The sequence below is a fragment of the Marinilabilia salmonicolor JCM 21150 genome, from assembly GCF_000259075.1.
GTDB lineage: Bacteria > Bacteroidota > Bacteroidia > Bacteroidales > Marinilabiliaceae > Marinilabilia > Marinilabilia salmonicolor.
Map to the genome: position 1 here is coordinate 57,672 of NZ_AJKI01000010.1, position 115,343 is coordinate 173,014.

The 115,343-nt window shown below is 41.8% G+C and carries 57 protein-coding genes and 1 pseudogene (2 of these 58 cut by a window edge); 31 read left to right on the forward strand and 27 right to left on the reverse strand.

Annotated features, from left to right (window positions below; translation table 11 throughout):
- The 11 genes from W7W_RS0106485 to W7W_RS0106535 form a co-directional block, all read right to left on the reverse strand.
- Positions 1-301 carry the 5' end (the start) of a GH92 family glycosyl hydrolase gene (locus W7W_RS0106485; RefSeq protein ID WP_010662998.1) on the reverse strand. It extends 2,006 nt beyond the left edge of the window, so 301 of the gene's 2,307 nt are visible here — the first part of the coding sequence; it begins with the start codon at positions 299-301; the stop codon falls past the left edge of the window.
- Between the two features lie 83 nt (positions 302-384).
- Entirely contained in the window at positions 385-2,013 is a 1,629-nt protein-coding gene (locus tag W7W_RS0106490; protein WP_010662999.1) for an arylsulfatase, read from the reverse strand.
- A 90-nt stretch (positions 2,014-2,103) separates the two neighbouring features.
- Positions 2,104-3,918 (reverse strand): glycoside hydrolase family 2 protein, encoded by a 1,815-nt coding sequence (locus W7W_RS0106495; RefSeq protein ID WP_010663000.1) that lies wholly within the window; start codon positions 3,916-3,918, stop codon positions 2,104-2,106.
- Positions 3,919-4,545: 627 nt separating this feature from the next.
- Positions 4,546-5,478: an ROK family protein gene (locus W7W_RS0106500; protein WP_010663001.1), complete on the reverse strand. Its 933-nt coding sequence runs from the start codon at positions 5,476-5,478 to the stop codon at positions 4,546-4,548.
- A 9-nt stretch (positions 5,479-5,487) separates the two neighbouring features.
- Positions 5,488-7,224, reverse strand: a complete 1,737-nt coding sequence (locus tag W7W_RS0106505) for a class I mannose-6-phosphate isomerase (RefSeq protein WP_010663002.1) — start codon at positions 7,222-7,224, stop codon at positions 5,488-5,490.
- A 201-nt stretch (positions 7,225-7,425) separates the two neighbouring features.
- The gene (locus W7W_RS0106510) at positions 7,426-9,774 is read right to left on the reverse strand and encodes a GH92 family glycosyl hydrolase (RefSeq protein WP_010663003.1); all 2,349 of its coding nucleotides are present in this window, start codon (positions 9,772-9,774) and stop codon (positions 7,426-7,428) included.
- Positions 9,775-9,869: 95 nt separating this feature from the next.
- Positions 9,870-11,063: a glycoside hydrolase family 76 protein gene (locus W7W_RS0106515; protein ID WP_010663004.1), complete on the reverse strand. Its 1,194-nt coding sequence runs from the start codon at positions 11,061-11,063 to the stop codon at positions 9,870-9,872.
- Positions 11,064-11,120: 57 nt separating this feature from the next.
- Complete coding sequence (locus tag W7W_RS0106520) at positions 11,121-12,329, reverse strand: glycoside hydrolase family 76 protein (protein ID WP_010663005.1); 1,209 nt, start codon at positions 12,327-12,329, stop codon at positions 11,121-11,123.
- Between the two features lie 291 nt (positions 12,330-12,620).
- Complete coding sequence (locus tag W7W_RS0106525; protein ID WP_010663006.1) at positions 12,621-13,763, reverse strand: SusE domain-containing protein; 1,143 nt, start codon at positions 13,761-13,763, stop codon at positions 12,621-12,623.
- An 18-nt stretch (positions 13,764-13,781) separates the two neighbouring features.
- On the reverse strand, positions 13,782-15,386 hold the full coding sequence (locus W7W_RS0106530) for a RagB/SusD family nutrient uptake outer membrane protein (protein ID WP_010663007.1): 1,605 nt from the start codon (positions 15,384-15,386) through the stop codon (positions 13,782-13,784).
- A 103-nt stretch (positions 15,387-15,489) separates the two neighbouring features.
- Entirely contained in the window at positions 15,490-18,462 is a 2,973-nt protein-coding gene (locus tag W7W_RS0106535) for a SusC/RagA family TonB-linked outer membrane protein (protein WP_010663008.1), read from the reverse strand.
- Positions 18,463-18,844: 382 nt separating this feature from the next.
- Here W7W_RS0106535 and W7W_RS0106540 point away from each other — a divergent pair, with 382 nt between their 5' ends.
- Complete coding sequence (locus tag W7W_RS0106540; RefSeq protein ID WP_010663009.1) at positions 18,845-19,570, forward strand: GntR family transcriptional regulator; 726 nt, start codon at positions 18,845-18,847, stop codon at positions 19,568-19,570.
- Between the two features lie 1,124 nt (positions 19,571-20,694).
- Here the strand turns inward: W7W_RS0106540 and W7W_RS0106560 are convergent.
- Positions 20,695-24,282 carry a family 43 glycosylhydrolase gene (locus tag W7W_RS0106560; RefSeq protein ID WP_010663010.1) on the reverse strand — a complete coding sequence of 1,196 codons (3,588 nt, stop codon included), beginning with the start codon at positions 24,280-24,282 and terminating at the stop codon, positions 20,695-20,697.
- Positions 24,283-24,543: 261 nt separating this feature from the next.
- Here W7W_RS0106560 and W7W_RS21865 point away from each other — a divergent pair, with 261 nt between their 5' ends.
- On the forward strand, positions 24,544-25,236 hold the full coding sequence (locus W7W_RS21865; RefSeq protein ID WP_010663011.1) for a hypothetical protein: 693 nt from the start codon (positions 24,544-24,546) through the stop codon (positions 25,234-25,236).
- A 508-nt stretch (positions 25,237-25,744) separates the two neighbouring features.
- On the opposite strand, the gene W7W_RS0106570 is transcribed toward W7W_RS21865, so the two are convergent.
- From W7W_RS0106570 to W7W_RS0106605, 7 genes are all read right to left on the reverse strand, one after another.
- Positions 25,745-27,886 carry an endo-1,4-beta-xylanase gene (locus tag W7W_RS0106570; protein ID WP_025006884.1) on the reverse strand — a complete coding sequence of 714 codons (2,142 nt, stop codon included), beginning with the start codon at positions 27,884-27,886 and terminating at the stop codon, positions 25,745-25,747.
- A 21-nt stretch (positions 27,887-27,907) separates the two neighbouring features.
- A complete protein-coding gene (locus W7W_RS0106575; protein WP_025006883.1) occupies positions 27,908-29,014 on the reverse strand; it encodes a DUF5627 domain-containing protein in 1,107 nt (368 codons plus the stop codon).
- Between the two features lie 29 nt (positions 29,015-29,043).
- Complete coding sequence (locus W7W_RS0106580) at positions 29,044-30,828, reverse strand: RagB/SusD family nutrient uptake outer membrane protein (protein ID WP_010663014.1); 1,785 nt, start codon at positions 30,826-30,828, stop codon at positions 29,044-29,046.
- A gap of 28 nt (positions 30,829-30,856) precedes the next feature.
- Positions 30,857-33,688: a SusC/RagA family TonB-linked outer membrane protein gene (locus W7W_RS0106585; protein WP_010663015.1), complete on the reverse strand. Its 2,832-nt coding sequence runs from the start codon at positions 33,686-33,688 to the stop codon at positions 30,857-30,859.
- 27 nt (positions 33,689-33,715) lie between these two features.
- Positions 33,716-35,590: a RagB/SusD family nutrient uptake outer membrane protein gene (locus W7W_RS0106590; RefSeq protein ID WP_238532128.1), complete on the reverse strand. Its 1,875-nt coding sequence runs from the start codon at positions 35,588-35,590 to the stop codon at positions 33,716-33,718.
- An 8-nt stretch (positions 35,591-35,598) separates the two neighbouring features.
- On the reverse strand, positions 35,599-38,769 hold the full coding sequence (locus W7W_RS0106595) for a SusC/RagA family TonB-linked outer membrane protein (protein WP_010663017.1): 3,171 nt from the start codon (positions 38,767-38,769) through the stop codon (positions 35,599-35,601).
- A 614-nt stretch (positions 38,770-39,383) separates the two neighbouring features.
- Positions 39,384-43,295, reverse strand: a complete 3,912-nt coding sequence (locus W7W_RS0106605) for a hybrid sensor histidine kinase/response regulator transcription factor (RefSeq protein WP_010663018.1) — start codon at positions 43,293-43,295, stop codon at positions 39,384-39,386.
- 617 nt (positions 43,296-43,912) lie between these two features.
- On the opposite strand from W7W_RS0106605, the gene W7W_RS0106610 reads away from it, so the two are divergent.
- Positions 43,913-47,047, forward strand: coding sequence for a SusC/RagA family TonB-linked outer membrane protein (locus W7W_RS0106610; RefSeq protein WP_010663019.1), 3,135 nt, complete (start codon positions 43,913-43,915; stop codon positions 47,045-47,047).
- Between the two features lie 30 nt (positions 47,048-47,077).
- Positions 47,078-48,577 (forward strand): RagB/SusD family nutrient uptake outer membrane protein, encoded by a 1,500-nt coding sequence (locus W7W_RS0106615; RefSeq protein WP_010663020.1) that lies wholly within the window; start codon positions 47,078-47,080, stop codon positions 48,575-48,577.
- Positions 48,578-48,769: 192 nt separating this feature from the next.
- Here W7W_RS0106615 and W7W_RS0106620 read toward each other — a convergent pair whose 3' ends face one another.
- Positions 48,770-52,684, reverse strand: coding sequence for a hybrid sensor histidine kinase/response regulator transcription factor (locus tag W7W_RS0106620; protein ID WP_010663021.1), 3,915 nt, complete (start codon positions 52,682-52,684; stop codon positions 48,770-48,772).
- Between the two features lie 908 nt (positions 52,685-53,592).
- On the opposite strand from W7W_RS0106620, the gene W7W_RS0106635 reads away from it, so the two are divergent.
- From W7W_RS0106635 to W7W_RS0106765, 27 genes and pseudogenes are all read left to right on the forward strand, one after another.
- Entirely contained in the window at positions 53,593-54,735 is a 1,143-nt protein-coding gene (locus W7W_RS0106635; RefSeq protein WP_010663023.1) for an endo-1,4-beta-xylanase, read from the forward strand.
- A 343-nt stretch (positions 54,736-55,078) separates the two neighbouring features.
- Positions 55,079-55,975: an alpha/beta hydrolase gene (locus W7W_RS0106640; RefSeq protein ID WP_010663024.1), complete on the forward strand. Its 897-nt coding sequence runs from the start codon at positions 55,079-55,081 to the stop codon at positions 55,973-55,975.
- 43 nt (positions 55,976-56,018) lie between these two features.
- On the forward strand, positions 56,019-57,287 hold the full coding sequence (locus tag W7W_RS0106645) for a glycosyl hydrolase family 8 (RefSeq protein ID WP_025006882.1): 1,269 nt from the start codon (positions 56,019-56,021) through the stop codon (positions 57,285-57,287).
- 47 nt (positions 57,288-57,334) lie between these two features.
- Positions 57,335-59,245 (forward strand): alpha/beta hydrolase-fold protein, encoded by a 1,911-nt coding sequence (locus W7W_RS0106650; RefSeq protein ID WP_010663026.1) that lies wholly within the window; start codon positions 57,335-57,337, stop codon positions 59,243-59,245.
- 255 nt (positions 59,246-59,500) lie between these two features.
- Positions 59,501-62,038, forward strand: a complete 2,538-nt coding sequence (locus W7W_RS0106655) for a glycoside hydrolase family 9 protein (protein ID WP_010663027.1) — start codon at positions 59,501-59,503, stop codon at positions 62,036-62,038.
- A 17-nt stretch (positions 62,039-62,055) separates the two neighbouring features.
- Positions 62,056-63,567 (forward strand): alpha-N-arabinofuranosidase, encoded by a 1,512-nt coding sequence (locus W7W_RS0106660; protein ID WP_010663028.1) that lies wholly within the window; start codon positions 62,056-62,058, stop codon positions 63,565-63,567.
- Between the two features lie 17 nt (positions 63,568-63,584).
- Positions 63,585-67,403, forward strand: a complete 3,819-nt coding sequence (locus W7W_RS0106665; protein WP_010663029.1) for a glycoside hydrolase family 3 C-terminal domain-containing protein — start codon at positions 63,585-63,587, stop codon at positions 67,401-67,403.
- Positions 67,404-67,520: 117 nt separating this feature from the next.
- Positions 67,521-68,624 carry an alpha/beta hydrolase-fold protein gene (locus W7W_RS0106670; RefSeq protein WP_010663030.1) on the forward strand — a complete coding sequence of 368 codons (1,104 nt, stop codon included), beginning with the start codon at positions 67,521-67,523 and terminating at the stop codon, positions 68,622-68,624.
- 18 nt (positions 68,625-68,642) lie between these two features.
- Positions 68,643-69,797 (forward strand): alpha/beta hydrolase-fold protein, encoded by a 1,155-nt coding sequence (locus W7W_RS0106675; protein ID WP_010663031.1) that lies wholly within the window; start codon positions 68,643-68,645, stop codon positions 69,795-69,797.
- A 14-nt stretch (positions 69,798-69,811) separates the two neighbouring features.
- On the forward strand, positions 69,812-70,990 hold the full coding sequence (locus W7W_RS0106680; protein ID WP_010663032.1) for an esterase: 1,179 nt from the start codon (positions 69,812-69,814) through the stop codon (positions 70,988-70,990).
- A 184-nt stretch (positions 70,991-71,174) separates the two neighbouring features.
- A complete protein-coding gene (locus tag W7W_RS0106685; protein WP_010663033.1) occupies positions 71,175-72,743 on the forward strand; it encodes a carboxylesterase/lipase family protein in 1,569 nt (522 codons plus the stop codon).
- Positions 72,744-72,770: 27 nt separating this feature from the next.
- Positions 72,771-74,879, forward strand: a complete 2,109-nt coding sequence (locus W7W_RS0106690; protein WP_010663034.1) for a glycoside hydrolase family protein — start codon at positions 72,771-72,773, stop codon at positions 74,877-74,879.
- A 260-nt stretch (positions 74,880-75,139) separates the two neighbouring features.
- Positions 75,140-77,704, forward strand: coding sequence for a glycosyl hydrolase 115 family protein (locus tag W7W_RS0106695; RefSeq protein ID WP_010663035.1), 2,565 nt, complete (start codon positions 75,140-75,142; stop codon positions 77,702-77,704).
- A 165-nt stretch (positions 77,705-77,869) separates the two neighbouring features.
- Positions 77,870-78,706 (forward strand): sialate O-acetylesterase, encoded by an 837-nt coding sequence (locus tag W7W_RS0106700; protein WP_010663036.1) that lies wholly within the window; start codon positions 77,870-77,872, stop codon positions 78,704-78,706.
- An 839-nt stretch (positions 78,707-79,545) separates the two neighbouring features.
- A complete protein-coding gene (locus tag W7W_RS0106710; RefSeq protein ID WP_010663037.1) occupies positions 79,546-81,291 on the forward strand; it encodes a glycoside hydrolase family 43 protein in 1,746 nt (581 codons plus the stop codon).
- 213 nt (positions 81,292-81,504) lie between these two features.
- Entirely contained in the window at positions 81,505-83,421 is a 1,917-nt protein-coding gene (locus W7W_RS0106715) for a glycoside hydrolase family 97 protein (protein ID WP_010663038.1), read from the forward strand.
- An 18-nt stretch (positions 83,422-83,439) separates the two neighbouring features.
- Complete coding sequence (gene xyl3A, locus W7W_RS0106720; RefSeq protein ID WP_010663039.1) at positions 83,440-86,070, forward strand: xylan 1,4-beta-xylosidase; 2,631 nt, start codon at positions 83,440-83,442, stop codon at positions 86,068-86,070.
- 13 nt (positions 86,071-86,083) lie between these two features.
- Entirely contained in the window at positions 86,084-88,477 is a 2,394-nt protein-coding gene (locus W7W_RS0106725; RefSeq protein WP_010663040.1) for a glycoside hydrolase family 31 protein, read from the forward strand.
- 14 nt (positions 88,478-88,491) lie between these two features.
- The gene (locus tag W7W_RS0106730; protein ID WP_010663041.1) at positions 88,492-88,683 is read left to right on the forward strand and encodes a hypothetical protein; all 192 of its coding nucleotides are present in this window, start codon (positions 88,492-88,494) and stop codon (positions 88,681-88,683) included.
- A 71-nt stretch (positions 88,684-88,754) separates the two neighbouring features.
- On the forward strand, positions 88,755-90,146 hold the full coding sequence (locus W7W_RS0106735; protein WP_010663042.1) for a glycoside hydrolase family 43 protein: 1,392 nt from the start codon (positions 88,755-88,757) through the stop codon (positions 90,144-90,146).
- Positions 90,147-90,206: 60 nt separating this feature from the next.
- Positions 90,207-91,811: an alpha-N-arabinofuranosidase gene (locus tag W7W_RS0106740; protein ID WP_010663043.1), complete on the forward strand. Its 1,605-nt coding sequence runs from the start codon at positions 90,207-90,209 to the stop codon at positions 91,809-91,811.
- A 94-nt stretch (positions 91,812-91,905) separates the two neighbouring features.
- Positions 91,906-93,270, forward strand: coding sequence for a glycoside hydrolase family 43 protein (locus tag W7W_RS0106745; protein ID WP_010663044.1), 1,365 nt, complete (start codon positions 91,906-91,908; stop codon positions 93,268-93,270).
- Between the two features lie 238 nt (positions 93,271-93,508).
- Entirely contained in the window at positions 93,509-95,455 is a 1,947-nt protein-coding gene (locus W7W_RS0106750; protein WP_010663045.1) for a glycoside hydrolase family 97 protein, read from the forward strand.
- 109 nt (positions 95,456-95,564) lie between these two features.
- Positions 95,565-97,826, forward strand: a pseudogene (locus tag W7W_RS23835) (TIM-barrel domain-containing protein); the annotation flags it as partial.
- Between the two features lie 15 nt (positions 97,827-97,841).
- Entirely contained in the window at positions 97,842-98,174 is a 333-nt protein-coding gene (locus W7W_RS23840) for a DUF5110 domain-containing protein (RefSeq protein ID WP_234408630.1), read from the forward strand.
- A 235-nt stretch (positions 98,175-98,409) separates the two neighbouring features.
- The gene (locus W7W_RS0106760; protein ID WP_010663046.1) at positions 98,410-99,984 is read left to right on the forward strand and encodes a glycoside hydrolase family 43 protein; all 1,575 of its coding nucleotides are present in this window, start codon (positions 98,410-98,412) and stop codon (positions 99,982-99,984) included.
- Between the two features lie 206 nt (positions 99,985-100,190).
- Positions 100,191-102,674, forward strand: coding sequence for a glycoside hydrolase family 95 protein (locus tag W7W_RS0106765; protein WP_234408609.1), 2,484 nt, complete (start codon positions 100,191-100,193; stop codon positions 102,672-102,674).
- 218 nt (positions 102,675-102,892) lie between these two features.
- Here W7W_RS0106765 and W7W_RS0106770 read toward each other — a convergent pair whose 3' ends face one another.
- The 7 genes from W7W_RS0106770 to W7W_RS0106800 form a co-directional block, all read right to left on the reverse strand.
- Complete coding sequence (locus tag W7W_RS0106770) at positions 102,893-104,362, reverse strand: potassium/proton antiporter (protein WP_029510436.1); 1,470 nt, start codon at positions 104,360-104,362, stop codon at positions 102,893-102,895.
- Between the two features lie 150 nt (positions 104,363-104,512).
- Positions 104,513-105,319 (reverse strand): universal stress protein, encoded by an 807-nt coding sequence (locus tag W7W_RS0106775; RefSeq protein WP_157202450.1) that lies wholly within the window; start codon positions 105,317-105,319, stop codon positions 104,513-104,515.
- A gap of 159 nt (positions 105,320-105,478) precedes the next feature.
- Positions 105,479-106,564, reverse strand: coding sequence for a phosphotransferase enzyme family protein (locus W7W_RS0106780; RefSeq protein WP_010663050.1), 1,086 nt, complete (start codon positions 106,562-106,564; stop codon positions 105,479-105,481).
- A 259-nt stretch (positions 106,565-106,823) separates the two neighbouring features.
- Positions 106,824-110,081 (reverse strand): glycoside hydrolase family 2 TIM barrel-domain containing protein, encoded by a 3,258-nt coding sequence (locus W7W_RS0106785; RefSeq protein ID WP_010663051.1) that lies wholly within the window; start codon positions 110,079-110,081, stop codon positions 106,824-106,826.
- Between the two features lie 317 nt (positions 110,082-110,398).
- Positions 110,399-111,883: a Gfo/Idh/MocA family protein gene (locus tag W7W_RS0106790; RefSeq protein WP_010663052.1), complete on the reverse strand. Its 1,485-nt coding sequence runs from the start codon at positions 111,881-111,883 to the stop codon at positions 110,399-110,401.
- Between the two features lie 99 nt (positions 111,884-111,982).
- The gene (locus W7W_RS0106795) at positions 111,983-113,575 is read right to left on the reverse strand and encodes a RagB/SusD family nutrient uptake outer membrane protein (RefSeq protein ID WP_010663053.1); all 1,593 of its coding nucleotides are present in this window, start codon (positions 113,573-113,575) and stop codon (positions 111,983-111,985) included.
- A gap of 12 nt (positions 113,576-113,587) precedes the next feature.
- Positions 113,588-115,343, reverse strand: partial view of a TonB-dependent receptor gene (locus W7W_RS0106800; RefSeq protein ID WP_010663054.1) — the 3' portion only. It continues 1,583 nt past the right edge of the window; 1,756 of the gene's 3,339 nt are visible here — the last part of the coding sequence; the start codon falls outside the window, past its right edge; it ends in the stop codon at positions 113,588-113,590.

Genomic DNA, 115,343 nt, shown 5'->3' on the forward strand with positions numbered 1-115,343 from the left:
TCCAGGGACTGGGCTGATGAGTTTGCTTAAAGCCTCTGATTTTATCAGCACTGTATGCATATTGCCAGCCATCTCCCATCTTAGCAGTTTGAGGAGTCCAAAAATTCATTCCCCAGGGTAACGCAATAGCAGGATAGGTGTTACCATTTGACAGACTGAATTTAGAATCTGTTCCCATCAAAGGATTTACATAATCAACAGGCTCTAAAGTTGATGATTTTGTTGTTTGTGCGACAACATTAGAACCTGCCATCAAAAAGAAAACCCAAACCGGGATCAAAACTTTTAAAGTTGTTTTCATGTGAAAGATGTTTCAATAATTAATTTCTGATTTACAATTCAAACCTCTCCGGTTTCATTCTTGAACCAGATTAAATCACCCGACTATTTTTGTGGATGATTAATCCCAAGCTTAACAGCCCATTTATTCCATACAATATTTAACTCCTCTACCTGTTCGGGATATTGATCAGCAAGATTCTTTGTTTCTGTGAAATCTTTATTTATCCAGAACAGTTCCCACTCTTTGCCCGGCAGTGCAGACATTTTCCATTCATTTGTCCGAATGGCTTTTCCTCCCTGATGTTCCCAATACAATGTATCGTGAATAGAAGTAGACTCCCCCTTAAATAATGGCATCATGCTTTTCCCCTCCAGAGGATTCGGCTTTACTCCATTTATTTCTTCAGGAAATTCAGCACCTGACACCTCCATTAACGTAGGCATTAGATCCATTATATGCGCAAGACTCCTGTTGATACTGTTTTCCCGGTCTTTTAATCCGTTTGGCCAATGAACAATAAAAGGGGTTGCTGTTCCTCCTTCATAAGATTCCATCTTCCAGAACCTAAAAGGAGTATTGGAGGCACTTGCCCAGGCGTCGCCAATATAGTTCCAGGTAGTTTCGGCTCCGGGGTTGTCGGAATTGTATTCAATCAGGGTCGAATCCCGCGTAAAACCGGGCCGATCAAATCCGGGCGGATAACCTCTTTCATAAGAAGCACCATTATCAGAAAGCACCATGATTATGGTGTTTTCGTATTGACCTGTTTCCTGGAGTTTTTTTACAATCTCCCCCACTCCCTGATCTACCCGGTCAATCATTGCTGCATGCACGGCCATACATGCAGCCTCATAATCTTTCCTCTCACAATCATCCCAACTCTTCCGGGATGAGTTAGCAGGTAATGGATAGTTTTTTTTATCTATAAGCCCCATTTCAACCATTCTTGCATATCGTTGCTTACGTAAAACCTCCCACCCTTCATTGTAGGTATCTTTGTATTTCGCTATATCTTCCGGCAGTGCATGTAATGGCCAGTGAGGGGCGGTATGCGCCACATACAAAAAAAACGGCTTATCATCCTTGCTGTAAGTATCAATAAGATTTACAGATTTTTCTGTAACAAAATCTGTCATATAAAAATCGTCAGGAACTTCCTTAATTGGCTCTTCATTATGTACGAGACTAAAAGGATCAAAAAAATTAACTACCCCCCAAATTACGCCCCAATGCTCATCAAACCCTCGGTTACAGGGATAATTCTCCAAGGGCGAAAACGGCCCATAATTAACCTGATGTGCCATCCACCTCAATTGTTCATCCGGATCATTTACAGGCTTGGTCTCCGAAAGATGCCACTTCCCTGTCATCCCGGTATGATAACCATTCTCTTTCAACACCTCTGCAATGGTAGCAGTATTCATACTTAAGTTAACGCCCATACCATCAATACCTGCTTTATGAGGATAATGACCTGTTAATAAAGATGCACGTGAAGGACAACAGCGGGCCGTGTTATGCATCTGAGTAAACCGAACTCCACCAGTGGCAAGGGCATCAATATTAGGAGTCTGAATTTCACCCCCATAGCAGCCTAAATCAGAATACCCCATATCATCTAACATTATTACCATAATATTGGGTCTCTCATCATTTTTTTCTTGTAAAGGCAAACAACCGGAAAGAAGTACACTTCCAAGAATAAAAGACTGGTAAGATTTAAATTTCATCTTAAAACTGTTTAAATAAAATCCACGGAAAGCAAACTTTGCTCCCGTGGATAATAAATATATAAAACCTTTGTCAACATTTGAAAAAAGCTATTCAACCACCTCAATAACTTCCTGATTAATTGCTCTAACTTTCTCTTCATCCACTTTAATCACTTTCCGGTCATACGTCATCAGCCCGTTTACTTCCATCTCCACATCTGTTATCTGGGTATAAACAGCTCCGGAGAAACCGCCCTTCACCAGTTCTTTCAGCATCTTTGCAAACCTGACGTACTCATTGGTAACCTCCTCCGATGATTTAAACTGTACATACCCCCAATTGCGCTCGGGAACCCACAGGTGTTCTTCCAAGGCAAGCCCTATCCCTCCATATTCTCCAAGCACGGTGGCCCGCATTGCATCATAAAAGTATAGTCTGGGTTGCGGATAGTTGTGTAGATCCAAAATATCCCCAACTGGATAGTGATTCCCCCCACTGGCGGGGTTTACCAGGCGAGAAGGGTCATATTCTTTCGTCCATTCTGCAATTTCCTCCGTTTTAAACTGCCCCCATCTCTCATTAAATGGCACCCATACTACCACACTCGGATAAGAATAGAGATAATCCATCACATCTTTCCACTCCTGCCTGAAGATCTCTTCTGAGTGGGACGTCCGCTGCAATTCCTGTCCATCGAAATATTGATCCATCTGCCAATGTGGTTCTCTATCCCCGTTGGGCATATCCTGCCATACCAATATTCCCATTTCATCGCAGTGTGTGTACCAACGTGCAGGTTCCACTTTCACGTGTTTGCGAATCATATTAAATCCAAGATCTTTGGTCTTTTCAATGTCGTATTTTAAAGCTTCATCCGAAGGGGCTGTATATAACCCGTCCGGCCACCACCCCTGGTCTAGTGTGCCAAAATGAAAAATATTTTCGTTATTTAATTTAAATCTGACAATTCCATTTTCATCACGCCCCATTGAAACTTTTCGCATGGCAAAATAACTGTCCACCTTATCAATTACTTTACCGTTACGAACCAGGGAAATCTCCATTTCATATAGAAACGGATTATCCGGAGTCCATAGCTTCGGAGACTGAATGTCAACCTCCAGGGTTTGATTTGATGAAGCTGCACTTTCTGCCACAACCTTACCTCCATCCATCACTTTTACCTGCACAACATCTCCGTAACCTTCTCCAAAAATCTCAGCATCAACAAAAACCTTATCCTTATCAATGTCAGGAGTAGTACGTAAATCGGCAATGTATTTATGAGATACCGGTTCAAGCCAGACTGTTTGCCAAATACCACTAACAGGGGTGTACCAGATTCCCTCAGGATTATTCACCTGTTTCCCCCTTGGCTGAGGTCCACGGTCAGATGGATCCCAGACTTTCACCTTTAATTCCTGATTTTTCTGCTTACTCAGAAATGGTGCAATATCAAAGAAAAATGGTGTAAATCCCCCTTCATGACTTCCAACTTTTACATCATTCAACCAAACCTCAGTTTTCCAATCAACCGCCCCAAAGTGAATTAATAACTTCTCTTTTTTCCAGGATGCAGGAACGTCAAATGTGCGCTTATACCAAATAACATTTTCCTCACCAACCCGCTTTTGGACACCACTCAGGCTGGATTCAACAGCAAAAGGCACCAGAATATCTCCATCATAATCAGAAGGCTCTGTATTTTTCCGGGCTGAAATGGCATATTCCCACAAACCATTGAGATTTTTCCACTCAGTACGTTCCATAATCGGACGTGGATATTCAGGTAGTACATTGTCCGGGTCAATGTCCTCTGCCCAGGATGTTTTAATTTTTTCCCCTGCAGGTTTCCACTGGGCATATGAATTCATCCCAAATAAACACATTACAGAAAACAGAAATAAAGATTTTTTCAGCATACTATAAATATTTTTTACATGATTAATAACAACTCAGCCATACCAACGATCAGGAGGAAATCATACCTTTTTCAAACAATTGCAACATAAAAAATCGGATTGCAGCATTTTGAAAAATACAACAAAACCTTAATGTCAAATATTAAAATACTTAGGTTAAAACCCGGATTAGTTTTGGGTTAATGAAGTAAAAAAATTATCAACCTTGCTTTCACCATCCCTTTATTGCGGGATTTAATAATGGTTGACATAACTAATACCAATCGTAATAAAATGATCTTATCCTATCTTAACAATAGCCTAACATCTTCATCCAAAAATTAATCAGGGATACCTCTTCAAATATGACAAGTGGAAAAGAAGAATCTACATCACTAAAAAATTACTATCAGACATCAAGGCCTCTTATTTACTACTCTAACGTTAATCTGAAAGATTAGCTGTATTTTTTATAGGAACTTCTCCTGTTATTGACTTTCTATAAATCGCGATCCTTTCATCATATTTCGCTTTCTTTAGCTGCACGAAAACGGATAGAGAAATATTATTAAGATAAAAATATAAGCATTCTCATTCACAGAATACATTGTTAAAAATAAGAAGGCAAACATCTTTCACTTTATAAAATTAAATCTGCCTTCCCAGTTTATCCCAGTAAGAATCATCCATAAGTCGGGAACTTCCCAAAATTTGTCCCTTGTCTTTAAGCTCAGATTCCTTTACGATAATTTCTGTACCCTCTTTTTCAAATACAGATTTCATGGACGGTTCAAAAAACTTAAATGCTTTAGAAACATTACCCCCCAGAACCAACATCTCTGCGCCAAATCCCTTTAACCATGGTGATAGCAGCGATGCTAAGCCTGCCCCAAATTCATGATAAACTTTTACGGCCTCGTTGTTATTAATTCCAGCTTCTAAGGCTACTTCTTTTGCTCCATTAATTCTTATTCCTGTTAAAGATTGATAAGCCTTCACAATACCCCGTGTTGAGAAATAATCATCTGCTACAGACTCCTGGTAAGGTAAATCCCAGATAAAACCATCCTTTGGCACCATTGCTCCTTTAAAAACAGGGACTCCATCTTCGATAAAACCAGAACCCACACCGGTGCCAATGGTGATTGAAACAGATTTTTTCACTTCAGATGCTTTTCCAACCCAGGCCTCACCAATGGCAAAAGCAGCGGCATCGTTGACAAATCGAACTTTGATATTTCCGGGACTTCTCATGAAATTTTTAATTGCCTCCTTTACATTAAGGCCATAGGTATTCTCGTATTTTTGAGTTTCCCCACTAAAAAGAGAGATCCCGTTTACATAATCAAACGGGCCGGGCATAGCAAATCCAATTCCATTTATCCTATCCCATCCCACCATCTCTATGGTTTTAAGAATTGTCTGCCCCCAGGTTTGTATAATAATTTCAGATGATGCATGTTTATCTACTGCATTTTCGAAAAAGGTATTCTGAAGAATCTCTCCTTTTCCTATATTAACTGCGGCACAACTAACATGACTTCCGCCTATGTCAACACCTATTGCTATATTTGCTTTCATAAATATTTTTTAAATTCGGACATATGCTTTAATCGTTGCAATCCTCTTCCCTTGACTCGATCCACATGGCGAAATGGTATAAGATTTAACCGATGCAGGAACAATGAATGCTTCAGCATAATGAACTACAAATGGTTCGAAAAGGGATTCCGGACTTTCAACTACGGCTTCTTCTCCATCAACCAACATAAGTACGTTAACACTACCATTGGCTTCATGAAGCACAGGTTCTGAAAACCAATGTCGGCGGGTCTCAATGAATTCACGCTCATGTAAACCGGTCTTTTCTTCCATCCAACCCTCTCCTTCTTTAACCACTTCAAATCGGTTAATCAGCTCTTTTTCGACAAATCGGCTTCTTCGTTCAGCATTTACAACATTTTGTGCATGGCCAATATTAATAGGACGGGGCTTTCCATCTAGTCCCAGTCTTCCCCAATCCCACATTTTAAAGGTGAAAATATACGGAGTTGAACTAATCTCCAACACCATGGAATCTTTTCCGGAACAATGAATGGTTCCGGCAGGAATTAAAAAATGGTCATGTTTTTTGGCAGGATATGTATTCACATACTCCTCAGCATCAAAAGGATCACCCTCTTCCTGGGCTTTAACCAAACCTGTAAACATTTTATCAACATCGGCATCCTCTTTGAGGCCTAAATAAACAGTCCCGCTATCTCCTGCATCCAGCAAATAATAGCTTTCATCCTGGGTGTAGTGCATCCCAAAGTTCTCCTGAATGTAGGTGGTATCCGGATGAACCTGCAAACTAAGATTTCCTCCCCCCATCGTATCCAAAAAGTCAAACCTTATCGGAAATTCCTTTCCAAACCGGGCTTCAACAGCATCGCCCAAAAGAGAAACACTCTCGAAAAACACCAAATCAACAGAAGGAAGTTCAATAAGTTTGCCATCTATCTTAAACAAAATACTATTTTCTTCGGGAATACAATTAAAACACCAGGCATGGTTTGGAGCCTCTTTATTTTCCAGATCCAGTTTTTGTTCCATCCAATGACCACCCCAAACACCTGGGTCAAAGAATGGCACAACACTAAATGGACGGCGTGCAGCTCTTCTAAGACCATTGCCAATCACACTCATCTCCACCAACTTAGGACTATCCGAATTGTTGGTATCCAGCAAATAATCACAATGAGAAAACCACTCTTTTTTATGTCTATCGCAAACTTTCCAATCTACAAAAAATCCTCTTTTATACTGATGATTAAAAGGCTCACTATTATTGACTACACCCAAACCGTTAACCAACCCATTCTTCATCCTTTTTTGTATTTCCCATCGTGCCATGTCAGCATAAACCCTCACATCAGGATTTTCCAAAAACAGAGAGGCTCCGGGGCCGCAGACAATAATATTCTCCGACTTACCCGACAGCTTTTCCTTTACGGCCTCCACTTTCTTTTCATCAAGGAAATCCTTCATCTTCAGATGAGTTATTACTCCGAAAACTTCGTCATCTGTGACATCTCTCTGTGTTAAACTCAGAATCTCTTCCTCCGGCTTAAAAAACTCTTCAGTTCTGACAAATAAAGCCTGACTACCCAAAGCTTTTTCTATTTCTTCGATAAAAACCCCCTGATAACAATCAACCGTAATGGTTATATTCCTGCCATCAAACAAAGAAGTTTTAATTTCTTCCCATCCACATACAACATCTCCGGAAACCTCAATAAAAGGATATTTGTTAAAACTGTTGTTTTTTACCTCTGCTTTTTTCATGTTTTCATTTTTGTAAAAAGTATCTGCCCGGAAGCCTGTCCAAACGACTCATCGTTTACCCCCGTCAAGCAGGGAATTACAACGCAAGACTATGAGTAAGGCTAAAGCAAGCTTCAGAACAGACACACATAAATAAAATATACCAGTTAACAGATCTTCATCATTAACTCCTTCACCTTCTTTATAAGACAACGTTTAGTTTTATTCTCCGTTGAGTTGAACATTTGGATTCCGACCCATTTCCAGAGTCAGTTCACCACCATTCACAACTTTCTCAAATGGAATAGCGACATTATCCTGTTCTTCTCCATTGACAAAAACCTTCTGTATATAAGGGGTATCATGAGAGTTCCCTTTTGAAGTTATCACAAAGCGATCCCCCTTATAATACTCCTTATTTAAATCAATGGTGATTTTATCGAAGAGCGGGCTTCCAATCCGGAATTCAGGATTAATTTCAGAAAGCCCCTTCACATCAAACAGACCGATAGAAGACATTACATACCATGCCCCAAGCTGTCCCTGGTCTTCATCCTGGCCAAAACCATAACCATGCATTGGCTCAACCCCGTAAAACTCATTACATATTGTTCTTACCCACTTTTGTGAAAGATAAGGTTTACCCGAGTAATTAAACAACCATGAGATATGAAGATTCGGCTGATTTCCATGATTATACAACGCCGTAAGACCGGAAAAAGCATCAACTTCAGTTCCTCCACCAAAAATATTATCTCTGGATTGGATAAAAATAGAGTCCAATCGGGTATTGAAGGTTTCTTCACCCATATACCCTACCAATTCTTCAATATCATGGGGAACATAAAACGTATATTGAACGGCATTACCTTCCTGAAAACCGATCCAGGGTGCCAAAGGATCAAACTCCTCAATAAATTCCCCCTCCATATTCCGAGGACGAATCAATTTCTTATCCGCATCATACAACTTTTCCCAGCCCTTTGACAGCCTCATAAGCTTTTCATAATCGTCGCTCTTGTTAAGCTGTTTCGCAAACTGAGCCACAGCATAGCTGCTAAAAGAATACTCAAGGGTGTGCGAGGCGGCAAATCCGGATCCTTCCGTGGTGGTCATAAAAGGCAAATCTTCCGAATAAGGAACATATCCTTTATTAACAAACTGTTTAACATCCATTTTACCAGCCCCTTCAATCCTGTTCTCCCAGCCTATTTCGTTCTTCAAGGCTGCCTGGTAAGCGGTATGAACATCAAAATCTCTGATGCCACAGTTATAAGCAGAGGCAATGGCCAAACTCACAAAATTGGTTCCCACCCCGGAAACATATTTGCTGTTCGCAATTCCATCGCTAAGCCAACCGGTCTCTTTATAGACCAATAATTGACTCTGAATCCAGTCGGCATAGTATTCAGGATAGGCCATGGCCCACAATTGTGTCAGATTCCAGAATCCGCCCCAAATGGCATCTGTATTGTAATGATTGTGAAGCAATTCTCCGTTTTCACCTTTCTCAATAACACCTACTTCCCCATTATTCATTGGATAAGAACCATCCACATCATTGGCAAGGCCTCGTCCAAGAAGAGCATGAAATAATCCGGTATAAAACTTAACCTTGTCCTCTTCAGCACCTCCTTCAACCTTAATACGACCCATATAATCGTTCCAGGTATTGAGCGCCGAAGACTTCACGTCATCAAAGTCTTTATCTCCGGCTTCGCTATAAAAATTCTCCTTAGCATTGTCCACTGAAGTATAAGAAAGACCTATTTTCAGATTAACCTCCTCATCCTCTGCAGTAGTATAATTCAATACAGCACAAGCTCCTTTTCCTTTTATTTCACTATTGTCCGAAACTTCACCATTTCTAAAAAAAGTATTAACAGATTCCGCAGGTTTATCTACTTTGGCATAAAAATACATTTTAACCTCAGCATCCGGTTGATACTTTTTCACATACTCAGGCTTGGTTATCACATATCCTTCAAGAGTATTTTCATCTGATATTTTTATATACGCATCACGGGCTTCTCCACTTTCGCCCAATCGGTTACCGATGTCAAAAATAACTTTGGACTCCTGAGACGCAGGAAATGTAAATCTTTGAAAACCGACTCGTTTGGTGGCGGTCAACTCAACATTTACATCATAGTCTTTCAACAGTACAGAATAATACCCTGCTGTAGCATACTCGTCTTTCTTATCGAACCGGGATCTGTATCCCTCATCGGGATTATCCAAAAGCCCGGGACTTGTTTTCAACTCTCCAACCATCGGTTGAACCATAACACCTCCAACCTGAAACTCATGAAAGCAGGCAAATCCCTCTATCGAATTGTGTCTTCCGTCATATCCTACTGCTTCCCAGCCCTGCTCATTCCCATAACTTCCGTCGGTAGAAGGCCCCAACTTGGCCATTCCAAAAGGGACAGCACCTGGCGTATAAAAGAACCAACGGCTGTGAACTGTGCCAATTCCCGGATCCACATAATCAGTTAATTTTTCGGTGGAACAAGCACCAAATTGCAGTCCCATTGCTATCACCAAAAAAAGTAAATTTTTTTTTCTCATTTTTTATTCTTTTTACAATCAATATTACCTTACATAATTCCCCTGGTCATGAAGCCCTTATAGGTCGGACGTCAGAATTTCAGTCTGAAAAATCATTAATCTTCATACGAATCATCAACTCCCTTTCTAATGAGTGCTATTCGGGCAAAAAGCTCTACCATACAGGCTTCATCAAGCAACCATTTGGGCTGTCCCTTCTCTCCACTACGACCTGTCCAGTCATGAAAGAAAAGCCCATCAGAATCAATCGCATTATCAAGGGCATAATCTGCCGCATTCATGATCGCATGGATGTATTTTGAATTGTTATCCACTTCAAATAATTCATGATAACCCCTGAACAAAACAACCACAAACCACGGTAAATCCTCAATATATGGAACTCCTTGCTCTGTGTAATGTACATAGTAATTATAGCTCCCTTCAGCCAGTGATTGAGCATCATCCAAAAAGTCCTTCTCACCGGTAATTTTATACAAACGAACAGCCGACTGAATCATCACCCCAGTATTGTAAGTATAAGCATGTTTCTGCACAACTCCAGGCTCTTTTTCACTCGTCAAAAGAGAATTCCACATAATATTTAAGGAATCGTCCCTCAGCTGATCCATCATCCAATTATAGGAAGCCAATCCGTAATCAAGATACGCACTCTCAGAAGCTGCCTGGAACAGTTTTAATGCCAACACGGTCGCCTTTCCGTTAGAGCATGCAGGCTTTTGGTCTCTGACACCCTCCAACCACGAAATACCTCCTCCATAATCTTCGGACCATCCACTCCTAATAAACTCCATTACCTCTTTGGCTTTTATCAAATAATCCGAATTACCGGTCACTTCAAAAGCATCAATATAATCGATCCCCACCAACCCATTGTCATCATAATACCTGTCTGCATGATTGAGAGCAGTCGGATAGGCCTGATAGCCGGCTGGCCGACGAGAAGCATCATAATATTGATCCACAGCATACACCATAGAATCCAGATATGGCAAATAATGAACTGAATCCAGTTCCATTAGTACATTTGTCGCAGAAAACACTCCACTCATAGGCCAAAGAAATGCAACCTCCTGAGCACTCTTTACAGAATCCTGAAAATAAAACATCTCAGGTTTATGATCCTGTGGGAAATATTCGAAAAAGAGACCATACTCCGGCATACGATATTTATTCCAGACTTTCAGGAACAAGTCATTTGCAGTATCTTCATAATCCTTCTTATTGCTCCGAACACATCCGGAACCTAACAATCCCGCTATTACAAATGCCCAAACCCAAAATCTCATATTTTTTTTATTCCCAACGGATAGCATCGTCATATCAAAAACTAATAAACTTTTCCATTAAAATTCTTCTTCATAAAACAGGGAAAGCGCTCCGTAAGATTCCACAACAGAAGCCTGCATCAACAAAGAGTAATATCTCTTTGGGTCTTCACCTGTCCAGTCTTCATAGAAGAATCCTTCTGAAGTCCGTGCATGCTCATACCCGTAATCGATAAAATTCAGATAACTGTCGATGTAACCGCCGGCAGCATTGTAATATGGTGCCAGGTCGATATAGGCGTCCAGCAACTTGGTATTGAACCAGGGATCATGATCGGGATATGATATGGCCATTCCATTTCTGGGTTTCACGTAATAATCATAAGCTCCCTGTGCGGCAGCAATAGCTTCATCAAGATACTCTTGTTCTCCGGTGATCTTAAACAATTCAACTCCCACCTGAATCATTACACCTGAGTTATACGTCCAACGCGTATGGTTAATATTCCCATCAGCTGTAATACTATTGGCATAAGTATGATTCCCCGAATCATAAAAAGTTGTTCGAACCCATTCGTACAAGCGCTTTGATGTAGAAAGCAATTCAGCCTTTTGGCTGTAACCATCAGCAAGAGTGTAAAACTTAAGGAAAAACAAAGCAGGATAACCATTGGAACTAATTCCTTTGTCAGAGTCCGATCCCGGGTTATATAGCTGATCTTCATTCCACCAGATTCCTCCACCCAACTCTTCATCTTCACCCCCCATAATAAATGGGATAATCTTTTCTGCCCTTTCCAGATATTTTTCATCAGCGGTGATTTCATAAGCTTCCAATAAACTTAAACCCACTATAGCATTATCATCATAAAAACGTGTCCCCTGGCCTGTAGTGCCGTTGGTAGACGAAGAGTAAGCTCCAAGATTATTGCCATACATTCCCTCACTAAAATACTTTTCATAATTATCTACTATCAGAGGATAATCTATCTCATATCCAACCTCAGCCAGCATTGCTGATCCGTCCACATAGCCTACGTAAGGCCATAAATAAGACAACTCAGGATCATCACTCCTGGAAGGATAACTTTCATTCATTAAACCTCCCGGGGTAGCTGAATAATATTGATTAATCAAATCAAATATTTCCTTACCTTTTTCATGACTGAGAATCTCTTCTTCCTCAGGTTCATCAGGAGATTTCTCCGGTGGGACATACTCTTCTTCCTGACTTCCGCAGGCAATCAGAAAAAGAAAAATCAATAGGGAAAACAACTTTACTCTCATTCCAATATTTTTTTAAACCTTCAAAAAGCGCACAGTTACAACAAACATCGAATCAACATAAGTCTGTTATGATCAAACTTGTCGCATTTATCAAATGGTCATATAATTTTTAATATGAAATCCTTCTCAATATTCCGTTAATTATTCCCAAACAACTGGCAATCAAAGACAAGAGCAACAAATCCTTTGTGTCACTCCGCCTAGTCGTTGAAGCATTTTTTCAACAGTTTGATTGTACAAACGATGAAGCACATGACAGCTCCAAAAGAGCTGCCATGCACCTGCTACATGCTAATTTAAAGGAACAATATCAGAAAACTGATGTGCCATAATGCCTTCAATATTTGTATCTATTGTAATTGTAGCAGAGGTATAATCCAAATCACCGCTCATCTTCCATAAATGATCCCATTGGCTCCATGCAAATTCACCAATCTCATAAAATGACAGAGGTTCACCGCCTGTAGGTCTTTCAGGACTAATACCGTCATTACGTCCCCAACATAAATCGTTGCCATCAACATTTGCGATAAAATAATATCGCTCTTCTGTCCAACCCAGCCATGACGGCGGATTTGTCTCCGGTCTGGATTGATCAATAAAGACAATGTCACAGTTCTCGGCCTGGAAGACACCATTGCCGATATACTCAAGACTGCCAATAACATCATATGTTGCTCCCCAAATAGCTCTGACGTCCGAAATCACCTCAGTACGAACACTCAGAGAATTAAAGTCAACAGTGATTCGGTAAGGATCAGCATTTGCATCAACACCAAAACCACCTGTCCCCTCGGCCAATTTCCCATCAGATCCTGCATAATAAGTGAAAGAATCTCCGGAGGTGGCACTGGTAAAGAAGACTTCTCCTGAAACGGGCACTTCGGTATATATTACAAACACTCCATCCTCTGCCTTCCTGAATGGCAATCCCCCGTTGCCATCGTTCTCCGTAGCATTTCCATACAGGAACAACTGCTCAGGAAAATTATCAATCCCCTCGGGACGTGTAATACTAATCTCCTTCACCATATCGCTTTTCTGAACAACACCTCCTTTTGAAGTCAATACAGTCCATATCAGTTTCCCTGTGCTTTCAGGAACGATTCCTGACCTGCGCGCAAGAGTATTCAGCTGAGTATGAGTTAATGACAATTGTGCTTTTGCACCCAAATCGCTTAAGAGCGTATCCAGAGGAGCGGAAAAATCTCCCCCTTCTTCATCAAACAAAACCTGGTAAATAACGGTAGAACCGTCCTCGGCTCCACCTCCTGTCCATGATAGTTCAATCATTTCTCCGGATGAAAGGTCAATATTCACTGATTCCGGCGAATAAAGATCTGTTGGAGCATTGAAATCAGTATTTAAACTGAAATCATCCTCACATGCCCATATAGCTGTTAAGAACAGCCCAAATATCAATAACTTTTTCATAGCAAATACTTATTTAGTTTACCAGTTAGGATTTTGGCTCAGATTAGAATTCAAGTCTCTCTCTGTCTGCGGAACAGGCCACAAATAATGCTTCGAAGCATCAAAAGACCTTTCTTCAATAGCAACATGTCCGTCTTCCATGCCCTGAACACCTTCTACTTCCATTCCGTAAACCCATCCATTCAAAACATCTTCAGCAATTCCCCAACGTATAATATCTTTATGTCTCAATCCTTCAAACGCAAGTTCTGTCCTTCTTTCATTTCTGACTATAAATCTCAATTCATCGGTAGAACCACCCGGAAAACCGAGAGCTGCTGCATCACTAAACCCGGCTCTTTCTCGCAACGGACGAATGGTCAAATTCCAACCCTGTTCATCCATGCCACTGGTTTCCACAAGGGCTTCAGCATGCATCAATAATACATCGGCATAACGGATCAGAATAATATTTAATCCGGACATAAGATTGGCCCGATAGTTTTTATCCCAGTATTTTTTCAAATAATAACCTGTCGCGGTAACATCAGAGCTGGCTCCAAAGGCATCCTGACCACTGCCCGGCTCGGTATAAACAAAATGGTCACTCCCATCAGCCAATGGATAACTATTTCCATCATATACAACCGTTGCTTTTAGCCTGGGATCCCTGTTTTCGTACGGATTCTCAGGATCAAAACTTGCTGCCGGAGCTTCTTCAATGTTATAACCATCCAACGTCAAATAACTGTCAACCAACGACTGAACCGGTGAAAGCTGCGAGTATCCGCCCAGAGAAGGAGGAAGGAAATGATACTGATCACTATGCTCCCTGCTTGACTGAAGGTATTGCAAGTCGAGTATTACTTCTGAATTGTTTTCATTTTCAAGAGAAAATAATGATTCATAATCCTCAAATAAAGCAAAAGGACCATCATTAATAATATCTCCTGTTACATCCAATAATTCGGGATATTTACCTTCAAAAAGCAGAATCCTGGCTTTTAAGGCCATAGCAGCCCAATGAGTGATGCGACCAACATCGTCTCCGCTATAAGAAGACGGCAGGTATTCATTGTTAATTATTTCATCAAGGTCATTCAGCAATTCTTCAACAATAACCTCTTTCTCCGTTCTGGAAACCGACTGAGACTGGTCTATTGAAATAACATCGGTAGCATAGGATACATTTCCGAATTTCGAATAAAGCTCAAAGTAATGGTAAGCTCTGATAACCTTTGCTTCTGCAGAGTATCTATTGGAAAGTTCCTCGCTCAACTCAGGAACCTGATCAATGTTATTCAACAACAGATTACAGGCCCTGATACCGGAATACCTATCAGACCATTCATTCTGTACATACTCATTTGCCGTAGAATACGATCCGTTACCGATACTTTGATTGAATGCATTAGGGACTTTGGTATAACCATTGTCTGTCATTGCATCAGAATAAAACACCTTTGCTGCACTCGAAAGTGTAGGATAACAGGCATTTATTGCATACAAACCCGCTTCAGGCTTTTGCCAGAAAGTCTGGTCGGTTTCTCTGTCATATGGCTCCAATTCTAATTCAACACAGGATACTGCGGAAAAAGAAATTAAAACAGCCAATAATTTGAATATATTAAATTGTGTCTTCATTAGTCTATTTTTTAAATTTCAAGGTCTAATGGAACGGGCATTCCAATATTTATCAACTTCTCAGCAATATTCGTTGTCATGCTCATTTCGCATCGGTCTTTTCTTAGAAATTAAGATTCAACCCCATTGAATAAGTCCTTGCTACCGGATATATACGTCCGCTACCATCTGCCGTTTCAGGATCCCAACCGCCAATCATATCGGTAATGGTAAGGGCATTCTGCACACTCACATAAAACCGGAAATTATCAACACCAATCCATTTTATCATATTGTTGCGAAAAGTATATCCCAACTGAGCATTCTTTAAACGAAGGTAGGAAGCATCCTGAATCCAGAAATCGGATTTGGCTGCATTATTGGCAGACTCAGAACCAACTGTTAAACGAGGATAGGTGGCATCTGTATTCCCCGGAGTCCATCTATCCATATGAAAATCAAAAGCCGGTCCTTCATTGTTGTTGTGAAAAGCTTCTACAGACTCCCCTCTCATCCAAACACTCCTTTGACCAACCCCCTGCCAAAACATGGAAAAGTCAAAATCTTTCCACTTCAGGGAGTAATTAAAACCATAGGTAAATCTCGGGAAAGAGTTCCCTAACACAAACCGGTCATCATCTTCCTTCACAAGATCATCTCCATCTTTATCCAGGTACCTGATGTCACCAGGCTTAGGTGTTACACCGTCCAAGTGAGGTCCTTCTGCAACTTCTGCTTCGTTTTGGAAGAAGCCGTCCCAACGATAGGCATAATAGGAGTTAATGGGATACCCCTCTTTAATAATGGTATTCACATCAAGTCCATAAATCCACTCCGTACCTTTGGTATCTACCACCTCATTTCTTGAATCAGAAATATTTGCACTTATAGTATGCTGGAAATTATCGGTCCTGTGATTATATGTTGCAGAGAGCTCCCAACCGTAATTCTTGACCTTTCCTGCGTTTTGTATAGGGGCTCCGCCACCATAAGTGCCGGGAACAGGAAGCTCAACAAGAATATCTCTGGTCATGTTATGAAAATAATCAAAAGTCAGATTCAGCGAATTTCTGAAAAGACCTATATCGACACCCACATTAAACATTCTGGTTGTTTCCCATGTCAAATCTCTGTTGGACGCAGAAAACCCGGCCACATTCACCATCTGGCTTCCAAAATTGTATCCGTTGGTAACAGACACAGATGACTGATACCTGTAATCTCCAATTCGGTTGTTTCCGACAAGGCCCCAGGAACTTCTCAGTTTCAGAGAACTCAGATAATTCTCAACAGGCGCAAAAAACGGTTCTTCAGAAACCCTCCAGGCCCCCGACATTGAAGGAAACAAAGAAGACCGATTATCCTCCGAAAATTTTGAAGAATAATCTTCTCTCAGGTTAAATTCTAAAAGATACTTCTCTCTGAAATTATACTCCAAACGACCAAACAGTGAGTATATTGACCAATCACTGGCCCAACCTTCGTTTTGCGTATTCTCAGTTTGAGAACCTGCCATAATATCATATTGCGCCTCGTCGGTAATACGATAAGTGGCGAAACTATTGTCAATGCCTCCTTCATAAGAATAACCGGCCATGGCGTTAAAAGTATGATCATCAATTACTTTTTCATATTTTAAAATTACATTGGAAGTCAGGTTTTGAACCCTTCCAAAATTCTCCGTCATCCGATTTTCCTGATCACCGGAGTTTTCCAATGCTTTTCTGTTTTCATGCATTCTGTTATTATACAACTGCCCGCCAATCATTCCGCTCAGGTTCAGACCGTCCAATATTTCCCAATCAGCGTTAAAAACCCCGGATAGATCTCCGTTGGAATTTTGGCGATACCCTCCCTGCTCTAATCGTTGTAAAGCATTACTATTACTCCCGCTTGAGTAGGTATAATCCCCGTTTTCATCCACAATCGGATAAATTGATGGCATACGTGTTGCCTGCTCAATAATCCACTCGGTCCAATATGCATGATCCTTTATTTCATTTCTGGCGTAAGCAACTTTTGCTCCTATTTTAAATTTATCTGTTACCTGATGTTCCAGGTTAAGACGCACATTATACCTTTTCATTCCATAAGAGGGTCCTTCAAAAAGACTGGCCTGATCAAAAAAACCAAAGGAAGTTAAGAATGTGGTCTTCTCATTGCCTCCGCTAAACGATAAATTATGTGATTGTTGAGGGGCTGCAGACTTGTAAATTTCTTCCATCCAGTTTACATTAGGTCCGGCACCACTACGATAATACTCTATCTGCTCAGGAGTAAATGCAATCGTTCTTCCTGAATTAACAAGAGCTTCATTTCTTAATTCCGCATATTCCCAGGAATCAACAATATTGGGAAGAAAAGTTGCCTCCTGAATTCCGTAATTAAAATTGTAATTAACCTTTGTCTCCCCCTCTGATCCCTGTTTGGTAGTAATTAACACAACACCATTAGAAGCTCTGGATCCATAAATTGCTGTAGAGGATGCATCCTTCAGAACCGAGATACTTTGAATATCGGACTGATTCACATTTTGAATATCCCCGATAATACCATCGATAATAACCAACGGATCATTGTTGTTTAACGTATTCAACCCACGGATATTAATGGAAGGCCTATTGCCCGGCTGAGAATTGGACTGCTGGATAATTAACCCGGGAGTGGTTCCCTGAAGAGCTTCCACGGCATTGGCCACCGGTTTTCCTTCCAGCGATTCGGGAGTAACTGAGGAAACAGCTCCCGTAAGATTCACTTTCTTTTTTGAACCGTAACCAACAACCACTACCTCATCCAGGCCTAAAGTGGACTCCTTCATTACAACATTCACAATTGCCTGCCCGGCAATCGGAATTCTTTGATTTTCCATCCCTATAAATGAAAAAACCAAAACTCCGTCCGAATCTGGTACCTCTAAGGAATAATTACCATTCATATCGGTAATGGTTCCTTCACTTGTTCCTTCAATTAATACATTGACACCCGGAATGGGGTCATTCCCGGCATCTGTGACTTTACCACTTACCTGCAATTGCTGTGAAAAGCCCAACACAGGTAATGATAAAAGAATCAGAAATAGAATTAAATACTTTTTCATACGTTCAATTTATTTGGTTTGCAATCTGGAAAACGACATTTGTTTGAACATTGAACCATTTTTTCAGCACAAATGTATATACATTTACACTTTATACAAATATTTTAAGCTCTTTTTAACACTTACGGGTGTTATTAAGAATATTTCCAAACTAATGGGACCTCAATATTCTCACTCCAAATTCATCAGGACTAAATCTTTAACCAATTTTCACAAAATTAATACTCTAAATTCTTGAGCTCATCTGCTTTTTTTTAGAAACATCAACCCTTCTGTCTTTACTATCAATATATTGGAAGATTCTCATCCATTTTTGAAAATAATTCATAAATTCTGAAAACATTTGCTATATTTGTATGGACATATAATCAAATAACAAAAAATGATCACAATAGATAAGAAGTCTGGAGTTCCCTTACATGAACAGATTGAAAAGAAATTAAGAGAACTAATTGCTCGACCCGAATACATGAAGGACGGGAAAATGCTTCCTACTGAAACCGAACTTTCCAAAAAACTTGAAGTTTCCAGAACGACCATCCGCCAGGCCATTACAAGCCTGGTTAATGACGGATTACTAATCCGCCGAAAAGGATCCGGAACTAAAGTATCAACTAACGGAATTGAAGGCGTGGGACGCAAATGGAAAAGTTTCTCTCAGGAAATGAAATCCCTGGGAATAAACATTAAAAATTTTGAACTTCATCTACTTTGGGAAGTACCTCCTAAAAATGTAGCTGCCTTTTTTAAAATTGACTCAACCACTCCTGTGTTAACCCTTCAAAGATTAAGAGGAAGTCATTCAGGCCCTTTTGTTTTTTTCATTTCATATTTCAATCCAAAGTTGTGTTTAACTGGAAACGAAAACTTCAACCGACCACTTTATGATGTATTACAGGAGGAATGTGGATGTATCGTTTCAACATCACATGAAAAAATATCCGCGGTAAATGCAGATAATTTGCTTTCTAAAAAACTTAAGGTTGATTTAAATACAGCTTTATTAAAAAGGGTAAGAGAGGTTTATGATATCAACAAAATGCCTATTGAATACAACATAGGTCTTTATAGATCAGACAAATTTACCTATTCTATTTCTTTTAGTTAACTATTTCCCTAACCAATTATCGATCAAGACCAAACGAATTTGCATTTACGCCAAAGACATCCAGAGAATCACCGGCAAAAGCGAAAAGACCGGTTACCGCATCCTGGACAACATCCGTAAGCAATTGGGAAAAAAGCCCCATCAATTCATAGCCATCAAAGAATTCGCCGACTTTGCCGGCTTTGAACAGGAAGAAGTAAAGCAGTACATCTACGACTGACCCATAAAATATAGCGTGTTTTACTGCCTTTTGATGCCCTTAAACAAAAACCCTGAACGCAACTCCTTCAAGGGGTGCAATCCAACACAAAAGCCATCAATTCATTCAAATTCCCCACCTCCATAAAGGCTCAAACAATTCCAACCATCTGTTAAAGCTTCATTTTCATAAAAATCATTCTCCATTGTTTCCATTTAAGCTCACAACAAACAAGAAAGCATCTCTCGATCCACCACAAAATCCACCAAATCAGCACAAACAAAATTGCATCTCAACTCTTAATTCCCTAACTTTGAGAATGACTTCAAAAGTCAAAAACGCTCAAACATCATCAAAACGAATGAGAACAAATTGGTGAACAGCTTAAAAACACAAAAGCGAACAACCTGATTTACAGCACCGATGAATGGAATACATGAATCCCGCCCGGATCACAACAAAAAACTGCAATTCTTAACTAGAAGAGTTGCGGTTTTTTTTGTAAGCTTCTGCATCAAAACCCTTTTATTGGCCAGGAAAAACAAAATTCCCCGAAAGCACAGCACATGCCTCCGGGGAATTACTGAGAAAAACTGAATGTTCAGGCCTGATTAGCACCTGAATCATTTCGTTTTAGGCTTTTAAATCATCAAAAAAACCTACTACTTCAAAATTAGTTAATCAGTCATAAGTCATGATTTGATTTGGGATATAATTCTTTCAAAATTAGATACAAAAACACTCACTATTATCTTTGAAAAGTTTCAGAAAGAACTCTTGCCAAGACTCAAAAAATATATCTGATTTTTAAACAAAAATATCTCTAAGCAAAAATAATCCTCACAACACTTCACAGTTATAACCAACGAGCCTGTATTAAACTACTGGCACAATAAAACCTGAACTTCCAAAGTCTCATCAACTATTAATAAAATTTCGACACCACAACCTTACCATATCCTTTTTCAGCATTGCCAATCACATAAACGCCTGTGACAAGACCTGAGACAGCATTCTTTCGTTTTACCCCTGAACGAAGTAATTTCCCGGTTACAGAATAGACATCCACCTTTTCATCAGGCAATAACTCTTCAAAAACGACCTCTTGTACCGAGGTATCATATTCATCCGAATTGGAAAGAAATACATCTTCAATAAGAATTGGACTTCCACCCAACGACCAGAATCCAACAATATATATGTGCGATGGATTCAACGGAATTAACTGGCCATCAACCTCTTTCTTCATGCGATTCAAATCAATAACCAGTTCTGTTTCATCCTGTACGTCATAGGTAAAAGGTGAAGACCAGTAACTGCTCTCATCGAAGATGCGAAATGAGGCATTTCCGCCTGGAATTTCCTTAAGTTTAACCACCAGAAATTTATATCCTGACAAATCCAGGCCGTTGTCGTACTGCCAACCACCAAAGCCATATTGTCCGGTAACAAGTTCACCGGTAGTTTCATCAAAGGTTCCCGTTTCCCAGATGGAAGGATTAAATCCTTCGTTGGTTAAAGGAAAAGTGCTTACTACCACAGTAAAACTGACACTTTGCTGATTTCCAAGCTTGTCCTGATAAGTGGCGGTAATATTGACTTCTCCATTTTTTTTGGCTACAACTTGTCCGTTCACTACGTCAGCAACCTCGGGATTGCTGTTAACAATAGATACTTCTGACGAAATATTTTCCGTATGCCCATCCTGGAAGAGGGCGGTAATTCTTAGTGTCCTGCTGGTTCCCAACACCAATTCCAACTCCTGGTCATCCATATACAGTTGGTCCAGCGTTAACTGTTCCTCTGTAAAACCTGTAAAACTATCGTCGTAAAACAAATCTTCGGCGAAGGTCGCCTCTGTAGTAAACCAATCCACATCCACAAAACCACCTGTGGTTTCAGTAGCATAGTTAAATATGGCGAACTTATTTCCTGTAAAAACCGACAGATCGAATGCCATATTCAACTCTTCTCCCATCGGGTGATATGTCTGATTGTCGGTACTGTAATAAAACTTTGCGATACCGGTACCGTAGTTAGCCACTGCTCTTAAATAAACCACCTCTTCAACCAATGTTTCAGTTCCGATCTGAGGTACGCCATCCAGTTCTGTCATTATTCGCTTCTCTCCATTAACAACCGTTACGCCGATAAAAGCATAGGGATCCTGAAAAACAGCCAAACCGGCCACATCACCTTCCTGCATATTTTTGACATCCATCTTGATGGTTCCATAAGAATCAACAGTCTCTGAGTGATAGCCAAAAATTCTTTGAGTCAGCGTATTTCGTGCATTTAGGAAACCATCTGTCACCCCGGCAGTTTCAAGACGAAGAAACCCGGGGCGGTCAAACAGTGACCATTTGCTGTCATCCGGATTGTGGTTCCATCCCCACTGCATACCAAGCTGATAATTTCTGAAGTTATCATTGGTAGGCAACACCGTCACAGGGTACGATTGCCCCACATCGGGCTTACGATAAGTCGTAACCCCCTGACCGTTTTCTCCAATTTCAGGCCAGTTATTCACCCAGGTTACGGGCTGTAAGTTGGGAAAGCGGCCATAAGGACCTTTATCATAAAACAAAACAGTCCACCACTCTCCTGTTTGGGTTTCAACCAGTGCCCCCTGATGAATATTGTCATCATCCAATAAAAGCTTCTCTTCATAATCCCCAAACAGATTTGCAGATCGAAATGCCACCTGTGAAGCGGGCCACCCTCCATAAGTAGCATAGATGTAATAAAACCCGTTAATCTTGTACATGTGACATCCCTCCAGTCCTGAATCCGGCCGTTCAATTACAGTCCGGTCTTCACCTATCGCTTCAAAATTCTCATCCAGCTTAGTAATCTTTATGGTATTGATGCCATGCACCACATAAATCGTCCCATCCTCTTCGAAGAAAAGCCCCGGGTCATAATAACTGCGGGATAGTTTTTGAAGGTTCCACTGCCCTGAAGGATCAGAAGTGGTCAGCAGATATCCACCTTCATCAAGTGTATTGAACATGATGTAGAAAGTACCATCATTATATCGCAAACTGGATGCCCATTGCCCGCGTGCATACCGGTCTTCTCCGTTGAGTAAATTATAAGGATCACCGGACTCTATCATTTCCAACGGATTGTTGCAATACTCCCAGTTTACAAGATCATAACTCTTTAGAAGAGTAGCACCCGGGAATATATGCATTGTGGTACTCACCATGTAGTAAACATCTCCCACGCGAATCACATCCGGGTCAGGGAAATCTGCGTGAATCAATGGATTTGTATAAGTTCCGTCTCCGTTATCACTTTGAGACTGATACTGAAATTCGGGACGGGGATGGTCCGTTTCTGCATATTCCTGATACCAGTGATATACAGGCCAGGGACAAGCTTCAGGATCATTCAGAAAAGTGTACGATTCTCCGTCTGCGGGCTCTTCTCCGGTAAAGTCTGCCAGGAAGTGAGGACTGGTAAATAACAACCAGCTTACATTTCCTGTTTCGTCCATAATTCTCTTAAAGTTGGCACCAAAACCTTCACCACCGGCTGTTCCTGTTATCCCTGTTCCCCACGAAACATCTTCATACTTCTCCGGTGCCCAATCCATTTCCGTAATCATAATTGGCGCAAAATCAGCAACCGGTTTTACATTGGCATCCCATTCTCCTTTAAAGACCTCATATCCATCAGCACTACCAAACCACCCGGGATAAATATGGACAGCATAACCTATATTCTCACCTTCGATGGGATTCACGGCATACCCTTTGTACTGGGCCTGATAGGCTGAACCCGGAATCCACAACACATTATGAAAACCGTTTTCCCTTATTTTGTCAACCACAGGCTGGAAAATTTCTTTTAACACATCAAAGTGCGCCTGTGTATTGTTCCCTATACTTCCATCGGCCAGGCGAATCCTGACCGGCTCATTGGCAAGCTCAAACATCACCTCCTCCATGGCAAGGATTTTTGGATGAGAAGAAACTATATCCCAAACGGTCATCAGATATTCGGCATAATTGTAGTCATCTTCAACACCTATCACTTCAGGACTCACCCCGGGAGGCCGTATCACCACATACAATCCTTTGGAGATGGCATATTCTGCCATCGGAATAAAAACTTCATCCAGATATTTACGAAAACGTGTTTCGCTAAAGCAATTCGGCAATTCGTGACCATCAGGGGTACATCCCGGCTCATTGGACCAATAGGGATCCATATGCAACCGCAGAAAGTTCATTTTCCAACCTGCATCCAAAATATCATCAATCAGTCCCTGATTGTAGGTCAGGCACCCTTCTACATCGTAGTTGTTCCAATATTGGCCCCGCTCATTGAACCAGGGGCTGTAGGTCTGGGCAAAACCGTGAAGGTTAACAGTATTTCCGTGAGTATCTTTGAGAAAGCGACCTTCCACTTGCAAACGGGGAGTTGGCATATCCGGCCAGGCAAGTATTGGCTCTACAAATACAATTATTAAGAAAACAGATAAAAAAAACAGACGGATTTTCATAGAATTGGTAGATTTTTTGTTACAATTCAAATCTACCCCAGATTACGGCAAAATATTTTTATTTTCAGATATATGATTTTAAAGATGAGATAATCCGATAAGGCAGAAGGATATTTGTGATAAATGCCATATTATATCCAATTTTTAAAATGCAATATCCCAAATTGCAATTTAATCCGGTTTAAACACACTATTTTTATAGATAAAGCCTTATAAACAAACAACAAGAATACACTCTACAATCCAAAAACTCCATAAGTCATGAAAAAACAATCACTTACCTTTATTCTTTTTGCATTATCCATTACATCCTTCTGCCAATCCAATATTCCCCGGGATTTAAAATCCTTTACAGATCAATTTCGCTATGAGGAAATTAGAACCAACACTGAGAAAAGGGCAAACTATAATTTCATCAAAGGTTCTCCCTTTCTTAACAAAGAGTTTAGTGAGGGAGAAGTGACAATGAATGATTCAATCAAATTCCAAGCTGTGCCTCTTCGATACAACATACATTCCGACAAAATGGAATTCATGACTGAAAACAATCTAATCCTGGAGGTTGACAATACAACTGCCTCTTACATATTTAACCTAGGGGATAAGATTTTTGAAAACAAATCATACCATCAAAACAATCAAGAAAAAACAGGCATTCTGCAGCTATTGGTTGATGGAAAATTTAAATTATATAAGAAGTACACGGTAGATTTTGAGACCGCGACTGAAGCCAAAGGATTTCAGGAATCTGAACCCAATAGATTTGAAAGAAAAAAAGACCAATATTTGATATCCTTACCTAATAAGACACCTGAGTTGATAACCAGAAAAAAAGATGTGATTCGGGTTCTGGAGCCTGAAAAACCCGAGATTAAAAAATTCATCAAAGACGAAAAAATTAAAGCAAGATCAGAGGAAGACCTCATAAAACTGATCCAGCATTGTAACAAATAAAAAGACACCTGTGACATTTTTTCGGACCTGGTTTTATTATCACTAAAAAAGAGGCTATCTTTTTTGACGGCCCTCTCCCTTGCACTTCACAACAGATTCAAATTCCTATCTACCAGTCTATAGAAAGATTCTCAACAGTCTGCCGGTCTGCATGAATATAAGGTATAACATCATTCCGGGATGTCCGTTTTAGAAGAACAATTTCCATCTACAATTGAACGATAATAGAGATTATCCCCAATTCCTGTCTGCATTCCATAAAACTAGGATAGCGTTCCCTACCATAAACGAATCTTTGGGATTATAGCAAAAGCTCACATTCCAACTAATAATACAGTTCGAATTTACATGAAGAACCTCCTGATTGTGTCAGGTGGGAATCTATCTCACTTATTACGATGCGAGCAATAAGAGAAAAATAAAAGAATAACAATAAAAAACTCCTCCCGGGAAAATCCGGGAGGAGCAAATGAATAGTTATTCAACTCTATGGCTATGAAAGAGAGACCTACTCACTATCAACAAAATCCTCACCAGCAAGCCCATCAGCAAAACCAGCATAGGTATGTTTTCGATAATCAAAGTTCAATGTCCAAAGACCAATAGGCTCATTTCTTCGCCAGGTATTTTCCACATCCGGACTGTCGGTAGGACTCCAATGAGCAATACCATATTGCTGACTGGCAGGAATAATTTCGAAATACTTTTGAATAATGAAATTATAGAAAGTTGCCATAGCTTTATACTGCTCAATGGTGACTTTTCCTGTGCTCAAAGCTTCACCGCTTTCGTCAACAATCCCCATATCCAGTTCAGTAATTTTTATCAACTTACCGGTTGCAGCCAATAACTCAAGCATCTTCACAATATGCTCTTCTTTACTGGATTGAGTTTCCGGATTTAAGTGATAGGAAACATGCATTTGAGTTCCTATTCCATCAATAACCGTGACTCCATCTAATTCCCATTGCTCAATCCAATGAATTAAACTTTTCAACTTTTGGTTATCATCCCAATCAGACTCCAAGTTGTAATCATTGATAAACAATTTAAGATTCTCTGGCCCATGTTCGCGAGCCAGTTCAACTGCAACACGCACAAAATTATCTCCCAGATAATCCTGCCAGTAGAAATTGTTTTCGGGATCACCATTTTCAGCAGATTGAAGATCGTAGAAACCGTCTCCATCGTTATCAACCCCTGAAATCGGTTCATTTACCACATCCCATGCCGTAACATAACCATCAGTAGCTTCCATCATTCCGGCAATCCAATTATCCAATGCAAAAGTCAACGTATCTGCCTTTTCTTCATCGGTTAAAGGAATTTTATTCATTGACTCTTCATAGTAAAGCTTAAGGTCATCGATATAAATCGTACCTGCAAAATCACCATAACTAAACAAGAAACGAGAAGCCGCATCACTTGTAACGGTTGTTTGAACAGTTACTTCTTTCCACTCTGTAGTAAAACTTACCGGACTAAAATCACCGCCGGAAGAATAATCAGAAGGGTTTTGAAAACCAGGTCGCACCTGTCCATCGGTACTACCTTTGATTTTCAAGTTCAGAAAATAAGTTTCTCCTTCAATCAAAGGTTCAGGAAAATCAATAGCTGCCTGGGCTGCCCAGAAGTCAGTTACAGAAGGGTTGGTCATTACCAACTCTTCATTGATTACTTCACGGGTGGATCCATTACCCCAACCACCAATAGGTTCTCCATCTGAGAAATCACTCTCATAAATGTATCTTGGAACTTTAACAGCTGGAGCTTCCTGATGCGCCACTTTCACCCATTCTATTTCATAAGTTCCCACATAATTTCCTGATTGCAGCATAACAAAACTATTTTCAACAAGACCATTAAATTCTGCGGTCACTTCATTCCATTCCTCAGATATGGGGATCTTTGTATCTGCAGTATTCCCCCAAGTCCCTAAGGCCATCGTAATTTCACCAGGAGTAGAACCTTTAATACGTATGGTAACCTGATGCCTGGCACCAACTATTGTCGGGATTCCATCGGCAACATGATATTGTACGTCGTAAAAATTAGGCTGAGCTTCGGTATTGGTAACAACCAAAACTCCGTTCTCAACAACAGGTTGAACAGGTCCACCAACCCAACCTGTAAATGGATCTGTAGAATAATCTTTCATTCCATCAACTACCTCAACAGTTGCATTCGGATCAACGTCAAGTTCCTGATCTGCAATGATGTCTTCAAGATATTCTTTATTCTGCTGGGCATGCCAAACTAAAGTGTGTCCATATATCTCTGTTTCTGCATTCCTGGCAGCAGAAACGAACTGAACGACCTGGGAAAAATCCATCGAACCATCTTCCTTAACCACTGAGTTATATTTCATAGCATTGCCAGCAGTCAGTTCATCGAAGTTTGAATTCATCACCCTGTAAACAAGGCCTTGTTTATTATATTCACTCACAGTCACCCCGGCACCAAGTTTAAAATCGGGATGTGCACTTCTGTCCACATAGGTTTTTAGAGCATCATAGTCATTTAAATACTCTCCCTGTTGAATAGATTCAGGCTTTGCCACATCAAATTCAAGTCTTGAATCATCAACACAAGAGCTGACCAGCGCCAACAACATGATGTTCATCCCTAAAACATTGATTTTATGTCTCATAATCATATCTTTTTAAGCAAATTAATTCTTTAATGCAGGGGTAAACCATTCAGGCTTTACACCCCTGTCTCGAACTACAAGAGTATCAACCGTACTATATGAAACTTCTTGAATATGATTCGGCTGACCCGATACTGGATATTGAATCTCTACCTCGTAACTTACATTATAGTCAAGATACAATGCATCTCTATCCTCATTACCCCAGCTTTCTTGCTCACCATCCTTAACGAACTCTCCATTACCAGAAGCAACCCCGTTTAAAACCCTAACAGTGTCGTTCACTTGATAAGTTGTTTCAAAAGGTAAAACAGTAACGGTTTCTTCTTCATCAAAAGACAACTTTAATTTAAAATTCAAATCATGACCATCCTTACTGACATAATTCATCGGAAACTGAACAGCGTTTAACGACAGGGTACTCAAATTCACCACCTCATCTTTTTCTACATATTCATTATGCCTAACGTTAGTTTCCGCTACTCCATCCTTTGTTATCGCATCAACCCCTCTTCTCAGGTAGCTCGCATCATAAGGATTGATATACTTAATTGCGTAGAGTATATAGTCCTTGGGTTGCACATCCCAATCAGATGAAACGGCACGCTTGGGATTTTCCACAAGCGGATTCCCCGAAAGAATCGTGTCGGCATTGGCCACATCATTCATCCTTACCGGAATCACATAATTTACTCCAAGAGATTTCGGATCATTGAAGAAAGCATCTGTCAGCTGAACAGTAACTCCACCCAATATGCTTCCCTTTTCAATTACTATCTTGTCAGAAGAGAGAGAATAGTAATCAGAAGGCATTGGAACAACATCCTCTCCCGTTTCTTCAAAAACAAGATTGTCACATAGAGAATTATCCACACTAATATCTATTTCCACATCCTTCTCATTGGAATAAACCCCTCCCATGGTTGCCATTATCTGGCATTTATATTCATTATCGAGAGAGGTATCGAACACATCTTCACCAAGAACGATGGTTCGAACCGGGCTCTGATAAGCAAAATATACAGAAGAATATTCGTAATCGGGAAATTCCCATTCTCCATTCTCACATGAAGTTATCAATCCGGTTACGAGTACCGTCATTAGCGTTATATAAAATATTCTTTTCATGTTATTCTATTTAATAATTGAAACACGTTTTACCATCCTTCATTTTGAATCAAATTATCGAATTTAACTACCTCAGAGTTAGGAATAGGCCCGTAGTACATATAATCCTGATAAGCACGTTGCTCAACTTCTGGCAGAATATTGTATTCTCCACCAACAATTTGCATTCCTTTAGCAGGCTCTGTGATATCCTTTTTCCAGCGACGTAGATCCCAGAAACGGAAACCTTCGAAACAAAGCTCCAAACGTCGCTCATTATAAATAAGTTCACGCATCACATCCTTATTATTACTTGCAGATTCCAGATATTCGTCAGTAGAATTGACTCCAATACCTGCTCTTTGACGGATCGCTTTGATCACATCGTAGGCAGAGTAGGAATTGGGGCCAGTACCTTTAGGACCCCATGCCTCATTGGCTGCTTCCGCATATCCAAGGAAAATCTCGGTATAACGAATAAACGACTTATAATGATAAGACGGAGTTTCAGAATCGGGGTTTGCATTTACATCCTGATTCAGGTGCTTTTTCATATAGTAACCGGTGCGGGTAGAAGTAACATCTTTGTTAAGAGCGTTGTTATCCTCCCCGTCAGCTGCCGTAATAATTTCGGTGTTACCTGGTCCTGCTGTACTACCATTGTAAATAATGTACATGGCAAGTCGTGGATCTCTGTTATTGTACGGATTATTTGGATCATAACCGCTATTAGGATCGGTGATTGGTAACCCGTTAGCCATTGGAAAAGCATCAACCAGGTTCTGTGTAGGATTCAAGCGCCCGCTTCCAAACAATGTAGGTGGATAATGATCCTGTTCCAGCGTCACATTTTCCTCTTTGTTTCCGCGCCAAAGTATCTCTTTGGGATTTTCACCTGCGGCAAGTTGCTCGATAGCCTGACCATCCGCATACCATTTATTTCCATCCGGGTCAATCTCAGCAATGGGGTTTGCCCCCAGTCCACTCAAAGCTTCAGCCATCATATTGGCGGCTTCTTCCCATGTGACATTAGATCCTTCACTGTATGCAGGACTTGCAGCAAGCAATGCTGCCTGCGCACGCACAGCTTTGGCAATTTGAGCATTCATACGGTTTTTAGCATTATCCCCAAAAACACGGGTATATTGACCAGATGTAATCCCCAATGTCTGATACTTCTCAGGGACCTGATTGTCGCTACTTATAGCACCATAATTCTCAGGTAGAAGCATAATAGCCGAATCCACATCAGCATAAAGCTGATTTATACATTCCTGGAATGTATTGCGTGGTACATTAAAATCAGAATTCAGGTCTTCCGACTCTGTAATAATAGGGATCCCCAGCAACTGACCATTAGCCCATCCTGCATGATTGAGCAACAGATGATACATATAAAGAGCCCGCATCCCAAAAGCATCTCCCTTCATCCGGTCTTTGAACATATCTGCTACCAATTGATCATCAGCCCAGTCAACCTCATCAGCAATATCAATGAACTGATTCAGGTATTGCCATGATGCACGCAAATATTGCCACTCTCCCATTGGATTGGTGTTTGCAGTCCAGGATCCGGTAGCCATTAAACGATACCCGTTGTTAGGATCATTTGACACGGCATCATCGGTTGCCACATCGTTAAAAGACCAGGATCCTAAGGGATTACTAATATACGCATGCCCCAATAGTCCGGTAGCCCATGCAGGCATGTTTTTCAAGTCACTGCTGTCTTTGTGGTTTTCAATAGCAGGCTCAAATGTGTCCTCACATCCGGTATAGACAAATAAGAGCATAAAAACCATTACAATGGTTGATATTTTATTTCTATTCTTCATAGTTGAATATTTTTATCGCATGAAATCTTTAAAATGTTCCTTTCACGCCAATGTTAAAAAAGCGTGTCTGGGGTGCACTTCCTACATTCATTTCAAGGTGTTCGCGCTCTTTGGAAATAGTCAGCAAATTGTAACCACTAACATAGAAACTGGCACCCTGGATAAAAGAATCTTGAAAGACAGATTCAGAAAGATCGTAAGTTAACTGTACCTGCGACAGATTCACCCGATCAGTATCATACATCCAGAAATCTGAGTTACGGAAATTATTAGCACCGCTGCCAGTGGTGAGCCGAGGATAAGTAGCAGTTGCTTTGGTCACTTCTGTCCAACGGTTGCGCACAATCTCTGAATATTTATCATCGCCACTTACCCAATAATAGGAACTATTCTTCATACCTTTCCCGCCAAAAAAACCATCAGCCATAGCAAAAAGAGTAAAGTTACGCCACTTGGCTGTAAAGTTTAATCCTAAGCGCAGAGGGGTGTCCCAACGTCCCAGATAAACTTCATCTTTTACATCAATAACTCCATCACCGTTCTGATCCTTATATTTAATATCACCAGGTAGTGTTTCTCCAAATTGTTGCTCCGGAGAATTAGCGAGATCCTCTGCATCATTGAAAAAACCGAGATTTTCCAGGCCCCACAATGAATTTACCGGACGGCCAATTCTGGATCGATAATCATACTGAAAGTTTTCATCTCGTTGTGCAGCTTCCGTCTCATAATAAGTTCCGGTAACCCCTAAGGTCAAATCCACTTCACTGATTTTCTTATTCAGATACATACTAAAGTCAAACCCGGTACGATCGTCAATGTTGTAATTTATAAGAGGGATAATAGAAGAAGTAGGATACCCAACCTGAGTAAAGTAAACAGGATATTCAGAATAAGCCCTTGCCAGAGCGCCATCCATTTTACCCATAAAGTAATTAAAGTTAAATGTCAGCAAATGATCCAGGAGTGCTCCACGAAGTCCCACGTTCAATTCCTTTCTTTTTACAAAAGTCATTTCCGGGTTATTACCACGTTGAAATTCGGTTGCGGCCTCACCTCCCAGATCTGCCCATGAATACCATCCTCCTCTTTGCAGAACAGTTTTATAGAGATAGTATTCATTTTCAGGATTATCAGGATCCACAATATCCATATCATGATTTATAATACCACCAGAAACGGTCAGCATCAGATCATCAAAAACACTGTTATCGAAGAAACTCTCGTTCACAGGGCGCCATCCCAATGTCACTGTTGGTGAAAAGCCAAGTCGGTTGCCCTCTGGCAGTTTGGTAGAATATGGCAGAGCAGCACTGAAATCAAGGTAATACTTATGCTGATAGTTATAGGAGGCCTGTAGTCCAAGGTTAACATTCGTTAATCTGTGATACTGACCACTTATTTGTCTTTGCCAGATGTTCCCTACAATCATTCCGAAAACATTATGGTCTCCATTAAAGGTGTGACTATAATCAAATTGACTTGACACATTATAGGTATAACGATAAGACGAATTGCTCACCACTTCATTGGTAGCTTTTTTATCATCACCATATTTTACCACTCTGGAGATCAGGTCTTCTCCTGAATAATTGGTCCATTTAGGCTCGAAAGTAGCATATTCATTAGTAAAGCTCTTGCTGTAAGTCGAGGCGTAGTCAATTCCATATTTGGTACGCATATGTAACCCTTCAAGTAAAGATTTTAAATCCAAATCAAAACGAGTATTGAATTGAAACTGGCGACTTACAAAATTATCATTCCCTGCTGCATAAGCATCTGATACAGGGTTAGTAGTACTCAGCTGACTAGCACCAAGAAAATACTTGCCATCAATTAAATAATTACTGGTATTAATGGTATTCCAGGAAGGAATATCATTTTCCTCAAGGTAATCAACAGGAATCAATGGAGCTACACGATCCGGTCGAAGAGTTGCTGCAGAGCCCCACCAGTCAGTCTGAGCATTGTAAGCATTATAAAAGGTAGCGTTTGCATCCGCCTGCACCTTAAGAAACTCAGCAACATCAATGTCTATATTTCCTCGAACGAAAAACCGATTCGTATAGTTTTCCTCGGTATTCCCAACCTTCAGCAATGAGCCTTCCCTTGCATAACCGGTGGAGGTATAATACTTTACCCTCTCATTACCACCAGTAATCTCAGCAATTGCCTCCGTGGTATTGAAAAAGTCATCAAGATATTCAGATGAATACATATCCAAATCAGGATAGCGATAAGGATTATTTCCGGTAGAAGTCCAGTATATATCCTCAATGCTGTGAATAGGATCGTTTCCGTCATTCACGCTTGCCTCATTATGAAGACTCATATACTCAGCCGCTCCAAGATACTTTGGATACGCTTTTGGAACATGAATTCCGGTATTCGCACGGATTTGAACTTTAGGCTCACCTATTTCACCTCTTTTAGTGGTAATCTGTATCACACCTTTCGCAGCACGACTACCATATAAAACTACCGCCGAGGGCCCCTTAAGAATACTGACTTGATCAATTTCGGTAGGCAAAACATTGTTGGCATCGCGTACCATTCCGTCAACAACAACTAACATATCGTTCATACCCCAGATATTGCCATTTACCCCACCGATCAGGTTTCCGACAAAAGCAAGACTGGTAGAAGTATAAGCTTTTTCTGTCATCTTGTCCACATCAATGAAAGAAACACCTCCCAACAAATCATTTTCGTCAACAGACCGAAATGCGACCTTTACTTTTTTTTGTAAAGTATCTTTCTCCAATGTCAGTTCATCTGTGTCTCCCAACTGGGCAGAGGCCTGTAGTCCATTGAAAAGAAAAACTAGACCAATTGCGAGACCAATATATAAATATTTCATTTTAGTCTTTTTTAGATTATCAATTTATTACCAACCAGGATTTTGATAAAACTCCGGATAAATGCTGACATCCTCTGTTTTTAATGGAAGCCAGTAATGTTTATTGGAAAGATTACGTGTAGTAATAATCTCTTCATCCCAATTCATGACAGCATTTTCCTTCGGATCCAGGTCTGTATCAAGAGGCTCCGCACGATCAAATTCTTGTCTGGTTTTAATATTATAAGGATGTTCAGTAAGCAAAAGCCAGCGACGGAGATCATTGAATCGATGTCCCTCAAATGCAAGTTCCACAGCTCGTTCACGAATTAATTCATCCATAAAACCTTCCAGTGAAGAAGTATATTTATCAGCTACCGGATCTACTCCGGCACGTTCACGAATACTGTTCAATGCCTCAACAGCATTCTTTGAAAAACTGGAGGCTTTTCCCTGTGGCGAACCATAGCCCTGAGCAGCTGCTTCGGCGTACATTAAATAAACATCGGCCAAACGCAACCATGTTAGATGAAAATGTGCAGAGTAACTATATCCGTATGTATTATCCCAGATATTCGCACCAAGTGGAATAAACTTGTAGTTCAAATATCCTGTACGACTCGTTGTTCGAGGGTCATTGACATAGTTACCACCTGTATGAAGATTAGCGTACCTCCACTCTTCATCATCAGGATTGGTTATAGTCCCTGATACAACTTTTACTCCGTCATAGATAATATCATGGTAAAAACGTGGATCCCTGTCTTTCCATGGGTGGGTTTCATCAAAGCCGGATTCCTCATCATCAAGAGGCATTCCATTTGCCATCCCATAATAATTTACATAGTTAGCAGCAGGTGTCAGCACAATACCGTCTCCACTTGCCATTGGAGATGGCTGATATGAGTTCATCTGTCTCCAGTACGAATCAGGTCCGTAAGTTGGACTTCGAATAATCGCTTCTGACCCACCTGGCATCAACCAGTTCTTTTGAAGGGTATAGAATAACGAAGAGTAGTCTTCAAAATCAACCAGCGCATATTGCGTTTGTCCATTTTCGACCATACTCAACACCTGTCCTAATGCATCAGCAGCTTTTTTGCACATCTCTGCGTCATAGGTTCGGGGGCCATTAATGCCGTTAGTCATTAGTGGGCTACCGGCATATAAATATGTTTTTCCAAGCATAGAGAGGGCCCAAATTTTGTTTGCGCGCAGTTCATTATTATTTAATGTTCTTGCTCCAACATCCGTATTATCCCAATCAATTGGCAAAAGTTCTGCAGCTCTTTGAAAATCAGCAGCCATCTTTTCTGCATTTTCCCGATAGGTTTCACGGGGCAGAGTAAGCGCCTCATCACTTGGAAGTACTGTTTCGATGTATGGAAGACCGCCCCAATACTGCGTGAGCTGGAAATAGAACCAACCACGCATAAAGTATAATTGCCCCTCAATGAGGTCTCTTTCTTCCTGCGTCGCATCGATTAACTTTCCTTCAGCAAGCGCCTCAAGACCCATATTAGCTACACGAATGCCGTACCAGGAACCACCCCAGATAGCTTTTTGAAATCTGTCACCTTCAGGACTCCAGTCACGATCAAGAAAACTGTCCCCTTTACCAATATAGTCGCGATAATTACCTCCATCAATACTGAAACCCATCAGATACTCACCATTCCCGATGGTTATGACCTCGTCTTCCCCCCAATTGAATGAGCTCACCCAATTGTGCTTAGCCAGATCCGGAGTAATATGGTACATCCTTTCTACAAACCCCTGAAAATTTCTGAAATTTTTGTAGGCATCATCGGATGAAATAACCGATTCAGGAGCCTTGTCCAGATAATCTTCGCATGCAGTAAAACTCAAAAGAAATGCTACTGCTGTTGCGTATAAATAATAAATAAATTTTGTCTTCATCATGTATTTGATTATAATGAAATTCTCACTCCAAAATTAAAACGTCTTTGCGTCGGATAGGCAGTATTACCGCCTGTGTTGGACTCCCGGTCATCCGGCATATCTGTCCATAAAAACAAGTTGTTACCGTTTGCAAACACCTTCATACTGGTTAGCCCTACCTTTTCAACCCATGGCTGTTTATCAAAAGTATAGGAAACTTCAGCATATTTTAGACGAATATATGATCCGTCATAAAGATATCGGGTACCTGGTGTATATCCACTGGGCAGTGTTCCCCACCTTGGCAGTGGTACATCAGCATCAGTGTTATCCTTTGACCAGTAGCTTCCTTCTTCAAAAGCCGTATTTTTAATTCCCCCTAAGCTTTGGAGACCAACATATCGTGTCACGTTATTTACTCCATAAAACTGTACAAAACAGCTCCATCCTTTATAATCAACTCCAATCTGAGTGTTTACTGTATTTTCTGGAACACCGGTAAATCCATATGGAACCTGGTCAAATGAAGAAATAATTCCATCGGCATCGTAATCGAGAATCATATAGTTTCCCGGAAGACGGGCGTCATCCTTCTCATCATGCGCAGTTGACCCATAAAGTTCATCCCAGGTATTGTAATAACCATAATCAACATGAGCAGTGGTCTGATCAATCGGCTTACCGGCATCCTTTTGGTACTCGGGGAGCAACTCAGGATCATCAGCTTCAATCACTTCGCTGTTTGCATGGGTGTAAACTGCATTACCCCACAAACGCCAGTCAGGATTAAGCACTTTATTCCATCGAAGTTCAATTTCATAACCACTTGTTTCAACTTCTCCCAGGTTGGCAGTAGGTGCTGTAGTACCATAATAAGATGGTACGGCCCGCCTGTCCCCCTGTAGAAGTATATCTGTTCTTTTTTCCGTAAAATAATCGGCTGTACCTGAGATGAGACCACCAAACAATGCAAATTCAGCGGCAATGTCCATTTTTGTTGCCATTTCCCAATGTACATTTGGATTCCCAACTTGTGCTTGATAGAACCATTCGTAAGGGCTTTTTGCAGGATCGATTCCAGTCAGTGCCTGATTAAGTGCACCGCCATTTTCCCAAGTGTCCATATATAGCCATCTGCGGTCAACGTTGTCATCTCCGATTTGGCCATAAGACCCTCTGAATTTAAGCATATCAAGCCATTGCAAATTGAGGTTTTTTACAAAGGGTTCTTCAGAGAACATCCAACCGACTGCCCCGGATTGGAAGAAGCCAAACCGATATTCCGGAGAGAACTTTGCTGAACCATTGTAAGCCCCGTTATACTCCAGCATATAACGCTGTGCATAGTCATACGTAGCTCGATAGACCCAGTTTTCACGAAAGAAGGACAACTCACTTCCGGTGGCGAATTCTTCACGACCAAAGTTACCCATTGCACCAACGGAATGTTCTCCAAAAGTGTTGCTGTAATTTAACTGAAAAGAATAGTCTAACCTACGATAGGTTTCATCGTTATTAACTTCCCCTGCCGTTGTAGTCCAGGCAATATTATTCTGGTAATCAAATTTATTATTTCCGTCAACGGTAACATCTGTGTAAACTTTTCCTGTTTCCGGATCGATCCATTTATGAGCATTATCTTCCCAGTCATCACGATCGTTAATTCCCCGGTTTACCTCCTGGAAACTATTATCAAATACAAGCTTTCCGTGAACACTAAGGCCATCAAGAAGGAAGTCTAAGTCCTGCTTTAACGTAAAGTCAGTATTGAGACGATCATTTGTAGTATGCCCAACACCATTCACGCTAAGGTCTTCCATCGAGTTAGTCGTAGCCTGAGATGGATTGGGATGATAGTATCCAAACGAGCCATCACTGTATTTGGGTATAAACATATCTGGTGCAATCCCATAGAAAGCAGCCCATACAAGGTTCTCATATTCAAAAAAGTTGGTTCCCTTGGTTACGGCATGCGATCCGGAGAGGTTCACGGTCAATGTAGTTGATTTCGTTAGTGAAAAATCCAAATTGCTTCGAACATTCACGCGATTGTAACCAAACCCTGTGTCATAACCCCGGTTATTGTCAAAACTCTTGTAAATATCTCCTTCATAGGTATAATCAAGACTTGTAAAATATTTTACAAAAGGAGTACCACCAGATACATTGACATTACCATTATAGGAGGTAGCCACGTCTTTCAACATGGCATCAACCCAATCAACATTAGGATAGCGTTCAGACTCTTGCAGATTTGCGGGCCACCGATACTTATCGATAACATTCTGAGGTTGGTAGTTAATCCATTGGTCAGGTGCATAACCAAGTTCGTTTGTGATAACCCGGTTGCGAAGCGTCAATGCATCGTAGGAATCCATCAACTCTGGTAACTTAGAATATGTTTTCAGAGTAGTGCTTAAGTTAACATTAACATTGGCTTTCCCTTCTTTTCCTCTTTTGGTAGTAATCAAAATCACTCCGTTTGCACCACGCACACCGTAAACAGCAGTAGCTGAGGCATCTTTTAATACCGAAATGTTTTCTACTGAATTGATATCAATCCCACTCATCGGTCTTTCTACTCCATCAACCAATACCAGAGGTTCACTATTATTCCAGGTGCTCACGCCCCGGATAACAATATCAGGATCCTCTTCACCAGGTTTTCCTGAAGTAGCCATTGTAACTACACCAGGGAGATTACCTGTGAGTGCCTGCCCCAAACTGGTTACACCTCCAGTACGTTCAAGTGTTTTGCTGTCAGCCTGAACGATAGAACCTACTACACTGGCTTTTTTCTGTTGTCCGTATCCCACTACCACAACATCTTCAAGGGCTATAGATTCACTTTCCAAGACAACATCTACCTGTGAACGATTACTTACATTAATTTCCTGTGCTTTCATCCCTATAAATGAAACCACCAAAGTGTTGGCATCAGCAGGAATGTTGATAGAAAAATTACCGTTCATATCGGTAATACTTCCGTATGAGGTACTTCCTTTAACCACCACAGTAGCTCCCGGAATTGGTTCCATGTTTTCATCAGTAACCACTCCATTTACTGTTTTCATATTCTGAGCAGTCACACCTATACTCAGGAATAATAACACCAGAATCAAAACCTCCTTAAGGCGAAAATTAAGCCTTCTCCAGGAAAGAGGAATTGTCTGATAAAAACTACTTTCTCTTTTTTTCATTGTAATTTTGGTTTATTTTCATTTACAATTTAGTTCTTCAAACTTACCTGTCTCATTCTGTTCTGATATAACCGAATACAGATTTCAGATTCCAGTACAAATAATCATCAGGTTGATAATCAAATCTGCTTTGCTTTTTCATGGTCTCATTTTTATAGTTAAACTTTCTATAATTTTATTTTAATTGTTTCCTTTCTCAACAACCACCCCTCCTTGGTTAACATTTCGAAACACTTTACAACAAAAGTAAGATACACTATTGTTACACCGTTTAAATTTTGGACATACAATTTTAAATTACAGATAAAAATCACTAACACCTCTTTATGAGCACCTTAAGGCGAGGGAGACAGAAGAATTATTTTTCGAAGACGCGCAGGGAAGGAAGAGGTTTTAACATCAAATCTGAGCTTTAACTTTCAGACACACTAATACCCTTAAGTACTGACTTAATGAGTGTTAAACCCAATACAAATACTCAAAAACTAAAAACAACAGGAAAAAGAATCTATTAAGAAATGAGAAAACAATTATCAACAAAAGTAAACAATAGCTTTCCTAAAGCTGAAGTTTCATGAATTACTATAATGATATGTTCACACGTCAGGAAAAACCTACTTGGATCCCAGGAAATCAGTCGGCGATTTTTTATAGTAATTCTTAAAGACCGTACTAAAATAAGAAACACTGGCAAAACCGCATTTTTCGCTAACCTCTGTAACTGAGTAATCTCCGGCTCTTAAAAGTTCCTGTGAATGATGCAGCCTTACAGTCCGGATAAAGTCAGAGGGTGACTGATCTGTAAGAGATTTCATTTTTTTGTAAAGCAAAGAGGAGCTAACATTTAATTCACTTGCGAATTCAGACTTCCCAAATTTAGAGTTGGAGATATTCGATTTTACCACTTCATAAGCCTTTTTAACAAACAGATCATTTAACTCATTCTCTGTCAGAGGAGCGTTCCGGTTAGCATCAATCAATTTCAGAGCTTTGTCACGGACAACCTTCCGATTGATAAGAATCGACTTAATTCTTCCCAATAACAGGGTCATGTCAAAAGGCTTTGTAAGATAAGCATCCGCACCAAGACCAAGCCCCTGAAGTTCAAGAGATTTTCCGGAATACGCAGTTAACAAAATTACGGGAATATGAGACGTTTCATAGGTACTCTTAATCCTTTTGCACAATTCAAATCCATCCATCTCCGGCATCATAATATCAGAAACCACCATATCAGGAATTTTGTCCAGAGCCAAATCAAAAGCCTCTTTTCCGTTACCTGCCATCGAAACATTAAACGAATCCCGCAAAGAAACATAAAGAAAATCTCTCAATTTATCATTATCCTCCACGACCAAAATAGTCATTTTGCCCACTAAGTTTCCACTTTCATTCTCTTTTGGAGAAGATGTTTCGTTTACATTAGCTTCAGAAATAAAAGGAGCGCCCGACTCTGAGGTTCCATTTTCAGAATCCTTCTCCACCAGACGAAGCGGAATTTCAACAGCAAAAGTTGACCCCATATTCTCTTTGCTATCGAAAAACACACGTCCACCATGCATCTCCACATAGTTCTTTACCATAACCAACCCTATTCCAGAGCCTACTACTTCGGAATTAACAGCATTTTCACTCCGGTAAAATTCCTTAAACAACTGACGTTGACCTTTTACACTTATACCAATTCCTTCATCAGTAACTTCGAGTAACCAGTGCTTTTTACTGCGTTGAAGGTTTATTTTCACACTCCCACCATCGTGAGAATATTTTATGGCATTGGAAAGTAAATTGTCAATTACCTTCTCCATCATTCCATTATCAATTGCAGTAAGAAATCCTTTCTCTTTGGCATCAAATGAGAGGGTAACGTTCTTTTGCCTGGCAAAAGACTCAAACATTACAATCCTTTGTTCAACAAAAGTGGCTACATCAACCATGCTAAGTTTCAATTGGGCCTTTCCTTTATCAACCTTCTGAAAATCCAGCAATTGGGTAGCTACATTTAAAAGCCCCTGAATCTGTTCTTTTGCAAGTGTAAGATAGTAAGTTCCTTTTGGGGAAAGTCCCGGTTCCTTTTCTATCTCCTCAACAGGACCACTAATTAATGTTAATGAAGTTCGTAGCTCATGAGCTGTATTTGAAAAGAAACGAATTTTCTCTTCAGAATGCAATTGTTGAATTAAATTAATATGATAACGAAAGAAGAAGTAAAACACCCCTACTATCAATAAAATCAACAAAATATAAAACCACCAGGCTCTCCAAAAAGGAGGTTTTATGACAATGGTCAGGCTGCGCTCATCAATAATCTGAGACAGGGAACTATCCAGCATTCTGATTTTCAACTCATATTCTCCTCCGGGCAGATTGGCAAATGTCAGCATACGGTTTGATGCCGGCAAACTCCAGTCCTCGTCCATTCCTCCCAACTTCCATGATATCCTGGACTGGGGGTCTGATACACCTACCGGCAACAACTCAAACGTGAGTGTGTTACGGTAGTGAGCGAGAACAATTTCGTTCAAATTATCCACAGGCATCTCTAAGTCAAAAACCGCACTATCCCTGATTGTTCTTCCGGAAATAATAATATCCTGAATAAAGATTTCTCCAACCACCTCCTGTACTTCCAACTTTTCAGGTTTAAACATCAGGCCTCCCTGATTCGTTCCGAGCAACAATTCTCCACTTGATAATACAATACCTGCATCCTGATTAAAGGAAGCATTTGAAAGGGATAAAACCGAAGAGAAAGTAGATATTTTCCCCGTTTCTGTTGAGAACCGACACAACCCGCTTTCTGTTCCAAGCCAGTAAAATTCGTTAACCCGCGTAATACTATTTACAAAATTACTTGACAATCCGTCACTTACTGTGAATTCATTAACTTCACGGGTGTCAAGATTATAATTCACCATGCCCCCGCCACTGGTAGCGCACCAAACCACTTCGTTGTCTATCAAAAAATCATGAATAATAAATCCGTCAAGTAAAACTTCTATACCTCCTTCTTCGGTATCCAATAACACCAACCCATATGAACACCCCAGTAAAATCTGATTTTCAGAAATTTGCTCCAACATATAAACAGGATGAGAACCAAATTTCTTAAGTTCTGTAGTCTCAAGATCATAACGAACCACTTCTTCAACAACCCCGCCAATCCATAAATCACCACTTTTATCATCTGTTATATCGAAAATAAAATCGCCAACATGTTCGTTTTGAAAGGATTTATCGTCAAATTTCATAATTTCATTTCCGGTCTCCCTGTCAAAAACAAAAATACCTGAACCCCAAGTCCCTGCCCACATTCTCCCCCGGCTATCTTCAAAAATGGAAAGAAATACCCTTGCCTCACCACTGGTATTCTCGAAAAAAGTGCTCCAATTATCCTGATTTATATCCCATCTACTGATGCCATTATTTGTGGCAAACCAAATATTATTCTCACTATCCTCATAAACATCATTCACCACATTGTTTACAAGAGAATTAGAATTGTTAATTTGATGTTTTATCTCTTTCACAGCACGGGCTGTTTGTTCATAAAAGGAAACTCCCCCGCTATAAGTACAGATCCAGACTCTATTCTGCCGGTCAAGAAATATGTCATAAACACCGTTCCCTGCCAGTGAATTTTGATCATCCACATCTTCTCTGTAAACATTCAGCACTTCTGTTCCTCTTTTATTCAACTCCCAAACACCCTGACCATCGAAGCCTAACAACATTGTACTATCCGTATTGGCTTCAATAGCCAACACCGGTTGATTGGGAAAATTATTTACTTTAACAGTCAGAAGCCGGTCAAAACGAATATCATACAAAAAAGTATCACCCGAATTCGTCCCAATCCATAAGCGCCCTGTTTCTTTGTCAAAATAGAGCATCGACATTTGCATAGATTCCCGGCCTTCAAAAGTGTGCAAAGGCTCTATTTGTCCTGATTTTGCCTCTACAATGTGAAGACTACCGGAGCGGCCCAGGAAGAAGAATTCCTTGTCATACCATTCAATAAAGTGTTCCTCCTGATCAGCTTCACTCAATAATTCCAATTCTTTGTTCCCGAAATATTTATACAATCCAAATGTGGTTGCGATAAAAAAGGTCCCGCCATCATCAATAAGAATGTTATTTACAACTAAATAATTGTTATCTAACAAGCTGCGCATATCCAATATCAGATCAAAACGGTCAAATAAAGGATCATATTGAAAAAACTGACCATTGTTAGTGTAGGCATACAAATTGGAGTTTTTGTACAACAGGTCCACACTAATTACATTAGGAGTAACATAAGGTAATAGATATTGTCTCTTATCCTCCTCTGTGAACCTGTAAACACCGGCCTTCGAAGAAACCCAGACAAACCCCTTTTCATCCTCACATACCGAATTGGCTCCCCTTATAGAGATATCATAGATATCATTAACATTATAAAAGACTTTATTTTGGGAAATGGCGGCAAATCCCACTCCCTGCAAAAAAAAGATTAGATTGGTTATTAATAATATTCTATGCATTTGTTTCTCTCTCATCGGTAATAAATTCTCTGTAATATAAAAATTTCATACTTCCCTCAATGTTATTACAGCGATTGATAACTTCAAAAGTATTTAATTCTGTTTAAATCATCAATAAAATTTAAAAGTATTTTTTACCTTTCATCTAACCTAACCCAATTTTACAACACCTTTTTATAGAGTCTTACCCGTTACTTCCAATAACCCTCTCATTAACATTCTTATTAAGGTCTCAAAATTATAGATTTCAGCTATGAGAATTTCGAATTCAGATGCGGGAAATATTTATTAACAAAAAAAAACAATACAACTCCTCCCTACCCTCAATATGTACTTCATTTTCGAGCTCTCGATAATATAAGGAAAAGATATACAGACAATGTCAACCGGTAAAAGTAAAATATCTCTATACACAACAATCATGTCTGAATTCCATAATAGAAAATTAAAGTATAGGTTACTTTTGATTAATGTTTTTTTTGATTTGTTGATGTTTTTTGACTACTGCTTGACAAAACCAATTTACTCAACCTTAGAATCACTTCACAAAGCACAATCAGCCATAAAGCTCTTCAAATCAAATATTTTGTCTAACTAATTCTTTAAACCTGAAGTTTATGAAGAAAATGAAGTATTTGAAAAAAGAAGCATTAACTTTTGTTGTCTTCTTTTTATGTTTTAGTGTCAGCATACTGGCACAAAATGTCAGGATTACCGGAACAGTTAATGACAACACCGGACAACCCCTCCCGGGAGTGAATATCATTGTTGAAGGAACATCCACAGGTACTATTACCGATGTTGATGGTAATTATTCACTTGAAGCTCCCTCGGATGGTGCACTTGTATTCAATTTTATTGGTTTTGCATCTCAAACTGTACCTATTGATGGAAGAAGTGAAATCGATGTTGTTTTGGAACAATCCGATATCAGTCTGTCAGAGGTTGTTGTTGTAGGTTACGGTACACAAAAAAGAGAGAATTTAACCGGAGCAGTAACTGATATAAGGGCCGAACGGATGGAAAACAAACCGGTTAGCAGTCTTACATCGGCACTTCAGGGCGAGGCAGCAGGTGTTTCCATCGTAAATAGTGGAGGCCCAGGTCAGGAACCCGTTATCCAAATAAGGGGAGTAGGTTCCGTCAATTTGTCATCCGCACCTTTATATGTGGTTGATGGAATGCCGGTGGGAAGCATTGAAGGTCTGGACCCTAATTCCATACAATCAGTTTCGATTCTAAAAGACGCATCATCAGCAGCCATTTATGGTTCTCGTGCTGCCAATGGTGTACTGCTCATCACCACAAAAAAAGGAAATCGTGGTGGAGAAATAACCATTAATATAGATGCATCTACAGGAACACAACAAATGTGGAAAACCCTGGATTTGATGAACAGGGAACAATACATGGATTTTGCCACAGAATACCTGACTAACGCCGGATCTGATTTGCCCGCAAGGTTTTCCAACATGAATGCCCCCATTTATCCTGGAGCATCGCAGACTTTTGCCGAAACAGATACCGACTGGCAGGATGAATTGTTTCGCAGCGCACCTATTTCGAAAGTCAACGTTGATCTGACGGGGGGAACGGAAAAATTCCGGTTTTTTACCTCTTACGGTTTCATTGACCAGGAAGGAATCATGGTAGGTACCGATTACCAACGGCATAGTACCACATTCAATGCCGAATTCAAGATAAATGATTTTCTGACCATTGGAGAAAATGTTACCGGATCTTACGGCATAAGAAACAATGAAAAAGAATCAGGTGGTCGGACTATGATAAAACACATTGTCAACCAGATTCCATACATCCCCGCTAGTGTTCCGGTAGGAACCGAGGGTTACGAGCATGGATATCGCACAACAGCCCAAGTTGATGACACTGACCCAGAAAACCCGTTAAGGATAGCAGAACAGGATAAAGACATCTACAAAAGGGCTAATATTATCGGTAATGCTTTTGCCGAACTATCTTTTACTGATTGGTTAAAGTTTAAGTCTGTTTTCGGGATGGAGTACACCAGTGACCAGACAATTATTGACAGTCCCAAATATAAAGATGACTACAATGAAAGAGTGAATCATGAACTGGAAGACAACCGCTTTAAGTTCTATTCACGAATTTACACAAATCAACTGACCTTTGATAAGAGCTTTAATCAGCATGAAATCAACGCAGTTGCAGTTGTTGAAGAACAGATAACAACAGGAAGCAGACTCATAGGCAGAGGAGAGCACGAAACCAACCTCCTAAATCAACTGGATGGCACAATAAATCAATCGGTTGCAGGAAATCTTAATGAAACAACGCTTATTTCCTACACAGGAAGGGTAAACTACTCTTTTGCAGACAAATATTTGCTGAGTGCTTCTTTCCGTCGGGATGGTTCATCAAAATTTGCACCGGGAAACAAATGGGGAAACTTCCCCGGGGCTTCCATAGGATGGGTGGTAAGCAAAGAAAGCTTTATGCAGGATATTGATTTAATATCAAACCTAAAACTCCGGGCAAGCTATGGAAAGGTTGGAAATAATGCCCTTGGAGCATACGACTGGCAATCTACAATTAACCAAAATACCTGGGCGGTTTTCAATAGCAATGCAGAAAGTAATCCTGGCGCATACTATGGAACACTTCCAAATGAAGATTTGGAGTGGGAGATTACCACAATGCAAAACTTTGGTTTTGATTTATCCCTGTTGAATTATTCAGTCACATTTTCTGCCGAATACTTCAAAAGAGAGGTTGACAATCTGCTTTTACAAAAGAACCTGCCTGCATCACTCGGATACATCGATAATCCATGGACCAATGTAGGTGCAATGGAGAACTCGGGACTGGAACTAAGTGCCGGTTATCATAAACGCGCCGGTGAATTTCAATTCTCAGTGACGGCCAACCTTGGAACCATAAACAATGAAGTAACTGACCTGGACGGGAAAGTGTATGACCAGGTAGCAGTTACAGGAGACTATGGCGGAGGCACCATTACCCGGACGCAAGAGGGAGAACCGGTTCAGGGATTTTACGGTTACAAAGTTGACGGCATTTTTCAGTCGCAAAGTGAGATTAATGCATTAAATCAAACGGCATTACAGCAGTTTAATCAGGGAAATGTCACTAAACAAGTTTACCAAAACGAAGGAACATCTCCTGGAGATATCAAATTTAAGGATTTGGATGGCAACGGGGTTATTAACGAAGATGACCGTACTGTCATCGGAAATTTTTTGCCTGATTTCAGTTATGGATTAAATTTCTCAGGATCATACAAGAATTTTGATATTTCGATGCAGGTACAGGGTGTATATGGCAATGATATATACAGCGGAACAAAGGTTCTGACCCAGGGTATGATGCGATTGTTCAACTCAGATGTAGCCGTTTTGGATGCATGGACTCCCTCAAATACAAACACCCACATCCCACGTGCGGTAAATGCTGACCCCAATAACAATGCCCGTACATCAGACAGGTTCATCGAAGACGGATCGTATATGAGAATTAAGAATCTAACCATTGGCTATAATTTTTCCGACAATTTATTGTCCGGCATATCCGGTAACTCTATCAAGGGACTTAAGCTTTATGTTACAGCACAGAACCTCCTGACCTTAACCGATTATTATGGTTATGATCCGGAAATTGCACACCGTGGTGATAATAATATGCTGAATGGTGCCGACTTTGGACAATATCCCCAACCACGCACATTCCTTTTTGGAGTTAAGGCAACTTTTTAATGATAAAATGAACACAAAAAACCAATAGTTATGAAACTAAAATATATTATATCAATTCTGATTGCAGGGCTGCTGTTTTTCCCATCCTGTGACGAAGAAGGGCTTGACAAAATGAACCCTAACGGATTCACAACCAGCTCTTATTATCAGAATGGACTTCATCTTGAGAAGGCAACCAACGCAATTTATGGTCAATTCACAGGAGCTGACCTCTATGGACGGATGATAAAGTATTTATCTGCCTGCCGTTCTGATGAACATGAATCAGGCGGGCCTCAATTGGAAGTTCATAACGCCCAGCTTATTGCAGGCACATATGACAACACCATCTACACCCTGACGGGCCCATGGCAGGGATTGTACCGGATGATTCACCGCGCCAATGCTGTGATAGAGTTCGGATCGGGAATTGAAGATCCTACTTTGGATTCTGACATCAAGGAGCACCGTATCGCGGAAGCAAAATTTCTCAGGGCTTTTTGCTACTATTATCTGGTTGTTTACTGGGGTGATGTACCTCTTTATACCGAAACTGTTAAAACTGCGGATGGAGAGAAAGCAACCTCTCCGGAATCGGAAATTTATACGCTTCTTGAAACCGATTTAGGTGATATAATCCAGGTTCTGAATGTTTCTCACGATGATAACAATCTTGGCAGGGCAACAAAAGGAGCAGCCCAACTATTACTTGCCAGAGTTTTAATGCATCAGGGAAAATATGGTGCAGCTCATACCATTCTATTGGATATCTACGAGAATGGCCCATATGACCTTGTGGACAATTATGCAGAAAATTTCCGGGAAGAAACTGAATACAATGAAGAATCCATATTTGAGATCGGATTTGCAGGAAGCAACTTCAACTGGTGGGCTGATGGCAACGGCGATTCCCCGGCCGACAAAGGTCATGTGATGTTTCAGGACGTAAGCCCTGTCGGGTGGAGAAACCTGGTCCCTTCAGAAAAACTGATAAATGATTTTGAACGGGTAGCTGATGGTGATGCAAAAGATGACCCACGATTGGCCGAAACAGTGATATTTGAAGGCGACACTTATGGGCCTGACGGCGAGTTCACCTTGACTGAATCAGCATTTGGTTGGTATAAATATTCACCTATGTATAAATTAAATCCTGGTGGATATTATATATCAACCATTAATTATAGAAACATGCGTTTTGCCGAGGTACTCATAAAACTGGCAGAATGTGAAAATGAAGTTGGTACCCCTGCCAATGCTATTGCTTACTTAAACGAAATCAGGAATCGTCCCAGTGTGGATATGCCGGATTATCCGACAACAAATTATCCATGCGATTCTAAAGACCAAATCTACAGAGCAATAATGCATGAGTCACTGGTTGAATTTTCCAATGAATTATACAGGGCCGTTGAATTGGCCCGTTGGAGGAAAAACGGGAAGTTCTCTGCGCTCAATCCGGAGCCTATCGATTACATTGCAACAAACCCCAACAAAGCTATTTTACCTATTCCAAGCAACGAGGTGGATAACAATTCAAAAATTGATTAATTTTTTTCATAGCCGCAAGGTTACTTAACCCTTTCCCAATTATGAAAAAAAGCAGGGGCTGTCCAGATAGTATTGGATAGCCCCTATTTATTTTTGGAATATTTATGGCATATCAAATAATTCTCTTTTGGAATACCCCTGGAAGAATTTAAGTTATAGCTGCCTGGTCATTAAATGAATATTGACTGCGGGTCATTTTTCTCCCAGAACATCAGTAGGTGATCTCCCGTAAAACTTTTTGAAGGCGTAGCTAAAGTATGCCACACTGGTAAAACCTGATTTTTCACTCACTTCAGTTACATTATACGCTCCCGATTGCAATAATCCCAATGCATAGTTATGCCGGACAGACCTAATAAAATCAGAAGGAGATTGGTCGGTAAGTATTTTTACTTTTTTGTAAAGCAATGAAGGACTGACATTCATTTCGGATGCAAATTCCTCTTTGCCAAACTTTAAGTTGGTAATATTTGATCTGACAACCTCCAGAGCTCTCTTTATAAATTTGTCATTAAGCTCGTTATTGAACAGAGGTGCTTCGTTTTTAAAATCAACTATTTTCAAGGCCTTGTCTTTGACCGTTTTGCGGTTTAATACAATTGATTTTATTCTCCCCTTAAGCAAATTAACATCAAATGGCTTAGCTAAATATGCATCCGCACCCAGACCTAATCCTTTCAACTGCAAAGCATTTGTGGTAAAAGCTGTAAGCAAAACAACCGGAATATGGGAAGTTTCAAAATCACTCTTTATCCTTTTACACAATTCAAAACCATCCATCCCCGGCATCATTATATCCGACACCACAATATCCGGGTGCTTATCCTGCACAATTCCCAGAGCTTCTTTCCCGTCATTGGCAGTAAATACATGATACTCATCTCTCATGGAAAGTTCAAGAAAGTTTCTCAACTTCACGTTATCCTCAACAATCAGAATCGTCATCAATTTAGGATCTGTTCCACCATCAACAATCAAACCTTCATTTTCTGAGGCATCAAATGACACATACGGATAAGGCAGATTATCAAACCCATTACCAGTGTCCGGAAGGCTCTTTGACCTTCTTTTTATGGGAATTTGAATTGTAAAAACAGACCCCTCATTCTCTTTGCTTTCGAAACGGACTTTCCCACCATGCATCTCGGTATAACTCTTTATCATTAACATCCCGATTCCTGAACCAACAGCTCCTGAATTTATAGCATTCTCACTTCGATAAAATTCCTTAAACAATTGTTTTTGTCCCTTTGGACTTATACCAATGCCATTATCGGCAACACTTAGAAACCAACATCTTCGGTTATGCCATATATTTATCTGTACATTTCCATCTTTATGTGAATATTTAATCGCATTGGACAGCAAGTTGTCAACCACTTTCTCTATCATATTCGCATCTACTCCTGTAGAAAAATGTTTCTTATCTGTAACCACCGATAAATTTATATTTCTTTGTTGGGCAAAAGATTCAAACATAATAACCCTATGTTCAACCAATTGCGCGACATTTACCATATGAAGATTCACCTGTGCTTTTCCTTTATCGATTTTTTGAAAATCGATTAGCTGTGTTGCTGCATTTAACAGATTCTTTACCTGCTCATTAGCCAGAGAAATAAAATGCTTTGCTCTGGGTGAGAATCCGGATTCTTTTGCAATTTCTTCAAAAGGACCGCTAATCAATGTGAGCGATGTCCTCAGCTCGTGAGCAGCGTTCGTGAAAAAACGGATCTTCTCCCTGGAATGCAGTTGCTGAATCAAATTGATATGGTAACGGAAAATAAAATAAAACGCTCCAACTACGAATAACACAAGAACAATATAAAACCACAAGGTACTCCAGTATGCGGGCTTTATCACAATATCCAGGCGCCTTTCATCAATAACATCAGACAAAGAGTTATTTAACATTCGTACTTTCAGCTCATACTTTCCATCGGCCAGGTTTGCAAATGAAAACATCCTGTTGGATGCAGGCCTGCTCCAGTTCTCATCCAATCCTTCCAGTTTCCACGTTAATTTTGTATGCGGTTCGGAAACACCTACAGGCAACAATTCAACAGTCAGAGTATTCTTGTTGTAGGGAAGCACTATTTCCTGAAGACTATCAACCGGAACGGTCAAGTCATAAACAGAACTGTCTCTTATGGTGCGACCTGCAATCAATATATCCTGAAAATATATTTTCCCATCTAAACTTTGTTCCTCACCAATATCATCAGGATTAAACATGAGTACCCCTTGATTTGTACCCAGAATTAAGTCCCCGGATGAATTCACAATGCCGGCATCCTGATTAAAAATGACATTGGCAAGGGCTAAATTCGACGAATAAGAAAAAACTTTGCCGGCTTCGGGAGAAAAACGACACAAACCGGCTTCAGTTCCGAGAAACAAACAATCTTTCACCCGAATAATATTATTGACAAAATTACTGGAAAGACCATCTATCTCAGCGTATTCATCCTCCACTACCCTTTCTTCAACATTAAATTTCAGTAACCCTCTGCCGCTAGTGGCACACCATGCGACTTCATCATCTATCAGAATATCATGAACAATATATCCATCCAATAGCACATCTACCGTCCCGTCCTTTTTATCCACAGAGATCAACCCGTAGGGCACTCCCATAAGCATCTTGTCGTCGGAGTACTCTGCGTTTACATAAACAGGCTGAGTTTCAAATTCATTGATCTCATCTGTCTCAATATCATAACGCACAATATTCTCAACGATTCCTGCAATCCAGATATTACCATCACTATCTGTTGTAATATCAAAAATACAATTTCCAAGATTATCAAACCATTTAATTTCATTTCCTGTTTCTCTGTCAAACAAAAAGACACCACTTTCCCAGGTGCCCGCCCACATTCGTCCCTTCTTATCTTCAGTAATTGAAAGGAATACGCATGACTCTGCGGACTTACTCTCATAAAAAAAGTTTCTCCATCTGTTCTGTGCGACGTTCCATCTGCTAAGACCATTATTGGTCGCAAACCAGACATCCCCACGGCTGTCTTCATAAACGTCATTCACAAAGTCATTTACAAGAGAATTAGTCCTGTTAATCTGGTGTTTGATATGCTGAATACTCTGAGGGGTTTGTTCGAAAAAAGAAACTCCCCCGCTAAATGTACAAACCCAAATACGATTCTTATTGTCTTTGTAAATATCATATACACCGTTACCATTGAGAGATTCCGGATTATCAATATCCTCCCGGTGAATATTAAGCACCCTGGTTCCTTTTCTGTTAAGTTCCCACAAACCATGACCATCGTATCCCAGCAAAATAGTGCTATCGGTATTGGCTTCTATGGCCATGGCGGGTTGAGCCGGCAAATTATCAATCTCCACCGGAATTAACCGATCGAACCTGACATCATAATAATAAACTTTTCCGATAGTTGTTCCAATCCACAACTGCCCTGTTTTTTCATGAAAATAAAACTGCGATATTTCGAATAATTTTTCGTTTTCTATGGTTAACAGACGATCTGTTTCTCCTGATGTTGAATTTACAATAGTTAGATTGCCTGAATGTCCATGAAAAAAATACTCATCATCATACCATTCAACAAAATGATCCTTCTCGCTGGTTTCACTAATTAATTGAACTCCCTCTCCATCAGAATATTTATACAAGCCAAATGTTGCCGCGATATAAAACGAGGAATCATTACACAACAAAGCATCGCTAACAACAAGACGCTCATTCTTTAAAAACACTCTTAAATCAAACAGGAATTCAAAACGGTCAAATACCGAATCATATTTAAAAAACTGACCATTATTGGTATAGGCAAACAGTTTCGAATTCCTGAATAGCAACTTAACACTAATCACATTGGCGGTAACATATGGCAGATCATATTGTCGTTCATCATCTTCAGTAAAACGAAAAACCCCGGATTTAGAAGAGACCCACATAAATCCGTTATCATCTTCACAAACAGAATTTGCCCCGATAATTGAGATACCATGAATATCGCTGACATTATAAAACACACGGTTCCCATTGTCGGCCAACAAATCTGTTCCTGTAATTAGTAAAAGGAAAAAAAATATCAAGGAAAGGAAAAAATAATTCTTGCTCATCTGCAGATAATCTTTGCCTTGATTAACGATTCTAAAAAACCGATGAAATAATACAATTTCATATCCCCTAACCCTTTCTGCATCTTAATTCTCATATCAAGGCTATTGTTAAAACTTAAAATTTGGTCTCGCAGACAGAAAAATAAAAGCAAAATAGATGAATGCTACTTTCAAACGAACTAACCGGAACTATTCCTGAATTACCTGTTACGATGTTTAACGAACAGCTAAATACAACCTTTCTGAACAAAATAAATCATTATTTTCTCCTTCAATTTTTTGCGGTTACCCATATTTACAAGCATTTGAACATCTCATGGCGAAGACTTATGAATAGAAAAGACCTCCCAAAATCGAAGCTTTATGCTTTAAGAGAAATACATAATGCTCCTTGGACTAATTAAGATTGTTCGTTAAATTAAGGATCAATACAATAATACCTAATCAAAAGTATTTAATTCTGTTTTAATAATCAATATAAACTTAAATTAAATGTTGTTTTTACTTTTTATTAGATCAAAAATCATTTCAATTACATTTATTACAGAGACTTACTCTTATAAAAGAAGGATTTTGAAACCACTCCTTATCACTTTTTAATTCCTGCATTATATCTGGTTTTTAAAATCAAATATCCAGAATCAAAACTCCCTTGAATCAAACTTGCCTATTTTTGTTAACAAAGGGCATCAATAAATTTTCAACCATTAACATTCTGAAATAAACCAATCTACAAAATCCTTGTCCAACCTGAAGATTGAAACCTGACGAATTGAAAATTGATGTACCCGCCAAAAAAAAACGTATTACTACAACCATTAAAAATTGCATAAATTTTTGAAAACAGTTTCTGTCCTGATCTATTCATAAATCTGGCTAAGAAACCTAATAATTAAAACCTTAGAAACATGACAAAACGAAACTCTCTCTATTTTGCGAGCATTTTTCTGGCCGCTATTTTTTTGCTTTCATGCAACAGAACAGAACAGCGCGATCCGGTGTCACTAAAGGAAGCTTTTAAACCAAAATTCCACATTGGGACAGCTCTTAATGCACGTCAGGTAATGGGGCATGACTCCGCCACCATGAAAGTGGTAAAAAAGCACTTTAACTCCATCGTTGCAGAAAACTGCATGAAAAGTGGCATGATTCAAAGGGAGGAAGGAAAATTTAACTTTGAATTACCAGATCAGTTTGTGAAATTTGGTGAGGAAAACGATATGTTCATCATCGGACATACACTCATCTGGCACTCCCAGGCTCCCCGCTGGTTTTTCACGGATGAGGATGGGAATGATGTTTCCAGGGAAATACTTATCGAAAGAATGAAAAACCACATTTCCACCGTTGTGGGTCGCTACAAAGGCAGGGTAAATGGTTGGGATGTGGTGAATGAAGCCATTCTGGATGATGGCTCTTACCGCAAAAGTAAATTCTACGAAATCATTGGTGAAGATTTCATCAAACTGGCATTCCAATTTGCCCACGAAGCAGACCCTGAGGCAGAGCTTTATTACAACGACTACTCCATGGCAGTTCCGGGAAAAAGAAACGGGGTGGTAAAAATGGTGCAGAAATTACAGGAACAAGGAGTAAAAATTGATGCCATAGGTATGCAGGGGCATATTGGATTGGATTATCCGGAGGTTCAGGAATTTGAAAACAGCATAAAAGCTTATTCCGATCTTGGTGTTAAGGTAATGGTAACAGAACTGGATCTGTCTGTCCTTCCCATGCCCGACTGGGGAGCAGGTGCAGAAATTTCCACAGATTATGAATACCAAAAGGAACTCAACCCCTACACAGAAGGTCTCCCGGATTCTGTAAATGTGCTTTTTGAAAAACGTTATCTCGATTTTTTTAATCTTTTCCTTAAACATCAAGATGTTATTTCAAGAGTAACGCTATGGGGGGTAAATGACAACAACTCCTGGAAAAACAATTGGCCCGTGCGGGGAAGAACCGACTACCCCCTGTTATTTGATCGGAATAATGAACCAAAACCTGTCGTGGATAAAATAATACAGGAAGCTTTAACAAAAGATCGTTAGATTTTTTGAAGTTAGAGGTTAGTGACCAAAAAGGCAGAAGTTTAAGAGGCAGAAGAAATAATATTGACCCAAAAGCCATCTTTCAACATTCTAAAGAAAGTATTGCCTGAATTGTAGCAAATACTCCCCCGCCTCTCATTTTTGGTTGCGATGCGACCAGGAATGAGAGACGGCGTGGGAGAAATCTCAAAACCCGTGGGATTGCCCTGAATTATTGCTCGCAGGCTTCCGTCTGTTACACTTTACCATGCTCGTTTCATACCGTATTCGACGAACGTAATGATGCACAACAGAACTAAATACAATAATTAAAGGCTGATACAGAACCAAAATCACGACACATATGAATCATTCCGGAAGAATAGGATTTCTGCTTCTCCTTGCTTCGCTTTTAGCACCAGTCAAGGCCCAGGATATTATCGAACTCAACACAGGAACCATACTTGATGTTGAACATGATGTCACTTATTCCAAAAACCAACATGGATTAATAACCGAGGTTATTTCTCCATCGATGGAGATGTATTTTCCAACAACAAACAACGACGATCTCTGTCCTGCAGTCATCATTTGTCCCGGAGGTGGTTACAGCGTCATTGTTTATGAGGGCGAAGGTATTTCAACGGCAAAAGAAATGGCGGAAAACGGCATTGCAGCTTTTGTTTTAAAATACCGGTTGCCCGGCTCATCTGCCGATGACAGAAAAAACTTACCGTTAAAAGATGCCCAGCAAGCCATTAAAATCGTCAGAGAAAATGCCTCAAAATGGAATATTAACCCGGAAAAAATCGGAGTCATGGGTTTTTCCGCAGGAGGACATTTGGCATCAACCTTAGCGACTCATTATCGTCCCATCATCGACAATCCGGAAAACACAAGTCTGCGCCCTGACTTTCAAGTATTGGTTTACCCTGTCATCAGCATGCAGGACAGTCTCACCCATCAGGGCTCCAGAAACCAGCTTTTAGGCGATACCCCAACCACGGAAGATATACGCAATTTTTCATCCGAACTACAGGTGGACAGCAATACACCTCCTGCATATATTACACATGCAACTGACGATGTTGTAGTGGATGTGGATAACACCATCTTCTATTTCGAACAATTAAGACATCATAAGGTACCTGTGGAAATGCACATCTATCAGAAGGGTAATCATGGCTTCATTTTCAAACATAAAACCTGGACTGTCCCACTCTTTGAATGGATGGAAAATTCTGGATTTCTCACCAATTAATGGATTATACAACAACCAGTTTATTACAATTAAACTCCATATAATGAACACACTACATCAAATCCAACTTCCAAAAATCTTTTTGGCATTGATGCTTTGCTTTTCACTGTTCTCCGCTTCTTTATTCGGACAAAAACAAAGCAATACCAGAAATCTGTTTTTGGAAGCCGGATACAGTCAGGACGAAATTGACAAAAAGGTACAAAAAGCTTATTACGATCTGTTCGAGGGGCCCAATCCCATCTATTTCGAAGTTGGCGACTCCATGGGTTACGTATCAGACATCAAAAATCACGATGTTCGCACCGAAGGAATTTCGTATGGAATGATGGTCGCCGTGCAACTGGACAAAAAAGAGGTATTCGACCGCATTTGGCGATGGTCAAAAAAATACCTCCAGCATCAGGAAGGACCCAGAAAGGGCTATTTTGCATGGAGCTATGACCCGGAAAAAATGAAAATCAACTCACCGGGAAGTGCATCAGACGGAGAGTTCTATTTTGTAACAACTCTGCTACTTGCCTCCAATCGCTGGGGAAATGACACCGGCATTGATTATTATGCTGAAGCCAGAAACATATTGGATGCCATGTGGGAAAAAGACGGAACCGGAAACATCCATAACATCATCAATGTGGAGCACAAGCAAATCTCTTTTGTTCCTGAAGGGCATGGCTACAACTGGACCGATCCCTCTTATCATGTACCTGCCTTTTATGAAATATGGGCAGAATACGCCAACGACGGTCGGGAGAAGTTCTACCGTGACTGTGCAGATACATCCCGGGTGTTTCTGCGCCGTGCCTGCCACCCTGTAACAGGATTGAATTCAGATTACACAGAGTTCAGCGGAGAACCTCATCCGACACCCTGGATGAAACCCGGTTTTCGTTATGACTCATGGCGTGTTCCGATGAATATTGCCATGGATTATATGTGGTATGGAAAAGATAAAGAATGGCAGGAAGATTATGCTCAACGATTCCAGAACTTCCTAAGATCGGAGGGAATGGATTCTTTTAAAGGTCAATACAACCTGGATGGCTCCGAACCTGAATGGATTCTTCCGGCAGGTGATTATGCCCCCAAATTACGACATTCACTGGGGTTAATATCCACAGCTGCTACTGCCTCACTCATCAACATCAATAACAACAAAAACAGTATGGATTTTGTCCATAAACTATGGAATGAAAAATTGGAACCTTATGAGGATGGCTACTTTGATCCCTACTATGACGGACTTCTATACCTGTTCAGTCTAATGCATTTAAGTGGTAAATATCAGATTATTACTCCTTCTCAGAACTAACAATCCCATTAACGCACTAATATTCTAACTACCAAAACCTTACATCAATGAAGAATATTTTCTTATCCGTCTGTTTTCTGCTCGTGCAATTCTCTTTTGCCCAAAGCCCCGTTAAGCCGGCATCAACAGGCTTTGACATTGTCAGCCCCGGAATATCTCACGGCAAAACCGATACCATTACCTACACCTCGAAAACTGTGGGGAATGATAGAAATGCCCTGATTTACACGCCCCCGGGTTTCGACAAGAGTAAGAAGTACCCGGTTCTTTATTTGCTTCACGGCATCGGCGGTGATGAATTTGCCTGGACCAACAATGGAAATGCCGGGACCATTTTGGATAACCTGTATGCAAAAAGCAAATTAGAACCCATGATTGTGGTTATGCCCAATGGCCGGGCCATGCAAAACGACCGCGCCGAAGGCAATATTTTCAGTCCTGAACGGGTGGAAGCATTTGCCACATTTGAAAGAGATCTGATCAACGATCTGATTCCTTATATTGAAATGAATTTTCCGGTAAAGAAAGACCGCCAAAACAGAGCCATAGCAGGGCTTTCCATGGGCGGAGGCCAATCCCTCAATTTCGGACTCGGCAATCTTGACAAATTTGCCTGGGTGGGCGGGTTTTCATCTGCCCCTAATACACAAAAACCAACAGAACTAATTCCGGATCCTGCCAAATTGAAAAGTGACCTCAATCTGTTATGGCTTTCATGCGGGGATAAAGACAACCTGATTCCCGTCACCGGAAATATTCATGATTATCTGAATGAATCAGATGTTCCACACATCTATTATGTTGATCATGGATACCATGATTTCAATGTTTGGAAAAACAGCTTGTTTATGTTTTCCCAACTACTTTTCAAACCTGTGGAAGAAGCACATTTCGATGACATAAGCAATGTGGGAAGTCCTGCAGAAACCAGTATTCGTTCATCAGAATATCCTAAAGTTCATCCTGATGGAACTGCTGCTTTCCAAATTAAAGCACCCGAAGCTGAGAAAATTCAGCTGGATCTGGGACGAAAATATGACATGAATAAAACCGAAGAGGGCATCTGGCAGGTAACCACAGATTCCCTGGGAGAAGGGTTTCATTACTATTCCCTGATTATTGACGGAGTGGCTGTGGCCGATCCTGCCAGTGAAACCTTTTACGGCATGGGCCGCATGGCCAGTGGCATCGAAGTCCCTTTTAAAGGAGACGATTACTACACCATCAAAAATGTCCCTCACGGGGATATTCGCATTAAACGTTACTATTCTAAAATTACCAACAGCTGGCGAGAATTTTACATGTACACGCCTCCCGGGTACGAAAAAACAGATCAGAAATACCCGGTGCTCTATCTCATGCATGGCGGCGGTGAAGATCAACGGGGATGGACCACTCAAGGCAAAACGGATATCATCCTCGATAACCTGATTGCTGAAGAAAAAGCCGAACCCATGATCATTGTAATGGTGGATGGCAACATTCCTGCCCCGACATTTGGAGAATCTTCACTTATTCTTTTCGAAAAAGAACTTACGGAAGCAGTTATTCCTTTTGTAGAAAACAACTACAGAACTAAACCCGGTGCCGAAAACCGTGCTCTCGCCGGATTGTCCATGGGCGGTATTCAAACCCTTTATGCCGGTATTTACAACACGGATATCGTCTCCAGTCTCGGTGTCTTCAGCTCAGGATGGATTATTGGGGCACACAACGATATCGCCGGTGCGCAATACGAGTTTATGGGTAAAAATGCCGATAAAATCAACAGCAACCTGAATCACTTCTGGATTTCAATGGGGGGCAAAGAAGACATCGCCTGGAAAAACTGCCAGGTGATGATGGCTAAGTTCGATGAACTTAACATCGATTACACTTATAGTGAGTACCCGGGAGGACATACATGGCCTGTTTGGCGCAATAATCTATACAATTTCGCACAGTTGCTTTTTAAATAGTTTCTGTCCTTAAAGTACCACTTGCGTCCCCGAAGGATCGGGGCAGGCTGTTACACTTGCCACCAAAATGCTCATTTACGATTAGTAAACTCCGTTTTTGGCGGCTTGCGCCACCGCTAAAGCTTTAGGCGGCACGCGGTCGCAAGCCTGGCAATTGGCACTTTCTGACCAGAAACAGGACTAAAAACAGATTTTGCTTAATGTATTGACGCACCCAAATTAATCTGATCCTTTTAAAAACCTAAATCTAACACAATGAATTTAAAAAAGATAAATACCCTGTTTTGTTTTCTATTGAGCTTTTTGATAATCAGCGAAACTTCATTGTTTGCACAAAAACTGACCCTCAACGAAAAGGAATATTTTGAAAAAGCCGGACTAAACGTCCTTGTTTTCAACAATGAATACAACGGTTTCTTTTTTGATGAAAAGACGGCGGGTATTGAACTCATCCATCATGGGGTCAGAACATCCACAGGTGGAGCCGTAAGATTGCAAAATACACCGGAACAATGGGATTTAATCCCCACCCTGGTCGAAAAGAATGTGGACAAAGCCAACAAAAGTATATCCTTCACACTCCGGTATGAGGTTTATAATTTTGATTCAAAGATCAATGTATCCCCGGAAGGTGATGGATTCCAAATTGTGGTATCCTTAGACCAACCGGTGCCTGAGTCATTGAAAGGACGGGCAGGCTTTAACCTTGAGTTTTTACCCTCTGCCTACTTCGAAAAGAGCTATCTGATTGACGGAAAGCCTGCCAACTTTCCGCTTTACCCCTCAGGAAACACCACCATTCAATCATCAAAAAACAAAATACCTCAGTTTGGAGGACACAATACTTTTGATGATCGCGGACTGGATGAATACATTATACCCAAGCCACTTTCGCAGGGAAAAACCCTGGTGTTGGCTCCCGAAGATCCGGAAAGATATGTAAAGATTGAATCGGAATCGGAAATAATGCTTTTCGATGGTCGCAATCTTGCACAAAACGGTTGGTTCATTGCCCGAAGCATTTTACCTGCCAACAAAACAGGAGAAGTTCTGAGATGGCATGTTGAACCAAATACTATTGAAAACTGGGTTCGCAAGCCCAATATTGGTTTTTCTCAGGCCGGATATCATCCCGATCAAAAGAAAGTTGCCGTTATTGAACTCGATCAGAATGACACTCCCATAAAAGATGCATCTATTTACAAATTAACTGCCTCAGGAGAGAAAGTAAAACATCTGACCGTTAACACCGAAAAATGGGGAAAATATCTGCGATACAACTATTTGAAAGCGGACTTCAGTTCAATTACAGAACCGGGCTTGTACTGCATCGAGTATGGTAACCAAACAACCAATACTTTCTCTGTTGATGAAAGTGCATTGAAAAATGTATGGCATCCCACATTAGATGTTTTCCTCCCGGTGCAGATGGATCACATGAAAGTAAACGAAGCCTATCTCACCTGGCACGGAGAACCTTTTAAGGATGACGCATTGCAGGCTCCCGTAAACATTGAGTTTTTTGATGGTTACAGCATGGACTCGGTAACCGATACCAAATATAAACCACTGGAGCGCATACCCGGATTGGCCGTTGGTGGCTGGTTTGATGCCGGCGATTATGATATCCAAACAGGCACACATTGTAGAACTATTCAAAGCCTCGTGGATTCATGGGAATACTTCAAGGTCAACAGAGATCAAACTTTCATTGATCAGAAAACCAGATATGTGGACATCCACCGTCCCGATGGTGATCCCGATATTCTTCAGCAAATAGAGCACGGCACACTGAATCTGGTCGCGCAAATTGAAAACATAGGGCATCCTGTCCGCGGTATTATTGTGCCCAGACTGCACCAATACCATCATCTGGGTGATGCATCAACCGAAACAGACAATCTGCCCTACAATCCGAACCTGAAACCTTACGAAACAGATGATGTAAGTTCAGGAACGCTGGACGACCGTTGGGCTTTTACCAACCGTAACTACAGACTTGACTTTTCAACGGTTGCAGCTCTCACAGCAGCCAACAGAGCACTAAAAGATTACAACAGTGAACTGGCTGAAAAATGCCTCCGTCTGGCTAAAAAACTTTATGCGGAAGCTACTGAAATAATGAAAACAGCCAAACCCGACAGATATTCACGATGGGGACGATTTAATGAAATAGCTGCAGCACTACAATTGTATATTGCCACAGGAGACAATGCTTATGCAGAGCGCTACGAGGAATTGATATGGCCTGCCCTGGAGGAATCATCAGAATGGACCCTCTCGATGGCGCTTCATGCTCTTCCTCATATGGACGAGAAATTTAAGGAGAAACTTGAAAAATACGTGGTAAAACACAAATCAGGAATCACTGAATTAGAAGCTGAAAATCCTTATGGAGTGCCGGTTTCAACCAGAGGCTGGGCTGGTAATTCAGGTGTTATAGATTGGGCAATTACTAATTATATGGCACACAAAGCATATCCCCAAATTATCGAACCAGAGCACGTGTACAGAGGACTTAATTACTTGTTTGGCTGCCATCCATATTCCAATATCTCGTTTGTGTCAGCCGTAGGAACCAAATCCAAGAAAGTTGCCTATGGAAGTAACAGGGCCGACTTTAGTTTTATTGCCGGAGGTATAGTGCCGGGGGTACTTATATTAAATCCTGATTTCCCTGAGAATAAGGAAGACTGGCCTTTCTTCTGGGGGGAGAACGAGTATATCATAGATATTGGTGCATCATATATTTACCTGGCCAATGCTGTTAACGAATTGCTGGATAAGAATTAACCCAAACCCGCAAAGCTATGAAAGTTTCTAAGAACATTTGCTTTTTCACAATAGCATTATGCTTGTTTTCAGTCAATATTCCTGCACAGGAAACTGCATTGATAAAAATTGATCCCGACCGGGAAATTGACACCATTGATCCCAATATCTACGGGGCATTTGTAGAGCCAATCCGAACGGTCGTTTACGGAAACATTTATGATCCTGGATCTCCCTTTGCCGATGAAAATGGCTTTCGGAAGGATTTTATTGACCTAATAAAAGAACTAAATGTCCGAAACGTTCGCTGGCCCGGAGGAAACTTCGTGTCAGGTTACAACTGGGAAGATGGCATTGGCCCGAAAGACCAACGGCCGGCCAAACTTGATCTGGCATGGAAGCAAATTGAAACCAACCAGATGGGAACCGACGAATATGCTAAATTCTGCAGTCTCATCGGTGCCGATAATTTTTTGTGCATCAACGGCGGAACAGGCACACTGGATGATGCACGCAACTGGGTAGAGTATTGCAACTATGAAAAAGGGACGTATTATTCAGACCTGCGAAGAAAATATGGCAATGAAGAGCCTTTCAATGTAAAATACGTAGGCCTTGGAAATGAGATAGACGGGCCCTGGCAGATGGGACAAAAATCAGCCGAAGATTATTGCAAATTCGCACTGGAAGCCGGAAAACTTATCGCACTTATTGATGAAGACATTAAACTCGTTGCTTCAGGCTCTTCACTTTACCGCCCCGGAAACAAGTGGGTTGATTGGAATGAATATGTACTGGATCAAATGGTGGGTAAAATTGACTACATCTCGATACACCGATATGCCAGCGAAGCCCTTCCGGGAGGCAGAGAAAACGATGTTTTTTCGGATCACATGTCACTCGGGCTGGAAATAGACGAGAAAATAGAAACCACACAGGCTTCTATTGAAAAAGCAATGGTAAAATCCGAATCGGAGCGACCGGTTTATATCTCCTTTGATGAGTATTCACCCGGTTTTGGAGGGATTAGAAGTTCTTTATTGCTTGCCCAACACCTGAACTCTTTCATCCGGCATGCCGACATTGTTAAAATGGCCAACATCACCATGATTACAGCTCTAACCGGAAATTCGCCCAAAGGTGTCTTCAAAAACTCCCTGTTCCACACATTCAATCTCTACTCCAACAATGCGCTGGGAACTGCCCTGGATGTTTATACCGATGCGCCATCTTATGACAATGAAATATTTGACAACATCCCCTATTTGGACGTAACAGCAATATATAACGAGTCGGAAAAGAAAGTAATTGTGAATGTGGTAAACAGGCACGAGACTGATGGAATCAGGACAAAGATCGACTTACAAGCAGGCAGCTACACTGGCAAAGCCAAAATCAACTTAATTAATGCCGAAAATCTGGATGCCAGAAACACCTTTGACAAATCTCCCGTTTCGGTTGAAACCAAACAAATTACCTTTAAAGGAAATGTCATTAAACATACTTTTCCTGCGCATTCATTCACTCAAATAGAAATCGCGACGAAATAGTCTTCTAATTTTTTGTCATGCAACATACAATAACAAAACTGATTCTTCTAAGCATTGTCGGTGTTTCCATTATGGCTTTCATCCCCGGCGGGGAGCATAGTCAAAAGCCCATATACCTGAACACCGCCTATTCATTCGAAGAAAGGGCAGCTGACCTGGTTTCGCGGATGACTCCGGAAGAAAAACAAAGTCAGTTTGGCAACACCATGCCTGCCATCCCGCGACTGGGTGTCAATGGATACAATTTCTGGGGCGAGGCTCTGCACGGAATAATGGGCCGGAATAATAACAGCGGTATGACCGCCACCTCATTCCCCAATAGCGTAGCAGCAGGTGCTACCTGGGATCCTGAATTGATTAAGCGGGAAACCGAAGTCATATCGGATGAGGCCCGTGGATTCAACCATGATTTGATTTTCACTCTTACTTACTGGTCGCCCGTCATTGAACCCGCCAGAGATCCGCGTTGGGGCAGAACTGCCGAAACATTTGGTGAAGACCCGTTCCTGGTATCGGAAATCGGAAAAGGATTTATTCAGGGCATGATGGGTGATGACCCCCGATATCTAAAAACGGTGCCCTGTGGCAAACATTATCTGGCCAACAACACAGAGTTTAATCGGCATTCCGGTAGTTCCGAACTGGATCAAAGGGACATGTATGAATACTACCTACTCCCCTACCGGACCCTCATTCGCGATTACAACCTTCCGTCTATAATGACCTCTTACAATGCAGTCAACGGAGTTCCTGTGTCAGCCAGTAAGTTTCTGGTCGATACCATTGCCCGGAAATTATATGGTCTGGATGGATACGTTACCAGCGACTGTGGTGCCATCGACGATATTGTCAGAGGACATCACTATGCCGACAATTACACAGAAGCCGCTGCAATGGGGATTAGCTCAGGCGTAGATATCGACTGTGGAGGGGTTTATCAAAATAATGCACTTAAAGCGTTGGAAGCGGGATTAATTACACAGGGCGAATTAGATAAAGCACTGATTAACATTTTCACAACAAGAATGCGAACCGGAGAATTTGATCCAAAAGGAATGGTTCCCTATGCAGGCATCAAACCTCATAAAGTCAATGATCCTTCGCATCATGATCTGGCCATTGAAATAGCAACAAAAACACCTGTATTACTGAAAAACAATAATGTAGCAAATACAGAAAAAAAAGCGTTGCCTATCGATTTATCCAAAATCAAAAAAATAGCTGTATTAGGCCCTCAGGCTGATCTGGTAGAATTGGGAGATTATTCAGGCCCTGTAGAACCTGATTTAAGAATAACTCCCCTGGCCGGAATTCAAAATTACATCAAGAAACACAACCTAAACACAGAAGTTGTCTCGACTTCAGGTGGAAACACTTCAAAAAAAACAGACTTTTATACGATTTCAGGGTTTTCAATGGTAACTACCGATGGCAACATCAAAGAATATGATGCCACAAAATTTGACAAATCAGCCAAAGGAGTGATTGCTTCCGAGCGTTTCGGTCAATCGGCTGTAAGAGGAATTAAAGACGGTGACTGGACTTTGTACGAAAATATTGACATTACAAATATTGACTCCATCCGTTTTAACATGACCATTGCGGAAGAAGGTGGATTGCTTGAAGTGCGTGTTGGGTCTGCAATCGGAAATGTGTTGGCATCTCAGGAAATTGTTTCCGGCAACCAGGAAAGTAACAATTCATGGTTCCGAAGACCCGAAACAGTGCCGGTAAAAATCAACACTCTTGGAATAACAGGCCCGCAAACACTGGTATTCGTTTATCATGAGCCCGAGCCTGATGGGGCTGATCAGGAAACACTTGATATGGCAGCTTCTGCCGATGTTGCCATAGTATTTGTCGGAACCGACCAATCCACCGGAAGAGAAGAGTCCGATCGTTTCTCTATTACCCTTCCCGGTAATCAGAATGAGGTAATTAAAGCTGTGGCTGATGCCAACCCCAATACCATTGTGGTAATGCAAACGATGGGGATGGTAGAAGTTGAAGAGTTTAAAAACCATCCCAATATCAAAGGTATTATCTGGACAGGATACAACGGCCAGGCACAGGGAACGGCGATGGCAAAAATCCTCTTTGGCGATGTCAATCCGGGAGGAAAACTAAATGTCACCTGGCATAAATCACTCAGTGATCTGCCTGACTTCAACGATTACACCCTGAGAAAAGGAGAAGAAAACAATGGAAGAACTTACTGGTATTTCGGTGACGAAGTCTCCTATGAGTTTGGCTTTGGCCTCTCCTACACCACTTTTGAATACAGCAATTTTGCCATAAGTCGCAGCCACATTACACCCAACGATAAAATCACGATTAGCGTGGATGTGAAAAACACGGGCAAAGTTGATGGTGATGAAATAGTGCAGGTTTATGTAAAAACACCTGACAGTCCGGCATCACTGAACAGACCGATTAAAAGGCTGAAAGGTTTCAAACGGATTACCATTCCTAAAAGCCAGGTTAAAAGAGTCCACATTGATATCGATTGCAAAGACCTTTGGTTTTGGGATGCTGAGAATAATCAAATTACTTTTGATCAGGGAAAATACATTTTTGAAATCGGGGCTTCTTCAAGAGATATTAAAGGCAAAGTAGAGGCTACAATGAAAGGCAGTTACAAACCTGAACTTGTCAATGTTGTTGCTGAAAGCGATAAAGTTGTTTTGAAACCGGGAGACATAATCCAAACCAACGTAACTGCTGCAATGTCCGACGACAGTTTCTACAACATTAACAAAGCCAACGTTAAATACAGAAGTAATAATCCTGAAGTGATTAGCGTTGACCAAAAAGGTGACGTAACAGCGACCGGAGTTGGTGTTGCATCAGTATTTGCAGATGTCACCATTGATGGCAAAACAGTATCCGACAGTTACCCGGTGAAAGTGATGCCTGATTTAACACCAGGATCCATTTCTGTAGATGGTAATATCATTCCGGAGTTTAACCAGGATGTGAAAGCTTACAGCTACCTGCTCAAAAAAGGATCAAAACCGCCAAAAGTAAAGGCGTCAGCGGCCAGTGACCAAATAAGAGTAGATATTCAACAAGCAAAAGAGATTCCCGGAACAGCCGTGGTTACGTTCGTTGATGACATCACACTGGAAAGAAATATTTACTATATGAATTTTGATGTGAAATCTGTCAGTGATGAGTTTAACGACTCTGAGATTGGTTCCCAATGGGAATGGTTACGCGAAAATCCCTCTACTCACTCCCTTTTGAAAAAAGATGGAGCACTTACCATTACAAGTGAAATTGGTGGGGTCGCGGAAAACACCAACAATGCAAAAAATATTCTGTTGCAAAGTGCCAATTCCGACTGGGCGATAGAAACGAAACTGGTGGGATCGAGAATGCCTTCCCAGCCTGAAAACGCGGGAATCATTGTTTATCAGGATGATGAAAATTTCATTAAACTGGTACACAGGGCAGTAATCAAGACTACCCGCATCAGAGAACCTCAACCGGGAACCATCGATCTGGTAATGGAAGAAAACGATATTTCCAAATCGCTGGCATCCTTTAAACTCGAAGAGCCTGTGACAGGAAGTAATGAACTGATTCTTAAACTAAGAAAAAAAGGCAGTATCTACACCGCCTATTATTCTGTGGATAACGGTGAAATCTTTGAGAAACTGGGAACAGCCGATCTCCTGCTCAAAGATATCAGAGCAGGATTGATGGTGGCAGACGGTATCATATCCAATTATATGAAAAGTACATTCTGGTTTGATTCTGATACCACCAAGCCGGACACACCCTTTGATGTTTCGTTCGATTATTTTCGAATTGAATCCAATGGAAATAAGTAGTGTCTGTCCATAAGATACCACTTGCCGCATCAAACTTGCCGGCAGGAGATTAGATGTAAGATATATAGCAAATAAAAATGCAGAAAACATTTACTAACCAAATAATCAAGACTTATTATGAACCACAAAATCAAAACACTTTTAGCAATATTTCTGATTTCCGGAAGCTACTGCTTTGCCCAGTCAGATGATAAAATAATCGAAGATTTTGAACCTTCATCAGTAAACCAACCTGGCCATGAATACCCGATGGTCAACTCTGAAGGCCGTGTGCGGACACAAATATTTGCACCTGATGCCAATTACGTGAAGCTCGACATTGGCGGAGTGAAATACGACTTGGTGAAAGATGCGGAAGGTATGTGGATAGGAGAATCTGCCCCTCAGGATGTGGGGTTCCATTACTATCAGTTGAATATTGACGGAGCCTCAGTGCCCGATCCCGGAACGCTCTTTTACTTCGGTGCTTGTCGCTGGGGCAGTGGTATCGAAATTCCATCCGACGATCAGGATATGTTTGCTGTAAAAGATGTTCCCCATGGGCATGTTCATGAAATTCTATTCCCTTCAGAAAGTACTCAGACATCGCGTAAAGCATTTGTTTACACTCCTCCGGGATATGAAAAAGAGACTTCGAAACATTATCCTGTTTTGTATCTGCAACACGGTTATTGCGAAAACGAGACATCATGGGCCAGACAGGGACATGCCAATTTAATTATGGACAATTTGATTGCCGAAGGAAAAGCCAAACCATTCATTGTTGTGATGACTTATGGAATGACCAACGAGATTGAATTTGGCGGTCTCCGTGAGTTTGACATCACACCCTTCCAAACCGTTTTAGTTGATGAACTGATTCCTTACATCGACTCTAACTATCGCACATTGAACAACCAGGAGAACCGCGCTATGGCAGGCTTATCTATGGGTGGTTTCGAGACAAAATTGATTACCCTGAACAGACCTGACGTATTTTCCTATTACGGCCTTTTTAGTGGTGGTGTATATAATCCTGAGGAGATTAAAAATCATGAAAACCTGAAGCTCGTTTTCATTAGCTGTGGAAGCAAAGAACGTCCTGATGGTGTAAAAAATGCTGTATCTGAGCTACAAGAATCAGGATATAATGCTGAGTCGTACATTTCGGAAGGAACGGCTCATGAATTCCATACCTGGAGGCGAAGCTTACATCAGCTTGCCCAGCTATTGTTTAAATAATTCTTACAGATTAGGTTTATGAGATACATACATTTATTAATAATCTTATCCCTGTTAAGCAGTAATTTTGTTACTGCCCAAACAGAGAAGGTTAAGGAGGATTTTAAGCCTTCATCGGTAAATCAATTGGGCAAAGAGTTCCCTCAAGTCAATTCTGAAGGTCGTGTTCGTGTTCGCATTGAAGCTCCGGGAGCCAACAATGTTCAACTGGACATTGGAGCAGTAAAATATGACCTTACAAAGGATGAAAATGGCGTTTGGACAGGAGAATCAGCGCCCCAGGACGAAGGTTTTCATTATTATCAGCTGAATATTGATGGTGCATCTGTCCCGGACCCCGGAACCAAATACTATTATGGTGCGGGTCGCTGGGGGAGCGGCATTGAAATTCCCGCTCATGACAGGGATTTCTATGCATTAAAAAAAGTCCAACATGGCCTGGTCAGCGAAAACCTTTATTATTCCGACATTACCGAATCCTGGCGACGCTGTTTTGTTTATACTCCTCCCGGATATTATAAGGATATAAACAAACGTTACCCCGTACTTTATCTTCAGCATGGTAGTTTTGAAGATGAAACCGGCTGGTCAAACCAGGGACATGCCAACCTCATCCTTGATAATCTGATTGCCGAAAAAAAGGCTGTTCCGATGATGATTGTGATGGATAACGGCTATGCATTCAAAGCACAAGACAAAGACGCAACGGGCCGCCCGGCTATGGTATTCGAAGAAGTGATGATGAAGGAAATTATCCCCATGATTGATGCCCGTTTTCGAACGTTGACTGATCGTAAAAACCGTGCCATTGCAGGTCTTTCAATGGGAGCCAACCAAACCATGCGCATTGCCATGAACAACCTGGACAAATTTGCCTACTACGGAGGTTTTAGTGGCACCGCAAATTATCCAAGCTCCGATGAAATTGATGTAGAAACATTTTTAGACGGAGCGTTTGCAGATGGCGAAAAAGTGGATGAACAGCTAAAAGTCCTGTGGCTCGGATTAGGCACGAAGGAACCTGAACCTTTTCCGGGATCTATAGGTGCATTTGTAAATATGCTAAAGAAACAAGGCATACAATACGAGTATTACGAATCGCCCGAAACTGCACATGAATGGCTCACGTGGCGCCGAAGTCTTTATCAGTATGCCCAATTATTATTTAAGTAGTTTATATCAATATTATGAACAAACACTGGACTTATATCTTTGGCTTGATCTTGTTTACGAATTCTGTTTATGCACAGCAAGCCAATATCAATTTGGAGTATAACCCTCAGGAAAACACTGAGGGCTATACCCCGTTTAGCGCCCAGGTAAATTCACCTGAAGTGCACAACGACCAGACCGTAACATTTCGCATCAAGGCACCCAATGCGGAAAAAGTTGAATTACCTGCCGGTGCCATTCACACTGCTCTTGACAAAGGACGTGAACCTATTCCCTTCACAAAAGGTGAAGATGGTATCTGGACATTAACCATTGGCCCCTTAAAACCGGATATGTATGCTTACCACTTACTGGTTGACGGAATACAAATTGCTGATCCAAATAACACTTATGCTGCATTTACAGCAATGCCTCCCTACAGTCAGCTAATTGTTCATGGAGATGGCCCCGCCTATTACGATGCTCAAATTGTTCCTCACGGTAATGTTACGCGTCATATTTATCATTCGGATGTCACTGAAGGTGAACGCGAACTTTACGTTTATACGCCTCCGGGATATAAAGCTGACAAAAAGTACCCTGTTCTCTATTTATTAGGTGGAAGTGGTGAGCTGCCCTCCAACTGGGTGTATGATGGCCGGGTAAATTTTATTATGGACAATCTGCTTGCTGAAGAAAAAGCAGAACCGATGCTGATTGCCATTCCAAATAATCAGGTAATTCATCGCAACCACCCCCAACATGCCGACCTGACATTTGACATTTTTGAAAAGGAGCTCCGCGAGCATGTTATTCCTTTGGTCGATAAAAGCTACAGCACAATTCAATCGCCGGAGGGAAGAGCTATCTCAGGACTATCCATGGGTGGTCGTCACAGCATGTTTATCGGCTTCCGTTCACTCGATAAATTTGCCAACTTTGGAATTCTCAGCGCCGGAGATACAGATGCTGAAACATCGTTAAAACAGTTCTTAAACGATCCTGATGTAAACGATAAAGTTGATTACCTTTTTGTCGGACAAGGAACAAAAGAAGCTCAAAGCTTTTTTAATCACAGATGCCAGGCCCTTCACGATGCATTAACAAACCATGATATCGAACACGATTATTATATTGGCGGAAATGGCGGTCATGACTGGTCCACCTGGCGGCATCTTTTGTATTACCGGTTTTTACCAAATCTCTGGAAATAAAATAATCAAGGCTTAAGTATATAGTTGCATGTGTATATTTCTTTAAACTAGACCCTTTTCGTTTTTAGGCCAGTGCCTCCGCTAAAGCTACGGCGACACGCGGAATGCCCAAAAGGACAATAAAGAATAAATTAAAAATTGGCCTGCTGACTTTTTAAGCAGGCCATAATAAACCCACATACCAATGAAAAACACAAAGACATTAATCTTCATACTTTTGGTTTTTTGGATGATCTCATGTACCAGCCAGCAAGAACCCGGCCAGGTAGAAGTCGAAGGCGGCACTATTCAGGGAACAGTTACCGAAGACCTGACCATTTACAAAGGTATTCCTTTTGCGGCTCCTCCGGTGGGCGATTTGCGCTGGAAAGCACCACAACCGGTTAAAGCCTGGGAAGGGGTCAAACAGACTACCGAATATGCTCCTGCCCCGATGCAAGGGGGAAATCCTCCCTCAGGGAAAAGCGAAGATTGCCTGTACCTGAATGTCTGGACTCCGGCCAAAACAGCAGATGAGAAACTCCCCGTAATGGTTTGGATCTACGGCGGAGGCTTCAGTTTTGGCTCCACCTCGGAACCAGTCCATAATGGAGAACATCTGGCCCGCAAAGATGTGGTGTTGGTGAGTGTAGCTTACCGGGTAGGACAAATTGGTTTTCTGGCTCATCCGGAACTCAGTGCTGAAAGTCCCAACGGAGTGTCGGGTAACTATGGGCTACTAGACCAGATCGCCGGATTACAGTGGGTACAAAACAACATCGAAGCATTTGTAGGCGATCCCAATAACGTGACCATCTTTGGGGAATCCGCCGGAGGCATCTCGGTGAGCATGCTTTGTGCCTCTCCTTTAGCCAAAGGACTATTTCAAAAAGCCATTTCGCAAAGTGGTGGTTCTTTTGGCTCCACACGTTCTACTACCTACCCCGGTGAAAACATGAAAACCCTTGCACAGGCCGAGCAGGATGGCGTTGAATATCTGGAAAAATTTGAAACCTCGTCAATCGATGAACTTCGGGAAGTTAATGCCGAAGAATTAATCCCCCAAGGTTGGACAATGCCGGGGAGCTGGCCTATTGTTGATGGGTACGTTATTCCCGATGATCAATATAATTTATATAAAGAAGGAAAGTACAACGATGTACCGGTATTGATTGGATATAACTCGGACGAAGGCCTGAGTTTTCCAGCCGGCCGCACTCCTGAAGAATACATTAAAAATGTTAACGAACGATTTGGGCCCTATGCAGACTCTTTGCTTCAGGCTTATCCGGTAGGGGAAAACACAGTCCCCCGAAGTGCACGCAACCTGATGCGCGACGCAGCATTTGGCTGGCCCACCTGGAGTTGGGCCCGCTTACAGACCAAAACCGGTAAATCACCAGTTTACCTCTACTATTTCGATCAACATCCCGAATATTCTGAAGATTCACCACAGGCCGGTCATGGAACCCCTCATGGAGTGGACGTACCCTACGTTTTTATGCACATGGATACCTCCAATCCCAACACGACAGAAGCGGATGTGAAAATATCAAAAATCATGGGTACCTACTGGACCAATTTCGCAAAAAAGGGAAACCCAAATGGAGAAAATGTTCCTCAGTGGCCTGTTTTCAGCAATGATGATCCTCTATTAATGATTCTGAAAACAGAACCTGAAGTTGCATCAGTTCCTGATGAAGAGTCATTGAAAGTAATGGATGCATACTTTGAATGGAGAAGAACACCAGAAGGACAAGAATGGGCAAAATAACAACAAACAAATAAAAAACATTCAATCATGAACAAGTTAAACTTTTCGCTTAAAAAGCATCTCTTTTTATGGCTGATTCTCGCAATTTCTTTGTTTTCGTGTTCAAACACGAAAGAGAGTAACGACCGGAAAGATGATGCTTCATTAAATACACAATATGTTCACCATGCCGCGGGCAATCCTTACCTTCCGCTTTGGGAGCATTTACCCGACGGTGAACCCCGCGTTTTTGAGGATCCGGATAACCCCGGAAAATACCGGGCTTACATCATAGGATCTCACGATGTTCGCTATGAAAGCTACTGTGGCCCCGACATCCGAATGTGGTCTACGCCGGTGGAGGATTTATCAACCTGGCGTGATGAAGGTCCGATTTTTACTTATGAAGTAGAAGGACAATGGGATGTAATGTATGCCCCGGATCTTGTTGAAGTCAAAAGAAAAGACGGCACAAAAGAGTACTATCTTTACCCACATAGCAGGGGGCCGAATCGCGAAGCTATGGTAGCCAAAGGCACACGCCCTGATGGCCCTTTCACCCCAATAAACCTCACAGAAGATGGCACCCGCACGGTTCCCGGAAGTATTCTGGGATTTGATCCGGCAGTATATGTTGAATATGTGACTGATCCCAATGATCCTGACTATGAAATCGGCTTTAGAGCATATGGATATTGGGGATTTCAGCGGTCCATGGCTGCACAGTTAGATCAGGAAACCATGTATTCGGTACGTCCGGGGACAGACGTAATCGATTATTTTCTGCCTGCCAGTTCCAGGTACGGAGAAATCCGAGATCCTGAAGGAACAGAATATCCCTGCATTTATGAAGGTGAGGACTTAGGCAGGTTTAATTTCTTTGAGGCCTCATCAATCCGAAAAGTTGGCAATAAATACATTACCGTTTACAGCGGTTATTCAGGCCCCGATTACGGAGTTGGAAGCTCAAACTCCACCCTTCGGTATGCTGTTGGAGATACTCCACTTGGTCCCTGGAAAAGTGGTGGTGTACTGGTTGACTCACGTGGAATAGTTCCGAACCATGATGGATCAGCCTTGCAAACAACCAATGGCGGACATAACACACACGGAAGCATAGAATTAATCAACGGCCAGTGGTATGCATTTTACCACAGACCTCCCCGTAATTTTGGTTTTGCACGTCAGCCAATGGTGGCGCCCGTGACCATAGAATGGGACGAAAAACCGGTGGCTGAAGGCGGAGGTGCCAGAATAAGAGCTTATGACCCTTATGCCGAAGATGAAATCTGGACAGCCAAAGATAACCGGGGGAATGAATACACCGGAGCAGAAGTAACCTCCGAAGGTTTCCACATTTATGGGCTGGATCCATACCAATACTATTCGGCTGGTTATGCATGTTATCTCTCCAACGTTGGCCTTCAGCAGGATTCATGGGATATTTGGGAAAACCACATGCCCATCGCCAATGTAAAAAATGGAAACATTATTGGATATAAGTATTTTGGTTTCGGCGGACTTGATGAAGATAAAAAAGGGCTGAAAGCTTTTGAAGGTACAAAAGAAGGAAACGAAACAGCCTTTAATCTTTTCCTCACACCCAAAACCGACAAATCTTTTAAAGTTAATGTTTGGCTGGACGGGCCTTGGGACAATGAAACATGGAACGGTACAAAAATTGGAGAGATTATCGTTCCTGAAAACTCTTCAAAAGAAACAACAAAATTCACTATAGATGTTTCAAAATTCGTGGATCATCTTGATAAAAAGAACGCGATTTTCCTGGTAGCAGAAAGTGATAACCAGGATGAACTTTTCGATTTGGCCGGACTTGGTTTTAGCTCAAAGAACAAACAAATTGAGCGGCCAATAGCACCAAAAGTAAGCATTCTGGTTAATGGTAACTCCATAGAAGTGCCGGAAACGCCGGTCCGATCGACCAATGCAAATGGGATTGTCGGCTATGACCAATATCAGACATCTGTAAAGTTGCCATCAGGCACTACCCAGGTTCCGAATATTACCGCCAGTACAGATAACGAAGCTGTGAAAATCGACATTCAACAGTCACAATCAACCACCGGTAGAGCCATCGTGAATTGTGATTACAATGGTGTTGTAAAAACATACAATATTCATTTCACAGATAAATAGTGTTTTTCATTACATCACATTCACCAAAATCAAGGTGACAGATTGCATAGCCCGAAAACAACTCATTTAATCAGAGAAATGGAGTGTTTTCGGGTTTCACAAACACTTAATCCGGGCCTCAATAATCATAAAAAGCAATTATAAAAAGGCTCCAGAGTTTATATACGAACATTAAATAATTGACCTTTATTCCCCTTGTATTGAGAACAAAAAACCGATATAATTTCGTATTTTATTAGCTGGAACAAAAAAACAATAACATGAAATTACTTCAGACATCCTTAATTCTGGTTCTGTTTTGTATTAATGCGGTTCTTGCAAACGCAGTAGGGGATACAAAATATATAACCGAAGAGAAAAGTGAAAGCTCTTTTGCCATTGTAGAAAACGGGGAAACAGCGCGGCTATTAATTGATTCAAAAGATGATCCCGGTGTCATAAGAGCATTTAACGATCTACAGGAGGATATCTTCAAGGTAACTGATATTAAACCTGTGATGAATACCGGCAAAGCTTCCGGAGCAAAAAATGTCATTATTGCCGGAACCCTCGGTCAAAGTAAATTTATTGATAAGCTGGTGACCCAAAAAGTGATTAACGCAGATGAATTAAAGGGGAAATGGGAAAAATTCATCATCAAAACGGTCAAAAATCCATTACCAGGCATCGAAAATGCACTGATAATTGCCGGTAGCGACAGAAGAGGGACCATCTATGGCATTTATGACTTGTCGGAGCAAATGGGAGTTTCTCCCTGGTATTGGTGGGCAGATGTGCCGGTTAAGAAAAAAGAAAATGTATATGTGAAGGAAGGGACTTATACCGATGGCGAACCCGCAGTGCAATACCGCGGAATATTTTTAAATGATGAAGCTCCAAGCCTTACCGGCTGGGTAGGACAAAGATACGGAACAGACTATGGTGACCATCGTTTCTACACACGTGTTTTCGAACTTATTCTGCGCCTGAAAGGAAATTATCTGTGGCCGGCAATGTGGAGTTGGGCTTTCTATGCCGATGATCCGATGAACAGCAAAGTAGCTGACGAGATGGGCATTGTAATTGGGACATCGCACCACGAACCTATGGCCCGCAATCATCAGGAATGGGCGCGTAACCGCGATGAATATGGTGCCTGGAACTACTCTACCAATCAGGAGGTCATTGACGAATTCTTCCGTGAAGGCATCGAACGTGTCAAAGACACTGAATACCTCATCACAATTGGGATGCGGGGCGATGGCGATGAGGCCATGTCGGAAGAGACCAACGTGGAATTGCTTGAAAGAGTGGTAAAAAACCAAAGGAAAATCATTGAAGAGGTTACCGGAAAGCCAGCTAAGGAAACACCACAGGTATGGGCCCTGTACAAAGAAGTGCTTGATTATTACGACCAGGGAATGCGTGTACCTGATGATGTCATCATTCTTCTGGCTGATGACAACTGGGGAAATGTTCGTCGTCTGCCAAACGAAGAAGAGCTAAAACATCCCGGAGGCTGGGGAATGTATTATCATTTTGACTATGTAGGTGCCCCAAGAAACTCCAAATGGCTCAATGTAAGCCCCATTCAGCATATTTGGGAACAGTTACAACTGACTTATGATTATGGTGTGGACAAGCTTTGGGTGGTCAATGTAGGCGACCTGAAACCTATGGAATACCCAATTACATTGTTTATGGATATGGCATGGGAACCTACCCGCTATACTGCAGAAAATCTGATGGAGCATCCAAAAGCGTTCAGTGCACAACAGTTTGGAGAAGATCAGGCCGATGAAGCTGCACGAATAATCAATCTTTACAGTAAGTACAATGGACGTGTTACACCCGAAATGCTCGACCGCAATACCTACAATCTGGAAACCGGAGAGTGGAAAAAAGTTTCTGATGAATACCTAAAGCTGGAAGCCGAGGCTCTGCGTCAGTATTTAAGCCTGAAAACGGAATATAAAGATGCCTACAAACAACTCATTCTTTATCCGGTGCAAGCCATGGCTAACTTGTACGAAATGTATTACGCACAGGCCATGAACCATAAGCTTTATGGAGAAAACAACCCACGCGCCAACTTCTGGGCCGACAAAGTAGAGGAAGCTTTTGAAAGAGACAAAGCATTGAATTACGACTACAACAACGTGATGTCTGACGGTAAGTGGAAAAACATGATGTCGCAAAAGAAAATCGGATACACTTCATGGAACGATAATTTCCCGGCTGACAAGCTTCCGGAAATACATCGCATCGAAAACCCGGAGGATGCTGTCGGGAATTATGTTTTCACCCCAAAAGATGGCTTTATATCCATTGAAGCACCGCATTATTATGAAGTAAAAGACGCGGGAAAAGCCGAATGGACTGTTATTCCACATGTAGGACGCACATTGGGTGGTATTGCTGTTATGCCATATTCTGACCCCGTGGAGGGAGCTTCCGTTTCTTACAAAATGGAATTGCCAGAAGATGTAAGTTCGGTCACCGTTCATGTGGTAGTAAAATCATCACTGGCATTTAAGCGCCTTGAAGGTCACCGCTATAAAGTGGGCTTTAATGGTGCTGATGAAAAAGTGATCAACTTCAATGCTGACCTGAACGAAAAGCCGGAAAATATATACACCGTATTTTACCCAACCGTGGCTCGCCGGGTTGTGGAGAAAAAAGTCGATCTGCAGGTTCCGGAGACGATGGGTGGGCAGCACATACTCACAATCACACCAATGGATCCGGGTATTGTATTTGAAAAAATCGTGGTTGATTTTGGAGGATACAAAGATTCTTACCTATTTGGTGAGGAATCACCTAACAGAAGATTCATAAATCAATAATTAATTCCTCCCTGTAAAAACTCAGTTTTAAAAAAGATTGCCTCGCTCTGTACCAATAAAAATAAATTGTGACAATAGCGAGGCAATCTCTAATAACAAAACTACTTCGTTAATCCATAAACTAAAACTTGTGTAATTGTCTAATATTTACAACACTTCAAACAAATGAATATAAAAACACTGCTCTTCACCCTGACATTGGGTGCATTACTTTCGTCATGCGCCCTAAAACAACCCGACAAATCCGATTTTCAGATTTATCTCTGTTTCGGACAATCCAATATGGCAGGTGCTGCCAAAACTGAAGCACAGGATTCTATTGTTGATTCACGATTTGTCATGATGAGTACAATGGACTGCTCTGACCTGAACAGAGAAAAAGGGAAATGGTACCCGGCAACCCCACCTCTGGCCGATTGCAATGCCGGCCTCTCTCCAGTTGATTATTTCGGTAGAACAATGGTAGAGAATCTTCCCAAAAAAATAAAAGTCGGAGTTATCAATGTGGCTGTTGGAGGATGCAAAATTGAATTGTTTGACAAAGACAACTATCAGGCCTACGCAGATTCAGCACCTGACTGGATGCAGGGATGGATTGCCAATTATGGAGGTAATCCCTATGAACGCTTAGTCGAAATGGCCAAAGTGGCCCAAAAGGACGGAGTCATCAAAGGCATACTTCTTCATCAGGGAGAATCCAATCCCAATGATACGCTATGGACAGGAAAAGTTAAAGCCATCTATGACAATCTTATGGTCGACCTAAACCTGAACCCCGGGGAAGTCCCTTTGCTTGCTGGCGAAACTTTAAGCGCAGAGTACGACGGTAAATGTGCGGCTTTTAACCAATTTATCAACCAATTGCCCGAAGTACTCCCAAATTCGTATGTCATCTCATCACAGGGATGCCCCGGACAACCTGACGGGCTCCATTTCACTGCTGAAGGTTATCGAATTCTGGGCAAGAGATATGGAGACAAGATGTTATCCCTTATAAATTAACCGAAACATCATTCTTGATTACTTTCAGGCGCAGGCAGTTATTCCGGGGAGACCGAATACTTCCTGCGTTTTTTATATGGTTATTTAACCTGCTTTGTTCATGAGTTGTTGTAATAAGATGTTCAAATATCAAGAAATACAATCAACAGCAAATAAAAAGGATGCAGGAAATAATAAACTATTTTCAAATCCATTTTGTTGAGAACGGGTGTATTTCGAAGATATTTGGGCATCGGAATAAATTATTTATGAAACAAAGTTCGACGAGGGCAATAAAGCACGTTAAACCTTCATGTGTTGCTCAGTAGGCCCAAAACGCATTATGCACCAAATTTTTATTGGGGGTAGTCACCCGCCAATTACAGATTTGCCTTTAGTTTAAAATTACGTGTGTATTTTTCAAGATTGCTTTGGGCGTGTCCTTCGCGATGAACGGTAAAAATTATCTGTTTGTCACGCAAATTTGTAATAAAACATCAAGGAGAGTTGATTTCGTTTTGATCCTTTCAAAAGCAGGTATGAAATATCCAATTTCAAAAATCAACCACCCATCCAATGAATTTGCTTCCTCTTTTAACGTAACTTTTATCTGAATTTGAAACAGGAATATCTGAAATAGAAAATACTTAAGCCTCCGTGCCCTTATTTTTGTTTCAGAAGCTGCATTGCATTTTTGATTTCATTTTTCAAAACTCAGGATACAATGTGTTTTCACAATACACAATTTGCAGTTTTTGACCTTTCCAATATCTAATACTCCCAAAAACAAAATCTAATAATCTCAGCTAATCAATAATGGAAAAAATTCAAACATACATTAATAATAACATCAATAAAAAATGAAAAAAATCAGACTTCAATTATTCAAACAAAAGAACGGACAGACAATAATGCTGTCACTTTTCGTGGCCCTCATGGCTATTTCTGGATTAAATGCCCAGAATAAAAAAAACGCTCCGGTTTTTTCGGATTTCGTTTATCAGGGAAATGATGATGTCTATAAGGAATTCCCTCTGAAAGAGGACGAATTCTACAACCCTATACTGCAGGGATGTTACCCCGATCCGGCAATTATTCGTCAGGGCGACGATTACTTCATGGTGCATTCGTCCTTTGCAATGGCTCCGGGAGTACCAATCTTTCATTCCAAAGATCTGGTCAACTGGAAACAAATTGGCCATGTTCTGGACCGTCCTTCGCAACTGCAAGTGCAGCACAGTGGAATCAGTGCCGGAGTTTATGCACCAGCCATCAAATACAATCCACACAACGAAACCTTTTATATGATAACCACCCAGTTTGCCGGAGATTTTGGTAACATCGTGGTAAAAACCAAGGATCCATTCAAGGGATGGAGCGATCCCTACAAACAAAAATTCAATGGCATCGATCCATCATTATTTTTTGATGACGACGGGAAAGCCTATGTGGTACACAACGATGCTCCCGACCCGGACAAGGAGCTTTATCAGGGACATCGTGTCATCAAAATCTGGAACTATGATCTCGAAAACGATCAGGTAGTTGAAGGTTCAGATAAAATTATCGTTAACGGAGGTGTTGACTTGTCCGACAAGCCCATCTGGATTGAGATGCCACACATCTACAAAAAAAATGACAAGTATTATTTGATGTGTGCTGAAGGCGGTACCGGAGGATGGCACAGTGAAGTGGTCTTTATCAGCGACAACCCAAGAGGGCCCTATAAACCGGCACCATCCAACCCCATTTTATCGCAACGATATTTAAATCCGCAACGCGATAATAAAGTGGATTGGGCCGGACATGCCGATCTGGTTAAAGGGCCTAATAATGAAAAATACTATGGCGTATTTCTGGCCATCCGCCCCAATGAGAAAAACCTTGTAAACACAGGTCGTGAGACATTTATCCTCCCCGTTGACTGGAGTGGAAAATGGCCGGTTTTCGAAAACGGTCTTATTCCTTTTGAGCCAAAATTAAAAATGCCGGAAGGTGTTGAAAACAAGACCGGACAGGAAGGCTATTTCCCCAACGGAAACTTTACCTACCAGGAGGACTTTACCTCAGATAAACTGGATTACCGCTGGGTGGGTGTGAGAGCTTTCCCCGAAGAATTTGTCTCAACCTCTAAAAAAGGACTGACCATTACACCTTTTGAAGAGAACATTAAAGCTGTGGCTCCGGTATCCTCACTGTTTCACAGGCAGATGCACAAAAGCTTTTCTGCTACAACAACGATGGAATATAAACCCAAATCGGAAGAGGATTTGGCAGGATTAACTTGTTATCAGAGTGAAAACTTCAACTATGTCTTTGGAATTACCAAAAAAGACAAAGAGTATTTCCTGCTTCTTGAAAGAACTGAAAAAGGTAAATCCACCATCGTTGCAAGTACCCCCGTTGATATCAAAAAACCAATTCAACTGCAGGTGGTTGCGGACAATGATGATTACCGGTTCAACTACTCAGTGGATGGCCAGACCTTCCAGAATCTGGGAGGAACGGTTTCCGGAGACATCCTATCAACCAACGTAGCAGGTGGATTTACAGGTGCTATGATAGGTTTATATGCCACTTCGGCAAACGATGTACAACCTGAATAAAGTCAACATTTATACAGCATTAAGAATTGAGGAGTGAATTGTTTTCGAAATTGCCGAAAACCAATTCACTCCTACTCTTAAACCCGGGAAGATTCGTTATTGCCAACAATCTGAAGTCCCCCAGCCAATAGAAATATCACATCAGAATTCCTGACCTGCAATTTATTACAAAAACAAATACCTTTAATAACCCAAAAAAGAAACGCATCAGTCATGAAAAAAATCCTCTCAATAATCCTCCTCACCCTGATTCCGGTATTATCATGGGCCCAAAATCCGGAAGTGACCTCTCCAAATTCAAAAATCAGAATTGTACCAGACAGTCGGGATGATAAAAACTTTGATGAATGGCACCTGAAAGTGTATTATACCATCAACAATACACCCACTTTAATTATTCCAAAAATAAAGTTAGGAATTACCAGAAATGATCAGACGTTTGATAAAAACCTGAAACTTCTGAAATTCAGCAAACCAAACCGAATAAGCGAAGAATATACTGCCCTGCACGGGAAACGATCTCTTCGGAAAAATTCAGCCAATGAAGTAGTTGCTTCGTTTGAAACCCCCGAAAAAGACCGTTTAAATATCATTATCAGAGCCTACAACGATGGAATCACTTTCAGATATGAATTTCCGGAAGGAAAAGGAAACTTCACAGTAACCGATGAGCTCACATCTTATGTCGTTCCCGACAGTGCCGTGCGGTGGCTACAAAAATTTGACCTCTCAAATGAGAATATATATAACAAAATGAATGCTGACGAGGAACAGCGGAACTGGAGTTACCCTGCTTTATTCCAGGCTACTGATAGTTCGTGCTGGTATCTTGTACATGAAGCTGATGTTAACCGGGATTATTGTGCCACCAAACTCAGCAATCTCAATAAAAAAAACAGCTACAAGGTTACCCTCCCTGGCGCCCATGAAGGCGAAGGAGAGGCATTGCCAACCATTTCTCTACCATGGAAATCTCCCTGGAGAGTCATCATTTTAGGTCAGTTATCCGACATCGTTGAATCTACCCTGGTGGAAGATGTATCCACCCCATCAATCCTTGAAGATACTGACTGGATCAAACCGGGACTCGTTTCATGGAACTATTGGTCGGATAACCACGGCACCCGGGATTATCAAACAGTTAAGAAATTTACAGATTTAGCTGCTGCGATGGACTGGCCTTATACCCTTTTCGACTGGGAGTGGGATGCTATGACCAACGGTGGTGATGTGGAAGATGCCGCAGTGTATGCACTTTCCAAAGGAGTAAAACCTTTAATCTGGTACAACTCAAGCATGTTCAAATGGATTACCGCAACTCCTGTTGACCGCATGAAAACACACGAGAACCGGGTGGAAGAATTTACCTGGTTAAAAAGCTTAGGCTTTGCCGGCGTTAAAGTGGACTTTTTCCTGAGCGAAAAGCAATACATGATTGATTACTATATTGATATTCTGGAAGATGCGGCAAAATTCGAAATGATGGTCAATTTTCATGGCAGTCTGGTTCCCCGCGGATGGGCTCGCACCTATCCTCACCTGATGACCATGGAAGCAGTCCGCGGGGCAGAATGGTACAACAACAATCCGGAATTAACTACCACCGCACCTGAGCACAACACAGTGATGCCTTTCACCCGAAATGTGGTAGGATCAATGGATTACACACCGGTTACTTTCACTAACTCACAACATCCGCACATCACCTCATACGGACATGAACTGGCGCTGAGTATTGTTTTTGAATCGGCTCTTCAACACATGGCCGACCGTCCGGAAGGATATTACAATTTGCCTGACGCCGCAAAAACATTATTGCGGGACCTACCTGCTGCCTGGGATGACACCAAATTCATGGATGGTTATCCCGGCAAAGATGTCGTTATTGCCCGCAGAAAAGGAGATATTTGGTACATTGGAGGAATGAATGCAGAAAACGAAGAAAAAAACAAGCAGGTGAATCTGGACTTCCTGAACAGCGATACAAAGTACAAACTCACCCTCATAGAAGATGGGGAGCACGATATGGATTTCTCAACTAAATACAGTGTCGTTGACAAATCCTCGAAAATCGATATTAAACTACTGAGACGTGGCGGTTTTGCGGCCGTTTTAGAACCGATGCAATAACAACCTAAAACTTTTGTCATGAGAGCAAATACCATAAAAAAGGCTTCCCAAAAAGTAATCCTGCTTTTTGCCGGAGTAATACTATCGATATCCTCCCTTGCCCAGGGATATGACTACCCGTTTCAAAACCCTTCACTTAGTTTTGAAGAACGTGTCAAAGACTTAATCTCAAGACTGACTGTGGAAGAAAAGGCAGCACTTTTGTGCGACCAGTCTGATGCCATTCCCCGTCTGGGTATCGAAAAGTTTAACTGGTGGAGTGAAGCGCTGCACGGTTATGCCAATAATGACAGCGTCACTGTTTTTCCGCAACCGGTAGGAATGGCCGCCTCCTTTAACGATGAATTGGTCTTTGATATTTTCAATGCAACATCGGACGAAGGACGGGCCAAATACCATCAGGCACAGCGCAGAGGCGAGGAAAACCGCAGATTTCTAAGCCTTTCAGTCTGGACCCCCAATGTGAATATCTTTCGCGATCCCCGCTGGGGACGTGGCCAGGAAACCTACGGCGAAGATCCTTACCTCACATCCCGCATGGGTGTTCAAGTGGTTAAAGGGCTGCAAGGCCCGGAAGATGCGAAATACCGCAAACTACTGGCCTGCGCCAAACATTACACCGTGCATTCAGGGCCCGAATGGAGCCGACATGAACTGAATGTCAACGATGTCAGCCCCCGTGAATTCTACGAAACCTACATGCCGGCTTTTAAAGCACTGGTTCAGGATGCTGATGTAAGACAGGTGATGTGTGCTTATCACCGCCTTGATGATGAACCATGCTGCAGCAATACCCGCATTCTGCAGCGCATCCTTCGCGATGAATGGGGCTATGAACATCTGGTTGCTGCAGATTGCGGCGCCATAACCGATTTCCATACCACTCATGGTATATCTTCCACTCCTGTTCACGCAGCCGCTACTGGGTTGCTTGCAGGAACAGATCTGGAATGCATATGGGACAATTATCATTACAAAATGTTGCCCGAAGCACTGGAAAAAGATTTAATCAAAGAAGAGCACATCGACAGCAGTCTGTTCCGCGTATTAATGGGACGATTCGAACTCGGAGAAATGGATGACGATGCCATCGTTCCCTGGGCTCAGACGCCGGCTTCAGTTTTAAACAACAAAGAACACAGAGAGTTGGCATATAAAATGGCCCAACAGTCCATGACTTTGTTGCAAAACAAAAATAATGTGCTTCCTCTGGATAAATCATCCACCCAAAAAATAGCCGTGATCGGCCCCAATGCGGATGATGAAGAAGTCCTTTGGGGTAACTACAACGGCACCCCCATCAGAACAATCACCATTCTGGACGGAATGAAATCCAAAACAAACTCTGACCGGATATTTTACGACAAAGCGGTTGACCTGGTTGACAACAAAGTGATGGTCAGCTATTTTTCAAATGGGGAATCTGACAATAATCCGGGTTTCAAAGCCACCTATTGGAATCATCCCAATTTTGAGGGAGAGCCGGTAGTTACCCAACAAATGGTTAATCCAATCAGAAAAACTGCCGCAGGGCAACATGAATTTGCACCCGGCGTAAAACTCGAGGATTTTTCTGCCGTTTTCGAAACCAAATTTACTCCCACTGTGTCAGAAGAAATTGTCTTTAAGGGAGGGGCAGCCGGATTTTTTGAAATAATTGTAAACGGTGATACCCTGACCAGTTACACCAACTGGAGAACAATACCGGCAAGATTCCCCTTTACAGTAAAAGCCGGCAAAACCTACGACATAGAAATCCGCTATGCCCAGCGTGAAAACTGGGAAGCCAATATCGAGGTTGATTTTGGAAGAGAAGAAAATGTGGACTATACAGATCTGCTGAAAAAGTTGGAAGGCATAGAAACAGTCGTGTTTGCAGGGGGTCTCTCAGGCTCTCTCGAAGGAGAAGAAATGCCTGTCTCCTACCCGGGCTTCAAAGGTGGCGACCGAACCCACATTGAGCTGCCTTCCGTTCAACGAAATGCGCTGAAAGCATTGAAAGAAGCCGGCAAAACCGTCATTTTTGTGAACTTTTCCGGTTCGGCAATCGCATTAGAACCAGAAACCGAATCGTGTGATGCCATTCTTCAGGCCTGGTATGCCGGCGAATCTGGTGGACAAGCCATTGCTGATGTACTTTTTGGCGATTACAACCCGTCAGGAAAACTGCCGCTTACTTTCTACCGCAATTCTGATAACCTGGGAGACTTTGAAGATTACTCCATGGAAGGCAGAACTTACCGTTACACCAACGACCATCTCTTCCCCTTTGGTTTCGGGCTCAGTTATACCAATTTCCAAATTGGTAACGCAAAATTGAGTAAGGCAACCATAACACCGGATGAAACGATCAGTATAAACATTCCGGTAAAAAATACCGGCAAACGCGATGGAACGGAAATCATACAGGTCTATGTTCGCAAAGTGAACGATATTGACGGGCCCATTAAGACCTTAAAGGGTTTTGAACGCGTGGACGTTCCTGCCGGAAAAACCACTCAGGCGAACATCAGTCTGCCTCCTTCTTCATTTGAGTTTTACGACTGGAGCCAACGCAAAATAACTGTAACTCCCGGACAGTATATTGTCTATTACGGCAATAGTTCGGACAACAAAGATTTAAAGCAGTTTGAAGTAACCATTCAGTAAAACAACAGAAACTATGAATCGCGTTTTCGCATTATTAATCATCATCCTTACTGTTATTACCAATAGCAGTGCTCAGACGTATCTAAGAACCGATCTTGGGATAAAAACTTCTATTGGGGATACTGATTATGAGATCCAGTTTTTCAGTCCCTCAATAGTACGAGTTTTAAAATCGCCTGAAGAATCGTGTTTTTCTAAAGAAAGTCTCTCCGTTATAAAAAAGCCTCAAAAAACAGACATTGACATCAGGCTAGACGGGAAAGATTTAATTCTGGAAGGCGATGATTTGCTGGTAATCCTAAATATGAACAAAGGAACTGTTTCATTCGAAACCTCTACAGGTCAACCCCTTTTGAGTGAAAAAGAAGCAAGTGCCGAATTTACAGAATTTAACGATGCCGGAAATGCAACCTACAACGTTTCCCAGTCATTCAAACTGGGACAGGATGAAGCCATTTACGGCTTAGGTATCCTGCAAAACGGGAAAATGATTCAGCGCGATCTCGAAATACGGATGGTACAAAACAACACGCAGGATTTTGTTCCCTTTTTCCAATCGAATAAAGGGTATGGTTTGTTTTGGGACAATTATTCACCCACTACATTTAGCGATAACAAGGAGCAAACTACCTTTAGTTCGGAAGTTGGCGATGGCATAGATTATTATTTTATGCACGGCGAAAATGCCGACAGTGTAGTTGCACAAATGCGCGAATTAACGGGACAGGTACCCATGTTTCCCTTGTGGACTTATGGTTACTGGCAAAGCAGGGAGCGCTACAAGAGCCAGGATGAAACAGTAGGTATCGTTCGCAAATACCGCGAGCTCGGTGTTCCGCTTGATGGGATTATTCAGGACTGGCGCTACTGGGGCAACAACTACCTCTGGAATGCCATGGAATTTCTCAACGAAGAGTTCTACGATCCCAGGAAGATGGTGGACGATGTGCATAACATGAATGCACACATGATCATTTCCATCTGGAATTCTTTTGGCCCGGAGACAAAACCTTATCGGGAACTGGATAGCATTGATGCACTCATGGACTTTAAAACCTGGCCTGAGTCAGGTTCTTTTAAATGGCCACCCAATCCCGATTATCCATCAGGCGTACGAGTTTATGATGCCTATAATCCTGAAGCCCTCGATATTTACTGGAAATATCTAAAGAAAGGCATCTTTTCACTTGGCATTGATGGCTTCTGGATAGATTCTTCGGAGCCCGACCACTTCGATCCAAAACCTTCTGACTTTGACAATCAAACCCATCTTGGCTCATTCCGCAAAGTTCGTAATGCCTACCCTTTAATGACAGTAGGCGGTGTTTACAAACATCAGCGTGAGGTAACTTCCGATAAACGTGTTTTCATCTTAACACGTTCGGTGTTTGCCGGGCAGCAGCGATATGGAGCCAATACCTGGTCGGGCGATGTTGTGGCATCGTGGGATGCCTTGCGTAAACAGATATCTGGTGGCTTAAACTTAACATTATGTGGTATTCCTCACTACAATAGCGACATAGGCGGGGTTTTCCTTTGGGATTTTCAGAATCCGTTGCAAAATGCTGATTATCGGGAACTGTATGCCCGTTGGATTCAATTTGGTGCATTCTGTCCCATGATGCGTTCGCATGGTGCCGATGCCCCCCGGGAAATATTCCAATTCGGAAAAAAAGGCGAACCTGTTTACGATGCCATCGAAAAATACATCAAGTTGCGCTATAGCTTATTGCCTTACATATACTCGACTTCGTGGCATGTAAGCGAACACCAGTCGAGTATGATGCGTGCCCTGGTTATGGATTATCCATCCGATAATAAAGTGCTTGATATTGATGACCAGTACATGTTTGGCAAGGCCATTCTGGTTTGCCCGGTAACCGAAAGCATGTACAATCAGGATGGACAAGCTGATTTTGGTTCAGTTAAAAAGCGAGAGCTTTATCTGCCTGGCGGTACCCAATGGATTGACTACTGGACTGGTGAAAAACGGGAAGGTGGACAAACCATTAATAAGGAAACTCCAATTGATATCATGCCAATCTTTATTAAAGCAGGCTCTGTCATTCCAATTGGGCCTGATGTTCAATATGCAGAAGAGAAACCCTGGGACAACCTTGAAATCAGGATTTACGAAGGAGCTGACGGCGAATTTACCCTTTACGAAGATGAGAATGACAACTACAACTATGAAAAAGGCTTGTATTCAACCATCAGGTTTAGCTGGGACGATACGAAGAAAGTTTTGACCATTGCTGACCGCGAAGGTAAGTTCCCTGGAATGCTTCAGAAAAGAAAATTCAATATTATCAAAATTGCCTCAGACGAAGATACTGGTAAAGAGTCCTCGGAAAAATTCATCCAAAAGGTATTATACAGCGGAGAAAGAATCAATATCAAACTATAGGAAACAGAACTAATATGAAAAACATAAAGTTATTGACCGAGGATAATACCAGACGATGGAACCAGTCAAGGTTTTTTAATCCGGAATATGACATTCCTGATTCGATGGTAGAAGGCAAAAGCAACATCCGGGTTAAATTTCAATCAATACACAGGCATACAACAGGAGCCGTTTATTTTCTCCGGCTGGTCAGGAAATCTGATTAATTAGAAATAAATGCCTCTAAAATTCTAAGATAAAAACTTACGAAAGAATAACCTAAAATCAAAGTTACAAAATGAGCAAAAAAATATTTATATCCATTCTCTTGATGATGCTGGCAGTGAATTATTCTACCGATGCCCAAAACACCGTTAAGCAACGCCCCATCATTCAGACAAAATACACTGCAGACCCCGCGCCACTGGTATATAACGACACGGTGTTCCTTTACACCAGCCACGATGAAGACGATGCCATGGGGTTTAAAATGGAAGATTGGTTACTTTATTCCTCAACTGATATGGTGAATTGGACAGAGCATGGCGTAGTGGCATCATTAGAAAATTTCGATTGGGTCCCCTATAACAACGGGGCCTGGGCAGTACAATGTATTGAACGTAACGGAAAGTTTTATCTCTATTGCCCCATGCCCGGAGGTGTTGGCATTGGGGTTCTGGTGGCCGACAGTCCTTATGGTCCTTTCAAGGACCCGCTTGGAAAACCTTTGATTCAAAACAGTGATCACGACATTGATCCTACTATTTTGATTGACGATGACGGACAGGCCTACATGTACTGGGGCAACCCCAAAGTCTATTACGTGAAACTGAACGAGGATATGATCTCTTATTCGGGGGAGATTATCCAGGAACCGACAACGCCAAAAAATTACCAGGAAGGCCCCTGGGTCTGGAAGCGCAATGGCAATTACTATATGGCTTATGCCTCCACCTGCTGCCCCGAAGGAATTGGATATGCCATGAGCAACTCCCCCACCGGTCCATGGGAATATAAAGGCATGATTGTCGATGACACGGAACTTTCACGTGGTAATCATCCCGGGATTATCGAATACAAAGGAAAATCCTACTGTTTCGGTCACAGCTACGATCTTTTAAAAAAAACAACTCCAAAATTTTACGAGCGACGATCGGTTGATATGGATGAGATGGTTTACAACCCCGATGGCACCATTCAAAACCGTCCTTACTGGTCGGTTGAGGGCCCTGAACAAGTGGAGCCACTGAATCCTTTCCGCCGCGTTGAAGCAGAAACTATGGCCTGGAGTGAAGGGGTAAAGACGCGTTTTGAAACCGAATGGGAAGGCGATTTCGATTGGAACAGAGGCGCAAAAATTGCCGACCGTTTATTTGTTACTGCCATAAATCATGGTGATTACATTAAAGTCAGCGGTGTTGATTTTTCTGATGGAGCCGAATCCATTGAAGTGAGTGTCTCCCCCATTTACGGAGGCAAAATTGAAATACATGCGGATAAAATCGACGGCCCGGTCATTGCGGAAGTTGACGTAAATACTGAACGCGAAGAAGGAATCTGGAGCACATTTACTGCACCGGTCAGCGACATCAAAGGAGTTCATGATTTGTATTTTGTTTTCAGGGGGGAAAAAGACTTGTTTTATTTTGACTGGTGGGAGTTTACCCCTTCAACGGCATCTGAAAACTAAATAATTAGAAGAACATTTCACAACCAAGCATTTCAGTTTCAATCAATAAAACAACATACTATGAAAAAGCATTTTTACATCAAAAAGCACTCAGCGATGCTAAGCATACTGGCTTTTATATTTTTATTCAATTTCGGGACCGGATATGCTCAGAAAAACAATCCTGTAAAAATAACCATTGCCCCGGCTCAATCCGGCCCTGAAATCAACAGGCACATATTCGGTCACTTTGCCGAGCATCTGGGAACCGGTATTTACGGTGGTATATGGGTAGGACCCGATTCAGATATCCCAAACACCAGAGGGATACGAAACGATGTTGTGGAAGCCCTGATTGAGCTCAAAGTTCCAAATGTACGCTGGCCCGGTGGGTGTTTTGCCGACCAGTATCACTGGCGCGACGGAATTGGCACTCCTGAGGAACGAAATTCCAGAATAAATGTCAGCTGGGGAGGAGCTCCCGAACCCAATTCTTTTGGAACACATGAATTTTTTGACTTCATAAACCAGATTGGGTCAGAAGCATTTATCTCGGCCAATGTGGGATCGGGAACTGTGCAGGAATCGGCTGACTGGCTGGAATATCTTACCGCCACCGGTTCAACACTTGCAGAAGAAAGAGCCATCAACGGACACCCGGAACCTTATGATGTTGAGTTTTGGGGCATCGGAAACGAAGTTTGGGGTTGTGGAGGGCCTTTTACTCCACAGGAGTATATTACTGAACTTAAAAAATTCGCCACATTCACCACCAACTACAACACCGATGTAAATACGCAATTTGTAGCGGTTGGCCCCGATTCTTTTGATGAATTCAGCTTTGGTTATACAGAAGCAATTATGGAAGCATGGGCAAACCGAACCTGGACCTGGAATATCCAGGGCCTCTCGTTGCATAATTATACCCGAGGCGGCTATCCGCCGGTAATCCCGGCCACCGACTTTGATGAAAAGCAGTATGCCGAGGTCATTCAGGAAACACTGGGAATGGATGAATTCATTGCTGAGAACAGGGCCATCATGGACAAGTACGATCCCAATACAGAGGTATCTATTTTGGTTGATGAATGGGGTGCCTGGTATGCTCCCACGGAAGGAACAAATCCGGGCTTCCTGCAGCAGCAGAATTCACAACGCGATGCAATTATTGCTGCTCTGAATTTCAACATCTTCACCCGTCACGCAGAAAGAGTTCATGGTGCAAATATTGCCCAAATGATCAATGTATTACAGGCGGTGATCCTCACCGAGGATGAAAAAATGGTACTCACCCCGACCTATCATGCCTTCAGAATGTATGTGCCTTTCCAGAGTGCCAGCCGGATTCCTGTTAGTTTTGATGCAGGGATTTATCAGATCGGTGATATTGAACTCCCCCGTGTAGATGCCATCGCCGCCAAAGGAAAAGATGGAAAGATACATGTGGCAATTACCAATATTGACCCCAAAAACAAAGCATCGTTTGAGTTGCCGCTGGATGGCTATTCTATCAAAAATGTGACAGGTGAAACTTTATTTGCATCTGAAATTGACGCCATCAACACTTTTGAAAACCCGGAAAATGTAGCCCCTCAAAAGATAAAAGCTAAAGTGTCCGGAAATAAAATATCTGTTACCGTGCAGCCACAATCACTGACAGTTCTCGAAATAGATGCAACGAAATGATAATAGATAATTTATGAATAATCCAGGTTAAGAGTTCAATGAATCATTGTATAATAAAAAACTTTGTTTTTTTGAAAAAATAAAAATTAAACTCATGAATATCAAAAAGTTATTACTTGCATTGTTTTGTGTAGGTATATTCATTTCAGGCGTTGCCCAAAACCCCATTGTGCAGACCTATTACACTGCCGACCCTGCTCCTATGGTGTATGACGGCAAAGTTTACGTTTACACATCGCACGATGAGGATATAACCGTCGATAATTTCTTTACCATGTACGACTGGCGGTGCTATTCCTCTGATGATATGGTCAACTGGACAGATCATGGTGCAGTAGCCTCATTAAAGGACTTTGAATGGATGGATAAAACAAACGGAGCATGGGCTCCTCAGGCAATAGAGCGTAACGGAAAGTTCTATTTATATGTTCCCATTCATGGGGAAGGCGTTTCCGTATTGGTCAGCGATTCGCCCACCGGTCCGTTTCATGACCCGCTGGGTCACAGATTAATTGTGGACAGTGACGATGTCTGGACCGACATCGACCCCACCGTTTTTATTGACGACAATGGCCAGGCTTATCTTTATTGGGGAAACCCTTCTCTCTTTTATGTGAAACTCAACGAAGACATGATTTCCTACGACCGTAGCATTGGCAATAAGGGAATTGTTCCGGTAGAAATGGATAACCATTCATTTGGAGAAAGTAAGGCCAAAGATGGAAGACATCATTCGAACTATACCGAAGGTCCCTGGATTTACAAGCGGAAGGATTTGTACTACCTGGTATATGCTGCAGGCGGTATTCCGGAATACATTGCCTATTCCACTGCCCCTACAGCAGAAGGTCCGTGGACTTATCAGGGTTACATCATGGAAAGAGCCCCTCACCTGGCTTTTACCAATCATCCCGGAATTATTGATTTTAAAGGGAACTCCTATTTCTTCTATCACGATCAGGATTTGTCAGGTGGTGAAGGCTTTAAACGTTCGGTAAGTGTGGAACAATTTGAATACAATGAAGATGGTTCTATTCCCATGATTACGCCAACAAAAGAAGGAATTAAGGAAAGTGTTACCAACCTGAATCCTTACCAAAAAGTGGAAGCTGAAACCATCGCTTGGTCAGAGGGACTGAAAACTGCGAAAGATGATAACGGAGTTATTGTCACCAATATCAACGATGGTGACTATATTAAAGTACGCAGTGTTGATTTTGCCAAAGGAGCCAAAACATTCAAGGCTCGTGCAGCAGCTCTGGAAGGAGGAAAAATAGAAATCCGACTGGATGCAAAAGACGGCCCACTACTAGGCGTTTGTGATGTATCAGAAATAGAAGACAACTGGAAAACATTCACCACCAAAACAAAGAAACAAAAAGGTGTCCATGATTTGTTTCTTGTTTTTAAAGGTGGTGAAGGTGAGTTATTCAATTTTGATTCCTGGGAGTTTAAATAAATCCTAAACGCAAAGGCGCAATGACGCAAAGTATCTATACCTTCAGAATCATACCATGCGTTTATATTTGAGATAAACAGAGCCTGAAGGGCTCTTATGTTTATAGCTTTCACAAGCTATAGGATATCGACGCTGAAGGTGTCGTATGCTTTTGTGTATTGTTAGAAGTATCTTTTTAACGCAGGAACGCAGACTTGTACTGAATCAAAAATCATAACATAAGATTAAAGAAATTACTATGAAAAACATTATTCCAGGCATAATAACCTTATGCTTTGTATTATTCTCTACAGCAGCCTATTCGCAGGTGGCCGAGGTAGAAAGTCCCGACGGAAAGCTTCAGCTAAGTGTCGATATTAGAAGCGGAAACCCGGTTTATTCAGTCACCTATAATGGTCAGACCATGCTGGAAAATTCTCCGCTAGGATTAAACACCAACGAGGGAGATTTCACCACCGGCATGAGCTTTATTGAATCTTCCACCGGGGAAGTAGAGAAAACATATACACAAGCAAAAATCAAGCATTCTTTTGTTGAGTACCAGGCCAATTCACTGAAATGCACTTTTTCCAATGCAGACGAGAAACAGATATCTGTTCTTTTTCAGGTAAGCAACAATGACATCGCCTTTCGTTATGAGCTGCCAATGTGGGTAGATACCAAAGCTATTGTCGTAAATTCTGAAGCAACAGGGTACAGATTTCCCACAAAAACCAAAAGCTTTCTCTCATACATGATGAGGCCAATGGAAGGATTTGCACGCACCGCTCCCAGTTACGAAAGCGGTTATCAGGCCAATGTTTCGATGGAGGAGAATCAGTCACCGGAAGGATATGTATTCCCGGGCTTGTTCCAGATCGGAGATAACGGATGGGTTTTATTGTCAGAAACAGGCGTAAGAAGTCAATACAATGCCTCCCACCTGAGCAAATTCAACAATGGCGTTTATACCGTTGAATATCCCAATCCTGGGCAAAACAATGGCTTTGGCAGTACCGGTGCACAAATGGGACTTCCCGGAGCAACGCCCTGGAGAACTATCACAGTGGGTGAATCGCTCAAACCTATTGTAGAAACAACCATCCCCTGGGATGTGGTGGAACCACTTTATGAGCCTTCTAAAGATTACCAATACGGACGCAGCACCTGGAGCTGGATCATCTGGCAGGACATCAGCATGAACTATGCCGATCAGGTAAAATACATCGACCTGGCAGCAGCCATGGATTACGAATACATTCTGATTGATGCCTGGTGGGATACAAATATAGGCTATGAGAAGATGGAAGAACTCATCAGATACGCCGAGGACAAAGGGATTGGTGTCTTTTTGTGGTACAATTCCAATGGCTCGGCCAATGATGCTTTCCAAACACCACTAAATAAAATGAATACCTCCATTGCCCGCAAGAAAGAGATGAAATGGCTGAAGAAAATGGGCGTCAAAGGATTGAAGGTGGATTTTCTGGGTGGCGACAAGCAGGAAACCATGCGTATGTATGAAGATATTCTTTCCGATGCCAATGATTACGGTCTGATGGTGAACTTTCATGGAGCTACTCTGCCCCGCGGATGGGAACGTATGTATCCCAATTTTGTGGGCTCCGAAGCAGTTCTGGCTTCTGAGATGCTTGTTTTCGTGCAGGATGTGCGTGAAAAAGAAGCATTTTACGCATCCTTACATCCATTTATGCGCAATACTGTTGCCAGTATGGAGTTTGGCGGTGTGATTCTTAACAAATATCTGAATAAAGGAAACAAGGAAGGACAAAAAAGGTTAACCACCGATATTTTCCAGCTGGCCACAGGTATTCTTTTTCAAAATCCAATTCAGTTTTTTGCCCTTACACCCAATAACCTCACAGACGTTCCGGAATTTGAAGTGGAATTTATGCGAAACATTCCCACCACATGGGATGAAACCCGCTTTATTGACGGTTTTCCCGGGAAGTACAGTGTGCTGGCCCGCCGAAACGGGAACAAATGGTTTATCGCAGGGGTAAACGCTGAAAAAGAGGTCAAAAAACTCGACCTGAAACTCCCCATGCTGGCCGGACAGGAAGTATATTTCTATAACGACAAAAAAGATGGGTCGCCGTCTATGGCAACGGTCACCATTCCTGAAACCGGGAAATTCTCAGTTAACCTTCAGCCAAACGGTGGGTTTGTTCTGAAACAACAATAATACAAATATCATTTCATTACTCCTCCCCCTCGATTCCGATCGAGGGGGCCTTTGCCTCTCGTCTCCGACGAGTTAATTTCTACCAATCACACATCAACTCCGGTTAACCATGAAATATCTCAGCTTTTTCATTGTTATTCTTTTCTTCATCCTGACGGGATGCCAGAAAAATTTCACTTACACAGAAAACCCTGAGGGTATAACCATCGAGTTACCCGAGGGAACACTTGGCATCTATCCTGCATCCGACAATGCAGTAAGAATCAAATTTTTTAAAAAGGAAAAACCGGATATTCCCGAATTTATCCTGACCAACAAAACCGCAATACCTGAATTCGAAACAACAGAAGCTTCTTCCAAATTAGCCATCAAACTAAAAAACATCCATGTGGTTGTGGACAAAGAAACCGGCAATATCGCTTATACTTCTCCAACGGGAGAGGTTTTTCTTCAGGAAAAACCCGGAAGCAGAAAACTGGTTGCCGACTCAGTGGATGGCAAACCTTGTTTCATCGCAGAACAGGGTTTTAAATCCCCCAAAGACGAGTCCATCTTCGGTCTGGGACAATTTCAGGATGGTCACTACAACTTAAAAGGGATTACTCGTCGTTTGACCCAGGTCAACGCTCAAATTGCCATCCCTTTTATCTATTCAAGCAAAGGCTACGGCTTATTATGGCATCAGTATGGTGTTACCGATTACAATCCGGCAGACAATTTTATTGATTTGAAAAAACAGGAACAACCTGATGGTGATGAAAATCTTATAGAGGTTACTACCACAGCCGGAACGCAAGAAGTATCACAGCATCAAACCCTCTATACAGGGCAATTCACAGTTCCGGAAAATGGAGAATACTCGGTTTTCCTGGATCTGGGCGATATGGGGAACCGTTATTATGTGGTTATCGATGACAAACCATACATTGACCAATCCAATATGTGGCTCCCTCCCACCGTCAGCACTTTGGTAGATCTCGAAAAAGGCGCACACGATGTCCAGGTAATTTGCAAGTCTGACAACAACCCCGAATTATCCTGGAAACGAAATGATAACACCACTACCTTCAGGTCACCCCACGCCAAAGAGTTGGATTACCTCGTTTTTTACGGTCCTTCAGCTGATGAAGTGATCTCTTCGTATCGTAACTTATCAGGTAATGCACCCCTGTTTCCCAAATGGGCTTATGGCTTCTGGCAATGCCGGGAACGTTATACTTCAGGCAAACAACTGGTAGAAACAGTTGAAAAATTTCGTAAAAGAGAACTCCCTATGGATGTCATTGTCCAGGATTGGCAATATTGGGGCAACAAGGGTTGGGGCGTTCCTCAGTTTGATTAAGAAAATTATCCCAATCCATCGGGTTTCATCAGTAAAATTCATGATATGAATGCCCATTTCTGTATTTCAATCTGGTCAAATCCCGACAAAAATTCAGATCTGGGTAAAGAATATGTCGAGCGAAACCGCTTTATTCCCGGAACCAAATGGCTGGATTATTTCAACCCGAAAACAAGACAAGAGTACTGGAACACCTTGGAGGAAAATCTGTTTGTCCACGGGGTCGATGCCTGGTGGATGGATGCCGTAGAGCCTGAAAATGATGCACTAAAAGGAACACAGACACATATCGGACCGGGAAATTTCTACCGTTTGACCTACCCATTAATGGTCAGCAAAGCTGTTTACGAAGGTCAGCGCGAAACCACCTCCGACAAAAGAGTTTGTATTCTGACCCGGTCGGCATTCTCCGGTCAGCAGAAATATGGCATGATCAACTGGTCAGGCGATGTTGGTGGCACATGGGATGGATACAGACGACAAATACTTGCCGGACTCAATTTCACCATCACCGGGTTACCATACTGGACTTCCGACATAGGCGGTTTCTTCCGTCCGGGCGCGTCGCAATACACCGATGAAGGATATCATGAATTGCTGACCCGATGGTTTCAATGGGGAACTTTCAACCCCATTTTCCGTGTGCATGGTTACCAGTCGGAAACGGAACCCTGGAAATATGGTCAAACAGTTGAAAATAACATGCGTAAGATGTTGCACTTACGCTACCGCCTCATCCCCTACATATATTCGGAAGCCTGGAATACTACCAACAATGGATCAACCATCATGCGCCCCCTTGTGATGGATTTCAGAAAAGATGCAGAAATCGTAAATCACCAATATCAATATATGTTTGGCAACAGCTTTTTGGTAGCTCCCGTCACCCAACCAGGTGCCTCGGAGAGCGAAGTTTACCTTCCGGAAACCACAAATTGGTATGACTTCTGGACCGGACAACTGATAGAAGGTGGACAGACCATTTTTGCCGATGCGCCATTAAATCAGATTCCATTATTTGTCAAGGCAGGATCGATTGTTCCAATGGGCAAAATCATTCAACACACCGGGGAAGCCTCTGCTGACACTTTGGAAATAAGAATTTACAAAGGAGCTGATGGAAGCATTAACCTTTACGAAGATGAAGGAGAGAACTATAACTACGAAAAGGGAGAATTCTCAGTTATCTCTTTCGAATACAACGAACAAGATCAAACCCTCACCATTGCCGACCGGAAAGGTCAATATCCGGGATATTTGAAAGAACGGATTTTTAATATTGTTGTAGTAAACGAAAATTGCGGAACGGGACTGGCTAAAGGACAGTCTGTAAATTCAGTAAATTACGTTGGAGAAAAGATAGAAATCAGGTTATAGATAATAGTTAAGTTGGCTCCTTTCAGGGACCCCTCCCCCTCGATTCCGATCGAGGGGGTTTAGACCTCTCGTCTCTGACGAGTTAGTCGTCAGAGACGACGGATTATAAGCCCCTCGATCGGAATCGAGGAGCAGGACCCTGAGAGTGTCGAATACTCCGTCCGTGTGGATTTCCGAATCCACACGATTATATTTCGCGGATTTGAAATCGCTCAAACTAAAAAACATTATACAAATGAAAACACGTTATTCAGTACTCATTATTCTAATTGCCGGCTTCTTTTGGAGTTCCTGTTCCGGCAAACAACAAGAACAACAACAAACTGCACAAAACCCGGTAATTCACGCCGATGTCCCGGATATTTCCATCATTCGCGTGGACGACACCTACTACATGAGCAGCACCACCATGCACATGAGCCCCGGAGTGCCCATCATGAAATCCAAAGATCTGGTGAACTGGGAGATGGTCAACTATGCCTACGATACACTTGCAAATAACGAAGCGCTTCGTCTCGAAAACGGGAAAAGTGCATATGGCAAAGGTTCCTGGGCCAGCAGTCTGCGTTTTCAAAACGATACATTTTACGTATCCACTTTTTCGGCAACTTCCGGAAAAACGCACATCTACAAAACCAGAGACATTGAAAACGGGCCATGGGAGGCCATTACTTTTGAACCGGTATTGCACGACAATTCCCTTTTCTTCGATGATGACGGAAAAATATATTTGATTTATGGCGGAGGCAATATCCGGATTGCTGAACTGAAAGAAGATTTATCGGGTGTCAAACCTGATGGCATCAATCAGGTAATCGTTCCTGATGCAGGTAAGGTAGCATCTGAAAATCTGATGCTCCACGCCGAAGGGTCACAGATCATCAAGCACAACGGCAAATATTACATTTTCAACATCACCTGGCCACAGGGAGGCATGCGCACAGTTGTAGTACACCGGGCCGATCAAATAACCGGGCCTTATGAAGGGAAAGTGGCTCTTCAGGATCGCGGCATTGCTCAGGGAAGTATCATAGACACCCCCGAAGGCGACTGGTATGCCTATATGTTCCGCGATTATGGATCAGTAGGAAGAATGCCTTACATCATGCCCATGAAGTGGGAGAACGAATGGCCCGTTCTGGGGATAGACGGAAAAGTGCCGGACACTTTGGATATTGCGGTTCAAAACATTGGCGTATCAGGCATTGTCACCTCTGATGATTTTGACGGAAATAAGCTTCCTCTTGCCTGGCAATGGAACCATAACCCTGATGACCGTTACTGGTCTTTGACAGAAAGAGAAGGCTATTTACGCCTGACCAACGGACGCATTGATGACAATGTGGAGCAAACCAGAAATACACTGACACAACGCACCTTCGGCCCCGTCAGTTCTGCTTCTACCCTGCTTGAAGCTCAGGGCATGAAAGATGGAGATGTCGCCGGTCTGGTGGCATTACAAAAAAGATACGGATTTGTGGGGGTAGAAATGGAAAACAACAGCAAATCAATATTCATGGTGAGTGCAGAAACCGAAAAACCTGTAGAACTGGAAACCATTCCGCTGGAACAGGATCAAATCTGGTTAAAAATCGACTGCGATTATAGAAACAGAACAGACAAAGCCTGGTTCTATTACAGTCTGAATGGCAATGACTGGGAAAAAATCGGAGAGCCGTTGCAAATGGCATATTCTCTACCCCAACACTTTATGGGATATCGATTTGGCTTGTTCTCTTTTGCCACCAAAGAAACAGGAGGTTATGTGGATTTCGATTACTTTAAAATCAGTGACGAGATAACAGAATAGAGCATTGACCGTTCTTAAAAACCCTCGTCTGAGACGAGAGTCAACCACCCCCTCGTTTGGAAACGAGGGGGTGAGTTTTGCCACTAAAGAAACAGGAGGAGAAGACTACCCACTGCCCCTCGTTTCCGAACGAGGGGCTTTGTACCACTCGTCTCTGACGAGAATATATCGCTAAAGCAGAGTGCTAATCTCATAAATCATATGATATGCAATCAATCATGAATTCATTAAGAAAAATTTTAATTCTTGCTTTTAGTTTTCTCCTACTGGGAGCATGCAACAAAGACGAAGCACAGGAAAGCGACCTTAAACTTTGGTACGACAAGCCGGCGAAAGTCTGGAATGAAGCACTTCCCATTGGAAACGGCCGCCTGGGAGCGATGGTATTCGGTGATCCTACCCTGGAAAACATCCAGCTCAACGAAGAGACATTTTGGTCGGGCAGCCCGTCACGCAACGATAACCCCAAAGCTATTGAGGCCTTACCGGAGGTACGGAACCTCATCTTTGAAGGGAAATATCACGAAGCGGAAAAAATAGTCAATGAAAACATGGTAGCAGAACAACTGCATGGTTCCATGTACCAGACTATTGGCAATCTCAACCTCACTTTCGAAGGACATGAGAATTATTCAAACTATTCCCGGGAGCTGGACATTGAAAAAGCACTGCACACTACTTCCTACACCGTCGATGATGTGAATTTCAAACGAGAGATTTTTGCTTCCTTCCCCGATCAGGTCATTGTGGTAAAGTTATCTGCCGACCAACCGGAAAGTCTGTCTTTCACTGCCAATCTAATCGGCCCATTGGCAAAGAACACCAAAGCGGTAGATGCCAGCACTCTCGAAATGACCGGTATTTCCGGCAATCATGAAAGAGTCGAAGGAAAAGTAGAATTCAATACCCTCGCCAAAATACTCAATACGGATGGTGCAACATCTGCTGATGGAGACAAAATCACTGTTAAAGATGCCAGCGAAGTGGTCATTCTAATATCTATGGCTACCAATTTTGTGGATTACAAAACGTTAACAGCTGATGAGAATGAAAAGTGCCGGAAATTTCTGACTGCCGCCCAAACAAAAGAGTATTCAGAAATCAAAGAAGCCCACATCAGGGACTATCGTAAATATTTCACCCGATCGTCGTTGGATTTGGGCACCACCCCGGCCAGTCAGCGCCCCACGGATGTAAGAATCAAAAACTTTTCCCATACCAACGACCCGGCGCTGGTATCACTCTATTATCAGTTTGGCCGTTATCTGCTGATTTCCAGTTCGCGCCCGGGCGGACAGCCCGCCAACCTTCAGGGGATATGGAACAACAGCACCAATCCGGCGTGGGACAGTAAATACACCATCAACATCAATACCGAAATGAATTACTGGCCGGCTGAGAAAACCAATCTTCCGGAATTGCATGAGCCTCTGATAGAAATGGTCAAAGATTTATCGGAAGCAGGCTCACAAACAGCCCGGAATATGTATGGGTGCAACGGTTGGGTAACCCACCACAATACAGACATCTGGCGTATTACCGGGGTAGTTGACGGCGCATTTTGGGGTATGTGGCCCATGGGCGGCGCCTGGCTCACTCAGCATCTCTGGGATAAATACCTCTACAGTGGCAATCGGGAGTATCTGGCATCGGTTTACCCGATAATGAAATCCGCATGCAAGTTTTATCAGGATTTTCTGGTTGAAGAACCTTCCAACGGTTGGTTGGTGGTCAATCCCTCCAACTCACCGGAAAATGCACCCGTCGGTCGCCCGTCAGTTACTGCAGGAGCAACCATGGACAATCAGATCCTTTTCGACCTTTTTACTAAGACAAAAAAAGCAGCCACCCTGCTTAACGAGGACGAAAAACTCATCAACGATTTTCAAAGAATTATTGACCGTTTACCACCTATGCAAATTGGACAACACGGACAATTACAGGAGTGGATGGAAGATCTGGACAGTCCTGATGATAAGCACCGTCACATTTCACACCTTTACGGATTGCACCCATCCAACCAAATTTCACCCTATTCTTCCCCTGAGTTATTTGAGGCAGCCCGCACAACCATGAAACACCGGGGTGACATATCTACCGGATGGTCCATGGGCTGGAAAGTGAACTTCTGGGCTCGTATGCTAGATGGAAATCATGCCTTCAAGCTAATTCAAGACCAGCTCACACTGGTTGGAACTGACAACAACTCTGGTGAAGGTGGCGGTACCTATCCCAACCTGCTGGATGCTCACCCTCCTTTCCAGATAGACGGAAACTTCGGATGTGCAGTTGGTATTGCGGAAATGTTGTTGCAAAGTCACGACGGCACCATTCACTTTCTGCCGGCTCTTCCCGATGACTGGAAGAACGGCGAAATAACCGGTCTGCGAACTCCAGGCGGTTTTGAAGTCAGTTTTAAGTGGCAAAACGGCCACCTGATAAAAGCAGAAATCAAATCAACCTTGGGCGGTAATTGCAGAATTCGGGTACCCAATGAAATGAAAATTTCCGGTAGCATTACTTTAAAGGAAGCAAAAGGGGAAAACCCCAATCTTTTCTTTGAGAAACCCGAAATTAAAACGCCACTTATTTCAGAAAAAGCCCCACAAAGAACTGTTTCTTTGCCTGAAACCTATTTATACGATTTTCAGACCGAAAAGGACCAGGTTTATTCGCTTACAATCAAGTAAAATAGAAAAAGGCTATAATTTAAAGTAGCGTTTTTGTCATTAGAGAATGCTTCGGGCATGGCCCTCGCAATAACCGGGTCTCCGAGTGATATAGAAGGGGTTGGCAGATAGTAGGACGATTTGACCGCCCTGCAATTTGCCACCCCCTTCCATTAAGGTGAAAGTGAGTGATTGGTAGCAAAGCGAAGCAATCTCTGGTCAGGAAAAAAATCATTCCCCTACTTCCCGGGTTTTGTCAGATAATCCTGAATGTTTCTCAGGCTCTTTTCATCGTCCGACAAAATCAATAATGTATCATTAGGTTCAATAACCGTTGAGCCACTCGGAGTGATATACCTGTCTCCCCGTTTTATCATAGCAATAATAGTGCTTTTAGGAAAGCCCAAATCCACAATACGCCGGTCAACAGCATAACAGGCAGGCGCCACGGAAATTTCTTTCATCGCCGATTTGGGAATTTCGGAAATAAATTTTTCCGTTTCGGAGATGGGCTTAACTCTTTCGGGCAGGGCAACACCCAACCATTTGGCAACCAATGTCAGGGTAGTGCCCTGAATCATCACGGAAGTGACCGAAATAAAAAATACGATATTAAAAATCATTTCAGCCTGATCGATCCCTGCAAGCAGTGGATAGGTAGCAAAAACAATAGGTACCGCCCCACGAAACCCAACCCACGAAATATAAAAGCGTCTTCTGATTTTCATTTTAAAAAACATCAAACTGATAAACACACTTACAGGACGAGCAACAATAATTAAAAAAAGAGAAACCAGCAGTCCGATCCCCATCACCGGAAAAACATGGGAGGGATAGACAAGCAATCCTAACGTCAGGAAGAGTATTATTTGCATCAACCAGGCCAAACCATCATACATCTTCATAATGGTTTTTTTATGTATGAGATCCTGATTGCCCAAATAAACAGCACTGATGTAAATGGCCAAAAATCCGTTGCCCCCCAATGCATCGGTAGTGGAGAAAGTTATAAACATCAAAGCAATCATCAGCACCGGATAAAGTCCTTCAAAAACAAGCTTGATCTTATTGATTACAAACTTGCTTATCCGGCCAAACAAAAACCCGGCGATAGCACCCAGTATCATTTGCTGAAAAAACATGGGGATTATAGAAATCAGACTTTTATCCTGATTCACCACCAAAGACAAAAAGGCGATGGTCAGCACATAGGCCATGGGGTCGTTACTTCCGCTTTCAAGCTCAAGGGTGGGACGTAATTTAGCTTTAAGCGCCAGACTTTTTGATCGTAGAATGGAAAACACCGCTGCTGCGTCGGTAGATGAAACAATCGACCCAAGCAAAAGACTCTCATAAATGGTAAAATCAGTAACAAACCAGACAAAAGTCCCCAACAACAAAGCTGTCAGCAACACTCCCAATGTAGATAAAGCAATTCCCTGCCCCAATATGGGCTTAACCGACTTCCAGTTGGTATCCAACCCACCCGAAAACAATATGAAGTTAAGGGAAACAACCCCGATAAACTGAGCAATTTGAGGATTGTCAAAATGAATCCGACCAATGCCGTCGGAACCCGCAAGCATCCCGATGGCCAGGAATAGCAAAAGAGTAGGGATGCCAAACCGGTAAGAGGTTTTTCCGGCAATAATGCTCACAAAAAGCATCAAAGACCCTATTAGCAGTATATTCTCTATTGTCAAAAGCATCTGAGTTCTCTATCCGTCTTGGTTATTAACTACATATAAAAGGAGGCCGGTTATTCCCGCGGGAAGAGCTTGACAGGCCTCTGCTAAATTAACCACAAAATAAACTTTTTGTTAAGCTCTTCACAGAATTTTTGTTCTTTTTGGATTGTCTTATTTCGGAACAACAATTAATGGCATACAACCATCATAAACCATTTCATGGATCAGGGTATTTTGGAAAACACTATCGTTCAATGCTTTTACATCCTGTTGTATAACAATAACTGTATCCGGCGACTCATTTAATAATTTGCAGTCTCCGGACAATGGCTCGTTAACAATGTCTATTCCCACTTTGGGAGCATAATCTCTCAGCTTCCCTGCCAATTCTCCAAGATAGTCAGTATGCTGTTTATCAAAAACTAAAGGAATGAGTTCAATGGTAGAAATCAACTTCTTCATAATCTGCACAAGCAATTCCAGATGTTTAGTATTGAAAGGATTCTTACTGGAACAGATAAAACTAAACCTTCGCGAAATTACCTCTTCCTGATTCAAAGGAACACCAAGGGCAAAAAACTCAGTATCATCAATAACAGTAAGAATTGTTGTACCTAAAAAAAGTTTTTTCCACAATCCCGACTCTTTAATTCCCACCACAACAAAATCTATAAAGTCATCACCTTTCAGTTGGTTCAAAACTGATGGAAAATCAAACCTGCCGATTTTAAATTGAACATCCTCAAATGCGAAAGGTCTGGTAAACTTGTTGAGGGAATCCCAGGCATCCGCTTTTTCGGCTCTTTCAAGTCCGGACCGTACATCCTGATATGCCATGGAAGGTTTTGCTCCGGTAAGTTTATGGACAAATACAACACCGGCATTTAATTCCCGACTCAGTTTATGGACAAATGAAACCAATACAGAAGAAGTTTCTTCCAGGTCGATAAGCGCAATAATTCTGTTCTCAGCCGGCATTTTTATCAACATTTGAGGTTTTCCTCAAAATACTAAAAAAGAGAATCACTTCAAATAACCATTGGGATAATTGGTTGAAATAAAAAAGCCTTCCCGGGCAATCCGGAAAGGCTTTTCTCACGTTTCTAAGGTATATAAATCAATCTCAGCCAAGCTGAATCATTGTTCCTCAACAATACGCTGCATAGCATTCCAGTGGTCCTCCATTGTTTGCAGAAGCTTCATTTGAGCTCTGGCTCTGACCAGGTTATGATTCGCATATTCAATCTTATAATATTTATCTCCATCCAGGTAATCATCCAGAAACCGTACAGCCTGTTCATAAGTCAGCAGTTTTGCTCCAAATGCCAGGGTTGCTTTCTCCTCTGCAGTTAAAATATCGCGAGTCTCCTGAAGAAAACCTTTAATAAAACCTTCGAAAAGCTCCATTTCAATCCCCACATTGTCCAGGTTGGGATCATCCTCTTTGCCCGTATTGGCACCATTACGAATGGCATCACCAATGTCATAGCAAACATAACCGGGCATTACTGTATCCAGGTCAATCACGCAAAGAACCTCATCATTTTCATCCAGGAGTACATTATTAAATTTTGTATCCTGATGAACAATGCGTTGTGGAATTTTCCCTTCACGGCCCATCTGAATTATTTTCTTGTATTCGTCTGACCTCTCCATTAAGAAATCCACTTCTTGCTGAACCTCCTCCAGTCTCCCAACCGGATTTTCCTTCACCCGCTCTTTAAAATTATTTATGCGCATCCCGGTGTCATGGAATCCGGGAATTACCGGGTAAAGAGGGTCTCCCGGCAAATCAGAAACCAGCTTTTGAAATTGGCCAAAGGCTCTCCCTCCCGCCTCAGCCTGTTTGGCATTGGTAAGTTGATCGTAAGAATGGGCTCCTTCAATAAAAAGAAACATACGCCAGTAATTGCCCTCATCATCTTTGTAAAACCCCTCGCCATCACTGGTCTTAACAGGAGTTAAAACGCGTCGGTCAATATCATCGGTCCCCTGCGCTTCAAGTTTTTCCCGAATGTGACTGGTAACCCGCTCTATATTGCGGGTCAGTTCAGGAACATTTTGAAAAATATGATGATTAATAATTTGCAAAAGATAGTTGGGAGCATCACTCTCACTTGTCCGAACTTTATAGGTAGTGTTAATAAGTCCATTGCCAAATGGTTTAATGGTTGCAACCGTACCATCTATGGAAAACTGTTCGGTAATTTGTTCTGGTGTCATAGCGATTATAGTTTGGTAATACGAATTAAAACTTCTCCAAAATTCAGTACTTCGATTGGTTTTTTTCTCCAAAGAAGTAAAAAACCGCTCCCCTCAGGCAGGTATCCATCCTTTACTCCTAAGCATTCCTGGAAAATTAAAAAATATGGACTTTCCAATCATCTCCCCATATTCTTATATTAAAACTTCCATGGCCATAACAAAAAAAATTATAGCCATGGAAGTGCATATTAATCTGTTATGGTATCATTTTCCATCATCATTTTGCAACAGAAATCTGCTTGCTTTTCCCTGTCAGGTAGTCGGTATTATTTTCAGTAACCGGAATCAGGGTAAAACTCCAGGAATAATCTTCCGTTGCAGGAATTTGATATTTTTTTAAAGGTTGTGCTCCCCAGCTGTTGACACCGGCCACTCCCCGTTGTCCGTAATCAATATTCCAACGTACCAGATTGCGTTCCTTTACCCGGGCAATATGTTTTTGCTCTTCATGCACCGGACCATACTCATATCCTTCACGGGCATCAAAATCTGCAGTCAGGTATGGCATTGCAGTCATTTCGAATCCATTGGCAGGATGCTCCTTGCTGACAGCCAACAAACCAACCCCCTTTGAATTGGTAACTGCCGCCCAGCGAACTCCGGTTTTATTTCCGTTTTCCTGTGGGCGCTCGTAAGGGACCAACTGGTCAGCAACATCAGATGTATAAAGCCCGATAAACGATGAAACATTCCGATCCACATAATTCTCCCATATTCCGCGACCAAACCAGGTGAGTTGATCAAATTCACGGGGCATAGTAAGTACCATTCCCAGGCGTGGCAAATCACTCTTTTCAGAATCTGAGGCTTCCATTTTGTTTTCCAGAGTCACACTGCCATTTCCATGAATGGTGTAAATAGTATGAAACCGGCTTCCCACATCAGGAAGGTTCCATATTGTTGTTACCTGAAACTCTCCATTTTCAAGGGAGCTGACTTCAACCGATTCTGTTTGCTGATTGCGGGTGGCCTTTTTCCAGTTGATGTTACGTTGTGGCATCCCGGCCCCGAAATCGTTATCGGTAGGTGCACGCCAGAAATCTGGTTTCGGACCGCCTTCTGCTGTCAACAGGTTGGTTTTTTTGAAGCGATAGCTTACAATGGTTCCTGTTTCCTTACCGATGGATAATTGAGTTTCTCCTGCCTTAAAGACAAACGCATCTCCGGTTTCCTCCATATCAACGGTCTCTTCGGAGAAATTCGCTTGTTCATGCTCAGATTTCCACGGCAATTTAATCTGTTCACGCGCCACAATATGCCCCCGGGCAATCACACCTTTCTTTTGACGGTTAGTTACCTGAATTTCAAGAAAATACTCTGTTCCGGGCTCTACGTTGACACCCGAAATATCGAAGGTCACCGTTTCTCCTTCATGAGGAGGAGTTTCCAGAAGCGGCAGATCTATCGTTTTTAATATCTTTCCATCTGCTTTGACCATGGCCTGAAAAGCAAACGCTCTAAGGTTGGTAAAGTCGTAACGGTTTTCCACCAGCAATTTGGCAACATCCTGATTCAATCGCAACGCATGAAATTTCACCCATTCGTGTGCCTTTTTGGCTTCAAAAAGACCAGGCTGTGGGGTTCTGTCAGAATCAACAATACCATTGAGCAGGAAATTTCCGTCGCTTGGCATATTCTCTCCATAATCGCCGCCATAAGCAAAAATTTCATTCCCCTCACTGTCGGTCGAACGAATGCCCTGGTCAACCCAGTCCCAGATAAAGCCACCCTGAAGTTGCGGATAGCGATTGATTACATCCCAGTAATCCTGAAAATTTCCCATACTGTTCCCCATTGCATGGGCATACTCGGAAGGAATAAAAGGACGATCGAGCAGTTTCTTCCCAAACCATTCGAATGTTGCCGGATCGGGATATTGGGGCACAATAATATCTGTATTCCACTCAAAATCAAGAGCAAATCGACTACCTACCTCCGTCCGCTCATACTGAACGGGGCGCATACTGCTATCCAGTTCTTTAATAGCCTTGTAGCCGGCATAGAAATTAACACCATTTCCGGCTTCATTTCCCATAGACCAGATAATAACCGAAGGATGATTCTTGTCGCGTTCCACCATCCGGGTCATACGCGCCACATGGGCCTTTTCCCAAAGCGGTTTCTTAGCCAGAGAGTTTTCTCCGTAATAAAGACCGTGCGATTCGATGTTAGCCTCATCCACGATGTATAATCCATATTGATCACAAAGCTCATACCACCGCTCCGCCTGTGGATAATGAGCTAAACGAACTGCATTAAAGTTGTTTCGTTTCATGAGTTCAATATCCCGCATCCACATATCTTCATCCATCACATGTCCTGTTTCGGGATGATGCTCATGCAGGTTAGCACCCTTGAGAGTTACAGGTACGCCATTCACAAGAAGCTGACCACGCTTGATCTCCACAGAGCGGAATCCAATTTTTCGGGATATCGCCTCAAGAACCGCCCCATCTTCATCGATCAACTGAATGGTGATGTGATATAAATTTGGATGTTCAGCACTCCATGCCTTCACATTTTCGATGGCGGCATCCAGGTTAACAGTTACCTCACTCATTTTGGGAACGGTTACTAAAGATTCTTTTGCAATTACAGCACCCTGATTTTCTGCTACTTCAAAAGCCACTGTGATGTTTTTATTGGCTGACAAATGATTCTTCACATCAACAAAAAGATCCAATTCTCCTGTTTTGTAACTGTCGTCCAACGTTGAAACCACCTCAAAATCGCGAATACGGGTTTTGGGTTGACTGTAAATGGCCACATCCCGCTCGATCCCTGAGATTCGCCAAAAATCCTGACATTCCAGATAACTGGCATCACTCCAACGATACACTTCCAGTGACACGGTATTTTGTTTTCCTGTCTTCACATAAGATGTAATGTCAAATTCCGAAGGTAACTTACTGCCCTGGCTGTATCCTACTTTATCTCCATTTATCCAGATATAGAATGCTGATTTCACAGCACCTAGTTCGATAAAAACCTGACGCCCGTCCCAATCTTGGGGGATCTCAAATGTGCGACGGTACGAACCCACCGGGTTGTAATCTCGAGGTATTCTCGGAGGCTCAGGACCATTTTGTAATTCGGTTACGGGAGTTCGGGCATCGGCAAACTCATAGGGATGATTGACATAAATAGGAATACCAAATCCTTCCACCTCCCAGTTTCCGGGGACCTGAATATTGTCCCATTTGCTTACATCAAACGACTGTTCATAAAAATCGGCCGGACGCTCAGCTGGATTTTTAGAAAAATGAAATTTCCAGGTTCCGTTTAGCGATTTATAAAATGGTGATTGTTCTCCTTCCAAAGCTTCCTCTGCTGTAGGATAGGATGTAAATGTCGCCCTTCCGGGTTCCTTATTTCGTTCAACCACCAATGGGTTCTCCCAGTCAGGCAGTTCCTGAGCATAAGAAACTGCTCCCAAAAGAGCGAATAAAAATATACTTAACAACGACTTTTTCATTCGTTTAAAATTTTGTAATTATCTGATAAAAAAACTAAATAAAAATTTGAGAACGAATGGAACCGCTTCGCTCTCGCATAATATTTTTTAAACATATTCTTTTGTGGAATTTTTACTTAAAAAATATCATGCTCGTTTCATCAACTTAAAACATTAATTTTCAACAATTTTCTAACCTACCTTACACATAAAGCAGGTTAAGCAAAAACAGGCTGAAAGCCTTAGAGCAACAGCCCAAAGCAATGCCCCGGGGGTAGAGTCATCTCCCCCTCTCTCTTCATTGACAGCATTGCGACCAATAAAGAAAATGAATCAGTCTAATGCACATTTAACTGGCTCTTGGAATCCGCCGAAGTAACATTCCGAACTCCGGTATTACCTCCTTCTTTCATTGTAAGGTCAATCGGTTTATTTGTCTTCCAGGCACCTCTGGTAAAATCAGGAATATCGATAGGTTTAGAGCCATTAAGAATAGACCACTCACTCAAAGGAGTAATACAACTCCAGGCAGCAGCATCATAAACGTCCATATCCACCGGTAAGCCATTTCTGAGACAATCGATCAGACGCCAATCCATAATAAAATCCATTCCACCATGGCCACCTACTTTTTTAGCCATCTCCCCCACACGCCTGACTATTTCGGGAGTATATTTTTCCTGTAGTTCTTTCATTTTTGCTTCATCGGCCACATTATGCCCAAAGGCGATGTGCTGAAGCGGCCATTTCTGGGCAAAACATTTTGTCCCGCTCAACATATGAATACGTGAATATGGACGTGGTGAACTGATATCATGCTGAATCATGATGGTACGCCCTTTCACGGTACGAATCATCTGCATATCCATATTGCCCCGCATTTCTTTACCTACGAATTGCCGTAAGTCGGGGCGATCGGGAGCCAATTCTTTAATACGATTGGCCAAAGTAAAATCATCCGACATCATTGCAGTCAGGTAATCCATTCGATCACCGCGGTTAATGTCCATAGCCTGACAAATAGGTCCTAAACCATGAGTGGGGTAAACATTAGCCATCCGTGTATTTTCATGCAGACGCCACAACTTGTCATAAGCTCCATCACCACCGGGCTTTTGATCCTGAGGTTTATTAAAATGCCAATAATCCAAATCATGAATGTAAGCACCTTCCCCGTGAATCAAATCTCCAAACACCCCCTGACGCACCATATTAAGTGTCAGTAACTCAAAGAAGTCATAACAACAATTTTCAAGAATGACACAATGTTTTCTGGTTTGCTCGGAAACCTCCACCATTTCCCAACACTCATCCATGGTTTTGGCGGTAGAAACTTCAACCGCGGTATGCTTATCTCCTTTCATGGCAGCAATGGCTACCGGGACATGCCATTCCCAGGGAGTTGCAATATATACAAGATCAACAATATTGCTATCGCACAATTCTTTAAAAGCAGTATCACTTCCGGTAAATTCTTTAGCTTTAGGCAACCCTGCTTTCACAAGCTTGGCCTGAGCTCCATCCATCGCAGCCTGCCGCGTATCACAAACAGCCGTGATTTCAACGCCCTCGATATGAGTCATTCGCTCTACGGCACCGATTCCTCTGTCACCAATTCCGACAAAACCAATGCGTACTGTATCCAGCTTAGGAGCACGGTAACCACACATATTAAAATGCATTTTGGGCTTTATCTCCGAGGCCCTTTTAATATGTGCTTTCTCACTTTGTTCTTTCGGTGTGCAGGCATTGATTACCGGAGATGCAGCAATAACCCCTGAACCTATTGCTATGTTTTTAAGAAATGATCTGCGATTGGTCATTTTTCTTTTGTTTTTATATCGTTCAACAATAACATAATTCAAAGAAAAGAGCTCGTGAAGATTCATAAAGGCCACGAGCTCTCGTATATCAACAAACTATTAATAACCTGTATTATTGGGCTTTAATTCGGGGTTTTTATCAATAGCTGATCGGGGAATCGGTAACAGATAATGTTTTGGTGCTTCAAATCTTCTGGTTTCAACAAATATGGGATCTCCCGTCAATTGCACATTGTAATCGCCATTATCCTGTTCTGAATCCAAAACAGTCCCAAGTTTTGCGCCATACAATGGTCCATTCATCACCTCTTCTGCAATTTCCCAACGGATAATATCATCTCTTCTCAAACCCTCCATGGCAAATTCTACATGGCGTTCATTGCGCACCAATGCTCTGAGGCTTTCGACAGTATTATATCTGGTCCTGTCCACAGCAGGCATTCCTGCCCGAAGTCTTACCGCATCTAAGGCAGCATATAACTCATCATCAATCTCCCCTAACTCCACTTTGGCTTCAGCAATGGTAAGTAAAACTTCTGCATAACGGAAAACAATGATATTCAGCCCTGAATTCCAGTAAGGCTCATCCGGAGAAGCATCCAAATAATTTAAATATTTCCTGAAATTGTATCCTGTTTTGGATGCATTATCAGCGGTTTGATAATAATTTGCATCTCCTTCCTCCACAGACTTATAGACCTCTCCCTGCCATACCTGTCCCGGGTAGATAATGGAAGCACGCAAGCGGGGATCTCTGTTCACAAATGGATTTTGAGGATCATATTGCCCCAACTCTTCAGCTTCCTGAATCGTCAATCCACTCGCCATCTCATAACTATCAACCAACGATTGGGTGGGAACTACTGAAGACCAACCTCCGGAACCATTGGGCAGGTAGGGTGTAAAGTTGATACTATACATATCCGGCGTTTGCTGAACGGATAATATAACTTCGTCATTTTGCTCATTGTCAGGACTAAAAACACCGGAAAAGGTGGGATTCAGATTATACCCTTCAATGCTTTGTGCCACAGTCAAAGCTTCCTCATATTCTCCATAATAAAGATAGATTCTCATTAACAAGGCCTGGGCAGCCCCTTTGGTTGCTTTTCCAAAGTCATCTGATGAATATGCTTCAGGCAGAATATTAATTATATCTTTTAATTCATCCTGAATAAACGTTAAAACCTTTTCCCTTGAATCCCTGGGGATCTTAGCTTCTTCGGGAGAACCAAAATTCTCTGTAACAAGCGGCACATCACCATAATTAATTACAAGCTGATAATATTTATACGCTCTGATAAAACGAGCCTGAGCCTCATATACCTCAAGGATTGATGCCTCCAGATTCATAGTGCTAACATTGGCAATTAGTTCATTACAACGATAAATGGTGGTGTAACTAAAATAACTACTTCCGGGATCTGCAGCAGACAAGGTCCCATTCCCTATATTGGTCCAACCTTCCCAGGGGAAATTGTTGAAAGCATTATCAGAACCACATTCACGATACATCAACCAGTCACCGCTCTCAAAACCGGAATAGCAACCTGTAAGGGCAAGTTCAAGATCGCCTTCTGACTTCCAAAATGTTGCAGGAGATAAAGCATCCTTTGGCGCCAAATCCAGGAAAGATTCCCCACAGGATGCAGTTAAAAACCCAAAAACTAAGATAATTATATATTTTCTCATCTCTTTTTCCTTTTAAAATGACACATTAATTCCGAAAGAATTTACCATAACAACAGGATAACCGCTTCCTCTCCCTGAAGGAGCTTCAGGATCCCATCCTTTCAGATAATCCGTTACCGTAAACAAATTCTGACCGCTATAATAAATGCGTGCTTTTGAAACGCCGAGTCTGGAAAGAACATTTTCAGGGATATTGTATCCAATTTGCAGATTCTTAAGCCTTAGATAATTGGTACTTCTAAGCCAGTATTCGGTTGTTTGATTCTGGGGCATACTTGGTCCGTATAAGTTGGCGATGGCACGAGGCACTGAAGTATTTGGTCTGTCAGAAGTCCAGCTATCGGCCCAAATTGCAGAAGGCTTGGATGCATCCCCGTTTACGGTACCAATAGCATCAAAATCCATATATCCATATCCCCCCAAAGTACCCTGGAAAATCGCCAGAAAATCAAAATTCTTATAATCTGCCCCGACATTAAAACCATAAACAAAATCAGGTGTCAAATTTCCCAGAATAGTACGATCCTCGCTGGTAACCTTATCATCGCCCGTAACATCAACATACCTGAGATCTCCGGGTTTCAGCTCACTTCTGTTATATAAAGTATTTTCTGCCCAGTCATCAATTTCGCTTTCTGATTGATAAAGCCCGTTGGTTTTATACCCGTAAAAAGAATCTACAGACTCTCCTATTCGCCGTATGGTTCTTCCACTGATAATCTGATCCTGTCCGGCAAGCTTTAACAATTCATTTTTATTGTAAGCGAAGTTACCTCCAAAGTTAAAACCTACATCTCCGAATTTATCATTGTACTGAAACGTAAATTCACCCCCTTTATTGGACATCTCTCCTACGTTATCATAAAACCCGGACAGTGCAAACGTTTCGGGAGAAGGAACTGCCATTATAATATCTGTGGTTTTCCTGTCGTAGTAATCAACAGTAAAATTCAATTTGTGAAAAAGGGTAAGATCAGCTCCAATTCCCCATGAAGTCGTTTTCTCCCACACCAGATCTTGGTTTTTAGCAGAAACGATTGCTGCTCCGGAGGCAATACTGCTGCTAAAGGGATAATCAAGCCCTAAAGACAAAGTTGGAACGGTAGGGTAATAGGAATTTAATGCAGCCTGATTTCCCAACATTCCCCATGAAGCTCTTAGCTTTAAATTATCGATTGATTCCAGATCATCCATGAAATCTTCTTCCGAAAGCCGCCATCCGGTGGAGAAAGAAGGGAAGGCTCCCCATCTGTTATCTTCACTAAAACGGGAGGATGCATCATACCGCAAATTAGCTTCAAACAGGTATTTGCTTTGATAATCATAGTTTACACGTCCAAACCATGAAATCATGTTCAGCTCCCGGGTGTAACCTTCGCCAACCATTCCTTTGGATGAGCCACCGTTAAGATCATCCAACATGGTACTGGGAAAATTCTCCCGATAAGCACGTGTCCTTTTATAATCATATGCCTCGGCATGATATCCTGCCATTAAAGCAAAATTGTGTCCACCAACTGATTTGTCATAATTGGCAACTACATCACCGGTAATTCGTTCGGTATTTACATGTAATTGCTCTATAGATGTGGGTCCATGGTACTTAGACTCATTATACTGAATCTCTTTGTTTTTAGAACTTTTATCTTCCTTGTAAGTACGCAACGAAGCAGTACCTTTAACCGTAAAGCCTTCAAAAATTTTAAAAGTAAGTGAACCTACTCCCAGAAAATAATTCTGTTTTGTATGGATTTGTTCCCCCTGATCA

Bases quoted from the DNA above. Each gene is read 5' to 3' on its own strand.
- W7W_RS23840 (WP_234408630.1), top strand. From the start codon at position 97,842: ATGGGCAAAATCATTCAACACACCGGGGAAGCCTCTGCTGACACTTTG.
- W7W_RS0106530 (WP_010663007.1), bottom strand. From the start codon at position 15,386: ATGAAGACACAATTTAATATATTCAAATTATTGGCTGTTTTAATTTCT.
- W7W_RS0106560 (WP_010663010.1), bottom strand. From the start codon at position 24,282: ATGAAAATCCGTCTGTTTTTTTTATCTGTTTTCTTAATAATTGTATTT.
- W7W_RS0106710 (WP_010663037.1), top strand. From the start codon at position 79,546: ATGAAAAAAATCAGACTTCAATTATTCAAACAAAAGAACGGACAGACA.
- W7W_RS0106520 (WP_010663005.1), bottom strand. From the start codon at position 12,329: ATGAGAGTAAAGTTGTTTTCCCTATTGATTTTTCTTTTTCTGATTGCC.
- W7W_RS0106745 (WP_010663044.1), top strand. From the start codon at position 91,906: ATGAATATCAAAAAGTTATTACTTGCATTGTTTTGTGTAGGTATATTC.
- W7W_RS0106685 (WP_010663033.1), top strand. From the start codon at position 71,175: ATGAAAAACACAAAGACATTAATCTTCATACTTTTGGTTTTTTGGATG.
- W7W_RS0106725 (WP_010663040.1), top strand. From the start codon at position 86,084: ATGAATCGCGTTTTCGCATTATTAATCATCATCCTTACTGTTATTACC.
- W7W_RS0106785 (WP_010663051.1), bottom strand. From the start codon at position 110,081: ATGAAAAAGTCGTTGTTAAGTATATTTTTATTCGCTCTTTTGGGAGCA.
- W7W_RS0106590 (WP_238532128.1), bottom strand. From the start codon at position 35,590: ATGATGAAGACAAAATTTATTTATTATTTATACGCAACAGCAGTAGCA.
- xyl3A (WP_010663039.1), top strand. From the start codon at position 83,440: ATGAGAGCAAATACCATAAAAAAGGCTTCCCAAAAAGTAATCCTGCTT.
- W7W_RS0106740 (WP_010663043.1), top strand. From the start codon at position 90,207: ATGAAAAAGCATTTTTACATCAAAAAGCACTCAGCGATGCTAAGCATA.
- W7W_RS0106635 (WP_010663023.1), top strand. From the start codon at position 53,593: ATGACAAAACGAAACTCTCTCTATTTTGCGAGCATTTTTCTGGCCGCT.
- W7W_RS0106730 (WP_010663041.1), top strand. From the start codon at position 88,492: ATGAAAAACATAAAGTTATTGACCGAGGATAATACCAGACGATGGAAC.
- W7W_RS0106760 (WP_010663046.1), top strand. From the start codon at position 98,410: ATGAAAACACGTTATTCAGTACTCATTATTCTAATTGCCGGCTTCTTT.
- W7W_RS21865 (WP_010663011.1), top strand. From the start codon at position 24,544: ATGAAAAAACAATCACTTACCTTTATTCTTTTTGCATTATCCATTACA.
- W7W_RS0106765 (WP_234408609.1), top strand. From the start codon at position 100,191: ATGCAATCAATCATGAATTCATTAAGAAAAATTTTAATTCTTGCTTTT.
- W7W_RS0106535 (WP_010663008.1), bottom strand. From the start codon at position 18,462: ATGAAAAAGTATTTAATTCTATTTCTGATTCTTTTATCATTACCTGTG.
- W7W_RS0106695 (WP_010663035.1), top strand. From the start codon at position 75,140: ATGAAATTACTTCAGACATCCTTAATTCTGGTTCTGTTTTGTATTAAT.
- W7W_RS0106715 (WP_010663038.1), top strand. From the start codon at position 81,505: ATGAAAAAAATCCTCTCAATAATCCTCCTCACCCTGATTCCGGTATTA.
- W7W_RS0106500 (WP_010663001.1), bottom strand. From the start codon at position 5,478: ATGAAAGCAAATATAGCAATAGGTGTTGACATAGGCGGAAGTCATGTT.
- W7W_RS0106770 (WP_029510436.1), bottom strand. From the start codon at position 104,362: ATGCTTTTGACAATAGAGAATATACTGCTAATAGGGTCTTTGATGCTT.
- W7W_RS0106675 (WP_010663031.1), top strand. From the start codon at position 68,643: ATGAGATACATACATTTATTAATAATCTTATCCCTGTTAAGCAGTAAT.
- W7W_RS0106525 (WP_010663006.1), bottom strand. From the start codon at position 13,763: ATGAAAAAGTTATTGATATTTGGGCTGTTCTTAACAGCTATATGGGCA.
- W7W_RS0106655 (WP_010663027.1), top strand. From the start codon at position 59,501: ATGAATTTAAAAAAGATAAATACCCTGTTTTGTTTTCTATTGAGCTTT.
- W7W_RS0106790 (WP_010663052.1), bottom strand. From the start codon at position 111,883: ATGACCAATCGCAGATCATTTCTTAAAAACATAGCAATAGGTTCAGGG.
- W7W_RS0106490 (WP_010662999.1), bottom strand. From the start codon at position 2,013: ATGAAATTTAAATCTTACCAGTCTTTTATTCTTGGAAGTGTACTTCTT.
- W7W_RS0106580 (WP_010663014.1), bottom strand. From the start codon at position 30,828: ATGAAGAATAGAAATAAAATATCAACCATTGTAATGGTTTTTATGCTC.
- W7W_RS0106615 (WP_010663020.1), top strand. From the start codon at position 47,078: ATGAAACTAAAATATATTATATCAATTCTGATTGCAGGGCTGCTGTTT.
- W7W_RS0106575 (WP_025006883.1), bottom strand. From the start codon at position 29,014: ATGAAAAGAATATTTTATATAACGCTAATGACGGTACTCGTAACCGGA.
- W7W_RS0106605 (WP_010663018.1), bottom strand. From the start codon at position 43,295: ATGCATAGAATATTATTAATAACCAATCTAATCTTTTTTTTGCAGGGA.
- W7W_RS0106660 (WP_010663028.1), top strand. From the start codon at position 62,056: ATGAAAGTTTCTAAGAACATTTGCTTTTTCACAATAGCATTATGCTTG.
- W7W_RS0106735 (WP_010663042.1), top strand. From the start codon at position 88,755: ATGAGCAAAAAAATATTTATATCCATTCTCTTGATGATGCTGGCAGTG.
- W7W_RS0106505 (WP_010663002.1), bottom strand. From the start codon at position 7,224: ATGAAAAAAGCAGAGGTAAAAAACAACAGTTTTAACAAATATCCTTTT.
- W7W_RS0106750 (WP_010663045.1), top strand. From the start codon at position 93,509: ATGAAAAACATTATTCCAGGCATAATAACCTTATGCTTTGTATTATTC.
- W7W_RS0106665 (WP_010663029.1), top strand. From the start codon at position 63,585: ATGCAACATACAATAACAAAACTGATTCTTCTAAGCATTGTCGGTGTT.
- W7W_RS0106650 (WP_010663026.1), top strand. From the start codon at position 57,335: ATGAAGAATATTTTCTTATCCGTCTGTTTTCTGCTCGTGCAATTCTCT.
- W7W_RS0106690 (WP_010663034.1), top strand. From the start codon at position 72,771: ATGAACAAGTTAAACTTTTCGCTTAAAAAGCATCTCTTTTTATGGCTG.
- W7W_RS0106570 (WP_025006884.1), bottom strand. From the start codon at position 27,886: ATGAGACATAAAATCAATGTTTTAGGGATGAACATCATGTTGTTGGCG.
- W7W_RS0106515 (WP_010663004.1), bottom strand. From the start codon at position 11,063: ATGAGATTTTGGGTTTGGGCATTTGTAATAGCGGGATTGTTAGGTTCC.
- W7W_RS0106510 (WP_010663003.1), bottom strand. From the start codon at position 9,774: ATGAGAAAAAAAAATTTACTTTTTTTGGTGATAGCAATGGGACTGCAA.
- W7W_RS0106680 (WP_010663032.1), top strand. From the start codon at position 69,812: ATGAACAAACACTGGACTTATATCTTTGGCTTGATCTTGTTTACGAAT.
- W7W_RS0106795 (WP_010663053.1), bottom strand. From the start codon at position 113,575: ATGAGAAAATATATAATTATCTTAGTTTTTGGGTTTTTAACTGCATCC.
- W7W_RS0106585 (WP_010663015.1), bottom strand. From the start codon at position 33,688: ATGAAATATTTATATATTGGTCTCGCAATTGGTCTAGTTTTTCTTTTC.
- W7W_RS0106775 (WP_157202450.1), bottom strand. From the start codon at position 105,319: ATGCCGGCTGAGAACAGAATTATTGCGCTTATCGACCTGGAAGAAACT.
- W7W_RS0106645 (WP_025006882.1), top strand. From the start codon at position 56,019: ATGAACACACTACATCAAATCCAACTTCCAAAAATCTTTTTGGCATTG.
- W7W_RS0106610 (WP_010663019.1), top strand. From the start codon at position 43,913: ATGAAGAAAATGAAGTATTTGAAAAAAGAAGCATTAACTTTTGTTGTC.
- W7W_RS0106670 (WP_010663030.1), top strand. From the start codon at position 67,521: ATGAACCACAAAATCAAAACACTTTTAGCAATATTTCTGATTTCCGGA.
- W7W_RS0106640 (WP_010663024.1), top strand. From the start codon at position 55,079: ATGAATCATTCCGGAAGAATAGGATTTCTGCTTCTCCTTGCTTCGCTT.
- W7W_RS0106495 (WP_010663000.1), bottom strand. From the start codon at position 3,918: ATGCTGAAAAAATCTTTATTTCTGTTTTCTGTAATGTGTTTATTTGGG.
- W7W_RS0106620 (WP_010663021.1), bottom strand. From the start codon at position 52,684: ATGAGCAAGAATTATTTTTTCCTTTCCTTGATATTTTTTTTCCTTTTA.
- W7W_RS0106780 (WP_010663050.1), bottom strand. From the start codon at position 106,564: ATGACACCAGAACAAATTACCGAACAGTTTTCCATAGATGGTACGGTT.
- W7W_RS0106700 (WP_010663036.1), top strand. From the start codon at position 77,870: ATGAATATAAAAACACTGCTCTTCACCCTGACATTGGGTGCATTACTT.
- W7W_RS0106595 (WP_010663017.1), bottom strand. From the start codon at position 38,769: ATGAAAAAAAGAGAAAGTAGTTTTTATCAGACAATTCCTCTTTCCTGG.
- W7W_RS0106540 (WP_010663009.1), top strand. From the start codon at position 18,845: ATGATCACAATAGATAAGAAGTCTGGAGTTCCCTTACATGAACAGATT.